Annotated in this window: 87 protein-coding genes, 6 tRNA genes and 1 rRNA gene; 44 read left to right on the top strand and 50 right to left on the bottom strand. The window is 37.6% G+C overall.

From position 1 onward, the window contains the following. Nucleotides 1-417 (top strand): hypothetical protein (locus tag B8780_RS08185; RefSeq protein ID WP_084273281.1); only part of this gene is annotated, 417 nt, incomplete at its 5' end. A 5-nt stretch (nucleotides 418-422) separates the two neighbouring features. Here the strand turns inward: B8780_RS08185 and B8780_RS07885 are convergent. Together B8780_RS07885 and B8780_RS07880 are read right to left on the bottom strand one after the other, a co-directional pair. Continuing rightward, on the bottom strand, nucleotides 423-812 hold the full coding sequence (locus B8780_RS07885) for a hypothetical protein (RefSeq protein WP_084273280.1): 390 nt from the start codon (nucleotides 810-812) through the stop codon (nucleotides 423-425). A gap of 88 nt (nucleotides 813-900) precedes the next feature. Then, entirely contained in the window at nucleotides 901-2,058 is a 1,158-nt protein-coding gene (locus B8780_RS07880; RefSeq protein ID WP_084273279.1) for an ATP-binding protein, read from the bottom strand. Nucleotides 2,059-2,161: 103 nt separating this feature from the next. On the opposite strand from B8780_RS07880, the gene B8780_RS07875 reads away from it, so the two are divergent. After that, nucleotides 2,162-4,393 carry a PEGA domain-containing protein gene (locus B8780_RS07875; RefSeq protein WP_084273278.1) on the top strand — a complete coding sequence of 744 codons (2,232 nt, stop codon included), beginning with the start codon at nucleotides 2,162-2,164 and terminating at the stop codon, nucleotides 4,391-4,393. On the opposite strand, the gene B8780_RS07870 is transcribed toward B8780_RS07875, so the two are convergent. Genes B8780_RS07870 through B8780_RS07860 form a run of 3 tightly spaced genes read right to left on the bottom strand, consistent with a single transcriptional unit; the run spans nucleotide 4,394 to nucleotide 7,022 of the window. Next, a complete protein-coding gene (locus B8780_RS07870; RefSeq protein ID WP_161939705.1) occupies nucleotides 4,394-5,521 on the bottom strand; it encodes a VWA domain-containing protein in 1,128 nt (375 codons plus the stop codon). A gap of 20 nt (nucleotides 5,522-5,541) precedes the next feature. Further along, on the bottom strand, nucleotides 5,542-6,336 hold the full coding sequence (locus B8780_RS07865; RefSeq protein ID WP_048059559.1) for a metallophosphoesterase: 795 nt from the start codon (nucleotides 6,334-6,336) through the stop codon (nucleotides 5,542-5,544). An 11-nt stretch (nucleotides 6,337-6,347) separates the two neighbouring features. Beyond that, a complete protein-coding gene (locus B8780_RS07860; protein WP_161939704.1) occupies nucleotides 6,348-7,022 on the bottom strand; it encodes an FHA domain-containing protein in 675 nt (224 codons plus the stop codon). A gap of 184 nt (nucleotides 7,023-7,206) precedes the next feature. On the opposite strand from B8780_RS07860, the gene B8780_RS07855 reads away from it, so the two are divergent. Both B8780_RS07855 and B8780_RS07850 read left to right on the top strand, forming a co-directional pair. After that, nucleotides 7,207-7,551, top strand: coding sequence for a DsrE family protein (locus tag B8780_RS07855; protein ID WP_011177087.1), 345 nt, complete (start codon nucleotides 7,207-7,209; stop codon nucleotides 7,549-7,551). A 36-nt stretch (nucleotides 7,552-7,587) separates the two neighbouring features. Then, on the top strand, nucleotides 7,588-7,899 hold the full coding sequence (locus B8780_RS07850) for a hypothetical protein (protein WP_011177086.1): 312 nt from the start codon (nucleotides 7,588-7,590) through the stop codon (nucleotides 7,897-7,899). Here B8780_RS07850 and B8780_RS07845 read toward each other — a convergent pair. The 6 genes from B8780_RS07845 to pdxS all read right to left on the bottom strand — a co-directional run bounded on the left by B8780_RS07845 (nucleotide 7,891) and on the right by pdxS (nucleotide 13,803). Then, nucleotides 7,891-8,469, bottom strand: coding sequence for an acetate uptake transporter (locus B8780_RS07845; protein ID WP_084273276.1), 579 nt, complete (start codon nucleotides 8,467-8,469; stop codon nucleotides 7,891-7,893). The genes B8780_RS07850 and B8780_RS07845 overlap by 9 nt on opposite strands. Further along, nucleotides 8,470-10,395 carry an acetate--CoA ligase gene (gene acs / locus B8780_RS07840; protein ID WP_084273275.1) on the bottom strand — a complete coding sequence of 642 codons (1,926 nt, stop codon included), beginning with the start codon at nucleotides 10,393-10,395 and terminating at the stop codon, nucleotides 8,470-8,472. It abuts the gene before it with no gap. 65 nt (nucleotides 10,396-10,460) lie between these two features. Next, complete coding sequence (locus tag B8780_RS07835) at nucleotides 10,461-11,330, bottom strand: electron transfer flavoprotein subunit alpha/FixB family protein (RefSeq protein WP_011177083.1); 870 nt, start codon at nucleotides 11,328-11,330, stop codon at nucleotides 10,461-10,463. Then, nucleotides 11,327-12,055 carry an adenine nucleotide alpha hydrolase family protein gene (locus B8780_RS07830; protein ID WP_236719427.1) on the bottom strand — a complete coding sequence of 243 codons (729 nt, stop codon included), beginning with the start codon at nucleotides 12,053-12,055 and terminating at the stop codon, nucleotides 11,327-11,329. Before B8780_RS07830 ends, B8780_RS07835 begins: the two co-directional genes overlap by 4 nt. 39 nt (nucleotides 12,056-12,094) lie before the next feature. Beyond that, a complete protein-coding gene (locus B8780_RS07825) occupies nucleotides 12,095-12,814 on the bottom strand; it encodes a DUF92 domain-containing protein (RefSeq protein WP_011177081.1) in 720 nt (239 codons plus the stop codon). Next, nucleotides 12,808-13,803, bottom strand: coding sequence for a pyridoxal 5'-phosphate synthase lyase subunit PdxS (gene pdxS, locus B8780_RS07820; protein WP_394335505.1), 996 nt, complete (start codon nucleotides 13,801-13,803; stop codon nucleotides 12,808-12,810). The genes B8780_RS07825 and pdxS overlap by 7 nt, the downstream gene beginning before the upstream one ends. Nucleotides 13,804-14,023: 220 nt before the next feature. Here pdxS and B8780_RS07815 point away from each other — a divergent pair, with 220 nt between their 5' ends. Genes B8780_RS07815 through B8780_RS07790 form a run of 6 tightly spaced genes read left to right on the top strand, consistent with a single transcriptional unit; the run spans nucleotide 14,024 to nucleotide 19,707 of the window. Continuing rightward, on the top strand, nucleotides 14,024-15,238 hold the full coding sequence (locus tag B8780_RS07815) for a YeeE/YedE thiosulfate transporter family protein (RefSeq protein WP_084273273.1): 1,215 nt from the start codon (nucleotides 14,024-14,026) through the stop codon (nucleotides 15,236-15,238). A 1-nt stretch (nucleotide 15,239) separates the two neighbouring features. Further along, nucleotides 15,240-15,506 (top strand): hypothetical protein, encoded by a 267-nt coding sequence (locus B8780_RS07810; protein WP_084273272.1) that lies wholly within the window; start codon nucleotides 15,240-15,242, stop codon nucleotides 15,504-15,506. Nucleotides 15,507-15,535: 29 nt separating this feature from the next. Then, nucleotides 15,536-16,150: a helix-turn-helix domain-containing protein gene (locus tag B8780_RS07805; protein WP_084273271.1), complete on the top strand. Its 615-nt coding sequence runs from the start codon at nucleotides 15,536-15,538 to the stop codon at nucleotides 16,148-16,150. A gap of 44 nt (nucleotides 16,151-16,194) precedes the next feature. Next, nucleotides 16,195-16,881: an MBL fold metallo-hydrolase gene (locus tag B8780_RS07800; RefSeq protein ID WP_084273270.1), complete on the top strand. Its 687-nt coding sequence runs from the start codon at nucleotides 16,195-16,197 to the stop codon at nucleotides 16,879-16,881. Continuing rightward, nucleotides 16,878-17,957: a glycosyltransferase gene (locus B8780_RS07795; RefSeq protein WP_084273269.1), complete on the top strand. Its 1,080-nt coding sequence runs from the start codon at nucleotides 16,878-16,880 to the stop codon at nucleotides 17,955-17,957. Before B8780_RS07800 ends, B8780_RS07795 begins: the two co-directional genes overlap by 4 nt. A 34-nt stretch (nucleotides 17,958-17,991) precedes the next feature. After that, nucleotides 17,992-19,707 carry a DUF2070 family protein gene (locus tag B8780_RS07790; RefSeq protein ID WP_084273268.1) on the top strand — a complete coding sequence of 572 codons (1,716 nt, stop codon included), beginning with the start codon at nucleotides 17,992-17,994 and terminating at the stop codon, nucleotides 19,705-19,707. Here B8780_RS07790 and aroC read toward each other — a convergent pair. Further along, nucleotides 19,681-20,763 (bottom strand): chorismate synthase, encoded by a 1,083-nt coding sequence (aroC, locus tag B8780_RS07785; RefSeq protein WP_011177073.1) that lies wholly within the window; start codon nucleotides 20,761-20,763, stop codon nucleotides 19,681-19,683. The two genes, B8780_RS07790 and aroC, sit on opposite strands and share 27 nt — an antisense overlap. A 35-nt stretch (nucleotides 20,764-20,798) precedes the next feature. Here aroC and B8780_RS07780 point away from each other — a divergent pair. Then, nucleotides 20,799-20,871: transfer RNA gene (locus B8780_RS07780), tRNA-Gln, on the top strand. Here B8780_RS07780 and B8780_RS07775 read toward each other — a convergent pair. Genes B8780_RS07775 through B8780_RS07745 form a run of 7 tightly spaced genes read right to left on the bottom strand, consistent with a single transcriptional unit; the run spans nucleotide 20,872 to nucleotide 26,330 of the window. Next, nucleotides 20,872-21,744, bottom strand: coding sequence for an ArgK/MeaB family GTPase (locus B8780_RS07775; protein ID WP_011177072.1), 873 nt, complete (start codon nucleotides 21,742-21,744; stop codon nucleotides 20,872-20,874). Next, on the bottom strand, nucleotides 21,713-22,186 hold the full coding sequence (locus B8780_RS07770) for a cobalamin B12-binding domain-containing protein (RefSeq protein ID WP_236719425.1): 474 nt from the start codon (nucleotides 22,184-22,186) through the stop codon (nucleotides 21,713-21,715). Before B8780_RS07770 ends, B8780_RS07775 begins: the two co-directional genes overlap by 32 nt. Continuing rightward, nucleotides 22,155-23,852, bottom strand: a complete 1,698-nt coding sequence (locus tag B8780_RS07765) for an acyl-CoA mutase large subunit family protein (RefSeq protein ID WP_084273267.1) — start codon at nucleotides 23,850-23,852, stop codon at nucleotides 22,155-22,157. Before B8780_RS07765 ends, B8780_RS07770 begins: the two co-directional genes overlap by 32 nt. A 40-nt stretch (nucleotides 23,853-23,892) precedes the next feature. Beyond that, complete coding sequence (locus tag B8780_RS07760; protein WP_011177069.1) at nucleotides 23,893-24,645, bottom strand: glycosyltransferase; 753 nt, start codon at nucleotides 24,643-24,645, stop codon at nucleotides 23,893-23,895. 3 nt (nucleotides 24,646-24,648) lie between these two features. Further along, nucleotides 24,649-24,837 carry a hypothetical protein gene (locus B8780_RS07755; RefSeq protein ID WP_011177068.1) on the bottom strand — a complete coding sequence of 63 codons (189 nt, stop codon included), beginning with the start codon at nucleotides 24,835-24,837 and terminating at the stop codon, nucleotides 24,649-24,651. A gap of 23 nt (nucleotides 24,838-24,860) precedes the next feature. After that, a complete protein-coding gene (locus B8780_RS07750) occupies nucleotides 24,861-25,484 on the bottom strand; it encodes a hypothetical protein (protein ID WP_084273266.1) in 624 nt (207 codons plus the stop codon). A 33-nt stretch (nucleotides 25,485-25,517) separates the two neighbouring features. Further along, on the bottom strand, nucleotides 25,518-26,330 hold the full coding sequence (locus B8780_RS07745; protein ID WP_084273265.1) for a TatD family hydrolase: 813 nt from the start codon (nucleotides 26,328-26,330) through the stop codon (nucleotides 25,518-25,520). 84 nt (nucleotides 26,331-26,414) lie between these two features. On the opposite strand from B8780_RS07745, the gene B8780_RS07740 reads away from it, so the two are divergent. From B8780_RS07740 to B8780_RS07720, 5 genes are all read left to right on the top strand, one after another. After that, complete coding sequence (locus B8780_RS07740) at nucleotides 26,415-26,630, top strand: heavy-metal-associated domain-containing protein (RefSeq protein WP_048059421.1); 216 nt, start codon at nucleotides 26,415-26,417, stop codon at nucleotides 26,628-26,630. After that, nucleotides 26,623-27,963 carry an FAD-dependent oxidoreductase gene (locus B8780_RS07735; RefSeq protein ID WP_084273264.1) on the top strand — a complete coding sequence of 447 codons (1,341 nt, stop codon included), beginning with the start codon at nucleotides 26,623-26,625 and terminating at the stop codon, nucleotides 27,961-27,963. Before B8780_RS07740 ends, B8780_RS07735 begins: the two co-directional genes overlap by 8 nt. 32 nt (nucleotides 27,964-27,995) lie before the next feature. Beyond that, entirely contained in the window at nucleotides 27,996-28,376 is a 381-nt protein-coding gene (locus tag B8780_RS07730; RefSeq protein WP_084273263.1) for a DUF302 domain-containing protein, read from the top strand. A 23-nt stretch (nucleotides 28,377-28,399) separates the two neighbouring features. Then, a 5S ribosomal RNA gene (gene rrf, locus B8780_RS07725) occupies nucleotides 28,400-28,520 on the top strand. Nucleotides 28,521-28,550: 30 nt separating this feature from the next. Then, nucleotides 28,551-29,831: a tryptophan--tRNA ligase gene (locus B8780_RS07720; RefSeq protein ID WP_084273262.1), complete on the top strand. Its 1,281-nt coding sequence runs from the start codon at nucleotides 28,551-28,553 to the stop codon at nucleotides 29,829-29,831. Here the strand turns inward: B8780_RS07720 and mtnA are convergent. Next, nucleotides 29,817-30,833, bottom strand: coding sequence for an S-methyl-5-thioribose-1-phosphate isomerase (mtnA, locus tag B8780_RS07715; RefSeq protein WP_011177062.1), 1,017 nt, complete (start codon nucleotides 30,831-30,833; stop codon nucleotides 29,817-29,819). The genes B8780_RS07720 and mtnA overlap by 15 nt on opposite strands. 122 nt (nucleotides 30,834-30,955) lie before the next feature. Between mtnA and B8780_RS07710 the strand changes: the two genes are divergently transcribed. The 6 genes from B8780_RS07710 (at nucleotide 30,956) to B8780_RS07685 (ending at nucleotide 39,494) form a co-directional block, all read left to right on the top strand. Next, a tRNA-Lys gene (locus B8780_RS07710) sits at nucleotides 30,956-31,029 on the top strand. Nucleotides 31,030-31,041: 12 nt separating this feature from the next. Then, a complete protein-coding gene (locus tag B8780_RS07705) occupies nucleotides 31,042-31,305 on the top strand; it encodes a DNA-directed RNA polymerase subunit H (RefSeq protein WP_011177061.1) in 264 nt (87 codons plus the stop codon). Then, nucleotides 31,306-34,890, top strand: coding sequence for a DNA-directed RNA polymerase subunit B (locus tag B8780_RS07700; RefSeq protein WP_084273261.1), 3,585 nt, complete (start codon nucleotides 31,306-31,308; stop codon nucleotides 34,888-34,890). After that, the gene (gene rpoA1, locus B8780_RS07695; protein ID WP_084273260.1) at nucleotides 34,887-37,547 is read left to right on the top strand and encodes a DNA-directed RNA polymerase subunit A'; all 2,661 of its coding nucleotides are present in this window, start codon (nucleotides 34,887-34,889) and stop codon (nucleotides 37,545-37,547) included. The genes B8780_RS07700 and rpoA1 overlap by 4 nt, the downstream gene beginning before the upstream one ends. Continuing rightward, nucleotides 37,544-39,070 (top strand): DNA-directed RNA polymerase subunit A'', encoded by a 1,527-nt coding sequence (gene rpoA2, locus B8780_RS07690; RefSeq protein WP_084273259.1) that lies wholly within the window; start codon nucleotides 37,544-37,546, stop codon nucleotides 39,068-39,070. The genes rpoA1 and rpoA2 overlap by 4 nt, the downstream gene beginning before the upstream one ends. Next, the gene (locus B8780_RS07685) at nucleotides 39,063-39,494 is read left to right on the top strand and encodes a NusA-like transcription termination signal-binding factor (RefSeq protein WP_011177057.1); all 432 of its coding nucleotides are present in this window, start codon (nucleotides 39,063-39,065) and stop codon (nucleotides 39,492-39,494) included. The genes rpoA2 and B8780_RS07685 overlap by 8 nt, the downstream gene beginning before the upstream one ends. Here B8780_RS07685 and B8780_RS07680 read toward each other — a convergent pair whose 3' ends face one another. Both B8780_RS07680 and B8780_RS07675 read right to left on the bottom strand, forming a co-directional pair. Continuing rightward, nucleotides 39,495-40,145 carry an aspartate racemase/maleate isomerase family protein gene (locus tag B8780_RS07680; RefSeq protein ID WP_084273258.1) on the bottom strand — a complete coding sequence of 217 codons (651 nt, stop codon included), beginning with the start codon at nucleotides 40,143-40,145 and terminating at the stop codon, nucleotides 39,495-39,497. 29 nt (nucleotides 40,146-40,174) lie between these two features. Then, the gene (locus tag B8780_RS07675; RefSeq protein WP_236719424.1) at nucleotides 40,175-41,920 is read right to left on the bottom strand and encodes an APC family permease; all 1,746 of its coding nucleotides are present in this window, start codon (nucleotides 41,918-41,920) and stop codon (nucleotides 40,175-40,177) included. Nucleotides 41,921-42,063: 143 nt separating this feature from the next. On the opposite strand from B8780_RS07675, the gene eif1A reads away from it, so the two are divergent. The 4 genes from eif1A (at nucleotide 42,064) to B8780_RS07655 (ending at nucleotide 43,796) form a co-directional block, all read left to right on the top strand. Next, nucleotides 42,064-42,390 (top strand): translation initiation factor eIF-1A, encoded by a 327-nt coding sequence (gene eif1A, locus B8780_RS07670; protein WP_011177054.1) that lies wholly within the window; start codon nucleotides 42,064-42,066, stop codon nucleotides 42,388-42,390. Next, a complete protein-coding gene (locus tag B8780_RS07665) occupies nucleotides 42,368-43,135 on the top strand; it encodes a serine protein kinase RIO (protein ID WP_084273256.1) in 768 nt (255 codons plus the stop codon). The genes eif1A and B8780_RS07665 overlap by 23 nt, the downstream gene beginning before the upstream one ends. A 1-nt stretch (nucleotide 43,136) precedes the next feature. Continuing rightward, entirely contained in the window at nucleotides 43,137-43,688 is a 552-nt protein-coding gene (locus tag B8780_RS07660; RefSeq protein ID WP_236719423.1) for a KH domain-containing protein, read from the top strand. A 33-nt stretch (nucleotides 43,689-43,721) separates the two neighbouring features. Continuing rightward, a tRNA-Met gene (locus B8780_RS07655) sits at nucleotides 43,722-43,796 on the top strand. Here B8780_RS07655 and B8780_RS07650 read toward each other — a convergent pair. The 9 genes from B8780_RS07650 to B8780_RS07610 form a co-directional block, all read right to left on the bottom strand. Next, nucleotides 43,794-44,462, bottom strand: a complete 669-nt coding sequence (locus tag B8780_RS07650) for a uroporphyrinogen-III synthase (protein WP_084273254.1) — start codon at nucleotides 44,460-44,462, stop codon at nucleotides 43,794-43,796. The genes B8780_RS07655 and B8780_RS07650 overlap by 3 nt on opposite strands. Then, the gene (gene hemC / locus B8780_RS07645; protein ID WP_084273253.1) at nucleotides 44,446-45,294 is read right to left on the bottom strand and encodes a hydroxymethylbilane synthase; all 849 of its coding nucleotides are present in this window, start codon (nucleotides 45,292-45,294) and stop codon (nucleotides 44,446-44,448) included. Before hemC ends, B8780_RS07650 begins: the two co-directional genes overlap by 17 nt. Then, the gene (hemL, locus tag B8780_RS07640) at nucleotides 45,285-46,547 is read right to left on the bottom strand and encodes a glutamate-1-semialdehyde 2,1-aminomutase (protein WP_084273252.1); all 1,263 of its coding nucleotides are present in this window, start codon (nucleotides 46,545-46,547) and stop codon (nucleotides 45,285-45,287) included. Before hemL ends, hemC begins: the two co-directional genes overlap by 10 nt. A 28-nt stretch (nucleotides 46,548-46,575) precedes the next feature. Beyond that, a complete protein-coding gene (locus tag B8780_RS07635; protein ID WP_011177048.1) occupies nucleotides 46,576-47,505 on the bottom strand; it encodes a S66 peptidase family protein in 930 nt (309 codons plus the stop codon). Further along, the gene (locus B8780_RS07630) at nucleotides 47,486-48,658 is read right to left on the bottom strand and encodes a M20 family metallopeptidase (RefSeq protein ID WP_084273251.1); all 1,173 of its coding nucleotides are present in this window, start codon (nucleotides 48,656-48,658) and stop codon (nucleotides 47,486-47,488) included. Before B8780_RS07630 ends, B8780_RS07635 begins: the two co-directional genes overlap by 20 nt. 38 nt (nucleotides 48,659-48,696) lie before the next feature. Then, entirely contained in the window at nucleotides 48,697-50,031 is a 1,335-nt protein-coding gene (locus B8780_RS07625) for a DHH family phosphoesterase (RefSeq protein WP_084273250.1), read from the bottom strand. Then, nucleotides 50,028-50,468, bottom strand: coding sequence for a 30S ribosomal protein S15 (locus tag B8780_RS07620; RefSeq protein ID WP_084273249.1), 441 nt, complete (start codon nucleotides 50,466-50,468; stop codon nucleotides 50,028-50,030). The genes B8780_RS07625 and B8780_RS07620 overlap by 4 nt, the downstream gene beginning before the upstream one ends. A 132-nt stretch (nucleotides 50,469-50,600) precedes the next feature. After that, nucleotides 50,601-50,742 (bottom strand) — tRNA-Trp (locus tag B8780_RS07615). Between the two features lie 537 nt (nucleotides 50,743-51,279). Further along, nucleotides 51,280-51,351 (bottom strand) — tRNA-Val (locus B8780_RS07610). Nucleotides 51,352-51,683: 332 nt separating this feature from the next. Between B8780_RS07610 and B8780_RS07605 the strand changes: the two genes are divergently transcribed. Genes B8780_RS07605 through ilvA form a run of 6 tightly spaced genes read left to right on the top strand, consistent with a single transcriptional unit; the run spans nucleotide 51,684 to nucleotide 60,306 of the window. Continuing rightward, on the top strand, nucleotides 51,684-52,757 hold the full coding sequence (locus B8780_RS07605) for a site-2 protease family protein (RefSeq protein ID WP_011177044.1): 1,074 nt from the start codon (nucleotides 51,684-51,686) through the stop codon (nucleotides 52,755-52,757). Nucleotides 52,758-52,790: 33 nt separating this feature from the next. Continuing rightward, on the top strand, nucleotides 52,791-53,780 hold the full coding sequence (locus B8780_RS07600; RefSeq protein ID WP_084273248.1) for a DNA double-strand break repair nuclease NurA: 990 nt from the start codon (nucleotides 52,791-52,793) through the stop codon (nucleotides 53,778-53,780). After that, complete coding sequence (locus B8780_RS07595) at nucleotides 53,761-55,287, top strand: helicase HerA domain-containing protein (RefSeq protein WP_236719422.1); 1,527 nt, start codon at nucleotides 53,761-53,763, stop codon at nucleotides 55,285-55,287. The genes B8780_RS07600 and B8780_RS07595 overlap by 20 nt, the downstream gene beginning before the upstream one ends. Continuing rightward, a complete protein-coding gene (locus tag B8780_RS07590) occupies nucleotides 55,287-56,399 on the top strand; it encodes a metallophosphoesterase family protein (protein WP_084273246.1) in 1,113 nt (370 codons plus the stop codon). Before B8780_RS07595 ends, B8780_RS07590 begins: the two co-directional genes overlap by 1 nt. Before the next feature lie 6 nt (nucleotides 56,400-56,405). Beyond that, complete coding sequence (locus B8780_RS07585; RefSeq protein WP_084273245.1) at nucleotides 56,406-59,048, top strand: DNA double-strand break repair ATPase Rad50; 2,643 nt, start codon at nucleotides 56,406-56,408, stop codon at nucleotides 59,046-59,048. Between the two features lie 52 nt (nucleotides 59,049-59,100). After that, nucleotides 59,101-60,306 carry a threonine ammonia-lyase gene (gene ilvA / locus B8780_RS07580; RefSeq protein WP_084273244.1) on the top strand — a complete coding sequence of 402 codons (1,206 nt, stop codon included), beginning with the start codon at nucleotides 59,101-59,103 and terminating at the stop codon, nucleotides 60,304-60,306. Here ilvA and B8780_RS07575 read toward each other — a convergent pair. The 8 genes from B8780_RS07575 to B8780_RS08320 all read right to left on the bottom strand — a co-directional run bounded on the left by B8780_RS07575 (nucleotide 60,303) and on the right by B8780_RS08320 (nucleotide 65,311). Then, complete coding sequence (locus B8780_RS07575) at nucleotides 60,303-60,548, bottom strand: acylphosphatase (protein WP_011177038.1); 246 nt, start codon at nucleotides 60,546-60,548, stop codon at nucleotides 60,303-60,305. The genes ilvA and B8780_RS07575 overlap by 4 nt on opposite strands. A gap of 10 nt (nucleotides 60,549-60,558) precedes the next feature. Then, nucleotides 60,559-61,638 (bottom strand): OBG GTPase family GTP-binding protein, encoded by a 1,080-nt coding sequence (locus B8780_RS07570; RefSeq protein ID WP_011177037.1) that lies wholly within the window; start codon nucleotides 61,636-61,638, stop codon nucleotides 60,559-60,561. After that, nucleotides 61,626-62,174 (bottom strand): HemK2/MTQ2 family protein methyltransferase, encoded by a 549-nt coding sequence (locus B8780_RS07565; RefSeq protein WP_011177036.1) that lies wholly within the window; start codon nucleotides 62,172-62,174, stop codon nucleotides 61,626-61,628. The genes B8780_RS07570 and B8780_RS07565 overlap by 13 nt, the downstream gene beginning before the upstream one ends. A gap of 32 nt (nucleotides 62,175-62,206) precedes the next feature. Next, on the bottom strand, nucleotides 62,207-62,650 hold the full coding sequence (locus tag B8780_RS07560; protein ID WP_084273243.1) for a hypothetical protein: 444 nt from the start codon (nucleotides 62,648-62,650) through the stop codon (nucleotides 62,207-62,209). Between the two features lie 82 nt (nucleotides 62,651-62,732). Next, nucleotides 62,733-63,101: a hypothetical protein gene (locus tag B8780_RS07555; protein ID WP_236719421.1), complete on the bottom strand. Its 369-nt coding sequence runs from the start codon at nucleotides 63,099-63,101 to the stop codon at nucleotides 62,733-62,735. A 111-nt stretch (nucleotides 63,102-63,212) separates the two neighbouring features. Continuing rightward, complete coding sequence (locus B8780_RS07550; RefSeq protein WP_084273242.1) at nucleotides 63,213-64,040, bottom strand: type I pantothenate kinase; 828 nt, start codon at nucleotides 64,038-64,040, stop codon at nucleotides 63,213-63,215. A gap of 6 nt (nucleotides 64,041-64,046) precedes the next feature. Then, a complete protein-coding gene (locus B8780_RS08390) occupies nucleotides 64,047-64,499 on the bottom strand; it encodes an MFS transporter (protein WP_330831699.1) in 453 nt (150 codons plus the stop codon). Between the two features lie 26 nt (nucleotides 64,500-64,525). Then, nucleotides 64,526-65,311: an MFS transporter gene (locus tag B8780_RS08320; protein WP_236719419.1), complete on the bottom strand. Its 786-nt coding sequence runs from the start codon at nucleotides 65,309-65,311 to the stop codon at nucleotides 64,526-64,528. Between the two features lie 156 nt (nucleotides 65,312-65,467). On the opposite strand from B8780_RS08320, the gene B8780_RS07540 reads away from it, so the two are divergent. From B8780_RS07540 to fen, 3 genes are read left to right on the top strand one after another with little or no spacing between them, the layout of a single operon-like run. Then, a complete protein-coding gene (locus B8780_RS07540) occupies nucleotides 65,468-66,232 on the top strand; it encodes an SDR family oxidoreductase (RefSeq protein ID WP_084273241.1) in 765 nt (254 codons plus the stop codon). Between the two features lie 42 nt (nucleotides 66,233-66,274). Next, nucleotides 66,275-66,961 carry a DNA repair and recombination protein RadB gene (radB, locus tag B8780_RS07535; RefSeq protein ID WP_084273240.1) on the top strand — a complete coding sequence of 229 codons (687 nt, stop codon included), beginning with the start codon at nucleotides 66,275-66,277 and terminating at the stop codon, nucleotides 66,959-66,961. A gap of 4 nt (nucleotides 66,962-66,965) precedes the next feature. Then, the gene (fen, locus tag B8780_RS07530) at nucleotides 66,966-67,982 is read left to right on the top strand and encodes a flap endonuclease-1 (RefSeq protein WP_011177029.1); all 1,017 of its coding nucleotides are present in this window, start codon (nucleotides 66,966-66,968) and stop codon (nucleotides 67,980-67,982) included. On the opposite strand, the gene B8780_RS07525 is transcribed toward fen, so the two are convergent. The 4 genes from B8780_RS07525 to B8780_RS07510 all read right to left on the bottom strand — a co-directional run bounded on the left by B8780_RS07525 (nucleotide 67,979) and on the right by B8780_RS07510 (nucleotide 71,124). Then, nucleotides 67,979-68,251, bottom strand: coding sequence for a hypothetical protein (locus B8780_RS07525; protein ID WP_011177028.1), 273 nt, complete (start codon nucleotides 68,249-68,251; stop codon nucleotides 67,979-67,981). The two genes, fen and B8780_RS07525, sit on opposite strands and share 4 nt — an antisense overlap. Continuing rightward, entirely contained in the window at nucleotides 68,252-69,241 is a 990-nt protein-coding gene (locus B8780_RS07520; protein ID WP_084273239.1) for a tyrosine--tRNA ligase, read from the bottom strand. Nucleotides 69,242-69,352: 111 nt separating this feature from the next. Next, nucleotides 69,353-70,885, bottom strand: a complete 1,533-nt coding sequence (amaB, locus tag B8780_RS07515; RefSeq protein ID WP_084273238.1) for an L-piperidine-6-carboxylate dehydrogenase — start codon at nucleotides 70,883-70,885, stop codon at nucleotides 69,353-69,355. Nucleotides 70,886-71,050: 165 nt separating this feature from the next. Then, nucleotides 71,051-71,124 (bottom strand) — tRNA-Arg (locus tag B8780_RS07510). An 81-nt stretch (nucleotides 71,125-71,205) separates the two neighbouring features. On the opposite strand from B8780_RS07510, the gene B8780_RS07505 reads away from it, so the two are divergent. The 4 genes from B8780_RS07505 to B8780_RS07490 all read left to right on the top strand — a co-directional run bounded on the left by B8780_RS07505 (nucleotide 71,206) and on the right by B8780_RS07490 (nucleotide 73,774). After that, nucleotides 71,206-72,141, top strand: coding sequence for a nucleotidyltransferase family protein (locus B8780_RS07505; RefSeq protein WP_011177025.1), 936 nt, complete (start codon nucleotides 71,206-71,208; stop codon nucleotides 72,139-72,141). A 75-nt stretch (nucleotides 72,142-72,216) separates the two neighbouring features. After that, nucleotides 72,217-72,567: a DUF6015 family protein gene (locus B8780_RS07500; protein WP_011177024.1), complete on the top strand. Its 351-nt coding sequence runs from the start codon at nucleotides 72,217-72,219 to the stop codon at nucleotides 72,565-72,567. A 5-nt stretch (nucleotides 72,568-72,572) separates the two neighbouring features. Continuing rightward, nucleotides 72,573-73,316 (top strand): nicotinamide mononucleotide deamidase-related protein, encoded by a 744-nt coding sequence (locus tag B8780_RS07495; RefSeq protein ID WP_084273237.1) that lies wholly within the window; start codon nucleotides 72,573-72,575, stop codon nucleotides 73,314-73,316. Next, nucleotides 73,313-73,774, top strand: a complete 462-nt coding sequence (locus tag B8780_RS07490; protein ID WP_011177022.1) for a DUF2240 family protein — start codon at nucleotides 73,313-73,315, stop codon at nucleotides 73,772-73,774. The genes B8780_RS07495 and B8780_RS07490 overlap by 4 nt, the downstream gene beginning before the upstream one ends. Here B8780_RS07490 and B8780_RS07485 read toward each other — a convergent pair. The 3 genes from B8780_RS07485 to B8780_RS07475 are packed head-to-tail and all read right to left on the bottom strand — an operon-like array spanning nucleotide 73,763 to nucleotide 75,690. After that, nucleotides 73,763-74,761, bottom strand: a complete 999-nt coding sequence (locus tag B8780_RS07485) for a tRNA (guanine(26)-N(2))-dimethyltransferase (protein WP_011177021.1) — start codon at nucleotides 74,759-74,761, stop codon at nucleotides 73,763-73,765. The two genes, B8780_RS07490 and B8780_RS07485, sit on opposite strands and share 12 nt — an antisense overlap. Nucleotides 74,762-74,785: 24 nt before the next feature. After that, nucleotides 74,786-75,328, bottom strand: a complete 543-nt coding sequence (locus B8780_RS07480) for an NTPase (RefSeq protein WP_084273236.1) — start codon at nucleotides 75,326-75,328, stop codon at nucleotides 74,786-74,788. Beyond that, nucleotides 75,328-75,690 (bottom strand): dihydroneopterin aldolase family protein, encoded by a 363-nt coding sequence (locus B8780_RS07475; protein WP_011177019.1) that lies wholly within the window; start codon nucleotides 75,688-75,690, stop codon nucleotides 75,328-75,330. Before B8780_RS07475 ends, B8780_RS07480 begins: the two co-directional genes overlap by 1 nt. Nucleotides 75,691-75,865: 175 nt before the next feature. Between B8780_RS07475 and B8780_RS07470 the strand changes: the two genes are divergently transcribed. From B8780_RS07470 to B8780_RS07450, 5 genes are all read left to right on the top strand, one after another. Next, entirely contained in the window at nucleotides 75,866-76,894 is a 1,029-nt protein-coding gene (locus B8780_RS07470; RefSeq protein WP_011177018.1) for an ABC transporter permease, read from the top strand. A 68-nt stretch (nucleotides 76,895-76,962) separates the two neighbouring features. After that, nucleotides 76,963-77,832: an ABC transporter permease gene (locus B8780_RS07465; protein WP_048059552.1), complete on the top strand. Its 870-nt coding sequence runs from the start codon at nucleotides 76,963-76,965 to the stop codon at nucleotides 77,830-77,832. Between the two features lie 9 nt (nucleotides 77,833-77,841). Continuing rightward, complete coding sequence (locus B8780_RS07460) at nucleotides 77,842-78,810, top strand: ABC transporter ATP-binding protein (RefSeq protein ID WP_084273235.1); 969 nt, start codon at nucleotides 77,842-77,844, stop codon at nucleotides 78,808-78,810. Continuing rightward, nucleotides 78,803-79,750, top strand: coding sequence for an ABC transporter ATP-binding protein (locus tag B8780_RS07455; RefSeq protein ID WP_011177015.1), 948 nt, complete (start codon nucleotides 78,803-78,805; stop codon nucleotides 79,748-79,750). The genes B8780_RS07460 and B8780_RS07455 overlap by 8 nt, the downstream gene beginning before the upstream one ends. After that, a complete protein-coding gene (locus B8780_RS07450; protein WP_084273234.1) occupies nucleotides 79,726-80,139 on the top strand; it encodes a PH domain-containing protein in 414 nt (137 codons plus the stop codon). The genes B8780_RS07455 and B8780_RS07450 overlap by 25 nt, the downstream gene beginning before the upstream one ends. On the opposite strand, the gene B8780_RS07445 is transcribed toward B8780_RS07450, so the two are convergent. From B8780_RS07445 to B8780_RS08180, 4 genes are all read right to left on the bottom strand, one after another. Then, nucleotides 80,122-81,087 (bottom strand): nicotinate-nucleotide--dimethylbenzimidazole phosphoribosyltransferase, encoded by a 966-nt coding sequence (locus B8780_RS07445; RefSeq protein ID WP_084273233.1) that lies wholly within the window; start codon nucleotides 81,085-81,087, stop codon nucleotides 80,122-80,124. The genes B8780_RS07450 and B8780_RS07445 overlap by 18 nt on opposite strands. 14 nt (nucleotides 81,088-81,101) lie before the next feature. Next, nucleotides 81,102-81,833, bottom strand: a complete 732-nt coding sequence (gene sppA, locus B8780_RS07440; RefSeq protein ID WP_084273232.1) for a signal peptide peptidase SppA — start codon at nucleotides 81,831-81,833, stop codon at nucleotides 81,102-81,104. 24 nt (nucleotides 81,834-81,857) lie between these two features. Next, nucleotides 81,858-82,481, bottom strand: a complete 624-nt coding sequence (pyrF, locus tag B8780_RS07435) for an orotidine-5'-phosphate decarboxylase (protein WP_084273231.1) — start codon at nucleotides 82,479-82,481, stop codon at nucleotides 81,858-81,860. A gap of 43 nt (nucleotides 82,482-82,524) precedes the next feature. Further along, nucleotides 82,525-82,740: hypothetical protein (locus B8780_RS08180; protein ID WP_161939703.1), on the bottom strand; the 216-nt coding region annotated here is incomplete at its 5' end.

The following is an 82,740-nucleotide window of genomic DNA, read 5'->3' as shown; positions in this document are numbered from 1 at the left end:
ATGGTATCAGCAAAGCTATCATCATTAAATGCAACAATATCAAAGGTCTCAGGCAATGTAATGTACATAAACACATCACTAGGCATGGTATCAGCTAAAATAACAGCAATAACAACAAGTGTTAATGACATATCAGCAAACACATCAAAACTATTGGGCGCAAATGTCAGCATACAGACAACATTGGGAACAATATCAGGTAAGATAACATCAGTTAGCGGAAACACGGCAACGATAAAGACGGATCTCGGTAATTTAACAACATCAGTTAACTCAATAAAGAGCTCTGCAAGCAAGATATCAACGGTATCATCAGCATTAAGCACAACAGAGATCTTTGAGATCGTAATACTGGTACTTGTAATAATAACACTGGCACTTGTGGCTGTCGTAATAGGCAGGACAAGGAAACAGTAAATAAATTAATTTTTTATTTTATTTAAAAGATCTTTAAACTCTTTTATTGTAAATACATGCATATCATTATACCTTGATTTTACATCATTGTTTGGCACAATCACATATGTTTTTTTATTACTGTTTTTTATCCTTCTTATAAGATCCCTTTTATCATGCTTGAATCCTGTCTCTATCTCTATGTTAAAAGTCTCAGTCATTATATCCGGCTTATCCTCTCCTGGCCTTGCCTCCGAGACACTGTATCCCTTATTTAAAAGCATTTTTATTACAATGTCCTGCATGTAACGATGAAGATCTGATATACCCTTCCTGTTTAAAAAGTAGATCTCGCCATCCATGTCAATTGATCTTATTATATTATCATTTTTTAATTCAATTATGTCAGAGGCCATGCTGTTCCTAATGTCATCTATGGTTCCAGGTTTTTCCTTCAGGCTTCTTATTATATTTATCTTGTTATCTGATTTATTATCATTTAAATTATTTATAATTAACCGGAAACCAGTAGAGTGTGAACTCCGGAACCGTTTTATATATCCATTCATACCTTGCATCTGTGAATACATGCCTTGGCATTGTATATGCGGCATATCTCAGCTTTTCATCTATTTTTTCCAGCGCTCTAAGATCATTTTCATTAACAGTGTTAAATATAAATTGCGTTGCAAACTGGTTTCTTATTGAGTCATCCAGATCGCTGTAATTCTGCGTGCTGGTCCAGAGCTTGCCAAAGGCCCTGATCTCCCTTGCTATCTCAATGTATATTGAATGGTACCTTCCAAAGGATTTTAGCATTCTATGTGCCTCGTCTATGCATATAATGCATTTTTTTCTATTATTTGAAAGATCGTTCCAGATCATTCTTAACAACAGCTCCGTGTAAAAGATCTGTGCGTTTAAATTCAGCGAGGAAAAATCAAAGACCATGCTTTCATCCTTCAATTCAAATCCTTTGTAATTCCCATTGTATAATGACTTTATGCTCTCCTTAATAAATAATAGTGCGGATCTCTGTATACTATCCCTGGATCTTTTTAATCTTGATTCAATTTCATTTGAGAAGGATATCCAGTCACCGCTCAGCTTTGCAATCTCCATTAAAAGCGATGGTATGTACTGCGCCGTTATTCCAAGGTTGTCCATGGAAAAGGTTATTAAAAAGGATGAAACAAAACTGTCCACATCATTGAATGGGTTTATTAAATTATTCTTTATGTTTATTATTTTATATCCCATTTTTAAATACTCATCATTACTTTTATATGAAAATATGTATTTTAAATCATCCGAACTGTACAGTAAATACCTCATTAGTTTGCTCTTGCCCTGTCCTGATGTACCGCATATCAATACATTTCCGTTTGTTTTGTTCTCTATGTAGTTTATAACATCAAGGCTTCTCGGTAAAAGTCTTTTTTTCTTCATGTTTTTCCATAATGAGTACTGTGATACCATGCCGGCACCGCTCCTTCTTATTAAAAGTATTAAAATCATCAATGAGAGTATTCCAAGGTTATAAAGGTACTCAAGAATGGCAAAGAGTATTATTGCCGAGGCTATTATAATTATATAATACTCATAGATGCTTATTGAAAACCTTGAGAAGTGGAACTGCCTTATGTAATTCCTCCTGTTCATTGATGTGTATCGAACAATATGATTACAATTTTATTAATTTCATGCTTTACATTATATAAAATATAAAATATTAATTTAATAAGCATCATTTCCATTACGTTCCATGCACAGGGCTATTGTAATAATAGCAGTACTATTATTAATGCCTGTCATGCATTACCATTATAATAATAATGAGTACCTTTGCGGTAATATAAACATAAATAATAATCAATCACTTAAAATAATAAATAAAAATGTATCAATATGCAAAAACATTACAATAGATGATTCAGGCTGTTTATTGATAAAAAACTCTACAATAAAATCAAATCACACGGTTAATTTTTATATAAACGGTACATTGAAGTTATTGAACTCAAAAATTGATTTAAACGGCGTTTTTCATGCATTCAATGCCTGTATAATCATGAAAAATTCCAGCATCAATGAAACATCATATCTTAATATAAATATGAACAACTCGCATTTAATATCATATGGAAGCAGCATAAAATATAAAAGATATGCAAAAGGCGTTGAGTTTTTATATAAAAACGCATCATTTAATGGCTCTTTTATAAATCCGGGCATCATAAATTTAAGCTCCAGTGGAAATCTTTTAATAAACAGAATATTATTTAAAATGAGAATACATGGCGATATAGATTCATACAATAATATAACAGTTTACAATAAATATTATAATAATATAAGCATACCCGTAAAAAGGGGCTATTACAATTATTCATTTTCATTGAAATTAAAAAATCCGTTTCCGGCCCGTGACCTTGGAAATATAAAATACTTTTATCTTTTCATTCCAAGGGGAACCGCCGATAATCTAACGATATATAATATTAATATATCAATGTACTCAAATGATTCATTCTATGTTTTTCCATGGTTATACAATGTTTATTTTAATGGTTCAAAGATTGAGCTATATAACACAAGCATAAATGATCTTTACCTATTAAATTCAAGGGCCTATTCAACGTATTATATATCACCGTTTTTAAATAACTCAAGCCTTTACCTTTACATTGTTCCAGATATAATGTTCTCAAACGGTACATCATATTTTAATTTAAAATATAATATTATCGAGAATAAAACACAGTCATATTATAATAAAATGTTCCATGGCTTAATATATCTTATAATAAATAAAACAAGGACATACCTTGGATATTATAAAATCAATGCAGGGAAAACAGAATTTCAAATGTTTATAAGGCCGGTGAATCCCTATAATAAATTTATCTACCATGTAAATATAAAATGTCCAGGGATAACGTTTAATCCAGGAACAGTGATATTATACCATAAATACAAAATAATGTTCACCGCATCAGGTTTTAATTACACTGTTAAAGTGAATTATTCAAATGAAACATTTATATTCCATGGCAACGGAACGATGAATTTCTCATTTTACGTAGATATATATAATAAAAATATAGATTTCAAAATAACATCACATTTTTCATTATATAATTATAATTTATCAAGATCATTTGCATACGTTTTTGATACCCTGCCGGATGCATCATTAAAAATAGATTATAAATACACATACATTGACAGCGAATTAAAAATGAATTATACAATAATAAATCATGGAATGCCATTCAGCTCCGTTCTTAGCATAAGATTAAACAACGTTGATGTTCTATCAAAAAGGATCATAGCAGGAGATGATTCATTTTCATTTTACTATAATTCATCGAATATAAATAACATTACAATATCATTTTACAACAGGAGCGTTTCATTTAGGCCTGTGCATTATTACATGTTTAGGATCATCTCGAACGTGCCCGAAACCGTATATTTAAATAAAAGTATATTACATGGAAGGATCGTAAAGATTCTATCAAGGAATAATGTAATATCATTCAATGTGTCATATAATAATTATTATAAAACCAGCAAATATTATTATATAATAAACATTTCAAGGGAAAAAGAGTTATTCATAACATGGCATGCTATTTATTATGATGTTTTTGTAAAAACAAACATAAAGGGTTTTCATCTTTATGTAAACAATAAGGAATACAACTCAACATCGGATTATTTCAACTTGCATTTAAAACAGGGCAACTACACAATAATTATAACAAAACCCGGGTATAAAAGATTATCATATAATATATACGTTAACGGTAACGAAACACTGTATTTGACAACGGGAAAAACATCATATTATTATCTTTATCCACTGATATTAATACCATTCATTGCAGTTTATATAAATCACAGAAGGCATGTAAGGTGCAAAAACTGCGGCTCAGTTTATTATGCAAAACTTGATAAATGCCCTGTATGTCTATCAAAAAATAAAAAATAATTATCCCCTTAATTTCTTTGTTACCTCGCTGGCAGTCTCCCTTGCCAGGTTCCTTGTTGCCTCTGGTGTCTCGCCGATCCTCCTCGTTGCCTCAAGCTGGCTTGCCAGATTCCTTGTCGATTCTATTAGATCCATCCTTCTGGTCTGCTCGGCAACCTCGTTTATCTTGTCCATCTTCCTTGTTGCCTCAACAAGGTTTCCTGCAGAAACGTCCTTTTCATAGGCATTTAAAAGCTCAAAGTACCTATACTCATTTATCAAATCGCCGTTCAAATTTGCAAGGTAATCCTCGTTTGATGATGCCCTTGTTATTTTAACGGTTTTTTCATCATTGAACTTCATGGAACCAAGCTCGTACCTTAATTTAACCTTTAATAGCTCGCCCTCAAAGTTCTTCCTCATCGGCGTCTTACCATAGATCTTTACGGCACCCTCCATGAAGCCTATCTTAACAGGTGGCCCTGAGTAATTTAATATCTTTATCTTTTCAGGTGCCTCGAAGTCAACCTGCACGTTCTTTGCCGATATATCCGATGAGACCGTGCTCTCCATGACCTTTGGCAGCTCCTCTGGATTTTCAAGGTGATAGAATATGCTGTTTCCCTTATCTGCAAGCAATTTTAATAGATCGTCCCTGTAGTTGTCGCCTATGCCTATGCAGTCTATTGTAAAGCCCTCAGGTACCTGTAAATTTTCATATGACTCGTTCATGGATACATCCGTTGGCATGCCGTCTGTTAATAATATTATTCTTCCAGGCATGTTGTACTTATCCGCAAGCTTCGTTGCCGTTAAAAGTGCAGTGTACATTGCAGTGTTTCCTGCAACCTTCAGGGAGGGTATGGCCTCCAGCGCAAAGGTTGGCTCCTTGCCCTCGACTATTACCTTTGCGGTATCGCCGAATGCTATCAATGAAACGATGTTATCCCTTGGTATCTTCTCTATAAGGTTCATGGCGCCCTCCTTTGCAAGGTCAAGCTTGCCCTTCCTCATTGAGTTGCTAACGTCTATTGCTATTATGTAATGAAAGCCTGAGGCCTTAACGGTCTTCTCAGGGTATAAAACAACCTTGAACACTGTCATGACATCCTTTGTCGTTGATTTACCATGGCTGTATTCCAACCTCATTGATATGCTCATCTTTCACCTCATATATAATCCTTAAAAAATTCACCATTCTCCATTCGCAAAACGCCGGCCCTGAGCCTGTGGTACCTGCTGGAGAATACAGTTCTCACCTTGCCGTTCATGTCGTCCCTGAAGCCATCGGCCGTTTCATGCCCTCTTATTATGCCCTTTAGATTGTTTTTATTAAGAAAATCATCAACAATATCCTCGCCGAAGTAGAATATGTTATCGCCCCTGGGGCTTGGTATGAATCCATTGATCATCTCCCTGGGATCGTTCCACATTAATTCAAAGGCTGTTTGATTGTCAGGAACAACATCGTATAATGGCAACTCCTTTATCTCATCGATATAGTTTAAACCACTGGCAAGGCCGCCATGCACACAAAAATAATCATTTACAACCGTTGCATACGGCATAACCGAGAAAAGATCGGCGGCGTAATAATAGGTTTCCCTGTCATATTTTTCTGTTATTTCATTGTAAAATCCATAGTTCTCATTTGTTATTGGGCTCTCATGGTTTCCTCTAAGAACTATTATTTTATCAGGATCGTTTATCATCATTGATAGTATTGTTATTAGATTCTCTATGCCAGTGTTTCCACGATCAACGTAGTCTCCAAGAAAAACGATCTTGTCAAAGTCACTGTAATTCCTGAAAACAGTCTCCGTGACATCAACCGCGCAGTGTGTGTCTCCAACGAATAACACCCTGTCTGCATTAACAGGCTCAAGGAATGGTCCGTTCTCCATGGATTTTATTATATCACGGGCCTCGAGTATTACCGAAATCACATCATCTTTTGTAAGCATTCCTATCATGTTTAATCAAACACCAGCTTAAACATTGTCGAGTATCCAAACCTTATTAATGCGTTGTTCTTTAACGGCGTTTTTCCGGTAAGTTTTACAAATTTGCCGTCATAAAGGAAGGTTCCGTTTGTGCTGTTTAAATCCTCGATCTCTATTACATTGTTGTTCATTCTTATAACAGCATGCTTCTTTGAAACATCTGCATCCGGAACAACTATGACATTCTCTGGGCTCCTGCCTATTGTTATCTCAGGAAAAACGTCGAATTCCAATGGTATCTTGCTCTTAACGAACCTTGCATCAGGTGAGTTAACTATTATAAACGATGGCTTTCCTGTTACCTGGTCACCGGTCATTTTGACCTCGACGTGCTCCATCTCAGGCTCATCAGGCTCCTTCTCTATCTCCGGCTCATTTTCCCTGTTTGCATTTTCCTGTGCCTGTGGCTCTGCGTTATCATTGCCTTCAAGTTTCTCAGGCTCGGTCTCGGGTGCATCTGCGTTGTTCAGCATGTCCTCATCCATTGGCATTTCCTCAGGTGCATCAGCCTCGGTCTTCTCGTCTACGGGCTGGTTAAGTATCTGATCGTTATTATTTTCCTTAACAACCTTTGTGCTTCCACAGACAACACAGAATTCGTCCTCGTCCTCATTTTCAGTACCGCATATGTTGCATTTCCATGTCATAAACAATATAACATTATTATATATTAAAATCTTTCCATAATGTCTGACATTATAAATTATTTTTACATTTATTCTTGATCCTAAAAATAATGAGTCCATGGTTGTTATTTTAATATATAATTAATTATAAAATATTTCATGTCATACATCGAAATATGTATATAAAAAAATATAATACATAACCATGGCAAAAATATTCGTCATATCAACATCAGGCAAGGATGATATAAATAAAACGAACATGGCAATAAACTTTGCACTTGGTGCAAGGAACAACGCAAAGGCCGATGTTGCCTTTATGTTCCTGGGACGCGGTGTCGAATCATTACTAAAGAATTCGGGAAACTCTGATGCCATGGATGCGCAGATAAAGAAGATGATATCATCAGGAATAGATGTTAGCTATTGCTCTGTATCATTGAAAGGCCTTGGATTAACAAAGGAACTAATCTTTGATTTAAGGGATGTCATGGGCGGTGTTGAGACCGTAAAGAGAATAGAAGAAGGATACAATGTTATAACATTCTAAATTAAAAGTTTATAATAATTAAATAAATCCATTTTTATGTGGGATAAGATATGCGCTATTGTATTGATTGATGGAAACATATTAATAAAAAAGCCATTTCCGTCACCGCAGGATGAGCTGCCATTTAAAAGATCAATAGGTGAGATAAAGGGCCAGATAGCAGATTATAGATTAAGCATTGAAAATTCAAATCTTGGAATACATGCTGTCGAGTTCATTGATAGATACGAGGTGCATGTCGATCTCTTTGATCCATATAAAAATCCATTAAAACATATAATATTTGAAAGCCCAGGATCAATTCTCGATGCACTGTTTATAATAAAAAATATTGGTAAACTATTTTAGAATGGCCGGGCCAAGCGGTATTGTTCCTGGCTTTAATGAGTTATTTACTATTCCAAAGCTTGTGTAAACGGCAAAGAAGGCCGTCAGGAATCCAAAGATGCCGCCAAGTCTTGTTAATTCGATTATTGAATAGTATGATCCAAAGCCCAGGACAATAAAGGCAAGCCACAGGAACAGAAAGGTTAAAAACAGTGCAAGGTTTAGCCTGAAGGTTCCAGACCACATGTAAAGCGTGAAAAGACCCCAGAGTATTAATGCTATTCCAAGGGCCTTTCCAGGTATGCTTATTATCTTTAAATCATTAAATATTACTAAAAATGCATAGAAGAACCAGAAAGAGCCATAGCTTGTAAACGCCGTGAAGCCAAAGGTATTTCCACGGCGCATCTCAAAGGCCCCTGTTAAAAGCTGTGCAAAGCCACCGTATGCAAAGGCCAGTGGCATGACAACGTTCACGGCGCTTCCTGATAGTATTCCTGCGTTGACAAAGCTTAATAAAAACGTTGTTAATCCAAAGCCTGCAAGGCCAAGCGGTGCCGGGTCAGCCTTTAATGCATTGTTTATGTCCATTTAATCACCTGTGTACCTTTTTAATTCCTCAACGGCCCTTTTTATCTCGTCTACAGATGCCTCGTTTTCAAGCGTTGTGATATCTCCTGGGAGCTGGTCCAGATAAACAGCCTTTATAACACGCCTCATGATCTTTCCTGATCTTGTCTTTGGCAGTGAATCGACTATATGTATCTCCTCAGGAACCATGATTGGTCCAAGCTCTTCCCTGATCTTCCTTTTAAAATAATCTATCAGGTCAGGACTCTTTTCATAGCCCTCCTTTAATGTTACAAATGCTATTATTGTATCGCCCTTTATTGTATCAGGTTTTCCGAACACAGCTGCCTCGGCTATCTCCTTCATCGATACAAGTGCATCCTCTATTTCTATTGTTCCTATTCTATGCCCTGAGACCTTTAATACCTCGTCAGCACGGCCAAGCAGCCATATGTAGCCATCATCGTCCTTTACCGCGTAGTCGCCCATTAAGTACATATCCTTAAACTTTGAAAAATAGGTTTCTATGTACCTTTTATCGTCGTTGTTCACTGTTAGCATTAAACCGGGCCATGGCCTTCTTAAAACAATGTATCCCTTCTCGTTTCTCTTTACCTCTCTTCCATTGTCATCGAGTATCACAGGATCTATTCCAGGCAGCGGAAATGTTGCAGAGCCCGGTTTTAAATCAGGAAGTCCAAGTCCAAGCGCAGGTGCTATTGTGAATCCACCGGTCTCGGTCTGCCAGTAGGTATCTATTATTGGACACCTTGATTTTCCTATTACCTCATAGAACCAGTGCCATGCAGCCGGGTTTATTGGCTCACCAACCGTTCCAAGCGTTTTTAATGAGCTCAGATCATGTGAATTTGGATACTTATCTCCGTACTTCATTAACAATCTTATGGCCGTTGGGGATGTGTATAATATGTTAACACCGTACCTTTCTATTATATCCCAGACACGATCCGGCTTTGGATAATCTATTGCGCCCTCGTACATTATTGATGTTACTCCAAGGAGCAGCGGCGCAAAGACAATATAGCTGTGCCCGGTTATCCAGCCAATATCCGCGGCGCACCAGTATCTATCCTCGTCCTTTGGATCAAAGGCCCATTTCATTGTGTTTGATATCCATACAGGGTAACCGCCGTTGCCATGGACTATGCCCTTTGGCTTTCCTGTTGTTCCCGATGTGTATAATATAAACAACGGATCGTTTGAATCCATCTTTTCAGGTTCAACGTAGCCGTCCTCTATAATATCATTGTAATAGAAATCGCGCTCTGATTCCATGTTTATCTCATTGTTTGTATTTTTCACAACTATTACGCTCTCAACGTTCTCGGTTAACTCAAGTGCCCTGTCAACTATGCTTTTTAACTCAACGATCTTTCCACGGCGCCATGCACCATCAGCTGTTATAACCATCTTTGATCTTGAATCCTTTATTCTCTCTGCAAGTGCCTCAGCGCCAAAGCCAGAGAAAACAACGTTGAACACAACACCTATTCTGGCACATGCAAGCATTGCAACCGGAGCCTCAAGTATCATTGGCATGTATATTGTAACGTGATCGCCCCTTCTAAGGCCCATGTTTAAAAGTCCCCTTGCAAGGGCATTGACCCTTCTGTATAAACCGTAGTATGTTACTATCTTTTCATTTCCTGATTCTGAGACCCATATGTATGCAACCTTGTTTCTTTTATCGGTCTTTATATGCCTGTCAAGGCAGTTGTATGAAACGTTTGTTTTTCCATTGACAAACCATCTAAAAAAGGGCTTTTTTGAATCATCCAGAACCCTGTCGTAGTCCCTGAACCATTCTATTATTTTTGATTTTTCATTCCAGAACTCCTCTGTGTTCTCAATGGATCTCCTGTACTCATCAAGATACCTGCTAAAAGAGGTATTGTATCTCTCATCTGTTGGTAATGTCTCACTCATTATAGTATTTAACATTAAACTATATATTAAATTTACGTAATAAACATTAAAAATTGTCGAAAAAATCAGGAAAGTTTTTTAACAAGCTCAGGGACAATCCTGTATAAATCGCCAACGATGCCGTAATCACACTCATCGAATATCGGCGCATTTTCATCCTTGTTTATTGCAATTACAATCTTTGAATCACGCATGCCGGCTATGTGCTGTATCTGACCTGAGATTCCTATTGCTATGTAAACGTCAGGTCTTACCTTCTTTCCTGAGATGCCGACCTGCCTGTCCTCCGGGAGCCATTTTAGATCAAGACATAATGGCCTTGATCCTGCAATCTCCGCATTCAATACCCTTGCAAGCGGTTCTACAATATTTATATCCTCCTTTTTTGACAGGCCGCGGCCCACTGAAACAATAATCCTTGCATTCTCTATGTTCGACGAGGATCCCCTGTTCTCGGTTCTGTCAATTATATTAACATTTCCATCGTTTTTTAGATCCTGTTCCCTGCTTTTATTATCAAGTCTCTTTTTATCAGAGATGCCCTTTTGAACGGTGAATATACGTGCATCTGATTCCTCCTCAAGTATTGTTTTACCACCGTAGAAGTACCTCCTGGTTTTAACAGTATCATTGAACTCTATTGATATTATTTCAGGTATTGCGATTTTATTCATTGCTGCAGAAAGATATCCGGCAACGCTCCTTCCAAGAACTGTGGATGATGCAAAGATATAATCATAATCCTTGGAAATCTCAAGGGCCCTCTTTGAAATTTCATTCTCTAATGGATCATCAAAGAAGTAAACATTACCCGCACCGTAGTAAAGCACCTCATCATTTTTTATTGAGATTAAATCAAGATCCATTTTATCCCTTAGATATGTAAGCAGCTCACATGATATTTCAACATCGTCTGATATAATCAATGATTTCATCTTGAGACCCCCTTTAAAACCTTTGCTATTTCATCTATGCCATTATCATCCTTGTATATTATCTTTTTGCGCTCGCTCTTTGGTGCCAGGTTTGATAAGATTTTTATATCATTGTATTCTGGTTTTGACTCCTCAATATTAATTTTTTTCTTTGATGCGGCCATGATCTGCATTATCGTTGGCAGCCTTGGCGTGTTAATCTCCTGTGCAACGGATATTATTACAGGCATGTTCGTCTCCTCAAGATAGTTAACACCCTGGGCGGATGTTACCTTTACCTTATTATTATCAATCTCTATTGAAATTGCATTGCTTATAATATTTATATTTAATAATCCACTTAATATGCCCGGAAGAAGTCCCGTGTATGAATCAGCGGACTGGTTTCCAAGTATTATAACATCATAATTCATGGATTTTATCTTTGATGCAAGAACCTTCCCGGTTGCCAGTGGATCACTGTGATCATAGCCTGTTATTATATACGATTCATCAACGCCCATTGCAAGAGCTTCTTTTACAACCTGGCCTGCCTTTTCATTGCCTAACGTTATTGATACCACATGGCCGCCGTATTTTTCCTTGAGCTGAACCGCTGCCTCTATTGCATTCTTGCTTAATATCTCTGTTTTATATGGTATATTCTCAGTGATGGGTCTGCCACTGCTATCTATTTTTATCTGGTCAAGATCTATCATCTGTTTCACAAGAACGATGATTTCCATAACTCTTTATGTTTACAATAATTATTAATCTTTTTAAATCTACATTAAAATTGCCACTCCGGCAACAACAGATATCAATGTTGCCGTTAAATTAACCTGGCCCTTGGACATCCTTCCACGGTTCTCAAGAAGCGATCCAAGTATTGAATCCACCTGGCAGCCAAGGAAGCCAAGCAGTGTTATAACCAGAACGGGATATACAAAGAAGGCACGATACATTAATAAGCTGTATGTTAATCCAATTATAAACGAGCCAAAAAGCGCGGAGGACTCGCCAAGCAGGGAAATGCCACCGTTTGTTCCGGGCCTTACCCTTTTAAAATTTGTTATTAAAAAAACGTTTTTGTCAAAAACGCCCAGCTCTGATGCAAACGTGTCAGAATTCACTGTTGCAAATGATATTGCAAACAGCTCAAAGTAATTGAAGCTGCCAAGTTTTGACACATTGAAAAGCGCTATTATTAAACCTATCATGGCGGCGTACATCACATTCGATGTTTTTCTCTCTCCGTTCTTACCTTCCTGGAGGCCGTTCCTTGTTTTTTCCTTTATTTTAAACCTTGTTGCAATGTACGATGTCATTGCAAAAACGATCATTAGTATAAGCCAGTACAATGAGCCTGCTATTGCAATCACATAGCCTACAAAGAGCGCAGAGATACTTCCCTTTAAATCAAAAACGTTGAATATCCGCGAAACTATAAAAAGTGCTATTAATATTATGCTTGCATATAAAATATTAAATTCGTTTATCACCATCCCCTCTCCTGGAGCCTCTCAATATTATCTATCTCAAGGCCCTCCATGCCCTGAAGCCCTGATGAAACATCTGCTATTGTCTTGTAATCCTCGTAGTTCTCTGCTGCCTCAACTATCGCAGACGCCATTCTTGCAGGATCCTTTGATTTAAAGATTCCAGAGCCAACGAAAACGCCGTCAAGGCCCATCTTCATCATTAGCGCAGCATCGCTTGGCGTTGCAACACCACCGGCCGCAAAGTTCACGACAGGTAATCTCTTGTATTTCTTTATCTCCTTCAATGTTTTTAATATTCCATTTATTATTTTATCTGAATCCATGCCATAGTATAAATCATCCATGTCCGGGAAGTTATCGTAACCAAAGAGCTCTTTTGATGTTTCCTTTCTTAATATAAAATAGGATGATGCTATGTTTTCCGCAACCTTTTTCATGTCTGATTCATTTAATCTTAACAAAACGTTTATTCCGTCGTTTACCTTTCTTATATGCCTCATGGCCTCTATTATGTTTCCTGTGCCGGCCTCGCCCTTCGTCCTTATCATGGCCGCCCCCTCAAAGATCCTGCGGACCGCCTCTGGAAAAGTCCTGGCACCGCAGACAACAGGCACTTTATAAATTTTTTTATTTATATGGAAGAATGGATCCGCCGGTGTCAAAACCTCTGATTCATCAAGCATGTCAACGCCAAGTGATTCAAGAACATATGCCTCGCTGATATGGCCTATTCTAACCTTTGCCATAACAGGTATCGATACTGCATCGATTATCTCCTTTATTTTTAATGGATCTGCCATCCTGGCAACGCCGCCATTTGCCCTTATGTCTGCCGGCACCCTCTCAAGGGCCATTACCGCAACTGCACCGGCCTTTTCCGCTATCCTTGCCTGCTCGGCAGTTGTGACATCCATTATAACGCCGCCCTTTGTCATCTTTGCAAAACCGCGCTTTATGAGCTCGTCACCATGCCTAAGTGAGCTTAAATCCATCATATTTTCAAACATTCATTTAAAAGATATAAATCTTGTTAAAATTTTTTGCTACATTATATTAATTTATTTTTTAAATTCCAAGATGCAATATATTAATAAAAATATAATTATAGATATACTATTTTATAAATATTTTTTATTTAATATTTATCCTAACATATAAGGATATTAATTAAAATACATAAATTTAATTTTCATATGCTTAAAGGATGAGAGAATGATAGGTGTAACAGCATATGAATGGATTGGTCTGTTCATAGGTATAATAATAGGCGGCCTTGCCGAAGCCTGGGGCATATCAAACCCCGAGGTGCTTATAAGGCTGGGCCGCTGGAAGGACAGGCTCTTTGTGGGCTGCATAGCCATTGCAATAGGTGCGGGTGCAATAGCACTCTATGGTTTATCATTTGCAGGCGTTGCATTCCACTGGGGCATAAAGCCTGATTATATAGTTGGTGTTGCCCTTGGCGGCGCAATCTTTGGTACAGGCATAGCCATTTCAGGATACGTTCCAGGAACAATATGGATGGCACTTGGAGAGGGCAGGCGTGACGCATTATACGCGGTTCTTGGCGGCCTTCTTGGGGCGGCATCATGGACCTTGATATACCAAACATCATTCGGACAGTGGCTTGTTTCATATCTTAACTTTGGTGAGATCTACTTCGGCGGAACAGTTGATACAAACCTTGGAGTTGGCTTCGGAATAGCAATAGTCTGGGCCATAATAATGTTTACAATAGCATATACACTTCCAAGGTACAAGAATGGAAAGAGCTGTGCATACACATCGTTGCATAAAAACTATAGAATGTCCACTGAGGAGGAAAAAGAATACGCCGAGACTGCAGCAATGCTCCTGGAAGGATCATCAATGCCTCTTGGGAAAAACAACCTGCCTGAAAAGGTTAATTACCACTGGACTGTATCATCAAAGCTCTTCGGCGTTGTCATGATGTCCGTTGGCATAATAATAGGATTAACAGTCGTTCTTGAGATGTTCTTGCACCAGATCTTTGGTGAATCAACGACATATTCATGGATTGTTGCAAAGATCTGGCTTCCCGCAGGTTACTGGAAATACAGCACGCTTGTTGTTCATACAATAGGCTGGGAGCCATTCAGTGATATAGGAACACTGTTTGGCGCTTTTCTGGCATCGATATTCTTTACAAGGAGGTTTCAGTCATTTAACAATGTTATACCGCCATCATGGAGGAAAAGATTTGGAAACAGCCAGATTAAAAGGGCTGCAGGTGCATTCTCCGGTGCATTCTTAATGCTGCTTGGCGCAAGGATGGCCGATGGCTGTGCCTCAGGGCATATACTGAGCGGCGATCTTCAGATGGCCGTGAGCAGCCTCGAGTTCTTCGTCGTTGTCATGGTCTTTCTTTTAATGGTATCGCATATAATATACAGGAGGGTTGATTAAAATGGATGTAATAGAATCAGAGGAAAAATCAAGAGAGAAAAATGAGCCTGAAAGAAGATCAGAGTCCGGAATAAAGGCATTTATAATATTCATGACCGGTATTATTATAATAACCGCGGCGCTTACATCGGGAACATACAATGGCTATGATCCAGATGGATACTCTGTTGCAATAACAGGCTTCTTTGTCATAGTTACTATCGTTATGACCGCAGTCTGGTACCGCTCGAAATACAATAATTATTCATATGAAAAAGATAATCAATAATTTTTTATTTAAATTAACATTTTTATTTAATGAATTTAAAAACCGGTGTCAGGGTGGCCATTCAGATCAGGCGCGATGACTGCGAGGTCACAAATTATATTTACAATCAATGTCCTGGTGCATCCATTGAGCGGGTTAAAATAGACGGAATTCAAACAATACATAGAATTATAATAAATTCTGATAAGACAAGGGAAACTGCAATTAAATTAAAAGCTGTATCAGATGTTTTTATATCAGGCAGGCGTGTTATATGGGCAAAATCAGGTTGCTGCAGCTCATGCTCTGTAATAGGCAAGTTTGACGATGTAATAACAGGAACAAAATCATTATCATCAGAAAATATCATATATAATATAATTCTTCCAGATATTGCTGAACTAAAAAGGCTGGAAAATGAATTAAGATCAAAAAACATTGATTATTCTATAATAGACATGTCAGAAAATGAAAATGACAATTTAACAGACCGTGAAAAGGAGATCATAATTGAAATATATAAGCGTGGATATTTTAACAATGATAGGAATCAGTCGCTTACAGAAATAGCAAGGGATCTTAATATATCAACAGCATCGCTTTCAGAGATATTAAGAAAGAGCCTTAAAAAGATTATTAATTATTACATAGAAAACAAGATATAGTTAAAAAATGCAAATATTTTTTTAATTATCTTTATTATTCATGCATGCACATAGATTTTATTGGTACATGGAGCGCCAGGCTAAAAAGGGGAAAGAGAAACTCATCGATATTGATAAACAAAAACATCCTTGTGGACTGCGGTCCGCATACAGTAGAGGCCCTTCTTGAAATGGATGTAAATCCATGCGATATAAACCCTGTATTAATAACACACATGCATCTTGACCATTTTTCAGGCCTGATTGAATTAATATGGCACAGATCAATGTCAAATTGCGATCCATTATTAATTATCGGTCCTGAGAATATTGAGGACTCGATAAAAAAGCTTTTAAAATTATATTACAGTCCGGAGAATTTCTACAATTTTAAGGTTTTGGATAAATTTGATGGCATAGAAAGGTTCAATGGAAAACATCCGGCACCTGATTATGGATATAGAATTGAAATGGATAAAACATTGTTCTTCTCAGGAGATACATCATTGTCAGATGAGATTATAAACGGCGCATACAAATCAGATGTTTTAATGCATGAGGCAACCTATCCATCAGGCATGGAAAATGAGGCTGCATTGCATGGCCATTCAACAGTCTCACAGGCCATTGAGGCCCTTAAAAGGAGCGGCTCGGCCATGCTTGTTCCAATGCATCTATCGGATTTATCATTAAACGAGATAAAATCAAGGAATATTTACATACCAGAAGAGTATAACTCACTTGAAATATGATACTTCAGCTGTGCCACGGAAAGGTGATACCGGAATACTCAAGCGCATACTCAAAGAGGTGCTACTCGCTGTTCAGCAATAGTAAGATAATGTCCATAGGAGGTTTATCATACCTTGATAAAAGCAATGACAGGGCGGCACAGTACCATGATTATTTATTAATGGCCATGTCATATTTAAGGGGAAACAGATCATTTGAAATATTATTATCGCAGGGCAGGTATCTAAGGAAAAAGTATTTCAACGATGCATTAAATGAAATAGAAAAAAATAAAATCATAGTCTTCGAGGGCCCATGGCAGTACCGTCTTTTTAAGGATTATCTAAACAACAAGGTAATCATCTACGATGCACATAACGTTGAATACCTTTTAAGGCAGAACAATATTTATCAAAACTATGTAAAAGGCATAGAGCATGAAATACTGAAAAAGTCAGATATTGTTATATCATTATCAAGAAGGGACATTGACAATTTTGTTAACATTTACAGCGTTGATAAAAAGAAGATTTACTATGTTCCATTGACATTGTCAGGGGAATTTAAATATAATGGAATAAACAGCAATTATATCGTCTTTATAGGCTCAATGTACGAGCCAAACATAAGGGCACTTGAGTTTATAAACGATATTGCAGGTGATATTAACATGGATTTTTACATAATAGGCAGCGTGTCATCGCATAAATTAAAAAACAAAAGGCGTAATTTAAAGCTTCTCGGCATGCTTCCAGAGGAGGAAAAGGATAAAATACTGTGCAATGCATTATTTGCAATAAATCCCGTACCATCCGGCTCAGGAAGAAATTTAAAGATTCTTGATTATCTATCCCATGGCCTTCCGGTAATAACAACCGAGACCGGATTAAATGGTTATGAGCAGTATAATATAAAAGAAGCGGTCATTGTTTCCGATCTAAAAGATTTTAAGGAGAATATAATAAAATTGATGAATGATAAAAGCCTTATAAAATCAATGTCATCTTTATCACACAAAGTTTTCATTAATATAATGAATGCCGAGGGCTCTCTTACAGGCGATGACATAATAAAAGATATTTTAAAGTTTTATTAAGATACATTTATATCTTTAAAAGGTATTAAAGCCCGTGGAAAAGAACAGGACTCTGGCAGGTCTGTCAAAATATATAAGGCATTCGCCTGAATGGTATTACTTTATAGTACCTGCCTTCATATTATTATTGATAGATTATTTAATACTTGGAAATGCATACTTTGTTGCCATTGTCTTGCTGCCGTCATATATATTATTAAACTTTCTTGATTATATCTTTATAAAAATATCAAGAAGCCAGTTCCCGGTATACAGATTAATATACTTTGACTTTGCATCATTTTTTATATCGAATTTATTCTTCTACGCTGCATATCTTTTAAACTTTGTTATAGGCATTAATATATTATACATGACAATGCTTGCAATCTCATTTGCTGCATTCTTTAGATTTTTAATACTTTATATATACTTCCCGAATAGATCATTAAGCCTTGTCATATCATCAATGAGCTACACGTTTTCATTTATAATAATATCATTGATATTTTATTATAAATACCTAAAGGTTGTTTACTTCATACCATTTATAATATCATCATTAATATACGTTGCATTTGCCATCTTCTTTATAAGGTTCAGCACAAGCAACTTTTATAAGAGATACAAATCAAAGCCTGCAGAGCTTATAAACTTCTTTATAAGCAGATCACAGATAGGCGCAGTAGCTGACAACTTTTTCAGCAAGGTTTATAACAAAATCCGCGAGATACCGGTAAAAACCGTCGATATAAGGTCAAACGGCAAAACAAAGGTTTTAATGGTGTTTCCATACGTTCATCCAGGGCCATACGGCAATCTGTGCTCAAGCAATCTGCCTTACAAGCTGAGTGCTGAGCTTGGCCTTGAAAATATAATGGTGTTTCACACCGCAACAACGAATAGCAACAATTGCTGCGGAAAGGAAGATATAAAAAACATTGCCGGTGCAGTAAAATCATCATTGAAGAAGATTAATTATTCATCAAGGATATCAAAGATTGAAAAGTTAAGAATCAATGGATATTCAATGTCCATGTTTAGATTTGGAAACTATGGTTTATCTGCAATTATACCGGACGAGAAAAAATTCGATGATATATCATTAAAGGAGGGTTTAAAACTAATAAAGGCAATGAAAAACGTTTCAGAGGACTTTGCCGTTATCGATGCACAGAACTGCTTTACCAGGAATGCACCGGAATTAAACGACCTTTCAATGTTTTTAAACAGTGCACAGAGGCTGTTTAAAAGCATGGAAACAAAATACGATGCCATGATAGGCTTTGGCTCCGTTAAAAGTAATATAGAAAGCCTTGGCCCACTTGGTATACAGGCCATAACATTAAAGACGGATAACTACCAGAGTATTGTTTTAACAGATTCAAATAATATAACAGAGGAGGCAATGAATCTGGTAAGATCAAAATTTGACTTCGATGTTGAGATCTATACAACGGATAACCATCTTGCAAATGCCAGCAATCTTGATGTAAATCCACTTGGCGCAAAGGATCCACAGCAGGTGGCAGATGCAATAGCAGAGGCTGTAAAAAAATCGATAAATGATATAGAACTCGTTGAGATGGGCATGGGCACATCCTATGTAAAGGTCAGGATGGGTGAGGAAAACTCATTCCAGATATTGATAAATACGGTCATCTCATCACTGAAGCGTGCAAAGTACTCAATAGCCGTGGTTTTATTGCTATCAATAATAACGTCAATTCTGGCATTTAAATATTTAATGTTTTTCATGCTGCTCCTCTAGAATAAAATCAAGGATTATAAATGCGGACATGCACTGAACAACCGGAACCGCCCTGAATGCTATAAATGGGTCATGCCTGCCCTTTACAATAATCTCGCTCACGTCAAGTGTTTTTAGATTCACAGTTTTCTGCTTTATCCTTATTGATGATGCGGGCTTTACAACGACATCGAACTCTATGGGCATGCCATTGCTTATGCCTCCTAAAATGCCGCCGGCATTGTTTGTCCTGGTCTTTATTCTCTTATCTTTTTCGTCGTAATAGAACTCATCGTTTGATTCAGACCCCTTCATATTTGAAAGGTTAAAACCGGCGCCAAAGGCTATGCCCTTTACAGCCGGTATGGAAAACATGGCCTTGGATATATTTGATTCTATTGAATCAAAGAATGGCTCGCCTATGCCTGGCGGAACGTTGTTTATCCTTGTTCTTATAACAGCACCAAGGCTGTCGCCTTCCTTTATTGTTTTCATTATTAATGCATGCAGTCTTTCATCAAGATACTTATCAGGAATCCTTGTTGAGAAATTGTATGGATAATCCTCATCGAAGTCATCATCATTATTGTAAACTATATCCATGGATTTTTTTATATACGAAACAACAGTTATGTTCATGTCCCTCAGCATCCTCATGGCTATTGAACCTGCAAATACCAGCGGCAGCGTCATTCTGCCAGAGAAGAAGCCACCACCCTCAAAGTTTCTGTAATCCCCGTATTTATAGTACATTGTTAGATCTGCGTGCCCCGGTCTTGGATTGTAATAAAGATCATCGTAATGCCTGTCTATGTAATCTCTATTTTTTGTTAAAAATACCAGGGGCGATCCATCAGTGTAGCCATTATGAATCCCGGCTATGATCTCAACATCATCGTCCTCCTTTCTCTGTGTTGTTATCTCGCTCTGTGCCGGTTTCCTTCTGTCAAGCCACTTCCTTGAATAATCATAATCAATGCTTATTCCTGCAGGAAGACCATCGATGGAGCCGCCAACGTATTTACCGTGTGATGATCCAAAAACCGATAATTTTAATTTATTACCAAGAATAAACATAAAACAAATATATCTAATTAGTATATAGTATTTGCAGCTCCGTGGTGTAGCGGCCAAGCATTACTGGCTCTGGACCAGTCGACGGCAGTTCGAATCTGCCCGGAGCTATCATTCTATCTTTATTATATCATTGGCAAGGCTGTACGGATCAATATTATAATCTATAACCATGTTCTCTATAATCGATGAGTACCTTTTGTAAAGATCCGATATTATAACCTGTTTAAGCTTTCTTTTGTATCTTAGATTCTTATTGTTCTTTTTTATTTTTTCAATCTCTGATAATAGTTCATTATAGCCCTCGCCTGTTATTGAATTTATTCCTATAACCGGCGGCCTGTTATCCTTTATTGATAATACATTCATTATTTCCTTCATTGCAAGGTAAGAGCCCTCAAGATCCATCTTGTTCAAAACAAAGATGTCGCCTATCTCCATTAAACCAGATTTTAATGCCTGTATCTCGTCACCAAGGCCAGGTGATAGCACAACCAGTGTTATATCTGCATAGTTCATTATATCAAGATCTGCCTGTCCGGATCCAACGGTTTCTATAATTATATTTCTGCTACCTGATGCCTCAAGAACCTTTATTATATCCCAGGTGTATTCTGAAAGCCCACCCTCATACATTCTGTTTGCTGTGCTTCTCATGTATATTCCATACTTTGAAAGTGATTCCTGCATTCTTATCCTGTTTCCAAGTATTGAACCGCCTGAAAATGGGCTTGAAGGATCAATTGCCAGTACTGAGGTAACAGCCTTATTATTCAGCATTGGCGCGAGCCTTCCTATTATTGTGCTCTTGCCAACACCGGGCGGGCCTGTTATGCCTATTATCCTTGCATTGCCAAGATTAAATATCCTTTCTATTATATATCTTCTATCATCGTCATCGCCGTTCTCCATTATTGATATGCATCTTGCTATTGATCTTCTGTCACCGGATTTAAGACCTGCTATTATCTGATCCAGATACATGCTTCCATCTCTTCTCCCTTGCCTCCATGGCCCTCTTCCTTACATGTTCTATTATTACCTTTAATGGCGTTCCAGGGCCGTAGTTGCCTGTTATTCCCATGGCCTCAAGCTTTGGCTTGTCCTCATCAGGTATTATGCCGCCACCAACGATTGCTATGTCATCTATTCCCCTTTCCCTTAAAAGATCGGCAACCCTCTTAAATGCGGTCATGTGGGCGCCGTTTAACAGACTTAGGGCTATGACATCAACATCCTCGTTTATTGCTATGTCAACGACCTCTTCAGGTGTTGGCAGCAGCCCTGGATATAGTACTTCCATGCCTGCGTTTCTAAATGCATTTGCAAGCACAAAGATGCCACGGTCGTGGCCATCTATTGCCGGTTTTGCGAGAAGCACCTTTATTGGCCTTTCAAAGTATTTTTGGTTCCTTCCATTCTCCAAAGACCTCCCTCCCAATATTTGATATCTCCTCAAGGGTTGCATAATCCTCAACTGCATCAATTATATATGGCATTGTGTTTTCATCACCCTCCATGGCCTTTCTAAGGTTTTCCAGGGATCTTTTTACCTTATTTATATCCCTTCTTTTCTTTAACTCATGGAATTTATTTATCTGCTCAATTTCAGATTCCTCTGTTATTTTTAACGTGTTTATTGGTCTTTCGTCCTTTTCTATGTATTTGTTGACACCGACCATGACGTCCTCAAGGTTTTCAAGGCGCATCTGCCTCTTATATGATGTTTCAGCGATCTCCCTTTGTATATATCCTGACTTTATTGCATTTAATATGCCACCCATCCTCTCTATTTCATTTAAATATTTGTATGCCCTTTCCTCCATTTCAGATGTTAACCTCTCAATGTAATATGAACCTCCAAGGGGGTCTATTGTATTTGCTATGCCTGTTTCCTCGGCAAGTATCTGCTGCGTTCTTAATGCAACCTTGACAGCCTCATCTGACGGTAGTGCCCAGGCCTCGTCGTATGAATTTGTATGCAGGCTCTGCGTTCCACCAAGTATTGCAGCCATTGCCTCAACAGTTGTTCTTATAATATTGTTCAGGGGCTGCTGCCATGTTAATGTATAACCTGAAGTCTGTGTATGGAACCTTAACATCATGCTTCTTGGATTCCTTGCATTGTATTTCTCCTTTAAAACAGTGGCCCATATGCGCCTTGCAGCCCTGAACTTGGCGATCTCCTCAAAGAAATCTATTGATGAATTAAAAAAGAATGATATTCTCGGTGCAAAATCATCAACGTTTAAACCTGCATTTATGCCAAGATCTATGTAATAAAACCCGTCGGCAAGTGTGAATGCAAGCTCCTGCACAGCATCGGAGCCAGCCTCCCTTATATGGTATCCAGAGACGCTTATATAATTCCATTTCGGTGCGTTCTTTGTACAGAAGACCATCATATCCTTTATTAATCTTAAATGCGCCTCAGGTGGATAGATCCATTCCTTCTGTGCTATGTACTCCTTTAATATATCGGCCTGGACGGTTCCGGAGATCTTTTCAAGTGGATGACCCTGCTTTTTGGCAAGTGCAAAGTACATTGCAGTCAAAACGGCAGCAGGTGCATTTATGGTCATTGATGTGCTTACCCTTGAAAGGTCTATGCCGTCGAAGATCCTTTCCATATCGTACAATGATGATACATTTACACCGCACTTGCCAACCTCGCCGTGTGATCTTTCATTGTCGCAGTCAAAACCATATAGCGTTGGCATGTCGAATGCAATGCTCAATCCTGTCTCTCCATTTTCTATTAAATATTTCAATCTTCTGTTCGTCTCCTCAGGAGTTCCAAAGCCCGAGAACATCCTCATCGTCCAGAGCTTTCCACGGTACATGTTTGGATAGATACCCCGGGTGTATGGATAAACCCCGGGATAGCCAAGAATATCGTCAATGTTCGATGGAAGGTCATCCCTATCGTAAAGCTCCTTAATCTTTATTCTTGATGAGTTATAGTATTCCCTTTCATTATAATTTGTTTTTTTATTCCATGGATCGAGGACATCACCCCTCCATTTTTTATATTTATCACCTGTTTTTAGTGATCTTTCTATCTCATCTATCTTAGACTCCCAGTAATTCATAAACTAATAACACAAGAATGAATTAAAATTTTTCCAAAAGTTAATTTTTCATAATTGCATAGATGTACCCGATGGCGCCAAAAAAATTCCTTATAAAATAGTATGGTCTAAAAATATTTTTTATCTCGCCTTTATATCCAAACTTCATGTTTTTATGTTTTCTTTTTAACTGAAGCCTGCCATAGCCGTTCCAGAAGGCCTGTTTTATGAATCCTTTTATATCATCCCTGGACAGATTATAAACAATGCAGTCCTGGCATAATGTATATCTTGCACCGGCATCAATGGCCCTTATGTTAAGATCTATATCCTCTGCCGTTATAAAATTCTCATCAAAACCATTTATTCTAAAAAACAAATCCTTTTTATAAATAAGATTGGCTGATGGCCTTGTCACCTCGAAGCCCTTATAATATATTTTAACGCGGTCCAGCCTGTACCTTCCACGGGTCACGGTTTCACCCGCTATTAAATCATATGACAGATGCCTTCTTATTGATTTAAGCCAGTTTTTATCCGCAATGGCATCACCATCTATAAATGCAATGTAATTATAAATCGAATTCCTTGCACCTATGTTTCTGCCAGCGCCCCTTGTAGACTTCATTCTTATTAATCTTATAAAATCGTACCTCTCCATGAGCTCATTTATTATCTTTAATGTATTATCAGAGCTCATGCTGTCAACTATTATAAGCTCGAACGGTCCCTCCTGGACCGCTATCGATTCTATAAAATCCTTTATATGTCTCTCCTCATTTTTAACTGTTGTGACTATTGAGATGCCCTCCAAGGATTACTCCCATCCCATTTTTTCTATATCCCTATCCTGCTTTGTCTTCTTTTTATATTCCTTGTAATGGGCCTTGCAGAGATGAACCTTTGTTTTGTCACTTTTAAGTGAGAACGCCTTCCTTGCAAGATCAGCAGGCACTGTTTTGAATCTCTCCTCATTGCATCCTGAAACATCGCAGATCTTTTCCATGGTTAGAGATGCAAAATAGAATATTAAATATTTATTTTCACAGCGGCATTCCTTTTTATTAAGATATCGGCAAGGCCCTTTCTAAGGTAAACAACATCATTTTTATGAAGGTAATAATTCCTCTCTGGCTGTGCTATTGGGGGCTGGTTTTCGGTAATTCTTAATATAATGTATTCATTATCGATGGCCTCGCTGCCTATTTCAGCATCGCCTTCAATATTATTTACCTCATTTACCTCTATTTTTTCCTCAACTTTTTCCTCTTCCTTCGGTTTCTCACCATCAAAGATCTCCTTAAAATATATGTTCATCTCCCTTTTCAGATTTTCATAGAATGTTTTCTCCTCTGGCGTTAAATTGTATATATCGTCCTGTATATCGTAAACGGCAAACTTTGCAATCTTTGAGAATCTTAATTCATAAAATGAGTGAAAAAGCTTTTTCAATTCATCGTAGAGTCCTGTTATATCCATGTATAATGTTATATCCTGCATGTTCTTTTTCTGCTCCTCCTGGAGCTGCATTTTAATCGATCTTATCTCGCTGTAAAAGTTTGAATCTATCTTATTTATCCTGCTTGAATTTCTCTCGGATAGTATCTGGGCCTTGAGATTTTCAATGATCTCATCGTACTTTTCCCTGTCCATGGAAAATGATCTTTAATATCATTAAAAAGTTTGCTAATCAATAAAAAAATCCTTTTTATAAATTTTGTATGGTACCTCGGAAAAGATCATGTTTAATATTTCATCATGGTTATCATAGGAATTTCTTATCATCCTTGCCCTTAATGGTACAGATTCCGGCGGTATCACCTTACCTGGTTTTGATTTATCGTCAACGTAATCTGTCTCTATCATGAACGGTTTTTTATAATTTATTGCATTTCTTATTCCTGACCTGGAGGCTATTATTGATTTATACAAATAGTCATTGCAGCCTATGTCATTTGGGTTTGCATGGTGTTTAACCGTTATATTAATATCCCCAAGCCTTTTTATTTTATCCTCAAGATTTTTATAACCGTTGCAGTTAAAATCCTCGCTGTGTATTATTAATGGTATTTTGTTATCCCTGGACGCCTCAAGCGCATAATCAAGAACCTTTAAACAAACATTGTAAAAATCATCATCGACATTAAAATGCGGTGTGCCTATCTCACCAAGGGCATCAGCATGGCCATCCTTTATAATTTTTACTGCAAGATCGATACCATTGACCATCTCTTTTAAAGGGTCTTTTCCAGAATTTTTAAAGTATATGTAATCCAGCGGATATGGCCCAAGCGTTATGATGACATTAAGGTGTTCTTCTATCATTTTTCCGGTTTTTATTGTTTCATTGTATAATTTTTCGTAATAATTACTGCATAAATAATGTTCCGGGAAATTAACAAGGTTAAGTGCCGTTCCACCAGCCATTTTAAATCTCAACGCAGCCTTAATGAAACATCCAGATGGTCTTATATGCATGAAATTGTCAAAGACAACCATTCTTTATTATTTAATCTGCATAGGTAAACTTTTTTTTACTTTATAATATTTATAAAATTATTTAATACTAAATTGGTGACCAAGATGAAGGTAACATTAAAGGTTTATGGCATGACCTGTGATGACTGTGTTTTGCATGTAAAGAAGGGCCTTGAACAGGTTGGAAAAAACGTTAAAGTTTCAATTGATGGAAACGCAAGCCTGGAAATCGATGATAGCATTGATCCTTATAAGATTCCGTCCCTGGAAGTTTTCAGTGGAAGGTACAAGGCACAGGTAAGGGAGATAAAAGATGAATGATTACGATCTTGGCATAATAGGCTGGGGTGCTGCCGGTTTTGCAGCCGCAATAAGGGCAAGCGAGCTAACATACAATGGAATGAGGATAGCATTGATAGGCAATGGTGATCTTGGCGGCACCTGCGTTAACGTTGGATGCGTTCCATCGAAATATTTAATAGAGGCATCAAAGGAGTATAATCATGCATTAAAACCGAGATATCCTGGAATATCATCCAGTGCAGGTGTAAATTTTCATGAATTAATGTCGTCTTTAAGATCGTTCGTTTTAAAATCAAGGGAGAACAAGTATACAAACGTTATAAAAAATTTTCATAATATTGATTTATACAGGGGCAAGGCCTCATTTATTTCAAAAAACGAGGTAATGGTAAACAACATTAAAATAAGGGCAACGAATTTTATAATAGCAACAGGTTCAAGGCCTTATATACCGGAAAATATAAAAAATTACATAACAAGCGATGATCTATGGTCCCTGGACGAAATACCAAAAAGGCTTGCAATAATAGGTTCCGGTGCTGTTGCCATGGAGATGGCATATGCATTCTCAAATTTCGGTTCTGATGTTTATGTATTTAACAGATCCAATCACGTTTTAAAGAACTTTGACAGTGATATAAATAAAATGCTTATCGATCATATGAAAGGCCTCGGTGTAAAATTCATCTTCGGTGATATAAAGGAGGCCGATCATGATTATGTAATATCAGATAGAAAATATTCTGGCTTTGATAAAATACTCGCTGCCACTTCAAGGGTTCCAAACATAGATATTAACCTTGAAGCAGCATCCGTTGATTATAAAAATGGAATAATAGTCGATGACCATCTAAGGACATCGAATAAGATGATATACGCAGCAGGAGACTGCGTCGATCAAAGATTTCAGCTTGAAACGCTTGCAGGCAGGGAGGGCGTCATTGCCGTTGAGAACATACTTGGCCTTGATAGATCCATAGATCTTATCAATGTTCCATGGGCCGTTTTCACAGAACCTAACGTGGCATCTGCTGGCTACACTGAAAGGGAATTAAAAAAATACAAAAAGCGCGTTCTTTATCTAAAAAATGTTGTCAAATCAAACATTTTAATGGAGGATGGCCTTGTTAAGATGCTCACAGACGATGAGGATCATGTTCTCGGTGTACAAATATTTGCACCATACGCCGCAGAGTTCATACCTGAAGCATATAATATAATAAAAAACCATGGTAAATACAGTGATTTCATAGAGGCAATGCATGTATTTCCAACGGTGTCCGAATCATTAAAGATCACGGCGCAGTCGTTTATACGTGACGTATCAATGATGAGCTGCTGCATGGAATAAAAAAATAAATAATAGATTCTAATTATTTTTATATGTTCTCGGAGTTTAAATCGTCATATGATTTCAATGAAACTTTAATAAAAATAAAGGATTTTTTAAATAAAAACAATGTAACAATCTTCTGCGAGGTAGATCATAAAAAGAATGCGGAATCTGTAAACATGGAATTAAACAATGAATACCTTATAGTATTTGGCTCGCCTGTTCTTGGAACCCATCTAATGATTGATAACCCAAGATCCGGCATAGAGCTGCCGCTCAGAATACTAATCTATGAAAAAGATGGTGTAAACGTTCTTTATGTTGAACCAGAATATTTAAAATCAATTTTCAGCCTGGGTGATGAGTATATAAATAAGATATCAGGGCTCATAAAGGCCCTGGAATCGGGGCTAAAAAACAGAAATATTTAAATATTATAATGTAATTTAGTTTAGACGACGACCATAACATCGGGGAAATACCAGGTCCCATTCCGAACCCGACGGTGAAGCCCGATGTGTTTCATGTGGTACTGTCTTCCGCGAGGGGATGGGAAGCATGATTCGTTGTCGTTATCTTAATTAACCAATTTTTGATTAACTCTCATGATAGATCCATGGGGTTCAAATCAGTACTTTGATTATGAAAAGCTTATGAAGGAATTTGGCATATCAGCTCCTGATAATTTTTTTGATCATTATCTATTCAGGAGGCATTTAATCTTTGGGCAGAGATCCATAGATTATATAGAATATGCAATAAAAAACAGGATTAAGTTCAATGCCGTTACCGGATTAATGCCCTCGGGTGCCATGCATCTTGGCAATAAGATAACAATAGACCAGATAATATTCTTTCAAGGCCTTGGTGCCGATGTTTTTATATCCGTTGCCGATCTTGAATCATACGCAACAAGAAATATCGGCTTTGAAAGGGCAAGGGAGATAGCAATAAACAATTACATTGTTAATTATATTTCCCTTGGATTAAAACCATGCAGGATATACTTTCAATCTGAGGATAAAGACACCCAGAGGCTTGCATTTATACTATCAAACGAGACAAACATGACCGAGTTAAAGGCAATATACGGTTTAAATGATTCATCATCAATGCTTCATGTAAACTCACCATTAATACAGGCGGCGGATGTTCTTCACTCGCAGTTAAAAAAATTCGGCGGCCCAAGGCCAACGATAGTACCTGTTGGTGTTGATCAGGATCCTCATATAAGATTGATGCGCGATCTTGCATCCCGACTAAGGGTATACAGCGTTTCCATAAAGGATGGCTACGTTCTAATATCAATAAAGGGCACAATGGACTCAAGGAAATTCATAGATGATGCGGTGTCATTACTAAATAATTATGATGCTTCATATAATTATGATTACAGGACCATCGAGCTGAAAAACTCAACCGAAAATGATAAAATAGAGATTGATCTAAAATTATCACTTCTTGAATCAAAATACAATGATCTTGACTTTATAGCCCCATCTGCAACGTTCCAGAAGCTTGAAACAGGCCTAAAGGGTGGCAAGATGTCATCGCATGTCCCGGATTCATTGATATCATTGAACGACGATGAAAGCGATGCAAGAAGAAAGATAAAATCATCGCTCACAGGAGGCAGGAAAACCATAGAGGATCAAAAGATCTATGGTGGAAATCCTGAAAGGTGCCCGGTTTATGAATTATATTTATACCATGACAAGGATGATAAAAATGTTCAAAGGGTTTACGAGGAATGTCGCGGGGGCGTGAGGATGTGCGGTGCATGCAAGAACGAGGCTTCAGAGATGATCTCAAGACTTTTAAATGAATTAAAAGAGAAAAAAGACGAATCGTTATCAAAAATAGACGAATATTTATCTCATGAATAGATCCTTTGATATTAATGATCTTAATTTTTCAAGCTCGTTCGGCTTAAATATACCGTACTCTGTTATAAACGCAGTAACGTACTCGTTTGGTGTTACATCAAACGCCGGATTCCTTGCATGGCTCTGAGAAGGGCCTATGTTTTTCCCGTTTATTGATAAAACCTCGTTTTCATCCCTTTCCTCTATTGGTATCTCATCACCACTTTTTATATTAAAATCAAAGGTGCTTCCAGGTGCAGCAACGTAAAATGGTATGTTATTTACCTTTGCAAGCACGGCCTTTTCATATGTTCCTATCTTGTTTGCAAAGTCACCGTTTGCTGCTATTCTATCAGCCCCTACTATAACAAGATTAACATCCTTCTTCTTCATAAAGTAGCCTGCAGCGTTGTCGGCTATTATTGAATGGTCTATTCCCTCCTGTGCAAGCTCCCATGCCGTTAGCCTTGCACCCTGAAGCCTGGGCCTGGTCTCATCAACGTAGACAAAGATATTCTTTCCAGAGTCCTTTGCAATCCTCATGGGTGCTATTGCCGTTCCCCAGTCAACAACCGCAAGCGCTCCAGCGTTGCAGTGCGTAAGTATCCTGTCACCGTTCTTTATTAATTCATTTCCATACTCGCCTATCTTCTTTGATCTTTCAGTTATTTCAAGTGCATACCTCCTTGCGGCGCTCTCTGAAAAGTTATTCTTCTTCATGTAGTCTATTGCCTTGAAAAGATCGTATGCAGTTGGCCTGGAGCTCCTTATTAGCTCAACAGCCTTTTCCATGTCCTCATTGTTCTTTTTTGCCATTGCAAGGCCATAGGCCGCTGTTACGCCTATTGCCGGTGCCCCGCGAACCGCCATGTCCCTTATGGCATTGTAAACATCATTGCTGTTTTTCAATTCTATAATTGATATCTCGTCAGGTATCTTTCTCTGATCTATGAGCTTTACCTTATTGTCCTCGTACCATACTGCCAGCACTGTTTTTGTCTCGCCGTTTATATTAACTTTCATGAACTTAAATATTCATAACAAATATTAAGATATCGAATAGAAAAAGTAAAAATACTATTTAGTAATATCAATCAATACCGAATGGTTTATATTTCAATAAATAATATAGCGAGCTACTTTATGGGTCCGTAGCTCAGCTAGGTAGAGCGTCTGGCTTTTAACCAGGCGGTCAGGGGTTCAAATCCCCTCGGACCCGCTGGGTGGGAAAATGAGTAAGTTTAATGTGCTCGAGCACGAGATAGTACCAGAGCATCATCTTGTACCAGTGGAAGATGAGGATAAGATTCTTTCAGAGCTTAAAACAACAAAGGAGGCATTGCCGAAGATCAGTTTAACAGATCCGGCAATTAGGGCGCTGGAGGAGGCACTTAATACAAAGATTGGCGAGAACAGGATCATTAAAATTATAAGGAAGAGTCCAACGGCAGGCTATTATGAGTATTACCGTGTGACTGTTAAAGGGGTGTTTTGAATGAATCCAATTCTTGATTATTTTTTTAAAACTGAAAGTGTTGTTAACTATCAAATAGAGTCAATGAACCATTTTTACGCAACAAAGGATAATCCAAACAATAGAATGCAGGAAATTGTTGATGAAACAAAGGTTTCAGATGATTCTGAACCAGGTGTGATTTTACTTGATCCTGTTAAAACGCGTGGAAAGGAGATTAAAATATACTTTGGCAGGATCCGTGAGAACGGAAAGCCATCAGGGGAGCCGACGATATGGGTCGAAAAGCCCGAGATAAAGGAGGCATCTGGTGCATCGAATCAAATAACACCTCAGGAGGCCAGGATCAGGGATTTAAACTACATGGCGCCTGTCATGCTGAGATTAAGAATTTTCGAGGACGGCATCGAGAAGGATAACGATACAATAAAGATTGGTGACATTCCGGTAATGGTCAGATCAAAGATATGCACATTAACAGGAAACAATCTTGATATTTACATAGAAAAGAACAACGGGCCCATAAACGCAACCAGAACAGAAAAGCTGCAATACGTTGGCGAGGACCCAAATGATACCGGCGGCTATTTCATCATAGGCGGTTCAGAGCGTGTTATAGTTTCAATAGAGGATCTTGCACCAAACAAGATACTCGTTGAATACGAGGAAAAGTATGATAACAAGGTCGAGGTTGCAAAGGTTTTCTCACAGAAGGGTAACTTCAGGGCATTAACATCAATGGAAAAGGGCAACGACGGTATTATCAACGTTTCAATACCAACAGTTGCCGGAACAGTGCCTCTGGTAATATTAATGAAGGCCCTTGGGATGGATAAGGATATAGAGATACACAACGCAATATTCTCGGATATTAGAATGGATCCTATTATATATGCAAACATAGAGGAGGCAAGGAATCCAAAGGTACTGCCACCAAACGGCATTAATACAACCGATGATGCGATATCATACCTTGAAAAGAGGTTTGCATCAGGTCAGGCAAAGGAATTCAGGGAGAAAAAGATAACGCAGATGCTTGACAGATCATTATTACCGCATCTTGGAGACACCGTTGATGACAGATATAAAAAGGCCCTTTACCTTGGCAGGATGGCAAGATCACTTCTTGAGCTTAATCTTGGCATAAGGCAGGAGGATGACAAGGATCATTATGCAAATAAAAGAATAAAGCTTGCAGGCGATCTGCTTGACGAATTATTTGCAAATGCCTTCCAGAGCATAATGAAGGATTTAAAATATCAGCTTGAAAAAACTTATAACAGAAAACGTGGTATAAGGATAAGGCCCGCTGTAAGGCAGGATCTCTTGACCCAAAAAATACTGCATTCGATGGCCACCGGAAACTGGATAGGCGGCAGGACAGGCGTTTCACAGCTTCTTGACAGAACATCAAATGTGAGCACGCTAAGCCACCTAAGGCGTATTATATCGCCATTAACAAGGTCACAGCCGCATTTTGAGGCCAGGGATCTACATCCAACGCAGTGGGGAAGGATCTGCCCAAATGAAACACCTGAGGGCCAGAACTGCGGTCTTGTTAAAAATGCCGCATTAATAATAAACGTTACCCAGGGAATAGACCCTGATATAATAATAGATAAGATAAAGAACCTTGGAATATATGATGTTGAATCCGAGGAATCATCATCAAGAATATATTTAAACGGCGATTTCATAGGCTATCATAACGATCCTATTGCCTTTGTTAACACGGTCCGCGATCTCAGGCGCGCAGGAAGGATATCACAGGAGCTTAACATAAGATATGATAACAAAACAAACGAGGTTATAATGAACTGTGATCGCGGCAGATTAAGAAGGCCATTGCTGATAGTTAATGATGGTAAAACCGTTTTAAACAGGGACATGGTTGAAAAGTTAAAGATGGGTGATTACACAATAGATGATCTTGTAAACCTTGGTGCAATCGAATGGCTTGATGCCGAGGAGGAGGAAAACTCTTACATAGCGGTTTACCCATTTTCTTATCCTGAGAGGTGCCCGAACTGCAACTCAATACTTTACCGCGACATGGTTACATGGGTAAATCCAGGTGAGGATAATATTGTGCTTGAATGTGATAAATGCCATGCCCATTTTGATGGAAAATCACTTTTAACCAGTGAGCATACACATTGTGAGATAGATCCATCAATGATACTCGGTGTTGTTGCATCTTTGATACCATATCCTGAGCATAACTCATCACCAAGGATAACAATGGCATCTGCAATGACAAAGCAGTCAATAGGACTGCCGGCGGCAAATTATAGAATAAGGGTTGATACACGCGGCCATCTGCTGCATTATCCACAGGTTCCTCTGGTTAAGACAAAGGTCATGGACTTTATAAAGTACAATAACAAGCCGGCCGGCCAGAATTTTGTCGTTGCAATAGTATCATACCAGGGATATAACATACAGGATGCCATAGTCATGAACAAGGCATCAATAGAGCGCGGCCTTGGAAGGAGTGCATTCTTCAGGACATACACAGCAGAGGAGATAAGGTATCCCGGAGGCCAGGAGGATAGATTCGAGATTCCAACACATGATGTTTTGGGCGCCCGCGCCGAGGAGTATTACAAGAATCTCGATGAAAGCGGTATAATATATCCGGAATCAGAGGTTAACGGCTCAGACGTCCTTGTTGGAAAGACATCACCGCCAAGGTTCCTGGAGGAGAACGCAGATAAGCTTGGTCCAATGAGGCGCCGTGAATCATCTGTTACAATGAGGCCAAACGAATCAGGCTACGTTGATAACGTCTTTTTAACGGTATCAGAGAGCAACAGCCGCATCGTAAAGGTAAAGGTAAGAATGGACAGGACACCGCAGCCCGGAGATAAATTTGCATCCAGGCATGGCCAGAAGGGCGTTATAGGCGCCGTTGTTCCACAGGAGGACATGCCATTTACAGAGGATGGTATAATTCCGGATCTACTATTCAATCCGCATTCAGTTCCATCAAGGATGACACTTGGTCATGTCCTGGAAATGATGGGTGCAAAGGTCTCAACGGCCACGGGCGAGAATATAGATTCAACGATCTTTGACGGTGAGCCTGAGAAGAGCCTCCGTGAGGAATTAAAGAAATACGGTTTCAGCGAATCAGGCGAGGAGGTAATGTACGATGGCATCACCGGAAGGAAATTCAAGGCAAGGATCTTTATCGGTGTTATATATTACCAGAAGCTGCATCACATGGTTGCAAACAAGTTCCATGCCCGTTCCAGGGGTCCGGTGCAGATATTAACAAGACAGCCAACCGAGGGACGTTCAAGACAGGGCGGTCTCCGTTTCGGAGAGATGGAGCGTGATACATTAATAGCACACGGTGCATCCATGGTTATAAAGGATCGCCTGCTGGACCAGAGTGATGGCACAATACTTTACGTCTGCGGAAATCCATCCTGCGGACATATAGCTATATATGATTTCAAGCGTGGAGCCTTAAAATGCCCTGTTTGCGGCAATACAGGTAATATATACCCAATAGAAACAAGCTACGCATTTAAATTGATGCGTGATGAATTAAGTTCACTTGGTATTATTATGAGGCTTGAGCTGGGTGATATGAGATGAATTTTAATAACGTTTCAAAGAGAATTAAGGATATTAAATTTGCGCTGCTATCACCTGATGAGATAAGAAAGATGTCCCAGGTTAAGGTGATAACACCGGATACATACGATGATGATGGATATCCAATTGATAAGGGTTTAATGGATCTTCATATGGGTGTTATAGAGCCAGGTCTGAGATGCGCAACCTGCGGTGGCAAGGTTGATGAATGCCCGGGACACTTCGGGCACATAGAGCTTGCAATGCCAGTTGTGCACGTCGGTTTCGTCAAGGAAATAAAAACAATGCTGGATTCATCCTGCAAGGTCTGTGGCAGGATAAAATTAACTGATGAGGAGATCGAGAACTATAAAAAGAGTATAGAGGACCTGAACTTTGTAAGGGATGATCCTGAAATCATAGACATTAAATTAAGGAAGATAACCGATCTGGCATCATCAAGGGAGATATGCCCCCACTGTGGCTCTGAAAGTCCAAAAACGATTATTGATAAGCCAACAACCTTCAGGGAGGGCTCAATAAAGATCACACCAAAGGAGATCAGGGAAAGGCTTGAAAGGATACCAGATGATGATTTAATATTCTACGGTTTAAACAAGGATTCTGCAAGACCCGAATGGATGGTCTTAACCGTGCTTCCTGTGCCACCAATAAACGTAAGGCCCTCGATAACACTTGAAACGGGAGAGCGCAGCGAGGATGATCTAACACATAAACTTGTTGATATAATAAGGATAAGCCAGAGATTAAGGGAAAGCAGGGATAACGGCTCTCCACAGCTGATTATCGAGGATCTATGGGATCTATTGCAGTATCATGTCACAACATACTTTGATAACCAGACTGCTGGAATACCACCGGCAAGGCACAGGTCAGGACGTGCATTAAAGACACTGGTTCAGCGTTTAAAGGGTAAGGAGGGCAGGTTCCGTGCAAACCTTTCAGGAAAGCGTGTGAACTTTTCATCACGTACTGTTATATCGCCTGAGCCATTTTTATCAATAAATGAGGTTGGCGTTCCTGAAAGGGCCGCAAGGGAGATGACCGTACCGGTAACTGTAAACGCATTTAACATAGATGTAATGCGTGAGTGGGTTAAACGCGGTCCAAATCCAGAAAACAATGGAAAATACATTGCAGGTGTTAATTATCTAATAAGGCCTGATGGCAGGCGTGTAAAAATCACAAAGGACAATGCCGAGGAAAATTCCAAGAGGCTTGACATAGGCTGGACCGTTGAGAGGCAGCTCAACGAGGGTGATATTGTTCTATTCAACAGGCAGCCATCACTTCACAGGATGTCCATGATGGCCCATACTGTGAGAATACTTCCAGGCTTAACATTCAGATTTAATCTCGCAGTCTGTACACCATACAATGCTGATTTTGACGGCGATGAGATGAATTTACACGTGGTTCAGAGCGAGGAGGCCAGGGCAGAGGCAAGGATTATTATGAAGGTCCAGGAACAGATAATGTCACCAAGGTTTGGCGGACCAATCATAGGGGCAATTCACGACCATATAACAGCGTTATTCTTGTTAACGCATAATAATCCATTATTCACAGAAGAGGAAACACTTCATATGACATCGTACATGGATATAAGCAGGATGCCAGAACCAGTCATAATCGATGGTAAAAGATATTATCACGGTAGAGATATATTCTCATTGACCCTGCCTCCTGGATTAAATGTGAAGTTCAAAAGCCATCTTTGCTCAGGCGCAAAGGATAAATGTGAATACGAAAACGACCCGAATGATATATACGTTGTTATAAGGGATGGTAAATTAATACACGGTACAATAGATGATGAGGCCGTTGGTCCGTTCTCAGGGGTCATTGTCGATAAAATATTCAGAAAATACGGCCCGGATGCAGCCGCAAGGTTCCTTGATAATGTAACAAGGCTTGCCATAGGCTTTATATCGTACCGCGGTTTCTCCACAGGTATTAGGGATTATGATATACCAGAAGATGCAATATCAAGAATAGATGAAATAGCCAATGCAACGATAGAAAAGATAGATAAACTGGTTGATGCCTACAGGAGGGGTCAGCTTCAGCCTGCCCCGGGCAGATCCATAGAGGATACACTGGAGGTCGAGATCCTTGCCGAGACAGGTTCAGTCAGGGATGAATCAGGTAAGATAGCATCATCATACCTTGGTTTAAACGATCCATCAGTTATAATGGCAAGATCCGGTGCCAGGGCCAAGATGCTTAACATAGCAGAGGTCGCAGGTATGGTTGGCCAGCAGTCGGTCAGGGGAGGCAGGCTTAACAGGGGTTACAGTGGAAGAACATTACCGCATTTCAAGGAAAACGATCTTGGCGCATACGCCAGGGGCTTTGTGAAATCATCATACCGTTCAGGTTTAAGCCCAACGGAGTACTTCTTCCACAGTATTGGAGGCCGTGAGGGTCTCGTTGATATAGCAGTACGTACATCAAGGAGCGGTTACATGCAGAGAAGGTTAATAAACGCATTCGAGGATCTAAAGGCAGACGAGGACAGGCGTGTTGAGGATACACTTGGCTCAATAATTCAGTTTAAATATGGTGAGGATGGAATAGACCCAACAAGAAGCGATGAGGGCGAGACCATAGATATTGATTACCTTGCATATGATGAGCTGGGTGATGAACAATGAGCTCATTGCTATGGAAGGATACAAAGGCAAATGTGAATAATATTATAAAGAATGTGCCATGCTATTACGCATTTGAATTCAACGTTGAGAATTGCAGTGACGGCTACATAACATTAAACAAGAAGGATTTTGAATACCATGTTATAATATCTGATGTGGCAAATTTCAATGATTCAGATAAGATTATTAAAAAGAGGAAGAACAACCTTAAAAAAATGATAAAAATAGAATCAATCGAAAAGATTGATGCAATAAATATAGACCAGTTCAAAATGGATAAAAAAATTGATGAGCTATCATCTTTTGCCATGGGCGATCTCATAAAAGTTGAGATAAAGGAGGTCTCTGAGGTAAACATCAACAGCGATGTTCAATCAGTTATAAACGATGGTTTAAATCTTGGATTTAAACTCCCTGTATCAGTTGCAGAAAAGCTTGTAAAATACAAAAAATCCCTGAGCACCGAAAAGTATGAAAAGCTTTTAAACCGCGTTATTTCAGAATTGCAAAAAAAGGAGATAGATCCATACGAGGCTGTTGGAATTATAGCAGCCCAGAGCATAGGGGAGCCTGGAACACAGATGACAATGAGGACTTTCCACTTCGCCGGTGTCGTTGAGATGAACGTTACGCTTGGCCTTCCAAGGTTAATTGAGATCGTTGATGCAAGAAGGGTTCCAAGCACACCATCAATGACAATATACCTTAAAAAGGAGTATTCAAACAACGAGGAAAAGGTAAGGGAGCTGATAAAAACACTTGAAAACACGGCATTAATAGATGTTGCGGATATAATCACAGACGTTTCTGAGATGAGCATTACCGTTAAGCTTGATGAAAGGAAGAGCAATGAAAGGCTTGTAAACATCAATGATATAATGAATGTAATACAGAAATTAAAGGGCATAATGGCAGCACAGACAGATGATAAAACAATACTTGTTAAGCTGCAGCAGGAATCATTCAAAAAACTTTATCAAACCCAGGAGGATCTAAAATCGCTAACAATAAAGGGCGTTCCAAAGATAAAAAGGGCCATAGCAAGGTACGATAATTCAGAACGCTGCTGGAAGATATACACGCAGGGTTCTAATCTAAAGGGCGTTCTTGATATCGATGAGGTCGATCCGACAAGGACCTACACCAACGATATTATTGAAATCGAGCAGGTTCTTGGTATAGAGGCTGCAAGGAATGCAATATACCTTGAGGCAGAAAGAACATTAAGCGAGCAGGGTTTAAATGTCGACAAAAGGCATTTAATGCTTGTTGCAGACATGATGACTTTTTCAGGAAACGTCAGGGCTGTTGGCCGTCAGGGTATATCCGGCAGGAAGAGCAGCGTTCTTGCCAGGGCAGCATTTGAGATAACATCAAAGCATCTTTTGAAGGCAGGCCTCCTTGGTGAGGTTGACCAGCTTGCCGGAGTTGCAGAAAATATTATTGTGGGCCAGCCGATAACCCTTGGTACGGGAGCAATTAACCTGGTCTACAGTGGTATAAAGAGGGTTAAGCATGAATGAAATAACAATAGATAATAAAACGCTTGAAAATATAAAACTTTTTGAGAGCTATGCAAAGACAAGGGTTTATGAATGCCTTGAGAACGAAGAAATGATCCTTTTTGTCGTCGGTGAGAGAAAGCTTGCCGAGATATTTAAAAGGAATCCTGATATAATAAGCGCACTGAAGGAAAAGATAAACAAAAGGATACTACTGGCCGAATATTCCAGCGATCTTCTCACATTTGTAAAAAATCTCTTCTTTAAATACGAGATTAGGGAAATAGAGATATACTGGAAGGAAAACCAGACAACAATCTATCTTACAATTGCACCTGAGAACATAGGCCGTGCTATAGGAAAGGATAGCAGGAACATAAAACTCATGAAGGATGCGGTTTCAAGGTATTTCCACATAAAAAGCATAATAATAAGGCAGAAATAATCAAAGACCAGGTATATTAATATTTATATCCAGGGCCCTTTCAATACCATAGAGTATTGCAGAGTTCTCGGATATAACCGGTCTATTAAATTCATCCCTTATACGGTTTAGTATATTTGATGTGCTCAATGCCGTGCAGGCTATATATATTGCATCTGCATCCTTTATTTTATCGGAATTTTCATCAAGCATGGATATAATCTCATCAGGTTTGGTGTTTGAAATGTCTATTCCGTATATTTTATTCATATAGAAGAATCCGGTTACATTATAATCATTAAAAAATTCGGATTCCTTTTTAGCCCTTTCATATATATAAGGTGTGCCTATAAATACAGATCTATAATTATTATCATTTAAAAAATTTTTTACCGCTATTTCAGGTATAATTGGATTTTTCAATATCTCGATGATTGAATCCATGTTTTTATGTGTGCCATAGGTTCTTCCATAGACAATGATGTCAGACCATTCAAGCATTTTAAATGCATTATTTAAATCCCTTTTAAACTGTTTTACATCCCTTGGCTCACAGCCGCCGGTGGATCTCATCCTTGTAAAATGAAAGCTCATATCATCATGTGGCATGTTATACAAATCATATTCTATTGCAGCGTTATTTGCAGGTATTATTAAACCTATCCTTATCATTAATTAAAAATAAAAAATTTTTATTTAAATTATTTTGCACCTGCAGTTTCTGTTTCTTCACCTATGTACTGTGTTCCTGACTCGATTATATTGCTTATCTCCTCTGTTCTGTATCCGGAGTAGTATGATATTACATAGAATATTATTCCAACGACTATGACAACAAGGAAATCTATCGGGAACTTTAATATGCCTATGCCGCCATAGTCCTTCTCACCTATGTATGACAGTAAATCAAGAATTAATATATATGCCGGAACCCAGATACCTGCCTTTATAGTTTTGTTTGTGAATATGTTCTCTATGCCGTGAACAATATTATACCTTGCAAGCAGCAGTAGTATAAAGTAAACGAGCAGTCCAAGGAAGATTGCTATGGATAGTATGCCAACGGTTGGCCAGCCTGACCAGTAAACTATCAATGTTGCACCTATGAATGCTATCGGGGCAAGTATTGATGCACCCGCAAGCTTAAACGGTCTTTTTAATTCACCAGCCTCCCTTCTAAAGACCATCAATGCCGAGCCACCAACTATGTATGTGAACGCCGTTGAGCTTGTTATTAAACCGACCAGGGCATACCAGCTTGGGAAGGGTGCAAGAAATACCAGACCTATGATCATTGATAATATTATTGAAAGCACCGGTACCTTTGTCCTTTTGTTAATCCTTTTTACAGATTCAGGTAAATATCCATTCTCACCAAGTCCGAACAATGTCCTTGCGGACGTTCCTGCATAGACGTTTAATGTGCCTGATGGTGATACGTATGCATCAGCGTATAATATGTATGTTAATGCAACAAGACCTGCTGATGTTGCCAGTGATGCGAAAGGAGCGCTTGCTACTGATGTTGCATAGGCGTTGCTGGTGGGCGGTGCTGTTAATATTGACCAGTTGTTTCCTATTGCACCCAGATTTAAATGCCCTATGAAAACAACTTGTAAAAGAACGTAAACAAATATGCCTATTAAAACGGAGCCTATGACAGCTATTGGTATAGATTTCTGCGGTGTTTTGGCCTCTCCACCGTAATCAACAGCCTGCCTGAATCCAAGGTATGAAAAGACTATGCCGTCTGTTGATACTGCAGCAAAGACCGCAGGCCATCCGTATGGCAAAAAGCCACCGCTGGCTATATCAGTGAATTCATATGTATGAAAGCCCACGACGAAAAGTATTACTATCGTTGCTGCCGGTATTATTAACTTCCACCATGTCATGCCTGTGTTTGTTTTTCCCATTAACCTAACGCCGGCGTAGTTAAGCATGAAGAATGCAACGATCAGTATTGCGGCAAGCAGTATGCCCAGCGGCGTTAATATCAATAAGGGCGCTCCGGTAATCGGGTTTGTCGATGTTGTTGCAAGTATTATATGATATTTAGGTGTATAGGAGGCCGCATAGGTTATAACACCCTCGGCCTCAACAGCAGGAACTGATACTGCTGAGAGAAAGTATGCCCATCCGAAAATTAAGCCGGCAAGGCCGCCATGAGAATAATGGCCATATCTGACAATGGCACCGGATCTGGGCAGCATGCCACCAAGCTCCGCATAGACAAGGGCTATAAATATTATAAGAACACCGCCTATTATCCATGCGTATATTGCAGAAGGGCCTGCAGTGCCTGCAGAGGCAGCTGCGGCAAATAACCATCCTGAACCTATTATACCTCCAAGGCTTAGAAACAGAAGATCCCATGTTGATAAAGCTTTTTTCAGCTTCTTATCTTCTGTTACATCTGAGGCTATGTTTTGGTTAGTCGCAACCATAGTGATATCATGGAACATGTATATATAAGGTTTTCCTAATCAATTTAAGTAAATTATTCATTTATTTAATAATACAATAAAAAATCATTCAGTACGAATCTGTTATTGATCATATTTATATGCATAGATGCAATTAAGATGGGATGGATAACGATAATGATGAAAATACGATAAGGGTAATCACACCAAATAAAAAAAGTGGTGAAATATACGGTATAGTTGAAAAAATGTCAGGTGCATCACGGTTAATAGTCATGTGTGAGGACGGCGTTACAAGGAACTGCAGGATTCCAGGAAAGATGAAGAAGAGGATGTGGATAAGAGAGGGAGATCTCGTCATTGTAAAGCCCTGGGAATTCCAGGATGAAAAGGGCGATATTATTTACAGATACACAAAGACGCAGGCAGCATATTTAAGCAGAAACCATATGTTGCCGGAGATTATAGATGTCTTCAACGAAAAGCAGTGAAAGTGCACTTAAAACATTGATAGAAAGTGGCGAGTTTTTAAACAAATTCAATCTTGACAGGAAGACCTATGGACTGGTCTTTGATAAAAGGACATTAATAGCAGTATACGAGGTAATAAAAAAGTATAATATCGATATGTTTGATTTTCCAATATCAAGCGGCAAGGAATCAGTTGTTTTCAGGGTTCTAAGCAATAGGAAGCCGCTTGTGATAAAGATATATAAGATGTCAACGTTGAAGTTTTCAAACACCAGTGATTACATACTTGGCGATTACAGATTTGAAAGGGAAAAGCTTAATCGTGTTAACATCGTTTACATATGGGCAAGGAAGGAATACACAAATCTAAGTGAGATGAGGTCCGCTGGTGTTTCTGTTCCAAGGCCCCTGGGCTTTTATAAGAATGTGCTTTTGATGTCTTATATAGGAACAAAAAAATCACCGGCACCACAGTTAAGATACGTCGATAATGCCGATTTTAATGACATCTTTGATGCCGTTCTTGACAATATGAAAAAGATGTATAGAAACGCAGGCCTTGTTCATGCGGATCTAAGCGATTACAATATTTTATATTACAGAAGGAAGATATACATAATTGATACCGGCCAATCAGTAAGCATAAAGCATCCCATGGCCCATGATTTTTTAAAAAGGGATGTTAATAATATATGCTCTTTCTTTAGCAGAAAAGGTATTAAAAAAGATCCTGATATCATATTTAAAAGCATAGTGGATGGTTAAAATGTACGAGACTGGCAGTTTAAAGATACCAATGAATAGAATTGCCGTGGTTATAGGCAAAAATGGCGAAACAAAAAATGAAATAGAAAGGCTTGGCCAGAGTGTAATAGACATAGATTCAAAGACCGGCCTCGTGACCGTTTATCAAAAAAAGGATGCATTAAAGGCATTAATAGCATTAAACGTTGTCCAGGCAATAGCCCGCGGCTTCTCACCTGAAAAGGCACTTACATTATTCAACGAAAACATGCAATTAATAGTAATATCATTAAAAGATTTTGCAGGACATAATTCAAACAGGATAAATGAACTTCGCGGCCGTGTCATAGGAAGGAATGGCAGGACCAGGCAGATCATAGAGGAATTGACAAATACATATATATCTGTTAGCGGAAACACTGTATCAATAATAGGGGACTTTATAGGCATAGGATACTCAAAGGAGGCCGTTGAGATGCTCCTCCTTGGGAGAAAGCACAAAACAGTCTACTCATATCTTGAGAAATCCGTTTCAGAGATAAAATTCAAAAGGATGGAGCAGACCTTTGGATAATATTTAAGTATATATTTACAATACCATATATACAGCGGGGTGGGGTAGTCAGGACATCCCGACGGGCTCATAACCCGTAGATCAATGGTTCAAATCCATTCCCCGCTACTTGCAGTACATTTTATCTATCTCCTTTATAAGATCAATAAAATCAGATTTTCCTGTTTTTATAACATTTATATTCATGGATCTTAATTTTTCCTCTGTGACCCTTCCAATGGCGAATGCGTTTTTTATACCATGGCACATTGATACTATTATTTCGGCCTCCATTGATGATGTTATAACAACACCCATGCATTTATCATCATTTATATAATTGCATATATCACTATTTACAGGAACTATATCATATAAAAAGTATTCTTTAAAATCAAAGTGATTTTTTATTAAATAATCCCTGATTATATTGTTTGATTTCATGCTTCTGAACATTGCAATCCTTTTATCCTTATATTTATCAAGGAGGTTTATCAGACCATATGAGCTCTCGTCCTTAGGTATTAATGGATTAATTCCATGCCTTTTTATCTCATCTCCTGTTTTTCTGCCTATTGCCATGAAGATGCCTTTTAAATTATAATATTTAAAGAACAGATCTGCCCCATGCTCGCTTGTGAGAACAATCACATCAGGTTTATAATCTATAACCGGCGGTTCAAGGTCAACGATCCTTGTTACCGGAATGTTTATAACATCAAAGCAGGATCCCTTTATTTCATTATACTTTTCAGCCGGCCTGATTGTTACAATGAATCTAGTATCCATAGTCATGTATCTCACTTCTTATAAATTCAAGATCGATATTATTGTAATCCATAACAATGTCTTTATAATCATCGTTTTTTAATGAGTAAAACCTCATAAATATTCTATTTTTATGTGCATAGATGCCGACAGGTTTTGAGCATCCAAGGTTAAGGCCTGACAGTATTAATCTTTCAGCCTTCATATCATTGTATGTTTCATCGTCATTTATCTTTTTCAATACATCGTTTATTTCTGAATCCTTTTTTGAAATGATTGCTATTATGCCCTGGTTTGGTGCCGGCACGAAATCATCATAGTTTAATATAAAATGCCTTCTGTTTATCTTCATTCTATCATAGGCGGCCTTTGCCATTATAATCCCATCGTAATCTCCGTTATCAAGCTTTTTTAGTCTTGTATCTATATTTCCCCTTAGATCCTTTATTAATATATCATTCCTTAGTGTTTTTAATTCTTTTATTCTTCTAAGGCTTGATGTGCCTATTACAGATGATGCCTCAAGATCATTCAATGAATGCTGTGATATTAAAACATCCCTTGGGTCATCCCTCTTTAGAACAGCTGATATCTCCAGTGAATCATCGATAAAGGACGGTATATCCTTGGCACTATGCACGGCTATGTCTATCTCATTCTTTAGTATCATTCTATTCAAATCATCAACAAAGACGCCGGTACCACCAATACTGTAAAGCGGGCTGTCAAGATTTATATCACCCTTTGATGTAAAACCTTTAACCTCGGTTTCAATACCAAGCGAATCAAGCCTGTCCTTAACCATCATGGCCTGTATCATGGCAAGCTTGCTTGACCTTGTGCCTATCCTTATATGCAAGATACCGCCTCCTTTGCTGCCTCAATGGTTTTATTTAAATCATCACGCCCATGTGCAAAGCTGACAAAGTTTGTTTCAAACTGGCTTGGCGGCAGATAAACGTTATGATCAAGCATCTTTTTAAAGAATTTAAAGAATCTATCCTTATCAGATTTAATGGCATCATCGTATGTTTTAACCTCATTTTTATTGAAAAAGATCTGGAACATTGAGCCATAATGGTTTATATTAACGTCTATGTTTTTATCATTGAATATATCATAAAGAGATTTTACCAGATCTGCTGTATAATTATTTATCCTGCTGTAGTCCATGCCCTGGAGCTTTTCCATTGCAGCTATGCCGGCTGCCATGCTCAATGGATTTCCAGAAAATGTACCAGATTCATAGACGTTTCCTGATGGTGATATTAAATCCATGATCTCTGATGATGAACCAAATAAACCTATGGGTGCGCCACCACCTATGATCTTGCCCATTGTTGTAATATCCGGCTTTATATTTATTATATCCTGGTATCCAGAGAATGCAAATCTAAAGCCTGTTATAACCTCATCAAAGATTAGAAGTGAATTGTATTTATTTGTTATCTCCCTTAGGAATTCAAGGAAGCCGAGCTCAGGATTTATCACACCGATATTTCCAAGAATGGGCTCGGTTATAACCGCTGCTATATCATTTCCGTATTCATTAAATAATGATTCTATGCTGTTCTCATCATTGTATTTGCCGACAAGAACAGTTTTTGTTATTTCCTCTGGCACACCGTTTGATGATGGAACCCCAAAGGTCATTGTGCCACTGCCTGATTTTATTAAGGCATAGTCATGTGCTCCATGGAAGCCCCCCTCCATCTTTAATATGTACTTTCTTTTTGTGTATCCACGGGCAAGCCTTATTGCATGCATGGTTGCCTCGGTTCCTGAATTTGTAAACCTCATCTTTTCTATTGATTTAACATGGTTTTTTATTATATTTCCAAGCCTTACCTCGTTTTCTGTTATTGAACCAAATAATATTCCGTTATCGGCCTGCCTTTTTATAGCCGAAGCAACGTCAGGATCGGCATGGCCAAGTATCATCGGCCCAAAGCCAAGGGAATAATCAATGTATTCCTTTCCATTAACATCATAAATCCTTGATCCACGGCCCCTTTCAAACATGACAGGCACAGGCCTGTAAAATCTCACAGGTGAATTCACACCTGACGGAAAAAGCTTTAAAGCCTCGCTGAAAAGATCATCGCCCTTCATGGTTATATATTATAATAAATTATTTTAATTAATCTACAACCTCCTCTATTAATTCTATGTATGGATCCTCGCTTGATATTCTTATCCTTGCATTTAATGGTATTATCATCTGCTCCTCACCATGTCCAAAGGGTGCGCCGTAAAGCGATGTCTTGTTAAGCTCGTTCATGTATTTTTGAACAACGTCCTCTATTGACGGCATTGGCTCCTCCTTATCAAATATGGCCTTGAAATCGCCAAAGACAAAGCCATTGAACTTGTCAAGTATGCCGGCAAGCTTCATGCTGAAAAAGTATCTATCGATATCTCCTGTTGTTACATCCGTATCCTCTATAAAGAATATCCTGTTATCAGGCTCCGGGAGGTAATTTGTTCCAAGCAGTGAGGCAACCAGTGATATATTTGTCCCAAGGGATATGCCGTCAACGGTTCCAGGTATTATATATTTTATTATACGATCCTCGTATATATTTATCTTCTGTGATTTACCCATTAGCACATCAAGGAAAGATTTAAAGGTTGGCTTGTTCATTTCTTCTATATCGGATGCAACCATGGGGCCATGGAACGTTATTAAATTTGTATTCCTGTTTATCGCAAGGTGCAATGCGGTTATATCGCTGTAGCCCACAAAGATCTTTGGATGCTCCTTTATTACATCGTAATCTATTAATGGAAGAATATGTATGCTGCCGTAGCCACCACGTGCACATATTACCGCCTTGACGTTATCATCCCTGAAAGCGGCCATTAATTCATCGGCCCTCTCCTTTGCAGGTGCTGCAAGATCATTTCTCTGCACAAGCTTTTTCAGGTTTCTGCCAAGTGAAACCTTGAATCCAAGCTTCTTTAACCTTGCAACGCCCCTTGAAAGTCTCAGAAGATCAGGCGCACTTGCCGGTGCTATAACACGTATCTCATCACCCGGTTTTAGCCTCTCAGGCCTTATTCGATTCATTAAAATCACTCCTAACCTTTTTTAATATTTCAGGATCGTTTATTATTCTAAGCACTGAATTGCATGTTGCCCTTATTGCCTTTATAAGGTTCTCAGATGCATTATATGGGTCCGCGGCAAGCCTGAACTCCTCAGAATGCCCTGGCAGGTTATTTCCTATTTTTACATCTATATGGCCTGTTGGAACCCTTAGGCTTACATTTGCCTCGTCGGTGCTTCCTGAGGCTATTTCATCGGATTTATCTATATTGTATGGTCTTATATTTATCTTTTTTAATTCGTCCTCTATAATATTATCAATGGTATAATTATGTTTGTATTCAGAGTAAACTGGCATTAAATCCCTTATAATCAATTTTGTTCCAAAGCCCTCTGATATCGATTTAACAAGCCTTTTTACCTTTGACACAAATCTTATAAGAAAATCATATGATGTTGATCTTATATCAACCTCAAGAACAGCTTTGTCAGGAACGACATTTGATGCCTTTCCGCCTTCCTTTATTATCATACCTATAACTATATGCCTGTCATTTCTTGCCCAGTCACGCAGGCTGTTTATTGCATTATAAGATGCGACAAGTGCATCCAGTGCATTTATGCCATGGCATGGCGATGCTGCCATGTGTGATGCCCTTCCTATAAATGTAAACTCCATCTCTGCATCTGCAAGTGCCTTTGAGCCAACGGCCCAGCGGTCATCGGGATGCATGCCAATAACAAAATCCAGATCATCAAATGCACCCTTTGATGCCATTATGGCCTTGCTGCCGGCGTATGGCCCTATACCCTCCTCGGATGGGGTTCCAAAGACAATGATCTTTCCGGAATTTATCATCTTTGATAGAATCACTGCTGTGCCGTATGCCCATGCCGATATTAGATTATGGCCGCAGGAATGGCCATTGGGCAGGGCATCATATTCTGCAAGCAGTCCAATGTATGGTCTACCATCACCGAACTCTGCCCTGAATGCCGTGTCCATGTTCATGAATGGCATTTCAACATAGAAGCCTGCATCCTCAAGCCTTTTTGATATAAGGCCAGATGATTTATATTCGCTGCTGCCAAGCTCAGCAAAATCATATATTGATTTTGATAATTTTAATATATCATCTTTATAATCCAAAAGGTAATCATTAACACCCTTCATGGATAATAATATCAGCTATCTTTATAAATCTTTTATTATTAAATACTACCAAGCTGTGATTTTATGATTTCAGAGCAGTAATCTATGAACTTCTTTTCAGTATCAAGGGGTATTACCGCACCGGCTGCTATGTCATGGCCGCCACCTGAGCCACCAACCCTCTGGGAAGCCTCCCTCATAACAACGGATAGATTAAGCCCCCTTGAAACCAGATGCCTGGTGCCCCTGGATGAGACCTTTATGTTCTCTGTTCCTGCATTGAAGCCTATTATCGGCTTTTTAACATCAAAAAGGTAAAGGGCCATTGTGCCTGTTATTGGCCCGGCCATCTCTGACTCCGGTGCATAGAAGTATCTTAAATAATCATTTTCCTTTATATTATTTTTTGATCTGTATATATAATCTATTAATTTGGTTTTAAATATCCTTCTGTTGGAATTCATCTCGTTCTCAACGCTTTTATCACCAAGAAAATACTGAACCGGTATCGAATTAGCACCTATCCTGCTGTTTCCATCAATGATATCGCTTAAAAGCTTTGATGACATTTTTATTTCATCGAACATTATAACGTCTGTTTCAAGGTATTTTATACCATCGATACCGATATTCTGTGATAATAATCTAAGTGAAAGGGCCTTTCCAAGCCTTAACATCTCGGCATTATCAAGGTCATAAACATGCTTTTCAGGATCTATATTTAATGATGAGAGCATTTCATTCACATTATCAGGATAGCCCGTTAAATTATAAAAGAACGGATCTGTTGAATAGGTTATTGCCTCATGTATATTAGAACCGTCTATGTTTATCATGTGAAATGTTTTGTTTTTATTGTATTCATTATAAATGGATGCATTAAGGCCCTTAAAGCCACCTATATCCTGCTTATCGGCCATCACACCGGATACAAAGAACGGTAATAGATCCTTATTATCCTCGTTCATTGTTAGTGCCATGAGAAAGGCCATGGTTGCGCCGCAGGCCTCTGTCGTTCCATTGTATCCAAAATCCCTTGCATTTATGTTTATTCCAGGTGCTTTAAAATCACGATGAAAATGGTGATCAAGTATAACATAATTATTATAATCAGATATGAACTGGGCCTGATCAGATCCGGCATCAACCATTATTGTAAAAACGTCCTTTTCCTCCTCGTATAGCTGCCTGAAGCCCTTTTCATCAAGGCTGCTTACATAGCTTAAATGGAACTTTATGCCCTCCCTTTTCAACGCGTTTGTTAATATAATGGCGGAGCTTACACCATCACCATCGTAATGGGCAAGAATCCTAACGTAATCATTTTCACGTATTTTTTCCGAACCTTTCTTTAAAAGGCTGTAAAAATCATTATTTATTATATCATTAATCATTGCAGGACTCTCTCAAGAGACCAATCCTGTGGAAGCCTTGACGTCCTTTTGTAATACCTTATTAATCTTAACATTTTTGACATTATTAACTGTGCCTTTCTCCTATTGTTCATATCGTGCTTATTTAATGAAAGGTGCTTCATTGCCCTTTTGTACCTCTCTATCAATGCCTGTAAATCCTCTGGGACATCTGATTCAAGATTATTCTCTTTTAATACCTGGCCAAGCTTCATGTGAAGCACCGGCCTTGTTCCTGGAATTGCATACTGATCCCTTAATCTTATACCAATCATTGACTTTGTCATGCCCTGCTTTCTCATCTTAACTATCATTTCCTTTATTTCATCATCACTGTACTGTATCCATGAAGGTCTTTCCTTTACCTCAATACGTTTTGATCCTGATTTTCCCCTCTTCCTTGTGTGCATTCGTGCCATATTTATCCATAGGGTATTATTTTCATAAATTTATCCTTTTTTGTTTTTATAATTAAAATACAACGATGGATATTTTAAATTTAATAATTTTAGGATTCAGCCTTTTATTATTAATCTTTATAATTCAGGTTATGGGAGCACTGGGATTTGAACCCAGATCTACGGGTCTCTTCCTGTTTCATAGTTCCAGTCAATCATCATGAAATCAGTTGACCCTCTCGCTAATCACAAACTGACTGGAGCCCGCTAGGATGCCTGATTACCCCATGCTCCCATGCATATAGGGTATTATTTTTTAATATAAATATTATGGTGTTTTATCTATTTATTGTTTTATCCTGAAATTAGTTCCTATTTAAAGACAACTTAAATATAGGAACTATAAACTAATTTAAACAGTTGAAGTAGGCATTGATAATATTTTTATAATAATAAATAAAAACATAATATTGCAATATGGTTAATATATAATTTATAACACATGCAAGAGCAATATAATATTATATTATTAATTAAAAGAGGAAATTATGTAATTATCAATATATAATAGAAATCACTTTTATAATATACAAGAAAATTAAATGTTAAGAATATAAATATGGGAACTAATTTCAGGATATCATAGTTTTATCTATTTATAAAAAGAATATTATAAATAAAAACCATGCATGAATTTAATTTTCGAACTTGATAAATATATTATAATGTTATTGTCAATTTTTGATCTATATAATAAAAATACAATTATAATGGAAAATATAATTTCCAGCACATCTTAATAAAATATGAATCCAGTGTATATAAATATAAGTGGGCCTGGCCGGGCTCGAACCGGCGACCTCCTCCGTGTGAGGGAGACGTCATACCACTAGACCACAAGCCCAAAGCTAAATTTCTAAACTTTATATTAATCTTTTTAATACTTTATTACAATTAATTTTATAAAATAATTTAAATATTTTATAGCTTTGATATAAAAGTTTAAAAATATTGATTCAATGCATTATATGATTCCGCAGAAAGTATGCATGATTTATGAATGCATATGACGACACGGAACCTATAAATGGCCACGCCATAATGGGCCTCGGATTCAGTTTATGGTGTGTCACCCTGCTGTGAAAATCCGATCAGCGGCTGGCTAAGAATTCCCTGTGGGTCAGGAAATTATGAAACGTGATTAATTTCCGTTAAAACAGGGAAAAGGTGAAAGCAATGGAAGTAAAAGTGCAGAGTGATGATTTAGAATACGTTGTAAGCACGGTAAGATCATATATAAATTCATATGAAACCGATGTTAACCCGCTTTACATTAGGTTTTATTTCTTTGAGAGTGACAATCCACTCCTGGATGAAAATTTTGACGAGATAAGAAAGATTCTTGTTCCAAGTGGATACATACCTGCTGTTATCAAGGGCCCTGAAAACTACATAGAGGTAACAAGAAGGCCAAAGGAGAATTATAGAAGCATCTACGTTAATATTATAATGCTTGTTCTTACGCTTTTATCGACAGTATACGTCGGATCTATATACGCAGCAAGCTTTGTTAGGCCAGGACCATACTATGAGTTTTACAAGCTATTGTACGGCTTTGTATTCTTCTCATTGCCATTAATGTTCATACTTGGCATACATGAAACGGCGCATTATCTTGTTGCAAGAAGATACAGGGTAAACGCATCACTGCCATTTTTTATACCATTTCCATATATTATAGGCACCTTTGGTGCATTTGTTTCTTTAAGGGATCCAATACCGGATAGAAAGGCCATGACCGAGATTGGTGCTGCAGGCCCAATAGCAGGCTTTCTTGCATCAATACCATTGATGTTTCTTGCACAGTACTTTGAAAAGGTTATAAAGCCTGTAAACAATGTAATACCATTTCAGTTAAATTATCCATTGATCTATAAGCTCTTCGGTATTTTTGAGCCTGTTAAGGTTCCGGTTTTTCCAATGGTCTTTGCAGTCTGGGTTGGTATCTTCGCAACGGCAATGAACTTAATACCCGCAGGGCAGCTTGATGGTGGTCACATCGTAAGGGGTCTCCTTGGGTCAAGGGCATATATATTAAATTACATCTTTCTTGGCTTCCTCTTCTACCTGGCAATAGTATACAATTATCTTGGCTGGCTCTTTCTGGCTCTTTTCGTTATATTTCTTGGTCTTGTCCATCCACCTGCATTGAATGATTACGCAAGAATAAAAATGCGCGATGTTTTCATAGGCATCTTCTGCCTGCTAATGTTTATAATTACATTCACACCGCTGCCCATAAAACCATAGAAAAATTTATTTTTCATTAACAAATAGCATTCCGTGGAAACATACACGGATTTTATTAATTACATTAATTCAAATTTAGATGAAATAAGATCAAACCTAATAATTGCAGGTGATTCATACGATTATAATATTTACAAAAAAAATTTTGATAAATACTTTCATTATTATAGGAGTAATAAAGATCTAAAGAATAAAAGGATACTTGCCGTGGACAGCTCAATCTTCTCAAGGCAGCTTTACAGCGGCATGGTCTTTATAATGGCAAGGGCATACTCATTTTCAAATAAATTTGTTGAAAAGACCTTTTCTGCTGGCATCTATGATCTAAATCCAATGGAGCTTAGAAACTTCGAGATACTTTTAATGGAGCACCTTGAGCATAAATGCGTAATAAAAAGCATTGAAAATGAAAGATACGATTATATCTTTATCGATGGTTCATACAAGAGCAGGCTAAATCATTTTAACATTGATTTAAAGATACCGGGCAATGAATCATTCATGCGTGAATACTTTTCAACAATGAATGAGATGATCTCAATGGCAAGGGAGAAAGGCATTGACCTAATTTATATAGCAAAGAGCAGTGTAGATAATTCGTTTAGAAACCTTCTTATTAATGGTTTAAGCAATGATGAAAAATCAAGATTAAGAAATGCCAGCGATCATTTGATAATAAAATCACTTGCAAAGGAACCGGGGTACACTGAACCCGTAATAGAAAGTTCAGGGAAATACGCAATAATGGATATACTACCTGAAATAACAGATATACCATTAAAAATAAACGTTGTTTCAAACAGGTTTCTTAACAATAATGCCAGTGTATATGATATAGTTGATTTAATATTCTACGGATACAATGGTTACAGGAATTATAATATATGGCTTTACTACGTTGATAGAATGGTAAAGTTCAGAAAAAAGGAGGTTGAAAACCTTTATATGCGTACATTTGAAAGGTTAACAGGAATACCATTCTATGAGAGCAGGGGTGATAGGCGTGCAAGAATCCATGTCTGAGATTGGTTATGTTATTTCAAGCTCCGGTGATGATTTAAGCTTCGTTTTAAACCCGGGCGAAAACGTGAGGCGCTGGGATTATGTATCTGTTTTTAATAACGGCGAGATCATAGGAAGAATAATATCAATAGAATCAAGAAGCCAGCTGGTGGATTTAAATACAGACTATAAGAGCATGAAGAGGTACATTGAAAATAATATAAATGATAGTACAAACATATGCCATGTTCAGATACTTGGCCATGTCGTTAATGATAATGTTAGAAACTCCAGGGAGATCATAAATATTGGAACGCCGGTGTATCTATCAAACAGCGACACGCTTTCAAGGATCTTTTCATTCAATGATGAGGAGTCATTAAAAATAGGAAAATTAATGGATTCAAACATTGATGTCTCAATAAATATAAATGGCCTGAGAAGGCATGTTGCAATACTTGCACAGACAGGCGCTGGTAAAAGCCATACGGCCGGTGTTATCATAGAGGAATTAATCAAGAAGGGCGTCTCTGTAATCGTTCTGGACCCACATGCGGATTATGTTTTCATGAAAAAAACTCATGATGATAAAATATACAATGAAAACGTCATGGTTTTTAGAACACCAATGAGCACTGGCCGCTACGGCAGCGAGGTTGGAATAGTCAATACATTCACAATAAGATTCCAGGATCTTAATCAGGAGGATCTCTGCGGCATAATGGATATAAATGAATCCTGGGCAAATTTAACGGGCATAGTCAACGATATCTTTGACAACATGAAGGGCCAGCATGATTACGATGATTTTATGGAAACTGCAAAATCCCTTGGAGAAAACTATAATAAAATAAGAAACCGTTTAAGGTATCTTGAAAAAATAAAAGGCGTCTTTTCAAATAAATCGACAGGGATCAATGATTATCTATCACCTGGAAGGCTCTCGATTCTGGATCTTTCAGGCCTTGATGAATACCTTGCCGATTACTTTGCATGGCGCATACTTAACACTGTATATGACGCAAAGTTCTCAAATGATTTTAAGTACCCGGTCTTTGTTGTTGTTGAGGAGGCTCACAGGTTCGTGCCCCCAAGGGAACGTGGAAGGACAAAAACCGGTGAGATAATAAAGAAGATCGCAGCCGAGGGCAGAAAATTTGGTATATTTTTAATAGTAATAACACAGAGGCCAGGGAAGATAGATCAGGACGTCCTGAGCCAGTGTAATTCACAGATTATACTAAGGATAACGAACCCGGCAGATCAAAATGCAGTTATAAACAGCAGTGAGAGTATAACCGAGTATATTATAGAGGATCTTCCATCACTTGACATAGGCGAGGCAGTGCTAACAGGCGAATTTGTAAAGATGCCATGCATTGTAAAGATAAGAAACCGTGAGACAAGGGCCGGTGGCTCCGATATAGATATAATATCTTTGCTAAGAATGGCCCGCGATGAAATAGATTCAATGAACGATCCCAGGAAAATAAAGGAAAGAAATAAAAAGCTTCTGGGTGATCTTTAATGGTGAGATTTATACATTTTTCTGATACACATCTGGGTTACAAACAATATATGATGGATGAACGTGAAAACGATTTTTATGAGGCATTCAACGAGGCAATAGACATAGGCATAAATGAACATGTTGATTTCTTTGTTCACTCTGGAGACCTTTTTGATACCTGGCTGCCATCAAACAGGGCAATGAATGAATTTAAAAAGGCCATGCTAAAATTATATGAAAGGAACATCGATATGTACCTTATAATGGGCGATCACGACAGGCCAAAGCGCCGTGATGAGGTCGCTTCCAGGATCTTTGATTTTCTTGGGGTTCATTTACTTGGCTACGATGACCTTGATGTTGTAAGAAAAAAATTTGATGAGGAAATAATAATATCAGGAATATCAAACATGAAGGGTTTAAGGATACCGCAGCTTCTTGAGCTTTATAAAAAGGCCGATGTTATTGCAGAATCAGAGAAAAATTCAGTTTTAATATCCCATGAGGGTGTCTCACCATATTTTATAAAGGAGCAGAGCGAGGTTGATTCAAGCGATCTCCCTGTAAATTATACATACCTGGCCTTTGGGCATATACATGATTCAAAATTAATAGATAATAAAAAGCCTGTTTTTTCATACGCAGGCTCAACAGAAATAAATGATACAAATGAATTAAATCATTTTAAAAAATACGGAAAATCTGTAAACCTCGTGGATATAAACAGCGGAACTGCATCTGTAAGCAGGATAAAACTTAACAGCACAAGGTACCAGGATTTAATAAAAACGGATAATATAAATTTGATAATCGATCTTGATAAATCACTTGAAAATGCAACCGGCATAAAGAAGCCGCTGATAACATTGATAATAAATACCGAGGATAAAGAATACTCAAGGAAGGTTCTTGCCATGTATAATCAAAAGGCAGAGATAAGATGCCTTTTTAACAAATCAGTAAACATGCCTGAAAATCCTGTAAAATCAGAGAGAAAATTAATAGACTACTTCCACGGATACTTCCATGATGATAAAAAGGCCGAGCTTGCATATAATATTTATACCTCAATAAAAAACGAGAGCGTTGATGATGCCTACGAAATTATTAAAAAGATGCTTTTAAGGTAGATAAACATGATAATAAAATCATTAAAATTAAAAAACTTTGTCTCATACGATGATGCTGAAATAGAGTTCACACCAGGAATAACAATTATAACAGGAAAAAACGGTGCCGGGAAGACAAGCATTGTTGACGCAATAAAGTTTGCGCTGTTTACCGAAACAAGGAATTCAGAGAAAATCGAGGAGATGGTAAAGAAGGGTAAAAACAATCTATCAGTAATGCTTGAATTCTACATTGGCAATGATGTTTACCAGGTTTTTAGATCCTACAAGTTTGGCAAAGGCTCAAGGCGTGAATCATACATAAAAAAGAACAATGAGATCATTGCGGAGGGTTTTGATCAGACAACAAAAGCCATTGAGAATATACTCGGCATATCAAAGGACGTTTTTAAAAACTCAATCTTCGTTGGCCAGGGTGAGATGGATTCTTTAATATCAGGAACACCAAAGCAGAGAAAGGAGATATTTAGCGAGATACTTGAAATAAACTCATTATCAAGGAATGCCGATAAATTAAAGGATGTATTAAAAATGCTTAGGCCAGAGATATCAAATATAAACGATGTTGAGGAAAAGCTCAAATCAAGTAATCTTGAACTGGAAAATATTAAAAAATCACTGGCCGATGATGAGAAAAGCCATTCCATTACTTTAAAGGAGATAGAAAGATTAAGCATTGTTTATCAGAATGCCATGGATGATTATAATAATGCAAAATCCGCAATGAACGAGCTCTCATCCCTGGAGGATATGAAAAACAGGCTAAACAGCGATATTAAAACTGCAGAGAGTGATCTTTCCATGGAACTGGAAAAAAACAATTACTATAAAGAACTTGAGGAGAGGCACATGAAAATAATTAACGATCCTGTTTATAAAAACAGGAATTACATAAATGATTATTTTAAATACATTAATGATATTGAAAACAAAAAACAGATCCTTTCAAATATAGATGCAGAAATAAACAAATACCATGCAATTATTAAAAAATTATCAGTTCTTGAAAAGGATTACAATGATTATATAAAAAAGAAAAGTGAGTATGACGATCTAAATAATCAAATTTTGGAGCTTGAAGGATACCATATGGATTACAATGGCTATTTAAAATCATACGAATCACTAAACATGAAGATCAGAGAATATTCAATTAATATCGATCCTGACGCAATAAAAAAGGAATTAAATGAAATCAATGTTAAACTTCAGGATTATTCATCAAAAGTATCATCATTAAATCAAAGAAAAAGATCCTTGATTGAAAACCTTGATGAACTATCCAGGAATATGGAGATATTGAACGGTCAGAGCGTATGCCCGGTCTGTGGCACAACCCTTGGAGAAGACAAAATTAATCATATAATAAATGATTACAATAATAAAAAATCCGGGATTGAATCAAAAATAAGAGAGATAGAGATCGATGTAAAAGATATAAATAATAAAATCGTCGATCTAAAAAAAAGGAAGGAATATCTTGAATCAGAAGAAATAAACAAAAGTATAAATGAATATAATAAAATTGAATCAGCAAGGCACGATCTCGAGGACATTAAAATTAAAATAAATGAATTAAAGGATAAAGAGGATAAATACAATGAGATAAAAAATAGGATTAAATCATTAAAAGAATCAATAGAAATCCTTGATTCAAGGAGAACATCATACCTAAATCTGTTATCGCAAAGGGATCTAATAGACATAGACACGAATCAGTCAAGATCCAATGAGATAAAATCGCAGATAAATGATCTGGAGTCAGGGTTACAGGAGATTATAAAAATCATAGGTTTTGAACCTGACAGAAGTTGTATTGATAAAATAAGGGAAATGGAGAATGAGGCGAATAATTATAACAATAAATACAATGAGATACAGGAAAATAAAATTTTAATTGAAAAATTAAGGGGAAAGATTGATAACTATAAAAAGCAGATTGCCGAGATCGATTCAAGGATCCCGGATTTAAAGACTATAACATCAAGAATTAATGATATTGAGGATAATTATAATAAAAGCAGAAAGGCCCTTGATGATGCAAAGGCAAACAGGGCAAGGCTCGAGGCAACAATAGAGATCAATAGAACCAGGATAAATGAGCTTTCAGACAGAATAAATGAAATTAATGAAACCCTTGAATCAATGAAAAAGATAAAAGCCGCGATAGGCTTTCTTGATGAACTAAGGAACGCCCTTGATGTCAGCGGAATACAGTCAATGATAAGAAAGGAGGCATCGCAGGCAATGACCTCGCTTGTTAGAAAATACCTTTTTGAATTCAACTTTGATTTTGATGATATAGATATAGATGAGGATTTTAACATAAAGGTTTCCCAGAGATCCATGGTTCAGGACATTGATTCATTAAGCGGTGGGGAAAAAACAGCGCTCTCACTGGCATTAAGACTTGCGGTTGCAGAGTATGCATTAAATAATAAAAGTTTTATAATAATGGATGAGCCCACAAACTATCTCGATGAGGACAGAAGAACAAATCTAAAGGATATAATACAGTATTCATTAAGGCAGTCAGGAGATATAGATCAGTTAATAATGATAACGCATCACAGCGATATGTCATCCGTTGCCGATGTTTCATACGAAATTGATAAGTCCTCAGGCTCATCAAAGATTATACCATTATAATATTAAATTTCTTATTGAATAATATAATATTTATGATTAATATTTCATTTACATGGAATTCGATGATATATTATATGCAAAATCAGTTGTATCAAGGTATCTGCACAGGACGCCTGTTTTTCATTCAAAGACCTTCAGCGACATGTTCCACGGGGATATATTTTTTAAAATGGAGAATTTCCAGAAGACCGGCTCATTTAAATCAAGGGGTGCGGTTACAAAGTTCTCAAGGTTAAGCGATGAGGAACTAAAAAACGGTGTCATAACGGCAAGCGCTGGAAACCATGCGCAGGGCGTTGCATATGCCGCATCGATCTTTAAAACAGATGCAAAGATAGTAATGCCTGAAAACACAACACCGGCAAAGGTAAACGCTGTTGAGGCATACGGCGGCCATGTAATACTAACCGGGAGCTCATACGATGAATCACATAGCCATGCATTAAAAATAGCAATGGATGAAAATAGAACATTTATAGAGGCATACAATGATGAGGCCATTATAGCAGGCCAGGGTACAATAGCACTTGAGCTCTTTGAGGATCTTGGAAATCTTGATCAGATAATAGTGCCCATTGGGGGTGGCGGTTTAATATCCGGGATAGCCTTTGCCGCAAAGCACATAAATCCAAATGTAAAAATCATAGGTGTCGAATCAGAAAAGGCAAATGCAATGATGCTATCATTAAGGGAAAACAGAATAGTTCCATACACAAGCTCTGATACAATAGCCGATGGCATAGCCGTGAAATATCCCGGGGATATAACATTTGACATTGTAAAAAACTATGTTGACGATGTTGTTACAGTAAATGATGAAAGCATAGCCTATTCATTGTTTAAACTGCTTGAGCGTGAAAAGGTTCTTGTTGAGCCATCCGGGGCAGTTGGTCTTGCCGCACTCTACGAGGGTAAGATAGACTCAGAATCAAAGAAAACTGCAATAATACTATCAGGCGGAAACATAAATTTTCTGCTGCTATCAAAAATTATATACAAATCCATGGAGATGGAGAATAAATTAATAAGGCTTGAGTTCAACCTTCCTGACAGGCCGGGAACCATGGTAAAAATAGTAAACGCAATATCAAGCGTTGGCGCAAATATATACCATGCCGAGGTCGATAATTTAAAAAAGAACACGCCTATAGGCTATCAAAATCTTACATTTACCGTAAACATAGTTGACGCAAATAGAATAGAAAAACTATTGAACGCACTGGACTCCCTTGGATATAAATATAATATAATAAATTAATACCTTATCTGAAAATCGTTATATTTAACATCATCATCAAAATAATCGATTTTTTCTATATATGCTATGCCTTTTATGTATTCAATGATCCTTTTTATTTTTTCCTCATCTCCCTGAAACACGGCCTCAACTGTTCCGTCATCACGGTTTTTGATATAACCCGATAATCCAAGGCTTTTGGCCATTGAATAGGTCCTGGCCCTGAGGCCTATGCCCTGAACCCTACCATGGAATATGTACATATTAAATAATTCAATTCTTGCTTATCAAGGTTACCGTGTCCTCATCCTTTAATTCATAATCAAGGCCAACACGCATTTCCGCCTTTCTGTTTGGACCTGAAATTATGGCATATCTAAAGCTGTTAAGCATCTCCCTGCTTATCTTCCTGCAAACCTCCCTGACCGTGGAACCATTGTTTAATATCATTGGCCTTTCATAATCAACCTCGCCTGACTTGTTTTTCATGTAAATTCTTATAAGATCAAGGTTATCAAAGATCTTTTCCTTTAATTTTTCTATGTTTATGTTTTTTTCAGCAGAAACCTCTATGTAGTCATTAAAGGACATTTCTATATCATCCAGTGGCCTGTTTGCCAGATCTATCTTATTAATAACGAGTATTGCCTTTATATAAACAATGTTTCCCTTAAAAAAGTCTATTAAATCGTCGTAATCTATATTCTCTCTTATATACAATGTTCCATTGACAACCTTAAACTCCTTTGCAATGTCCCTTATATCATCATCGCTCAGGTCTATGTTCCTGGGCTTGTATATTCTTAAACCGCCATAGTTGCTCTTCTTAAATGAGATATCCTTTCTCTTTTTATTTAATACTATGCCGGCCTTGTAAAGTTCAGATTTTATTCTGTCAAGACCTTTGGTTTCAGGATCGGTAACTATTAAAATCAGATCAGCGTTTCTCACTGCAGCAAGAACCTCACGGCCACGGCCGGCTCCAAGGGCCGCATTGTCTATTATTCCTGGCAAATCCAGAATCTGTATCTGTGCACCGCGGTAGTTCATGGTTCCAGGAACAATGGTTAATGTTGTGAATGCGAAGTTACCAACCTCGCTCTTTTTATTTGTTAATTTATTTAATAAAGAGCTCTTTCCAACGTTTGGATAGCCAACAAGGGCAACAGTGGCATCACCAGTTTTTGGAACATAAAAACCATGGCCTGAGGCCTTCTTATGGGCAGATTCCTCCATTTCAAGCTTTGATATCTTTGCCTTTAGGATGCCTATATGCTTCTCCGTTGCCTTGTTGTACTGTGTCCTCTTTATTTCCTCCTCAAGCTCCTTTATTCTTTCACCTATTGTGGGCATGTTCTCACCCTTAACATGTATAATATTATTGATTCAAAATCAAAGGTGCACCTCTTTATCTCTATGAATTCATAGTTTTTAAAATCGTTTTTTAATTTATTTATATCTGTTAAATCTGATAGTATAATATATATTGAACCGTTATCATTTAGATGCATGTAGGCATCCTTTAAAAACCTTGATGTAACATTGAAACCGTCTGAACCGCCTGACCATTTTATATCCTCGTTTTCCACAGGCAGATATGGCGGATTAAATATTATTGTATCATATTTATCATATATATTATCAAAAAGATCAGATTTTATTATTTTTATATTAACATGATTTATTCTGGCATTTTCCTTTATTAGATCTATAGCCTTATCATCTATGTCAGTTGCGGTTACATCGTGATTATTTAAAGCAAGGTTTACCGATATTATTCCTGTGCCAGCCCCTATCTCAAGAACCTTTTTGCCGCATTTTATATTGTCCATCATAAGATATGTGTCCTCTGCAGGCCTGTAAACATCATCATTGTATTTTATATCCACAGATTATGATATATTAAGAATATTTTAGTTTTTCACTCGAATTCTATCCTTACATACCAGTTGTTCTTTTCCTGCATAACCTGTGCCTTTACACCCCTTTTTGTTATCTCCTTATATGCATTTTCAGCCGAGGCCTGTGTAAAGTAAACAAGAAAAATGGAATCCAGACCGAACTCTGGCATTTTGCCAGAGCTTACTATTATATCCTTTATATTAGAAACAGTTTTAGAGAAGTTTTCAAGATCAACATGGAACGTTCCATTATTATACTTTGTTCTTGCAATATCCATTATGCCATTATATGTTATATCGCCTATCTTTTTATCTGCCCTGGCAGGCGATGTTCTAAGGCTCTGATATATGAAATATCCAGATATAATGAGTGCGATTATTGCTATTATTACCTGGCCAAATATATATGAGAATATTGCGGCCAGTAAAAACAGGACACCGAATATAATAAATGGATTCTTCATTCATCTTCCATATCAAATTTAGCATTAAAATGTTTTTATATAGATAATAATGATAATTAAATATTTATCATCAATCTAAAAATTATTTTGATCTTTTTGCAGCAAAATATAAAACACCGGATAATACAATCATGATTATATCAAGTATTATGCTGTCTATTGCTGATGGTGTCCATGGCAGTTTTCTATTGAATACCGGGGCTATTGTTATCCTGGATTCCAGAAGTAACAATGTATCAAGTATGTAAAAAACAAAGACCGGCAGGTAAAAATCCTTTTTTTCACTTACATAGATCATTGATGCAACTATTGCTATGGCTATTACGAAACCGAAGAATGCCTTTGCTATGTATGGTATCCTTATGCCAAGCAATGTCATATGTATCCCAGCCCATATGGAAGAGCCGAGAATGGCAAGCCATCTTAATGTATCAATAAATTTTGATGCCATGTGAATATTAAATAAATGATATTATTTAAATAATATTTGCAATTTATATGCAAATTATGTAAAAATCTGGACAAACTTTTATATTCAGGGCTTTATGTTGATATAAAATAATTATATCCTGAAATAGATCGATTCAATGGAATGATCGCACCTCTTTTCGATGATTGCGTTTGATCTAAAGATATTTTTTATTATATTTTCCCTGTAATTTTTAAGATTTATATTGCTCCACACATTTAATGCAATGTTTTTTAATGTTTTTTCATCCATGCCAACGAATCTGCTATAAAACGATTCTGAACCGGCATTTTTCACAAGATCAAGGAATCTTTTAATATACCATCTTTCAAGGCAGCCTTCATCAGATCTTATAAATATTATGAAATCCATAAGATTGTATGGCATAACAGGCACATTAAAATCAAAGAGTATGTTTATTCCATCGATTATTAATATCTCAGGAGAATCAATTGATATTAAATTATCCGTTACATCATAAACATCGTGTGAATACTCATAAACCTTTAGATTCTTAATACCAAGTCTGGCCATTTTAAGAAAATTCATCATATCGTTGATTCTGTAGCTTTCTGGAAAGCCCTTTCTATCAATAATGCCCTCATTTATAAGCTCATTATTCTTCTTAAGAAAGCTGTCTGTTGATATAATATCCACATTTTTTTTAAAAATTCTTGCAAAAATCTCGGAAAACGTTTTTGACATTACTGTCTTTCCTGCAGCTACAGATCCTGTTATTCCAAGTAAATATGGAACATCGCCCAAAATGGATGATCTCCTCTTAAGGGTTGCAAGCATGTTTATATATCCTGCCAGGGGAACGTATGCATTTACCAGATCTTTCCGATCCACCATTAAATTCATCTCAGGTAAATCACTTAAAATAAATCTTCTTAAATCAGGTCTGAAGTAAAAATCCATGATGAATCACACCATTATTGGATCAAGATCCATATTATTATCCCTGGTAAATACCATTGATAATACCAGAAGCAATGATGCCAGAAGTATTTCCAGGGACCATACAATTTTAATGCCAAGGATCTCTCCTGGAATTAATATTAAAAGTATTGCCAGGCCTCCCGGTATAGCACCAAAATTATAAATAAACCCGGTTGCGGTGGATCTGTACTTTTTGCTAAATGATTCTGATAAAAATTCAGGTATTAGCGAAAATATCATTGCCTCAAGGAATGCCTGGATGCTGAACATTGCAATAAAAATATATATATTTCTTGTGTAACCAATTATAATAAATAACCAGGAGGTTGCAAGGAATATGAATGAATATAATATTATTCTTTTTTTAATGTTTTTATTTAATGAAATGTAACCGCCAAAAATGACACCAAACAGGGATACACCGTTTATTATAATCAATGCATATAGAAGGTTTCCGCCAAGATTTAAAAGATTCTCACTGCCTGCAGGATAAAAGAGAAGGTTCCAGTGTTTATAAATAACAATGCTGACATGAATGTAATTATGTAAAATAATCTGCCCTTATTTTCATTTAACATTGCTGTAAATGGCCTTTTCTCAATTTTTCCGGATGCAGCCATATCAATAAAAACATTTGTTTCCCTTGATATTTTTCTTAGTAATAGTGTTATAAGTCCTGGTATTAACGATGTAAGAAGCAGGATGCGCCATCCATATATTATAAAAATATTATTGCCAGTGATATATAATATTATAAGGTCCACGGTAACAACCATTAAATAGCCCATGCCATAGCCGCTCTGCATAAATGCGCCGGTAAGCGGCCTTGATGATCTTCCTGACGATTCCATTGAAAATGCAGAACCGGCACCATACTCTGAACCGGCAAACATGCCCTGTATAAATATTAATATGTAAAGTATGGTCGGTGCTGCAATGCCAATGGTTTTGTATCCAGGTATGAGTCCTATGGATGCCGACGAAATCGAAAATCCAAGTATTGAAAATGTTAAAAGAAAGTGCCTTCCCCTTTTGTCGCCGAGCCTGCCAAAAATAACGGAGCCTATTGATCTGGCAAAACCACCAAAACTTACCGGTATAAGTACAATTATGAACCTTAAAGATCCAAGGTACCCGGGCAAAAAAACAGGTGCCATATATGAAAATACAAGCAAATACGATATCGATGTGTATCCGTCAAGCAGCCATCCTCCCCAGGCAGCCATTACCTGCAACCTTTGCGAGTACATTAAAATCACCATTAAGAGCCTAGTCAGTATTATTCAACATACAAAGAAACACTGATTTACGATCTGTAATTTATTAAATGTATTAAAATATCACGCTGAGATTATATAAAAATCACCTTTAAATAAAACTTTTAAAATTCCATTTTATAATGTTTTATGCGCGGCCTTAAAAATAAAAATGTTATAGTAACAGGTGGTTCAAAGGGCATTGGTGCTGCAATAGTATCAAGATTTATTGATGAGGGTTCAAATGTCTTTTCGATATCTAGAAGCATGCCTGAAAAAATGATAAATAAAGTAAAATATCTAAAATGCGACGTTTCAAATGAGGATGAAGTTTACAATACAATAAATGAGATATCGTCACAGTGCGGGAATATAGATGTACTTGTTAACAACGCCGGCATTGAAAAATATGCCAGCCTTGGAAAAACAGATTCAGGGACATGGAATGAGATAATAAACACAAACATGAACAGTGTATTTTATGTATCAAGGGAGGTAATAAAACACATGAAAACAGGCTCAATTGTAAATGTATCATCTGTTCAGGCCAATATTGTTACCAGAAACGCAGCGGCATACGTAACATCAAAACATGCAATAATAGGAATAACAAAGAGCATTGCCGTTGATTATGCACCAGCGATAAGGTGCAATGCAGTTCTTCCAGGAACAATAGATACACCACTTGTTGATATGGCTGCAATGCTTGAGGTTGGAAAAGACCCGGAAAAGATAGCAAGAAAGAAGCTTGAATGGGGCAATCTCTATCCAATGAGGCGCATAGGCAGGCCTGATGAGGTTGCATCCGTTGTTGCATTTCTTGCATCAGATGAATCATCATTTATAACCGGGTCATCAATATACGTTGACGGTGGTCTCAGCGTTCTTGCACCTGTGAGCACACCAGATAAATAATTAATAAGAAAAGCTTTTTTTAGATCCTATGATTTAGAAATAATGGAAAAAATCAATCTTGAGGACATTCCAGAAAAGCTTCCCAGCAACGTTAAATGCATCGATGAGCTTATGAATGGCGGTCTTGAGCCCGGGATTATTACCGAGATCTATGGCCAGGGCGGTTCAGGGAAAACCAATATATCAATGATCTTTGCAAGATCTGTCCTATTATCAGGGAAACGTGTTATTTACATAGATACAGAGGGCTTTTCAACCGAAAGGTTCTCACAGGTATGCCCTGATAAAAGTCTTTACAAAAACATGGTTCTATTCAGGGCATCATCAATAGATGACCAGGATCTTGCAATAATAAGATCAGAAAAACTCATGAAGGAAAAGAATTATTCACTTTTAATACTTGATTCACTGACAAGCTTTTTTAGAATAGAAAAGGGAAATGACATATCATCAAGGATGTCTGGCTTTGAAAAGGAGCTTGGCATGTTAAATAATATAGCAGTTAGGTATAACATACCCGTGCTTTTGACAAATCAAATCTATGAGGACATAGACAAAAAAAGCCTTGAGCCCTTTGGTGGCTTTTTTATAGACCATTCAATGAAGGCCATATACAAGCTGGAAAAGATAAATAATAAAAGAAGAATTGAGATAGTAAAGCACAGGTCCATTAAAGAAGGCTTATATACAACATTTATAATAAATGACAGCGGAATATCATGCGAGTGATACCATGGGGGTAAATCTATCATCTATATTAATAAAGCATGAAACGAGTTTAAAGGACAATTCCGGATCAATAGTTTCAGTGGATGCATATAATATTATATACCAGTTCCTGAGCAGCATCCGCGGTGATGATGGCGAGCCGTTAAAGGATTCAAATGGAAACATAACATCGCATCTATCAGGTATATTCTACAGGACATCAAATCTTCTGGAAAATAATATAAAACCGGTCTATGTCTTCGATGGAAAGCCATTTCATTTAAAATCCGAGACATTAAGGGAAAGATCATTAATCAAGGAAAAAAATATTATGAAACTTGAGGAGGCCATTGCAAGCAATGATGATGCAAAAATAAGGTCACTGTCATCAAGGATAAATTACATAACAGATGATATTGTAAATGAATCAAAAACTTTACTAAATCTTATGGGTCTTCCATACGTGCAGGCGCCATCAGAGGGTGAGGCACAGGCATCGTACATGACATTAAAGGGCGATGTAAATGCCGTTGTTTCCCAGGACTATGACTGCCTATTGTTCGGTGCAAAACGCATCTTAAGGAATTTTACTGTATACGGAAGAAGAAGGATAGCGGGAACATCAAGAACCATAAATGTTAATCCAGAGATTATAGATTTAAATGAGAATTTAAGCAATCTGGGAATATCCAGGGAGCAGCTTATATACATAGGCATATTAACAGGAACGGATTTCAACCCAGGTGTAAAGGGCATAGGTGCAAAAACAGCGCTTTCATTGATAAAAAAATATAACGATATATACAGCGTTATAAAAATAAAAAATATAGGTATAGATAACCTTGATGAGATAATAGAGTTCTTTATGAACCCACCACATAACGATTATGAAATAAAATTCAATGAACCCGATTTCGATGGTATAATTGATTTTCTCTGCGGGAAGCATAATTTCTCAGAATCAAGGGTAAACGAGACCCTGGAGAAAATATCAAGGAATTATAAAAAAGATCATCAGTCAAGCCTTGACAGGTTCTTTTAATCCTTATGGACTGAAACCATGACCTGATGGCTCCTCGGGAATTCCTCATTGATGAGGTCTTTAAGAATTCTTTTTAAATCATCAGCGTTTACATTGTAATCATTTTTAACAAAGCCGTCAACGTTTATATGAAAATTATCATTGCATCTTTTTATTGAAACTATTCTGTCCTTTTTAAAGCTCTTAAGCGTTACAGTATAGCCATCATTCAACTTCATGCACATCGAATAAATGCTCTTTTCAACACCCTTTATAGGCACCCATGGCATCTAATCACCGGTAAGCTTTTCCCTTACAGGACCTATTATATCGCACAATAGCTCGCCAACAGCATTTTTAAGATCGACAGGATGTATCTCACCGGAAATGTACATTCTTGTTAATGAATCCATATCAACATCAACGGGCCCACCCTTGCTTTCAGGTCTTTTTATGCTTATTCTATCATTGTAATATGGGAAGATTATGTATTTTAATATATCTATTACTGGATTGCCATTAACTTCCTTCATGGGGCAGTATGCGTTTTTTATCTTTCTTTTTATATCGTCATTAGAATCTGTCATGAATATTGCAGAGTCCGGCTCACTCTTTGACATCTTTTTAAATGAATCCATGCGCCCTGAGCCCTTCAAACTTGAAAGCAATGGCGTGTGGACAGACACGGGCTTTTTTATATTCATCCTCTCTGCTATATCCCTGGCCAGCATGTGTGCGTGTCTCTGATCCATGCCGCCAAGGGCAAAATCAACATCAAGGTAGAATATATCAGTGACCTGCATCAGCGGGTATATGTATTTGCTGAAATCTCTGTCTGCATCCTCCTCACTTCTGCCCATTATAGGCAGCGATCTTCTTATCCTTAAAAGCGATGCATTCTTTGCAACCTTTAAAAGAAGAGACCAGTAATCTGATTTTTCAACAAGTTCAGATGCCCATACAAATTTAACATTACTGTTTAAACCAGCGGCGAGCCATGCCCTTTTAAAGAGCTCACCGCTCTTTCTTATTTCATTTAGGTCGCCGTTTAGTTTATCATTAACCATTGCATGCCAGTCTGCAAGCAAAACAGTCATTTTTATTCCGGCATTTACCATGTCATTTATTTTGTTTGCCAGCAGCAGGCATGTCCCAAGATGTGGATTGCCTGATGGCTCGAATCCTATATAACCTTTTGGATTGTTATTCAGGGCTTTAAATGCCTCATCCATTGTTACTATTTCCTCTGTGTTCTTTTTAACAAAATCAATGGCATCCATTGACCATGTATCTTTATATCTATTATTAATTTTATTTATGGCATCATTTTTAATAAGAGTGCATTAAAGTTATTATTTTAAAAATATATAAATATTTAAATCAATCTTAATTTAAAAGTCAAAGACAACGTCCTGGGCAAGCGGCAATGTTTTTCCCCAGTTCTTTGTAACGGTCTGCCTTCTCATGTAGTACTTCCAGGCATCGCTTCCACTTTCCCTGCCGCCGCCGGTGTCCTTCTCACCGCCGAAGGCACCACCGATCTCAGCACCGGCAGTGCTTGTATTAACATTTGCAAGCCCGCAGTCAGAACCGTATGCTGAGAGAAAAGCCTCCTCCTCGCGCAGGTCATTAGTGAATATCGATGATGATAGCCCCTGGGGAACAGAATTATGTATCTCTATTGCCTCCTCTATGTTCTTGTACTTCATTACATATAATATCGGTGCGAAGGTCTCCTCGCTAACTATTGCCATATCAGGTTTTGCCTCTATTATTGCTGGCATGACATAATGCCCGTTTTCGCATCCGCTTATTTTTATTCTTCTGCCACCAAATACAAGTTTCCCTCCCTGCTTTATGGCGGTTTCTATTGCCCTTTCATAGTTTTTTACCGCATCCTCATCTATAAGCGGGCCAACAAGGACGCCCTTATCCCTGGGATCGCCAACCTTTATCGTGGAATAGGCATTTTTTAGCCTCTCAAGGAAATCATCATAGATGTTTTCCTGAACAATAACACGCCTTGTTGTTGTGCATCTCTGGCCTGCCGTTGCAAGTGCACCAAAGACAACGCCCCTTAATGCAATATTAATATCTGATTTATCAGAGACTATGGCACCATTGTTTCCGCCGAGCTCAAGTATGGTTTTGCCAAGACGTTTTGCAACGTTTTCAGATATCTTTTTACCAACGGCAACAGAACCCGTGAAAGACACCAATGGTATTCTTTTATCATTGGCTATCCATTCACCGCCATCATGGCCAGGACTTACCATTAAGAAAAATATATTTGGTGCATTGTTTCTTTTTAAAACCCTTTCTATTACCCTCATCACCGCAACAGCTGTCAGGGCAGCCTTTGACGATGGCTTCCATATAACAACATCACCGTCAACGGCCGCTATAAATGCGTTCCACGACCATACTGATGCTGGAAAATTAAATGATGATATCACCGCAACAGGCCCAAGTGGAATCCATTGTTCATACATCCTGTGATATGGCCTCTCGCTTGCTATGGTTAGGCCATAGAGCTGTCTTGATAACCCAAGGGCAAGATCTGATACATCGATCATTTCCTGTATTTCGCCCTCGCCCTCGGATGCTGTTTTGCCAACCTCCATGGTTACTATTTTTCCAAGATTCTTCTTTTCCTTTCTAAGCTCATCACCTATCTCCTTTATTATAATTCCACGTTTTGGAGCCGGAATCATCCTCCATTTTTTGAATTCCTCAACGGCCCTTGAAATTATTCTTTCGTAATCTGATTCTGTTGCCATTGATACCCTTGCAATATAGCTTCCGTCTATTGGGCTTTTCACATCAATCATTTTGCCTGATGGCCTTGCCCATTCACCATCGTAAACACCGGAGTTTACCTCCTCAAGGCCAAGATCATGAAAAACGTTCATGTCCATCTTCATGATAATAACAAAGTAAAAACGTATATTATATTTTTTAAAGGGTATATATTAATTTTATCCGGCACTGATTATAAACAATAATTATAAATATTTAAATTGAACATAAATTTGTTTTATAATCTGGCCTTTAAATGTTAAAATCTTATTTTAATAATAGGGTATTTATGCCCGGGCCGGGATTTGAACCCGGATCTTAGGCTCCGCAGGCCTTCAGGATATCCAAGTTACCCCACTCGGGCCCTTCTATATCAATTTAAAATATATAATCTTTATAAAATATGATGGTAAAATTATTAATATTCATTTTATATTAAACTGACATGATCGGTGCTATACTTGCCGGCGGTTACGGCAAAAGATTAAAGCCACTTACAGATAAGCTTCCAAAGTCACTTGTCGAGATAAAGCCTGGTTATACAATAATGGACAGGCAGCTTTTTGACTTTAAGGTCATGGGCATTAGCGATATATACATATTATCAGGTCATCTTGGCGAAAAAATCGAGGAACGCTATGGAAATCATTATAACGGTCTGAATTTATATTATCTTAAGGAGGAAAAGCCTTTAGGAACATTGTATTCATTGAGAAACCTGGCAAATGAGGTTACTGATGATATTGTGCTTAGAAATGGTGACATTGTTACAGATATAAACTTCAAGGAATTCGTTAATTTTTCATTACATAATAATTATGGAATGACAATGTTTGTTACCGAGATGAGAAGCCCATATGGAATCGTTGACACTCTTCTTGATAAGGTTATAAACTTCAAGGAGAAACCATATCTTAATTATTATATAAATGCTGGTATATATTTAATCAAGGAGAACATCATAGATTATTTCTATAAAGATTACAATGGAAAGGACATAGAGGTAACGATATTTCCGGAGCTTGCAAGGCAGGGCCTGATAGGCGCATACAAGGAGAAGGCCTTCTGGGTGGGTGTCGACAGTGAAAAGGATCTTGAAACGCTGAGACTGGAATACATAAATAGAGAGGATCGTGAATGGGGATATATAAAATGCATCTTCGAGGATGATAAAAAACTTGTTCATGAATATTTTATAAAGGCCGGTGAAACGGTTAATGTATCTGAACCATACGCACTTATAAGATTCATTGACGGCCGTGGAACAATAAATGATAGGTCTGAATTTTACACAAGCGATTATGCCCTGGAAATAAAATCATCTTCAAGGATAAGTGCAATAGAAAACACAAGGCTTGAAGTAATAAAAATAAAGGCATGAGCCAATAGATAAATTTTTTACAGATTTTTTACTATTTATCATAATATTTAATAACCATAAAAAAATTCGTTTTAGATGGGTATAAGTAGAGATACCTTAATAAGGGCATTGAAAAATACATATGGGAAAAACGGTATGAATGATAAGGACATAGATGATCTCTGCGATTTTATACTTGCATTCTTTGGATATGATGACTATGTCCTTGATAATGTTTTATCACCACCTGAAAGGGATGTTTTTTACAATCTTGAGGAATACGGCATAGTTTCAACTGTTCGTGAGGAGGTTAACATTGTAAAGGGTAAAACATGGAGGATAAATCAATGGTATCTAAATAAGCAAAAGATAATGAAGCTTGCCGAGGATAAAAGCGAAACAGACAAGGAATCAAATATATACGATTCATTCTTTAAGAATATGTGATTTAAATGAAAAAGGCGGTTATAATAACAATTGGAAACGAGATATTAAGCGGCAGAACATTAAACACAAATTTTACGTACATAGCCAGGAAGCTGACATATCTTGGCTATGATGTCCTGCGCGGCATCATTGTAAAGGATGATATCGAAGAAATAGGAAATGCATTTAAGTCTGCCATTGAATCATCCGATCTCGTTGTCTCATCCGGCGGCCTTGGGCCGACATATGATGATATGACATTATTATCATTTTCAAAGGCCTTTAATTTAAAATTAACATTGAATAATGATGCCCTGGAAATGATAAAAGAAAAGTTTGATAATATGACGCCGGAGCGTGAGAAGATGGCCATGATACCGGAGAACAGCATACCAATAAGGAACGATGCCGGAACGGCACCCGGGGTCCTTGTAAATATTAACAATAAGGATATTATAATACTTCCAGGCGTTCCAAGGGAGGTCGAATCCATATTTGAAAACGTTCAGGAAAGGATAAAGGTTCCAGGCTACGTTTACTATGATAAGTCGCTAAGACTTGATGGTGTACTGGAAAGCATTGCAGCGCCATTAATAAAGGAGTATGCAAAGAACAATCCGGATCTTTACATAAAATCACATCCATATGGAATAGAGTTCTCAAAGCCTGGCATAGAGCTTGAGGTCTCAGGCCGCGGTGATTCATCAATATATGAAAAGGTTGATAAGGTTTTAAGGGAATTATCTGAAAAACTAATGGTGAAAGGATGAACAAGGACTGGGCAAGAAAGTTAATAGCAATAGTTGCAGTTAAAAAACAGGAAAAATATTCAAAGAACGATTTTATAAATTCATTGTCATATAAAAATCACCTTTTAAGGCCTGATACAGTTACCAGGTTCTTAAATGAATGCGAGGCTGAAAAGCTGCTTATAAAAAACGGAGATTACTATATACCGAACTTTAGCACATCGGGCATTATTGTGCCGCTTGACTTTTCAATTGATGAGGAAAGACTATTCTCAGAGGACGTGGAAAAGCCGCTGGTTGACAGAATTCTTGATACCGCAGCGGCATCAGGCCTTTTAACAAAAAAGGAAACGGTCATGAGGGCAAGGGAGCTAATGGAAACAATGAAGTTTATAGATTTTGAGATAGCATTGCTGGCAATCCTTTCAGATAATGGCATTGATGTAAAATCCCTTGTCCAGGAAAAATCAGGCAATTAATTCAAATGCACTTTTTTTATCCTTAACCTTTATTCCGGTATCAGAAAACTGGGTTCTGTAGCCATTTATGCCGTTTTCCTCGAGTATCTTCAATGCCCTTTTTATAGATATTTGATCACTGTTCCTGAACCTTGATATGTCCTTAAGCTCTATAAAATAAATGGATTCATCGTCATGGCAAAGCCTTTCAATTTTATAATCAATCATGGAGGCATCTCTATTTATTTCGCCAAGCCACATCTCGCCCTCGTTTACATCATTGTAATAATCGTAAATGCCATTCTTTTTGTTGTAATATCCTATCATCGATAATGCTTTATCCGCATTTAAGGATCCGTTTTCTATTTTAAAAAATATTCTATAATAATGTGAATGCCATAATGATATTAGTGGAAATGCACCCCTGTCCATGGCAGCCGCGTGCCTTACAAAAAAGGCTATTAGTATCCTTATTCCCGTTTCATGTCTAAATGAATCATTCAATGCAAAGGCATTGTACCTTCTTTTTAATTTTTGGACATTGGAGCCGGTAAGCGCTGTTAAATCAGTTGCAGTAATTCCAATGTATCCATGATTTCTTATTCTTGATATTGCCTTATCTATATATGGAACTATTGATCCATATGGGTCTATATCTATGTAATCAAAGAGGTATTTATCCAGAACGCATTCAAAGCCCTCGTTATAGGCCTCAACATCGGCGTTATTCTCATTTATGTTTTTTTCTATATATTCAAATGATTTTTTATTTATTTCTGAGATAACCGTTCTTGTTCCTGTTTCAACGTTTATTCTTATACCACGGACACCGGTGCCGCCAAATGCGTCCAGTGCAAGCCTGGGTCTTACGAATCTTATAAATGATACCGTTACATCCCTGTTAAATTTCTGGTCGGCATTGTAAAATCCGGGCATCTGCCTGCCTGGGCCTTTTAAAAAATATTTATCAGGCACATTAATTTTTATTTTCCCCTCATTTATAATCATAAAAACACCATGTTTTACATGGCATTATATTGATTCTTCCTCACCGTTTATAACCTTTAAAATCTTAAACGGCAATATATTTTTATTTATTGGCGTTATATCAAAAACCCTGACACTCTCAAGGCTTCTGAACTCCTGAAGAACAGGGTTCCTGGATTTTTTATGCAGTGTAACTATTATTGTTTTGTCAAGCTTTAATACATCCTCTATTGTGTTCTTTATATTTTTTGTTGTGTTCTCTATTTTACCAAGCTCATCTATTATTATAACATCCGCCTCAGATTTTGCCCTCTCAAGGCTGGGAATAACTATGTCCTCAAGCAACCTTGTATCAACGCCAAGCTTGTCTATTTTAACCCTTGATACTATGTCCTGCCTTGCGAATTCTGCCTTCTTCTTGCTTAGTATGTCCATTACAGAATAACTTATAAGCTTGTTATGCTCAACCTTTTCTGAAACAAGAAAACCCTCTATGATTTTTCCCTCATTGGCCAGCATCTCCATAATCTTTGCCAAGGCCTCAGCCTTTATTGAACCAACAGGTCCAGTTATACCAACCTTAACCATTATAAAACCTCCTTTGCATACATTACAGGGTAATCGAGACCCTCATCATAATTTAATACGCCAAGCACCTTTTTTCCATTATAGTTTATTAAAACCTCTGCATGCAGCATTTTTTCATTTAAAGATGAATATGAATAGGTTCCACTGGATCTTTTTACATTATTAATGCTTATCCTTACATTTTCAACAAAAGGCTGTATCATTGTGCTTCTTTCTATAAACTCTTCAGCCATTGAAGCATTTTCACTGTTTACCGGTATACCTGTGTATTGATGAAAAATTGCTCCAAGTTTTATGCCGGCCTCAAAGAATGCCCTTTGAATATCTGTACAGTTAAAATATTTCTCAGCAGGGTCATACATTTATTGGTAATTGCTTGCTATTTAATAAACATTTATTTTTATATTTATTTTATCAAAATGAATTTTAAAAAACCGTTATATAAACAGGTATATAAATTTAATTGACATTTTTATCTCCATTATTTAAAATGTACATTCATAAATGTTAAATACAATATTTTCATTTTAAAGCCGAATGAATACTAATTTGATAATATACATAGTCAGAAGGGCCATATATGCTATTGTTACACTTATTGTTATAATAACAATAGTATATTTGCTTATACATATAATAGCCCCGACGCCGTATGCTCTTGCAAAGATATATGCAGGTCCCAGGGCAACAAAGGCGGAATTAACATCCATTATTAAGGAGTATCATTTAAATGCGCCATTGTACGCGCAGGTTCTTACATACATAGGCAACGTATTTCACGGCAATCTAGGATACGATCCTGTTTATCATGAACCCGAGATTGTTTTAATAGGCACGTACCTGCCAAGAACACTTGAAATAGTTATACCTGCAATAATACTTGCAACAATTCTTGGTTTAATAACAGGTGCATATGGTGCATCAAACAGGAGAAAGGTTCAGGATCATACAGTTAAGGGTATATACCTGGTTACGTGGGCAAGCCCACCATTTTTCATAGCAATAATAATACAGCTTGTCGTTGCCTATTATTTAAGATTATTGCCACCAACAGGCATGGTTAACCCGGTTCTTACCGCACCACCACATGTTACGCCATTCCCATTGCTTAATGCACTTATAACAGGCGACATACCATACTTCGACAGCATGTTACGTCATATGGTCCTTCCGGTTATTGCAATAGCATTACTTAGCTTTGGTATAGTTACAAGATTGACCAGGGCCTCAATGCTTGATGCCATGGAATCAGATTACTTTAAACTAGAGTTAATGAAGGGCATAAGAAGAAGGAGTGCCGTTTATAGAACAGCGTTGAGAAACGCATCAATACCAATTGTAACGCTTCTGGCACTAAACTTCGGTTATGCAGTTGCAGGTGCCGTTGTTGTTGAGGACGTTTTTGATTACCATGGTATGGGCTGGTTCATAGTTCATTCGATATATTCACTGGATTACATAGCAATACTATCAACGACGGTTATAATAGCAATCTCAATAATTATAGCAAATCTTGTTGCCGATATACTATACGGCATTATAGATCCAAGGGTGAGAGTACAATGATAGATGAAACTCCAGGCATTCTTAAACAGAAGGTTAAGAGAAAAAATCCCGTTCTGGGTTATCTTAGAATGTTTATAAAGGATAAATCCGCAGTTATCGGCCTTGTAATAGTTGGCTGGTTTTTATTATGGTCATTAATACAGGGCATAATGGAATTCATAGCGGAACTACCAGGAAAGGCGGCATGGGGATATGCCCTGCTTCCATCGAATCCATTTGCGGTTAATTTTAATTATTCACTTGCAGCGCCCTCAACAAAGCACCTCTGGCTCATATTTGGAACAAATGAGCTTGGCGAATCAATATTGTCAAGGATGCTCTTCTCAATGCCAAAGGATGCATCCGTTGCGGTCATAGTTGTTTTCAGCGCCATTATCATAGGTGCACTTCTTGGCATAGCATCTGGATATCTTGGTGGCTGGGTTGAAACCATAATAATGAGATTAACAGACGCATTTCTTTCACTGCCGGCAATTATACTCGTTATAGCAATAGCAATACCATTAAAGGCTGGCTTTGATGCTGTTATACTCGCATTAAGCATTGTCTGGTGGCCAACGTATGCAAGGTTCTTCCGTGCACAGACACTGCGCGTCAAGGAAATGGACTATGTAAAGGCAGCAAAGATAAACGGCGTTAATCCAGTGTCATTATTCATTAAATACCTGTTCCTGAACAGTGTTGATCCTGTTATAGCATACGCAGCCCTTGACTTTGGAAATGTAATATTAACATATGCAACACTTGCATTCCTTGGTATAGGAATAACAACACCGATACCGGAGCTTGGTGCGATGGCATCAAACGGGCTTGGATACCTGCCCGCTGACTGGTGGTATTCAATATTCCCAAGTCTGGCAATACTTTTAATCGTTGTCGGCTTCGTTCTTGTTGGCGATCGCTATCAGGATATAATTAATAACAGGATAGACTATTAAGGTGTTAAGATGCTTCTAGAAATAAAAAATCTTAATGTTTCGTATAAGACTGTTAACGGTATTTCAAACGTGCTTAATAATTTTGAATTATCAATGGACACAGGTGATATAATATCAATAGTTGGAGAATCAGGATCAGGAAAGAGCACGCTGGGCGGTGCAATTACAAAGCTTCTACCGCCATCTGCAATAGAAACCGGTTCAGTCATCGTTGATGGAAAGGACATCGTTCCAATGAGCGAATCAGAGATAACAAACATGCGTGGTACAACGATATTTATGATCTTCCAGAACCCGCTTAACAGCCTAAATCCGGTAAAGACTGTTGGATACCAGTTAATGGAGGCTGCCAGGGTAAGAAATGACAGATCAAACGAAAACCTTGATGAGGAGGCCATGGAAAGATTGGTCATAGATACATTAAGGGCCATGAGGCTCCCTGACCCTGAAAAGATTATGAAAAGATATCCACATGAGCTTTCCGGTGGTCAGGTTCAGAGGATAGTTATATCCATGGCATTAATACTAAGACCAAAGCTTTTAATAGCCGATGAGCCAACAACGGCGCTGGATGTGACAATACAGGCACAGGTTATAAACCTTTTAAAGGAGCTTAACAGGGATTACAAGATGTCAATAATATTCATAACGCATGATCTGAGTCTGGCATATTCAATATCAAACAGGATCATGGTTATGTATGCAGGCAGGATAATGGAGCTCAATGATTCCGAGGAGATTATAAAGAATCCAAAGCATCCTTATACAATAGCGCTTCTGCTTAGCGTTCCAACAAAGTATAAAACTGAAACAAAGCTTTATTACATATCAGGGTCGCCACCATCATTTTTTAATCTTCCTGCTGGCTGCAAGTTCAACCCAAGGTGTGAAAAGGCCTTTGACAAATGCAGGGAGATGGAACCAGATTTGATTGTTTCCAAAGGCAATTCAAGGATAAGGTGCTGGTTATATGAGTGATATACTTTCACTAGAGAATATTAAAAAGTACTATCTTGCCGAGAAGATACAGATTCTGGACAGGCTTTTTGGCAAGAAGCCCATATACGTTAAGGCCCTGGATAACGTTTCGATAAGCGTTGAGAAGGGAACGATACTGGCCGTTGTCGGCGAATCCGGATCAGGAAAAACAACCATGGGAAAATTAATATCGACCATAGAGGAGCCAACAGATGGAAAGATCTACTTTGAAAACATTGAGGTTTCAAAAAAGAACATCAACGAGGTAAGAAAAAAGACATCAATGGTCTTTCAGAATCCGGCAGTTTCGGTAAATCCAAGAATGAAGATTAAATCCCTTGTTTCAGAGCCGCTTGGCCATTTTGATGCAGACCAGGTAAGGCAGATGCTTAAAAACGTTGGTCTTGATTACGATGAAATAGGAAACAAGGAGCCAAAGGAGCTTTCCGGTGGTCAGGTTCAGAGGGTTGCAATAGCCAGGGCAATAATAAAGAGGCCGGAGTTAATAGTGCTTGACGAGCCAACATCGGCCCTTGATGAATCAATACAGGCACAGATATTAAATCTTTTAATAGATCTTCAAAAGGAGTATAATCTTACTTACATATTTATAACGCATAATATAGGCGTTGCAAAATACATATCTGATAAAATTGCCGTTATATATGCAGGGAAAATTGTTGAATACGGTGATACAAAAAAGGTTATAGAGAATCCAAAGCATCCATACACGCAGCTGCTTCTATCTTCGGTTCCATCATTTGAAACAAAAGAATTAAAATCGCCAACGGGTGGTGTGCCAAGCTTAATAAATCTGCCGGCAGGCTGCAGGTTCAGTGACAGGTGCCCCTTTGTTATGGATATATGCAAAACCCAGGAGCCCGGTTTTATTGATTCAGATGGTGTAAAGGTTTTATGCTGGCTCTATGGAAGTTCATGATTGAAAAAACACTGATAAAAATAACAATACTTGTTCTTATTTTTTCACTGTTCCTTGAAATAAGCTATAAAAACATACTTAATTATTTAATATTTCTTGGCATTGTCTATTTATCAGCCGCATTTTACCTTTTATACAAAATGAGCGTAAAGGTTGATTTAAACGATGATTTTCTTTACATAAGAAATTTCTTTAGATCAAGGCAGATAAAGTATAAAAATATAGATGAAATTTTTACAAACAGCGGCTTCCTTCAAAGGCGCTTTGGTTTAATGTCGATATATATAATAACAAGGAGCGGTAATTATCTAATAAAGGATATACCAGATTCTGAGAGAATCTTTAAGGAAATAGAAGAAAAAATAAGGGAATCAAAACCGCAGGAATGAATTATAAACGTTGATTATTGATTTATAAACGTTCTCTGTTCCGTAAATAGAGGCCAGTGCAAAGGCAGCGCCAAAACCTGTACCCTCCTTTACAAATCCATTTTCATAGTATTCCAGTCCTTTTATTCCTGAGAAATCCGGTGACGAATACTCAAAATTGAGCGATATGCTATTTATAAGATTCATGGCATCATTGTAGACATACTTTGTTGAGTAAACCAATCTTTTCTTCTTATTTATTAAATAATCAAGAAGCTGGACCGTTATCATTTGGGTGCCGCCAGCGTATATTAAATCTGATTTTTTTACCGAACGGCTCATGCCGATTGCCATGGCCATCATGTAGTCGCCGTATTCTTTTACAGCATCCATTGGTTCATTCCTGTATACCCTTTTAAAGGATCTTTCCATTAAATCTCTCTTCATTTCCATAGGATTTTGCCTCATTGATGAGCTTGTCATGTAATTATAACCAAGTGCATTCAATACAATGTATGCTGTTGTTGTGCCGCCTGGTATACTCTCTGCAAGTATTATATTGTCATAAAGGCCATCTATTAAATCCCCGAGATAGGAACCAAAATCCAAGGCTTCATTGAACCTTGGAAGGGCAGTTTCCATTACAGGATTTTTTGCCGGGCCAAGGCCTGTGTAAAAAAACGGTATTTCTGGGCTTTTATAAAATCCTGAATCAACAATAAGCACTTTTACATTTGATAATACATTGCATGCCCTGGTTATAATTGCCGGTGTTGGTATTCCATTATCGGTCATGGGTATTACATCCATTGAAAGGCATTTCCCGGAGTATATTATCTCTGAATCAAGAACAGGCGTCATCAATGTTGCCCCTGGCGATGCACCTGCCGCTGATATCCCTGGAATCAATGATATTTCAGTGCTGCCTGCAAGCAGTATGTAAATAGATTTTTTATTTCTAAAATCCATTTTAGATTATTGCATTAACTATTAAAAATCTTATCAAAGAATGCATCAAAGGCCATCCCTGTAATTCTTTGAACAAATGGCTTCCTTGGCGTTAGATTTTTTATCTTTGCTGTTTTTATGTTATTATCATTTTTTATCGCGTTTAATACTGTATCAAAGGTGCCGATGCCATCTATTAACTTCCTTTCAAGTCCCTGCCTGGCAGAGAATACAAGGCCTGTTGCGGTATCGTTTATCTCATCATCTGTTAGATTCCTTCTTTTTTTTACCTCTTCCCTGAATCTCAGGAAAACGTCATTTAAAAGCTCTTTAAATATCTCATTTTCATCCTCGTTCATGTGCCTGAACGGCGAGTTAATATCCTTGTACTTTCCTATCTTGTTTATCCTCATTTTTATTCCAAGGTTTTCAAGGAAATCAGATACATCAGGTGATATTGATATAACACCTATAGATCCGACTATCGATGTGGACATTGCATAGATCTTCCTTGCTGCACAGGCAAGCCAGTATGCACCGGAGGCGCCTATACCCTCTATCAGTGCATAAACAGGCTTGCTTTTTGAAACATCCAGGAGCTTATTGTATAATATCTCGGTTGCGTTTGCATCGCCACCACCGGAATTTATGATTAATATTAGGCCGGCAATCTTCTTCTTTGATTTTATATAATCAAAGACCGGTAAATATCTTGATATGGAACCTCCATTTATTACACCTGAAAAATTCAACGTTGCTATGTACATAAATATATATAACAAACAAAGTATTTAATCATCACCTAAAATTTCATTTAAACTTTTAACCTTTTTTAATGGCTCCGGATCACTGTATATTGATCTGCCTATTATTACATAATCTGCACCGGCCATGATTGCATCGGTTATGCCTCCACCCTGGGCACCTATGCCAGGCGCTATTATTTTAAGATCACCTGACATTGATCTTATATGTCTTAAAATATCTATTCTGTTTCCAGGAGCAACAAGGCCGTAAACATTTTCCTCCATGGACATTTTAACAAGATCGTCCGTGTAATTATCTATGAATGATTCCTGGGACATTGAAACAAGGGAAAAGACCTTCATGTCACCGGCAGCAGAAACAACAGCCTTTAGGCTCCTTCTGCCTGTAAATGAATGTGTTATAATCCCCCAGGCATTGTTTTCCCTGGCCTTTTCAGTTATAAGCCTGTTTGTGTTGTCTATATCCGCTATCTTGAAATCACATATAACATTTGAATACCTTGATATCTCTTTAACTATTGATATGCCGTTGTTCATAACAAGCGGCCAGTTTACCTTTATCGCAAAGACATCATTTGAAAGCTCCCTTGATAAGCTTAAAGCCTCATTATAATCATAAACATCAAGCGCAAATATAATTCTGTTCATAAATGGTTATTAATAAATTATATAATAAATTATTTAAATAAAATTATTTCCTTTTTATTACTATTGCAACTATTCCTATTATTATTGCAATTACAGCAAGCGCTATTGCTATGTATCCATAGTATGAATCCATTAATGCTTTGCTCTTCAATGAAACCGCTGAATTATCTATGTTCATTGTAGTATAACCAGATGATGACAGGCCATCCTTTTGCACACTTGTTATTGTAACATTGTATGTTCCATCAGGCAGTGACTT

The sequence above is a fragment of the Picrophilus oshimae DSM 9789 genome (assembly GCF_900176435.1).
In the GTDB taxonomy this organism is placed as follows: Archaea; Thermoplasmatota; Thermoplasmata; order Thermoplasmatales; family Thermoplasmataceae; genus Picrophilus; species Picrophilus oshimae.
This window is presented reverse-complemented; position numbering and strand designations above follow the sequence as displayed.

Coding starts and splice junctions, on each gene's coding strand:
- B8780_RS07885 (WP_084273280.1), bottom strand. CDS start 812: ATGGCCTCTGACATAATTGAATTAAAAAATGATAATATAATAAGATCA.
- B8780_RS07880 (WP_084273279.1), bottom strand. CDS start 2,058: ATGAACAGGAGGAATTACATAAGGCAGTTCCACTTCTCAAGGTTTTCA.
- B8780_RS07875 (WP_084273278.1), top strand. CDS start 2,162: ATGCACAGGGCTATTGTAATAATAGCAGTACTATTATTAATGCCTGTC.
- B8780_RS07870 (WP_161939705.1), bottom strand. CDS start 5,521: ATGAGGTTGGAATACAGCCATGGTAAATCAACGACAAAGGATGTCATG.
- B8780_RS07865 (WP_048059559.1), bottom strand. CDS start 6,336: ATGCTTACAAAAGATGATGTGATTTCGGTAATACTCGAGGCCCGTGAT.
- B8780_RS07860 (WP_161939704.1), bottom strand. CDS start 7,022: ATGACATGGAAATGCAACATATGCGGTACTGAAAATGAGGACGAGGAC.
- B8780_RS07855 (WP_011177087.1), top strand. CDS start 7,207: ATGGCAAAAATATTCGTCATATCAACATCAGGCAAGGATGATATAAAT.
- B8780_RS07850 (WP_011177086.1), top strand. CDS start 7,588: ATGTGGGATAAGATATGCGCTATTGTATTGATTGATGGAAACATATTA.
- B8780_RS07845 (WP_084273276.1), bottom strand. CDS start 8,469: ATGGACATAAACAATGCATTAAAGGCTGACCCGGCACCGCTTGGCCTT.
- acs (WP_084273275.1), bottom strand. CDS start 10,395: ATGAGTGAGACATTACCAACAGATGAGAGATACAATACCTCTTTTAGC.
- B8780_RS07835 (WP_011177083.1), bottom strand. CDS start 11,330: ATGAAATCATTGATTATATCAGACGATGTTGAAATATCATGTGAGCTG.
- B8780_RS07830 (WP_236719427.1), bottom strand. CDS start 12,055: ATGGAAATCATCGTTCTTGTGAAACAGATGATAGATCTTGACCAGATA.
- B8780_RS07825 (WP_011177081.1), bottom strand. CDS start 12,814: ATGGTGATAAACGAATTTAATATTTTATATGCAAGCATAATATTAATA.
- pdxS (WP_394335505.1), bottom strand. CDS start 13,803: ATGGATTTAAGCTCACTTAGGCATGGTGACGAGCTCATAAAGCGCGGT.
- B8780_RS07815 (WP_084273273.1), top strand. CDS start 14,024: ATGATAGGTGTAACAGCATATGAATGGATTGGTCTGTTCATAGGTATA.
- B8780_RS07810 (WP_084273272.1), top strand. CDS start 15,240: ATGGATGTAATAGAATCAGAGGAAAAATCAAGAGAGAAAAATGAGCCT.
- B8780_RS07805 (WP_084273271.1), top strand. CDS start 15,536: ATGAATTTAAAAACCGGTGTCAGGGTGGCCATTCAGATCAGGCGCGAT.
- B8780_RS07800 (WP_084273270.1), top strand. CDS start 16,195: ATGCACATAGATTTTATTGGTACATGGAGCGCCAGGCTAAAAAGGGGA.
- B8780_RS07795 (WP_084273269.1), top strand. CDS start 16,878: ATGATACTTCAGCTGTGCCACGGAAAGGTGATACCGGAATACTCAAGC.
- aroC (WP_011177073.1), bottom strand. CDS start 20,763: ATGTTTATTCTTGGTAATAAATTAAAATTATCGGTTTTTGGATCATCA.
- B8780_RS07775 (WP_011177072.1), bottom strand. CDS start 21,744: ATGTATCTGGATCAGATAATAGCAGGTCTTAAATCCGGTGACAGAAGA.
- B8780_RS07765 (WP_084273267.1), bottom strand. CDS start 23,852: ATGAATTACTGGGAGTCTAAGATAGATGAGATAGAAAGATCACTAAAA.
- B8780_RS07755 (WP_011177068.1), bottom strand. CDS start 24,837: ATGGAAAAGATCTGCGATGTTTCAGGATGCAATGAGGAGAGATTCAAA.
- B8780_RS07750 (WP_084273266.1), bottom strand. CDS start 25,484: ATGGACAGGGAAAAGTACGATGAGATCATTGAAAATCTCAAGGCCCAG.
- B8780_RS07745 (WP_084273265.1), bottom strand. CDS start 26,330: ATGGTTGTCTTTGACAATTTCATGCATATAAGACCATCTGGATGTTTC.
- B8780_RS07740 (WP_048059421.1), top strand. CDS start 26,415: ATGAAGGTAACATTAAAGGTTTATGGCATGACCTGTGATGACTGTGTT.
- B8780_RS07735 (WP_084273264.1), top strand. CDS start 26,623: ATGAATGATTACGATCTTGGCATAATAGGCTGGGGTGCTGCCGGTTTT.
- B8780_RS07730 (WP_084273263.1), top strand. CDS start 27,996: ATGTTCTCGGAGTTTAAATCGTCATATGATTTCAATGAAACTTTAATA.
- B8780_RS07720 (WP_084273262.1), top strand. CDS start 28,551: ATGATAGATCCATGGGGTTCAAATCAGTACTTTGATTATGAAAAGCTT.
- mtnA (WP_011177062.1), bottom strand. CDS start 30,833: ATGAAAGTTAATATAAACGGCGAGACAAAAACAGTGCTGGCAGTATGG.
- B8780_RS07705 (WP_011177061.1), top strand. CDS start 31,042: ATGAGTAAGTTTAATGTGCTCGAGCACGAGATAGTACCAGAGCATCAT.
- B8780_RS07700 (WP_084273261.1), top strand. CDS start 31,306: ATGAATCCAATTCTTGATTATTTTTTTAAAACTGAAAGTGTTGTTAAC.
- rpoA1 (WP_084273260.1), top strand. CDS start 34,887: ATGAATTTTAATAACGTTTCAAAGAGAATTAAGGATATTAAATTTGCG.
- rpoA2 (WP_084273259.1), top strand. CDS start 37,544: ATGAGCTCATTGCTATGGAAGGATACAAAGGCAAATGTGAATAATATT.
- B8780_RS07685 (WP_011177057.1), top strand. CDS start 39,063: ATGAATGAAATAACAATAGATAATAAAACGCTTGAAAATATAAAACTT.
- B8780_RS07680 (WP_084273258.1), bottom strand. CDS start 40,145: ATGATAAGGATAGGTTTAATAATACCTGCAAATAACGCTGCAATAGAA.
- B8780_RS07675 (WP_236719424.1), bottom strand. CDS start 41,920: ATGGTTGCGACTAACCAAAACATAGCCTCAGATGTAACAGAAGATAAG.
- eif1A (WP_011177054.1), top strand. CDS start 42,064: ATGGATAACGATAATGATGAAAATACGATAAGGGTAATCACACCAAAT.
- B8780_RS07665 (WP_084273256.1), top strand. CDS start 42,368: ATGTCTTCAACGAAAAGCAGTGAAAGTGCACTTAAAACATTGATAGAA.
- B8780_RS07660 (WP_236719423.1), top strand. CDS start 43,137: ATGTACGAGACTGGCAGTTTAAAGATACCAATGAATAGAATTGCCGTG.
- B8780_RS07650 (WP_084273254.1), bottom strand. CDS start 44,462: ATGACTATGGATACTAGATTCATTGTAACAATCAGGCCGGCTGAAAAG.
- hemL (WP_084273252.1), bottom strand. CDS start 46,547: ATGAAGGGCGATGATCTTTTCAGCGAGGCTTTAAAGCTTTTTCCGTCA.
- B8780_RS07635 (WP_011177048.1), bottom strand. CDS start 47,505: ATGAATCGAATAAGGCCTGAGAGGCTAAAACCGGGTGATGAGATACGT.
- B8780_RS07630 (WP_084273251.1), bottom strand. CDS start 48,658: ATGAAGGGTGTTAATGATTACCTTTTGGATTATAAAGATGATATATTA.
- B8780_RS07625 (WP_084273250.1), bottom strand. CDS start 50,031: ATGATTAATGATATAATAAATAATGATTTTTACAGCCTTTTAAAGAAA.
- B8780_RS07620 (WP_084273249.1), bottom strand. CDS start 50,468: ATGGCACGAATGCACACAAGGAAGAGGGGAAAATCAGGATCAAAACGT.
- B8780_RS07605 (WP_011177044.1), top strand. CDS start 51,684: ATGGAAGTAAAAGTGCAGAGTGATGATTTAGAATACGTTGTAAGCACG.
- B8780_RS07590 (WP_084273246.1), top strand. CDS start 55,287: ATGGTGAGATTTATACATTTTTCTGATACACATCTGGGTTACAAACAA.
- B8780_RS07585 (WP_084273245.1), top strand. CDS start 56,406: ATGATAATAAAATCATTAAAATTAAAAAACTTTGTCTCATACGATGAT.
- ilvA (WP_084273244.1), top strand. CDS start 59,101: ATGGAATTCGATGATATATTATATGCAAAATCAGTTGTATCAAGGTAT.
- B8780_RS07575 (WP_011177038.1), bottom strand. CDS start 60,548: ATGTACATATTCCATGGTAGGGTTCAGGGCATAGGCCTCAGGGCCAGG.
- B8780_RS07570 (WP_011177037.1), bottom strand. CDS start 61,638: ATGCCCACAATAGGTGAAAGAATAAAGGAGCTTGAGGAGGAAATAAAG.
- B8780_RS07560 (WP_084273243.1), bottom strand. CDS start 62,650: ATGAAGAATCCATTTATTATATTCGGTGTCCTGTTTTTACTGGCCGCA.
- B8780_RS07555 (WP_236719421.1), bottom strand. CDS start 63,101: ATGGCATCAAAATTTATTGATACATTAAGATGGCTTGCCATTCTCGGC.
- B8780_RS07550 (WP_084273242.1), bottom strand. CDS start 64,040: ATGGATTTTTACTTCAGACCTGATTTAAGAAGATTTATTTTAAGTGAT.
- B8780_RS08320 (WP_236719419.1), bottom strand. CDS start 65,311: ATGTACTCGCAAAGGTTGCAGGTAATGGCTGCCTGGGGAGGATGGCTG.
- B8780_RS07540 (WP_084273241.1), top strand. CDS start 65,468: ATGCGCGGCCTTAAAAATAAAAATGTTATAGTAACAGGTGGTTCAAAG.
- radB (WP_084273240.1), top strand. CDS start 66,275: ATGGAAAAAATCAATCTTGAGGACATTCCAGAAAAGCTTCCCAGCAAC.
- fen (WP_011177029.1), top strand. CDS start 66,966: ATGGGGGTAAATCTATCATCTATATTAATAAAGCATGAAACGAGTTTA.
- B8780_RS07525 (WP_011177028.1), bottom strand. CDS start 68,251: ATGCCATGGGTGCCTATAAAGGGTGTTGAAAAGAGCATTTATTCGATG.
- B8780_RS07520 (WP_084273239.1), bottom strand. CDS start 69,241: ATGGATGCCATTGATTTTGTTAAAAAGAACACAGAGGAAATAGTAACA.
- amaB (WP_084273238.1), bottom strand. CDS start 70,885: ATGAAGATGGACATGAACGTTTTTCATGATCTTGGCCTTGAGGAGGTA.
- B8780_RS07505 (WP_011177025.1), top strand. CDS start 71,206: ATGATCGGTGCTATACTTGCCGGCGGTTACGGCAAAAGATTAAAGCCA.
- B8780_RS07500 (WP_011177024.1), top strand. CDS start 72,217: ATGGGTATAAGTAGAGATACCTTAATAAGGGCATTGAAAAATACATAT.
- B8780_RS07495 (WP_084273237.1), top strand. CDS start 72,573: ATGAAAAAGGCGGTTATAATAACAATTGGAAACGAGATATTAAGCGGC.
- B8780_RS07490 (WP_011177022.1), top strand. CDS start 73,313: ATGAACAAGGACTGGGCAAGAAAGTTAATAGCAATAGTTGCAGTTAAA.
- B8780_RS07485 (WP_011177021.1), bottom strand. CDS start 74,761: ATGATTATAAATGAGGGGAAAATAAAAATTAATGTGCCTGATAAATAT.
- B8780_RS07480 (WP_084273236.1), bottom strand. CDS start 75,328: ATGGTTAAGGTTGGTATAACTGGACCTGTTGGTTCAATAAAGGCTGAG.
- B8780_RS07475 (WP_011177019.1), bottom strand. CDS start 75,690: ATGTATGACCCTGCTGAGAAATATTTTAACTGTACAGATATTCAAAGG.
- B8780_RS07470 (WP_011177018.1), top strand. CDS start 75,866: ATGAATACTAATTTGATAATATACATAGTCAGAAGGGCCATATATGCT.
- B8780_RS07465 (WP_048059552.1), top strand. CDS start 76,963: ATGTTTATAAAGGATAAATCCGCAGTTATCGGCCTTGTAATAGTTGGC.
- B8780_RS07460 (WP_084273235.1), top strand. CDS start 77,842: ATGCTTCTAGAAATAAAAAATCTTAATGTTTCGTATAAGACTGTTAAC.
- B8780_RS07455 (WP_011177015.1), top strand. CDS start 78,803: ATGAGTGATATACTTTCACTAGAGAATATTAAAAAGTACTATCTTGCC.
- B8780_RS07450 (WP_084273234.1), top strand. CDS start 79,726: ATGCTGGCTCTATGGAAGTTCATGATTGAAAAAACACTGATAAAAATA.
- B8780_RS07445 (WP_084273233.1), bottom strand. CDS start 81,087: ATGGATTTTAGAAATAAAAAATCTATTTACATACTGCTTGCAGGCAGC.
- sppA (WP_084273232.1), bottom strand. CDS start 81,833: ATGTACATAGCAACGTTGAATTTTTCAGGTGTAATAAATGGAGGTTCC.
- pyrF (WP_084273231.1), bottom strand. CDS start 82,481: ATGAACAGAATTATATTTGCGCTTGATGTTTATGATTATAATGAGGCT.